This window comes from Xanthobacter aminoxidans (assembly GCF_043193615.1).
Lineage (GTDB): Bacteria > Pseudomonadota > Alphaproteobacteria > Rhizobiales > Xanthobacteraceae > Xanthobacter > Xanthobacter aminoxidans.
This window is the reverse complement of the sequence record NZ_JBAFUS010000005.1, coordinates 283,258-389,230: the sequence shown is the minus strand read 5'-3', so window position 1 is coordinate 389,230 and position 105,973 is coordinate 283,258. Positions and strand designations below refer to the sequence as shown.

General features: G+C 68.6%; 100 protein-coding genes. 49 read left to right on the top strand and 51 right to left on the bottom strand.

From position 1 onward, the window contains the following. The first annotated feature begins 806 nt into the window (after positions 1-806). From V5F74_RS22310 to V5F74_RS22295, 4 genes are all read left to right on the top strand, one after another. Entirely contained in the window at positions 807-2,783 is a 1,977-nt protein-coding gene (locus V5F74_RS22310; RefSeq protein ID WP_038192833.1) for a M23 family metallopeptidase, read from the top strand. 191 nt (positions 2,784-2,974) lie between these two features. Then, on the top strand, positions 2,975-3,901 hold the full coding sequence (locus V5F74_RS22305; protein ID WP_394010004.1) for a hypothetical protein: 927 nt from the start codon (positions 2,975-2,977) through the stop codon (positions 3,899-3,901). A gap of 48 nt (positions 3,902-3,949) precedes the next feature. Beyond that, complete coding sequence (locus tag V5F74_RS22300; protein ID WP_394010003.1) at positions 3,950-4,870, top strand: hypothetical protein; 921 nt, start codon at positions 3,950-3,952, stop codon at positions 4,868-4,870. A 118-nt stretch (positions 4,871-4,988) separates the two neighbouring features. Continuing rightward, positions 4,989-5,915 carry a hypothetical protein gene (locus V5F74_RS22295; protein ID WP_394010002.1) on the top strand — a complete coding sequence of 309 codons (927 nt, stop codon included), beginning with the start codon at positions 4,989-4,991 and terminating at the stop codon, positions 5,913-5,915. Positions 5,916-5,922: 7 nt separating this feature from the next. Here the strand turns inward: V5F74_RS22295 and V5F74_RS22290 are convergent, their stop codons facing one another. From V5F74_RS22290 to clpB, 3 genes are all read right to left on the bottom strand, one after another. Beyond that, positions 5,923-6,342, bottom strand: a complete 420-nt coding sequence (locus V5F74_RS22290; RefSeq protein ID WP_394010001.1) for a DUF2267 domain-containing protein — start codon at positions 6,340-6,342, stop codon at positions 5,923-5,925. A gap of 64 nt (positions 6,343-6,406) precedes the next feature. Further along, on the bottom strand, positions 6,407-7,426 hold the full coding sequence (locus V5F74_RS22285; RefSeq protein ID WP_394010000.1) for a hypothetical protein: 1,020 nt from the start codon (positions 7,424-7,426) through the stop codon (positions 6,407-6,409). A 136-nt stretch (positions 7,427-7,562) separates the two neighbouring features. Beyond that, the gene (gene clpB / locus V5F74_RS22280) at positions 7,563-10,202 is read right to left on the bottom strand and encodes an ATP-dependent chaperone ClpB (RefSeq protein ID WP_029556386.1); all 2,640 of its coding nucleotides are present in this window, start codon (positions 10,200-10,202) and stop codon (positions 7,563-7,565) included. A gap of 326 nt (positions 10,203-10,528) precedes the next feature. Here clpB and V5F74_RS22275 point away from each other — a divergent pair, with 326 nt between their 5' ends. Genes V5F74_RS22275 through V5F74_RS22260 form a run of 4 tightly spaced genes read left to right on the top strand, consistent with a single transcriptional unit; the run spans position 10,529 to position 13,362 of the window. Beyond that, positions 10,529-11,350 carry an MOSC domain-containing protein gene (locus V5F74_RS22275; RefSeq protein ID WP_394009999.1) on the top strand — a complete coding sequence of 274 codons (822 nt, stop codon included), beginning with the start codon at positions 10,529-10,531 and terminating at the stop codon, positions 11,348-11,350. Positions 11,351-11,398: 48 nt separating this feature from the next. Further along, a complete protein-coding gene (locus V5F74_RS22270; RefSeq protein WP_029556384.1) occupies positions 11,399-11,746 on the top strand; it encodes a lysozyme inhibitor LprI family protein in 348 nt (115 codons plus the stop codon). Positions 11,747-11,760: 14 nt separating this feature from the next. Next, a complete protein-coding gene (locus V5F74_RS22265) occupies positions 11,761-12,504 on the top strand; it encodes a pyrimidine 5'-nucleotidase (RefSeq protein WP_029556383.1) in 744 nt (247 codons plus the stop codon). Between the two features lie 15 nt (positions 12,505-12,519). Next, a complete protein-coding gene (locus tag V5F74_RS22260) occupies positions 12,520-13,362 on the top strand; it encodes a GNAT family N-acetyltransferase (protein ID WP_029556382.1) in 843 nt (280 codons plus the stop codon). Positions 13,363-13,619: 257 nt separating this feature from the next. On the opposite strand, the gene V5F74_RS22255 is transcribed toward V5F74_RS22260, so the two are convergent. Continuing rightward, the gene (locus V5F74_RS22255) at positions 13,620-14,978 is read right to left on the bottom strand and encodes a sigma-54-dependent transcriptional regulator (RefSeq protein ID WP_029556381.1); all 1,359 of its coding nucleotides are present in this window, start codon (positions 14,976-14,978) and stop codon (positions 13,620-13,622) included. Further along, the gene (locus tag V5F74_RS22250) at positions 14,975-16,843 is read right to left on the bottom strand and encodes a sensor histidine kinase (RefSeq protein WP_029556380.1); all 1,869 of its coding nucleotides are present in this window, start codon (positions 16,841-16,843) and stop codon (positions 14,975-14,977) included. Before V5F74_RS22250 ends, V5F74_RS22255 begins: the two co-directional genes overlap by 4 nt. 281 nt (positions 16,844-17,124) lie before the next feature. Between V5F74_RS22250 and V5F74_RS22245 the strand changes: the two genes are divergently transcribed. The 3 genes from V5F74_RS22245 (at position 17,125) to V5F74_RS22235 (ending at position 21,299) form a co-directional block, all read left to right on the top strand. After that, positions 17,125-18,489 carry a dicarboxylate/amino acid:cation symporter gene (locus tag V5F74_RS22245; protein WP_038192827.1) on the top strand — a complete coding sequence of 455 codons (1,365 nt, stop codon included), beginning with the start codon at positions 17,125-17,127 and terminating at the stop codon, positions 18,487-18,489. 135 nt (positions 18,490-18,624) lie between these two features. Then, a complete protein-coding gene (gene chrA / locus V5F74_RS22240; protein ID WP_394009998.1) occupies positions 18,625-19,884 on the top strand; it encodes a chromate efflux transporter in 1,260 nt (419 codons plus the stop codon). Positions 19,885-20,027: 143 nt separating this feature from the next. Next, entirely contained in the window at positions 20,028-21,299 is a 1,272-nt protein-coding gene (locus tag V5F74_RS22235; protein ID WP_394009997.1) for a methyl-accepting chemotaxis protein, read from the top strand. Between the two features lie 24 nt (positions 21,300-21,323). Here V5F74_RS22235 and V5F74_RS22230 read toward each other — a convergent pair whose 3' ends face one another. Together V5F74_RS22230 and V5F74_RS22225 are read right to left on the bottom strand one after the other, a co-directional pair. Next, the gene (locus tag V5F74_RS22230; RefSeq protein ID WP_051678906.1) at positions 21,324-21,803 is read right to left on the bottom strand and encodes a Crp/Fnr family transcriptional regulator; all 480 of its coding nucleotides are present in this window, start codon (positions 21,801-21,803) and stop codon (positions 21,324-21,326) included. A 47-nt stretch (positions 21,804-21,850) separates the two neighbouring features. Beyond that, the gene (locus V5F74_RS22225) at positions 21,851-22,537 is read right to left on the bottom strand and encodes a response regulator transcription factor (protein ID WP_024281375.1); all 687 of its coding nucleotides are present in this window, start codon (positions 22,535-22,537) and stop codon (positions 21,851-21,853) included. Between the two features lie 110 nt (positions 22,538-22,647). Between V5F74_RS22225 and V5F74_RS22220 the strand changes: the two genes are divergently transcribed. The 4 genes from V5F74_RS22220 (at position 22,648) to V5F74_RS22205 (ending at position 26,267) form a co-directional block, all read left to right on the top strand. Continuing rightward, entirely contained in the window at positions 22,648-23,199 is a 552-nt protein-coding gene (locus V5F74_RS22220) for a L,D-transpeptidase family protein (protein WP_394009996.1), read from the top strand. Between the two features lie 133 nt (positions 23,200-23,332). Further along, positions 23,333-24,133: a (Fe-S)-binding protein gene (locus tag V5F74_RS22215; protein WP_394009995.1), complete on the top strand. Its 801-nt coding sequence runs from the start codon at positions 23,333-23,335 to the stop codon at positions 24,131-24,133. Then, positions 24,130-25,584, top strand: a complete 1,455-nt coding sequence (locus V5F74_RS22210) for a LutB/LldF family L-lactate oxidation iron-sulfur protein (RefSeq protein WP_394009994.1) — start codon at positions 24,130-24,132, stop codon at positions 25,582-25,584. Before V5F74_RS22215 ends, V5F74_RS22210 begins: the two co-directional genes overlap by 4 nt. Further along, a complete protein-coding gene (locus tag V5F74_RS22205) occupies positions 25,584-26,267 on the top strand; it encodes a LutC/YkgG family protein (RefSeq protein ID WP_394009993.1) in 684 nt (227 codons plus the stop codon). Before V5F74_RS22210 ends, V5F74_RS22205 begins: the two co-directional genes overlap by 1 nt. Positions 26,268-26,315: 48 nt before the next feature. Here V5F74_RS22205 and V5F74_RS22200 read toward each other — a convergent pair whose 3' ends face one another. Then, positions 26,316-26,453 carry a hypothetical protein gene (locus tag V5F74_RS22200; protein ID WP_156026274.1) on the bottom strand — a complete coding sequence of 46 codons (138 nt, stop codon included), beginning with the start codon at positions 26,451-26,453 and terminating at the stop codon, positions 26,316-26,318. Positions 26,454-26,864: 411 nt separating this feature from the next. On the opposite strand from V5F74_RS22200, the gene V5F74_RS22195 reads away from it, so the two are divergent. Next, positions 26,865-27,554, top strand: coding sequence for a thioesterase domain-containing protein (locus V5F74_RS22195; RefSeq protein ID WP_197022949.1), 690 nt, complete (start codon positions 26,865-26,867; stop codon positions 27,552-27,554). 232 nt (positions 27,555-27,786) lie between these two features. Here V5F74_RS22195 and V5F74_RS22190 read toward each other — a convergent pair whose 3' ends face one another. The 3 genes from V5F74_RS22190 to V5F74_RS22180 form a co-directional block, all read right to left on the bottom strand. Continuing rightward, positions 27,787-28,104, bottom strand: a complete 318-nt coding sequence (locus tag V5F74_RS22190; RefSeq protein ID WP_029556370.1) for an AzlD family protein — start codon at positions 28,102-28,104, stop codon at positions 27,787-27,789. Further along, on the bottom strand, positions 28,094-28,804 hold the full coding sequence (locus V5F74_RS22185; RefSeq protein WP_029556369.1) for an AzlC family ABC transporter permease: 711 nt from the start codon (positions 28,802-28,804) through the stop codon (positions 28,094-28,096). Before V5F74_RS22185 ends, V5F74_RS22190 begins: the two co-directional genes overlap by 11 nt. 308 nt (positions 28,805-29,112) lie before the next feature. Continuing rightward, entirely contained in the window at positions 29,113-30,060 is a 948-nt protein-coding gene (locus V5F74_RS22180; RefSeq protein ID WP_029556368.1) for a LysR family transcriptional regulator, read from the bottom strand. A 154-nt stretch (positions 30,061-30,214) separates the two neighbouring features. Here V5F74_RS22180 and V5F74_RS22175 point away from each other — a divergent pair, with 154 nt between their 5' ends. The 10 genes from V5F74_RS22175 (at position 30,215) to V5F74_RS22130 (ending at position 42,036) form a co-directional block, all read left to right on the top strand. Beyond that, positions 30,215-31,723, top strand: coding sequence for an FAD-linked oxidase C-terminal domain-containing protein (locus tag V5F74_RS22175; RefSeq protein ID WP_250165526.1), 1,509 nt, complete (start codon positions 30,215-30,217; stop codon positions 31,721-31,723). A gap of 33 nt (positions 31,724-31,756) precedes the next feature. Continuing rightward, on the top strand, positions 31,757-32,968 hold the full coding sequence (glcE, locus tag V5F74_RS22170) for a glycolate oxidase subunit GlcE (RefSeq protein ID WP_394009992.1): 1,212 nt from the start codon (positions 31,757-31,759) through the stop codon (positions 32,966-32,968). Positions 32,969-33,017: 49 nt separating this feature from the next. Further along, positions 33,018-34,337, top strand: coding sequence for a glycolate oxidase subunit GlcF (glcF, locus tag V5F74_RS22165; RefSeq protein WP_394009991.1), 1,320 nt, complete (start codon positions 33,018-33,020; stop codon positions 34,335-34,337). A 146-nt stretch (positions 34,338-34,483) separates the two neighbouring features. Then, entirely contained in the window at positions 34,484-35,119 is a 636-nt protein-coding gene (gene thiE / locus V5F74_RS22160; protein WP_394009990.1) for a thiamine phosphate synthase, read from the top strand. A gap of 98 nt (positions 35,120-35,217) precedes the next feature. Next, positions 35,218-36,828 carry a malate synthase A gene (gene aceB / locus V5F74_RS22155; RefSeq protein WP_394009989.1) on the top strand — a complete coding sequence of 537 codons (1,611 nt, stop codon included), beginning with the start codon at positions 35,218-35,220 and terminating at the stop codon, positions 36,826-36,828. A gap of 338 nt (positions 36,829-37,166) precedes the next feature. Next, positions 37,167-38,069: an NAD(P)-dependent methylenetetrahydromethanopterin dehydrogenase gene (locus V5F74_RS22150; protein WP_394009988.1), complete on the top strand. Its 903-nt coding sequence runs from the start codon at positions 37,167-37,169 to the stop codon at positions 38,067-38,069. 91 nt (positions 38,070-38,160) lie between these two features. Then, a complete protein-coding gene (gene mch / locus V5F74_RS22145) occupies positions 38,161-39,153 on the top strand; it encodes a methenyltetrahydromethanopterin cyclohydrolase (RefSeq protein ID WP_394009987.1) in 993 nt (330 codons plus the stop codon). 1 nt (position 39,154) lies between these two features. Then, positions 39,155-40,051, top strand: coding sequence for a RimK family alpha-L-glutamate ligase (locus V5F74_RS22140; RefSeq protein WP_024281391.1), 897 nt, complete (start codon positions 39,155-39,157; stop codon positions 40,049-40,051). Positions 40,052-40,069: 18 nt separating this feature from the next. Next, positions 40,070-41,020, top strand: a complete 951-nt coding sequence (locus tag V5F74_RS22135; protein ID WP_394009986.1) for an ATP-grasp domain-containing protein — start codon at positions 40,070-40,072, stop codon at positions 41,018-41,020. Further along, positions 41,017-42,036: a hydantoinase/oxoprolinase family protein gene (locus tag V5F74_RS22130; RefSeq protein WP_394009985.1), complete on the top strand. Its 1,020-nt coding sequence runs from the start codon at positions 41,017-41,019 to the stop codon at positions 42,034-42,036. Before V5F74_RS22135 ends, V5F74_RS22130 begins: the two co-directional genes overlap by 4 nt. Before the next feature lie 12 nt (positions 42,037-42,048). Here V5F74_RS22130 and V5F74_RS22125 read toward each other — a convergent pair whose 3' ends face one another. From V5F74_RS22125 to secB, 15 genes are all read right to left on the bottom strand, one after another. Beyond that, the gene (locus tag V5F74_RS22125; protein ID WP_394009984.1) at positions 42,049-42,441 is read right to left on the bottom strand and encodes a c-type cytochrome; all 393 of its coding nucleotides are present in this window, start codon (positions 42,439-42,441) and stop codon (positions 42,049-42,051) included. A 44-nt stretch (positions 42,442-42,485) separates the two neighbouring features. Then, positions 42,486-43,271: a formylmethanofuran dehydrogenase subunit C gene (locus V5F74_RS22120; protein WP_394009983.1), complete on the bottom strand. Its 786-nt coding sequence runs from the start codon at positions 43,269-43,271 to the stop codon at positions 42,486-42,488. Between the two features lie 17 nt (positions 43,272-43,288). Next, the gene (fhcD, locus tag V5F74_RS22115) at positions 43,289-44,221 is read right to left on the bottom strand and encodes a formylmethanofuran--tetrahydromethanopterin N-formyltransferase (protein WP_394009982.1); all 933 of its coding nucleotides are present in this window, start codon (positions 44,219-44,221) and stop codon (positions 43,289-43,291) included. Then, positions 44,218-45,867, bottom strand: a complete 1,650-nt coding sequence (locus tag V5F74_RS22110) for a formylmethanofuran dehydrogenase subunit A (RefSeq protein ID WP_029556354.1) — start codon at positions 45,865-45,867, stop codon at positions 44,218-44,220. Before V5F74_RS22110 ends, fhcD begins: the two co-directional genes overlap by 4 nt. Continuing rightward, the gene (locus tag V5F74_RS22105) at positions 45,864-47,177 is read right to left on the bottom strand and encodes a molybdopterin-binding domain-containing protein (RefSeq protein WP_051678904.1); all 1,314 of its coding nucleotides are present in this window, start codon (positions 47,175-47,177) and stop codon (positions 45,864-45,866) included. Before V5F74_RS22105 ends, V5F74_RS22110 begins: the two co-directional genes overlap by 4 nt. A gap of 324 nt (positions 47,178-47,501) precedes the next feature. Further along, entirely contained in the window at positions 47,502-47,855 is a 354-nt protein-coding gene (locus tag V5F74_RS22100) for a hypothetical protein (protein WP_024281400.1), read from the bottom strand. After that, positions 47,836-48,558, bottom strand: coding sequence for a hypothetical protein (locus V5F74_RS22095; protein WP_156026273.1), 723 nt, complete (start codon positions 48,556-48,558; stop codon positions 47,836-47,838). Before V5F74_RS22095 ends, V5F74_RS22100 begins: the two co-directional genes overlap by 20 nt. Further along, the gene (pqqE, locus tag V5F74_RS22090; protein ID WP_394010012.1) at positions 48,555-49,709 is read right to left on the bottom strand and encodes a pyrroloquinoline quinone biosynthesis protein PqqE; all 1,155 of its coding nucleotides are present in this window, start codon (positions 49,707-49,709) and stop codon (positions 48,555-48,557) included. The genes V5F74_RS22095 and pqqE overlap by 4 nt, the downstream gene beginning before the upstream one ends. A gap of 17 nt (positions 49,710-49,726) precedes the next feature. Then, positions 49,727-50,002 carry a pyrroloquinoline quinone biosynthesis peptide chaperone PqqD gene (pqqD, locus tag V5F74_RS22085; protein WP_029556350.1) on the bottom strand — a complete coding sequence of 92 codons (276 nt, stop codon included), beginning with the start codon at positions 50,000-50,002 and terminating at the stop codon, positions 49,727-49,729. Between the two features lies 1 nt (position 50,003). Continuing rightward, positions 50,004-50,825, bottom strand: a complete 822-nt coding sequence (gene pqqC, locus V5F74_RS22080; protein WP_029556349.1) for a pyrroloquinoline-quinone synthase PqqC — start codon at positions 50,823-50,825, stop codon at positions 50,004-50,006. Continuing rightward, the gene (gene pqqB / locus V5F74_RS22075) at positions 50,822-51,721 is read right to left on the bottom strand and encodes a pyrroloquinoline quinone biosynthesis protein PqqB (protein WP_029556348.1); all 900 of its coding nucleotides are present in this window, start codon (positions 51,719-51,721) and stop codon (positions 50,822-50,824) included. Before pqqB ends, pqqC begins: the two co-directional genes overlap by 4 nt. Before the next feature lie 50 nt (positions 51,722-51,771). Beyond that, positions 51,772-51,849, bottom strand: a complete 78-nt coding sequence (gene pqqA, locus V5F74_RS22070) for a pyrroloquinoline quinone precursor peptide PqqA (RefSeq protein WP_081437156.1) — start codon at positions 51,847-51,849, stop codon at positions 51,772-51,774. Positions 51,850-52,004: 155 nt separating this feature from the next. Then, positions 52,005-52,700 (bottom strand): response regulator transcription factor, encoded by a 696-nt coding sequence (locus tag V5F74_RS22065; protein WP_024281406.1) that lies wholly within the window; start codon positions 52,698-52,700, stop codon positions 52,005-52,007. 85 nt (positions 52,701-52,785) lie between these two features. Continuing rightward, on the bottom strand, positions 52,786-54,396 hold the full coding sequence (locus V5F74_RS22060; RefSeq protein ID WP_394009981.1) for a sensor histidine kinase: 1,611 nt from the start codon (positions 54,394-54,396) through the stop codon (positions 52,786-52,788). Between the two features lie 182 nt (positions 54,397-54,578). Beyond that, positions 54,579-55,058, bottom strand: coding sequence for a protein-export chaperone SecB (gene secB / locus V5F74_RS22055; RefSeq protein ID WP_024281408.1), 480 nt, complete (start codon positions 55,056-55,058; stop codon positions 54,579-54,581). Positions 55,059-55,219: 161 nt separating this feature from the next. Between secB and V5F74_RS22050 the strand changes: the two genes are divergently transcribed. Next, complete coding sequence (locus V5F74_RS22050) at positions 55,220-55,414, top strand: DUF1674 domain-containing protein (protein ID WP_024281409.1); 195 nt, start codon at positions 55,220-55,222, stop codon at positions 55,412-55,414. A gap of 7 nt (positions 55,415-55,421) precedes the next feature. Here V5F74_RS22050 and V5F74_RS22045 read toward each other — a convergent pair whose 3' ends face one another. Then, a complete protein-coding gene (locus V5F74_RS22045; RefSeq protein WP_024281410.1) occupies positions 55,422-56,228 on the bottom strand; it encodes an undecaprenyl-diphosphate phosphatase in 807 nt (268 codons plus the stop codon). A gap of 352 nt (positions 56,229-56,580) precedes the next feature. Between V5F74_RS22045 and V5F74_RS22040 the strand changes: the two genes are divergently transcribed. The 10 genes from V5F74_RS22040 to trmB all read left to right on the top strand — a co-directional run bounded on the left by V5F74_RS22040 (position 56,581) and on the right by trmB (position 66,892). Then, complete coding sequence (locus V5F74_RS22040) at positions 56,581-57,270, top strand: glutathione S-transferase family protein (protein WP_024281411.1); 690 nt, start codon at positions 56,581-56,583, stop codon at positions 57,268-57,270. Beyond that, positions 57,270-58,415, top strand: coding sequence for a tRNA epoxyqueuosine(34) reductase QueG (gene queG, locus V5F74_RS22035; RefSeq protein WP_394010011.1), 1,146 nt, complete (start codon positions 57,270-57,272; stop codon positions 58,413-58,415). Before V5F74_RS22040 ends, queG begins: the two co-directional genes overlap by 1 nt. Before the next feature lie 137 nt (positions 58,416-58,552). After that, positions 58,553-59,941 carry a tRNA (N6-isopentenyl adenosine(37)-C2)-methylthiotransferase MiaB gene (gene miaB / locus V5F74_RS22030; protein WP_029556345.1) on the top strand — a complete coding sequence of 463 codons (1,389 nt, stop codon included), beginning with the start codon at positions 58,553-58,555 and terminating at the stop codon, positions 59,939-59,941. Positions 59,942-60,072: 131 nt separating this feature from the next. Next, positions 60,073-61,071, top strand: coding sequence for a PhoH family protein (locus V5F74_RS22025; protein ID WP_245279435.1), 999 nt, complete (start codon positions 60,073-60,075; stop codon positions 61,069-61,071). Between the two features lie 3 nt (positions 61,072-61,074). Further along, positions 61,075-61,596 carry an rRNA maturation RNase YbeY gene (gene ybeY, locus V5F74_RS22020; protein WP_394009980.1) on the top strand — a complete coding sequence of 174 codons (522 nt, stop codon included), beginning with the start codon at positions 61,075-61,077 and terminating at the stop codon, positions 61,594-61,596. 24 nt (positions 61,597-61,620) lie between these two features. Beyond that, positions 61,621-62,589 (top strand): hemolysin family protein, encoded by a 969-nt coding sequence (locus V5F74_RS22015; RefSeq protein ID WP_024281416.1) that lies wholly within the window; start codon positions 61,621-61,623, stop codon positions 62,587-62,589. Between the two features lie 83 nt (positions 62,590-62,672). Continuing rightward, positions 62,673-64,247 (top strand): apolipoprotein N-acyltransferase, encoded by a 1,575-nt coding sequence (gene lnt, locus V5F74_RS22010; RefSeq protein WP_394010010.1) that lies wholly within the window; start codon positions 62,673-62,675, stop codon positions 64,245-64,247. Positions 64,248-64,346: 99 nt separating this feature from the next. Then, entirely contained in the window at positions 64,347-64,754 is a 408-nt protein-coding gene (locus V5F74_RS22005) for a helix-turn-helix domain-containing protein (protein ID WP_024281418.1), read from the top strand. A 107-nt stretch (positions 64,755-64,861) separates the two neighbouring features. Then, on the top strand, positions 64,862-66,055 hold the full coding sequence (gene metK / locus V5F74_RS22000; protein WP_029556340.1) for a methionine adenosyltransferase: 1,194 nt from the start codon (positions 64,862-64,864) through the stop codon (positions 66,053-66,055). Between the two features lie 99 nt (positions 66,056-66,154). Next, positions 66,155-66,892, top strand: coding sequence for a tRNA (guanine(46)-N(7))-methyltransferase TrmB (trmB, locus tag V5F74_RS21995; protein WP_394009979.1), 738 nt, complete (start codon positions 66,155-66,157; stop codon positions 66,890-66,892). A gap of 9 nt (positions 66,893-66,901) precedes the next feature. On the opposite strand, the gene V5F74_RS21990 is transcribed toward trmB, so the two are convergent. From V5F74_RS21990 to hemE, 9 genes are all read right to left on the bottom strand, one after another. Next, positions 66,902-67,768 carry an NAD-dependent epimerase/dehydratase family protein gene (locus V5F74_RS21990; protein ID WP_394009978.1) on the bottom strand — a complete coding sequence of 289 codons (867 nt, stop codon included), beginning with the start codon at positions 67,766-67,768 and terminating at the stop codon, positions 66,902-66,904. Beyond that, a complete protein-coding gene (locus V5F74_RS21985) occupies positions 67,765-68,652 on the bottom strand; it encodes a lysophospholipid acyltransferase family protein (protein ID WP_250165503.1) in 888 nt (295 codons plus the stop codon). Before V5F74_RS21985 ends, V5F74_RS21990 begins: the two co-directional genes overlap by 4 nt. A 47-nt stretch (positions 68,653-68,699) precedes the next feature. Continuing rightward, positions 68,700-69,083, bottom strand: coding sequence for a Fur family transcriptional regulator (locus tag V5F74_RS21980; protein WP_374254922.1), 384 nt, complete (start codon positions 69,081-69,083; stop codon positions 68,700-68,702). Between the two features lie 154 nt (positions 69,084-69,237). Further along, positions 69,238-69,714 carry a GNAT family N-acetyltransferase gene (locus V5F74_RS21975; protein ID WP_394009977.1) on the bottom strand — a complete coding sequence of 159 codons (477 nt, stop codon included), beginning with the start codon at positions 69,712-69,714 and terminating at the stop codon, positions 69,238-69,240. Continuing rightward, positions 69,711-70,394, bottom strand: a complete 684-nt coding sequence (gene tsaB, locus V5F74_RS21970; protein WP_024281425.1) for a tRNA (adenosine(37)-N6)-threonylcarbamoyltransferase complex dimerization subunit type 1 TsaB — start codon at positions 70,392-70,394, stop codon at positions 69,711-69,713. Before tsaB ends, V5F74_RS21975 begins: the two co-directional genes overlap by 4 nt. A gap of 128 nt (positions 70,395-70,522) precedes the next feature. Beyond that, a complete protein-coding gene (locus V5F74_RS21965; RefSeq protein ID WP_024281426.1) occupies positions 70,523-71,083 on the bottom strand; it encodes a NifU family protein in 561 nt (186 codons plus the stop codon). Positions 71,084-71,348: 265 nt separating this feature from the next. Beyond that, a complete protein-coding gene (gene rho / locus V5F74_RS21960; protein ID WP_024281427.1) occupies positions 71,349-72,620 on the bottom strand; it encodes a transcription termination factor Rho in 1,272 nt (423 codons plus the stop codon). A gap of 292 nt (positions 72,621-72,912) precedes the next feature. Beyond that, positions 72,913-73,338, bottom strand: coding sequence for a protoporphyrinogen oxidase HemJ (hemJ, locus tag V5F74_RS21955; RefSeq protein WP_374254840.1), 426 nt, complete (start codon positions 73,336-73,338; stop codon positions 72,913-72,915). A gap of 26 nt (positions 73,339-73,364) precedes the next feature. Then, a complete protein-coding gene (gene hemE, locus V5F74_RS21950; RefSeq protein ID WP_394009976.1) occupies positions 73,365-74,411 on the bottom strand; it encodes a uroporphyrinogen decarboxylase in 1,047 nt (348 codons plus the stop codon). A gap of 337 nt (positions 74,412-74,748) precedes the next feature. Between hemE and V5F74_RS21945 the strand changes: the two genes are divergently transcribed. The 5 genes from V5F74_RS21945 (at position 74,749) to dnaQ (ending at position 78,505) form a co-directional block, all read left to right on the top strand. Further along, positions 74,749-75,603, top strand: a complete 855-nt coding sequence (locus tag V5F74_RS21945; RefSeq protein ID WP_250165499.1) for a pyruvate, water dikinase regulatory protein — start codon at positions 74,749-74,751, stop codon at positions 75,601-75,603. A gap of 122 nt (positions 75,604-75,725) precedes the next feature. Beyond that, positions 75,726-76,325 (top strand): Maf family protein, encoded by a 600-nt coding sequence (locus tag V5F74_RS21940; protein ID WP_250165498.1) that lies wholly within the window; start codon positions 75,726-75,728, stop codon positions 76,323-76,325. Beyond that, positions 76,322-77,170 (top strand): shikimate dehydrogenase, encoded by an 849-nt coding sequence (locus V5F74_RS21935; RefSeq protein WP_394009975.1) that lies wholly within the window; start codon positions 76,322-76,324, stop codon positions 77,168-77,170. The genes V5F74_RS21940 and V5F74_RS21935 overlap by 4 nt, the downstream gene beginning before the upstream one ends. Before the next feature lie 3 nt (positions 77,171-77,173). Beyond that, positions 77,174-77,773 (top strand): dephospho-CoA kinase, encoded by a 600-nt coding sequence (coaE, locus tag V5F74_RS21930; protein WP_394009974.1) that lies wholly within the window; start codon positions 77,174-77,176, stop codon positions 77,771-77,773. Positions 77,774-77,782: 9 nt separating this feature from the next. Then, positions 77,783-78,505, top strand: coding sequence for a DNA polymerase III subunit epsilon (dnaQ, locus tag V5F74_RS21925; RefSeq protein WP_029556329.1), 723 nt, complete (start codon positions 77,783-77,785; stop codon positions 78,503-78,505). 194 nt (positions 78,506-78,699) lie between these two features. Here the strand turns inward: dnaQ and V5F74_RS21920 are convergent, their stop codons facing one another. After that, the gene (locus V5F74_RS21920; RefSeq protein WP_394009973.1) at positions 78,700-80,712 is read right to left on the bottom strand and encodes a thioredoxin domain-containing protein; all 2,013 of its coding nucleotides are present in this window, start codon (positions 80,710-80,712) and stop codon (positions 78,700-78,702) included. Between the two features lie 138 nt (positions 80,713-80,850). Here V5F74_RS21920 and mnmE point away from each other — a divergent pair, with 138 nt between their 5' ends. The 5 genes from mnmE (at position 80,851) to V5F74_RS21895 (ending at position 86,720) form a co-directional block, all read left to right on the top strand. Continuing rightward, positions 80,851-82,161: a tRNA uridine-5-carboxymethylaminomethyl(34) synthesis GTPase MnmE gene (gene mnmE, locus V5F74_RS21915; RefSeq protein ID WP_394009972.1), complete on the top strand. Its 1,311-nt coding sequence runs from the start codon at positions 80,851-80,853 to the stop codon at positions 82,159-82,161. 102 nt (positions 82,162-82,263) lie between these two features. After that, positions 82,264-84,141: a tRNA uridine-5-carboxymethylaminomethyl(34) synthesis enzyme MnmG gene (mnmG, locus tag V5F74_RS21910; RefSeq protein ID WP_394009971.1), complete on the top strand. Its 1,878-nt coding sequence runs from the start codon at positions 82,264-82,266 to the stop codon at positions 84,139-84,141. 43 nt (positions 84,142-84,184) lie between these two features. Beyond that, complete coding sequence (rsmG, locus tag V5F74_RS21905; RefSeq protein ID WP_394009970.1) at positions 84,185-84,841, top strand: 16S rRNA (guanine(527)-N(7))-methyltransferase RsmG; 657 nt, start codon at positions 84,185-84,187, stop codon at positions 84,839-84,841. 104 nt (positions 84,842-84,945) lie between these two features. Beyond that, positions 84,946-85,800, top strand: coding sequence for a ParA family protein (locus V5F74_RS21900; RefSeq protein WP_024281439.1), 855 nt, complete (start codon positions 84,946-84,948; stop codon positions 85,798-85,800). A gap of 26 nt (positions 85,801-85,826) precedes the next feature. Further along, positions 85,827-86,720, top strand: coding sequence for a ParB/RepB/Spo0J family partition protein (locus V5F74_RS21895; protein WP_250165491.1), 894 nt, complete (start codon positions 85,827-85,829; stop codon positions 86,718-86,720). Between the two features lie 105 nt (positions 86,721-86,825). On the opposite strand, the gene V5F74_RS21890 is transcribed toward V5F74_RS21895, so the two are convergent. Beyond that, the gene (locus V5F74_RS21890; protein WP_024281441.1) at positions 86,826-87,290 is read right to left on the bottom strand and encodes a MucR family transcriptional regulator; all 465 of its coding nucleotides are present in this window, start codon (positions 87,288-87,290) and stop codon (positions 86,826-86,828) included. A 695-nt stretch (positions 87,291-87,985) separates the two neighbouring features. Between V5F74_RS21890 and recR the strand changes: the two genes are divergently transcribed. Next, the gene (recR, locus tag V5F74_RS21885) at positions 87,986-88,591 is read left to right on the top strand and encodes a recombination mediator RecR (protein WP_029556322.1); all 606 of its coding nucleotides are present in this window, start codon (positions 87,986-87,988) and stop codon (positions 88,589-88,591) included. Positions 88,592-88,619: 28 nt separating this feature from the next. Here recR and V5F74_RS21880 read toward each other — a convergent pair whose 3' ends face one another. The 6 genes from V5F74_RS21880 to murD form a co-directional block, all read right to left on the bottom strand. Next, positions 88,620-89,387, bottom strand: a complete 768-nt coding sequence (locus tag V5F74_RS21880) for an outer-membrane lipoprotein carrier protein LolA (protein WP_394009969.1) — start codon at positions 89,385-89,387, stop codon at positions 88,620-88,622. A 238-nt stretch (positions 89,388-89,625) separates the two neighbouring features. Continuing rightward, positions 89,626-92,109 carry a DNA translocase FtsK gene (locus V5F74_RS21875; RefSeq protein ID WP_449361633.1) on the bottom strand — a complete coding sequence of 828 codons (2,484 nt, stop codon included), beginning with the start codon at positions 92,107-92,109 and terminating at the stop codon, positions 89,626-89,628. A gap of 14 nt (positions 92,110-92,123) precedes the next feature. Beyond that, on the bottom strand, positions 92,124-93,386 hold the full coding sequence (locus V5F74_RS21870; RefSeq protein WP_394009968.1) for an aminotransferase class I/II-fold pyridoxal phosphate-dependent enzyme: 1,263 nt from the start codon (positions 93,384-93,386) through the stop codon (positions 92,124-92,126). Positions 93,387-93,442: 56 nt separating this feature from the next. Then, positions 93,443-94,396 carry a bifunctional riboflavin kinase/FAD synthetase gene (locus V5F74_RS21865; RefSeq protein ID WP_394009967.1) on the bottom strand — a complete coding sequence of 318 codons (954 nt, stop codon included), beginning with the start codon at positions 94,394-94,396 and terminating at the stop codon, positions 93,443-93,445. 133 nt (positions 94,397-94,529) lie between these two features. Further along, positions 94,530-95,423 carry a TIGR01459 family HAD-type hydrolase gene (locus V5F74_RS21860; protein ID WP_374253034.1) on the bottom strand — a complete coding sequence of 298 codons (894 nt, stop codon included), beginning with the start codon at positions 95,421-95,423 and terminating at the stop codon, positions 94,530-94,532. A gap of 114 nt (positions 95,424-95,537) precedes the next feature. Further along, a complete protein-coding gene (gene murD, locus V5F74_RS21855; RefSeq protein WP_394009966.1) occupies positions 95,538-97,082 on the bottom strand; it encodes a UDP-N-acetylmuramoyl-L-alanine--D-glutamate ligase in 1,545 nt (514 codons plus the stop codon). 222 nt (positions 97,083-97,304) lie between these two features. Here murD and V5F74_RS21850 point away from each other — a divergent pair, with 222 nt between their 5' ends. Next, the gene (locus V5F74_RS21850; protein ID WP_024276542.1) at positions 97,305-97,523 is read left to right on the top strand and encodes a YgaP family membrane protein; all 219 of its coding nucleotides are present in this window, start codon (positions 97,305-97,307) and stop codon (positions 97,521-97,523) included. 77 nt (positions 97,524-97,600) lie between these two features. On the opposite strand, the gene mraY is transcribed toward V5F74_RS21850, so the two are convergent. The 7 genes from mraY to V5F74_RS21815 form a co-directional block, all read right to left on the bottom strand. Beyond that, positions 97,601-98,686 (bottom strand): phospho-N-acetylmuramoyl-pentapeptide-transferase, encoded by a 1,086-nt coding sequence (gene mraY / locus V5F74_RS21845; RefSeq protein ID WP_029556316.1) that lies wholly within the window; start codon positions 98,684-98,686, stop codon positions 97,601-97,603. Positions 98,687-98,693: 7 nt separating this feature from the next. Continuing rightward, positions 98,694-100,154: a UDP-N-acetylmuramoylalanyl-D-glutamyl-2,6-diaminopimelate--D-alanyl-D-alanine ligase gene (locus V5F74_RS21840; protein ID WP_394009965.1), complete on the bottom strand. Its 1,461-nt coding sequence runs from the start codon at positions 100,152-100,154 to the stop codon at positions 98,694-98,696. Further along, positions 100,151-101,629, bottom strand: coding sequence for a UDP-N-acetylmuramoyl-L-alanyl-D-glutamate--2,6-diaminopimelate ligase (locus V5F74_RS21835; protein WP_394009964.1), 1,479 nt, complete (start codon positions 101,627-101,629; stop codon positions 100,151-100,153). The genes V5F74_RS21840 and V5F74_RS21835 overlap by 4 nt, the downstream gene beginning before the upstream one ends. A gap of 90 nt (positions 101,630-101,719) precedes the next feature. Beyond that, positions 101,720-103,666 carry a peptidoglycan D,D-transpeptidase FtsI family protein gene (locus tag V5F74_RS21830; RefSeq protein ID WP_245279299.1) on the bottom strand — a complete coding sequence of 649 codons (1,947 nt, stop codon included), beginning with the start codon at positions 103,664-103,666 and terminating at the stop codon, positions 101,720-101,722. 11 nt (positions 103,667-103,677) lie between these two features. Continuing rightward, positions 103,678-104,286 carry a cell division protein FtsL gene (gene ftsL / locus V5F74_RS21825; RefSeq protein WP_051678897.1) on the bottom strand — a complete coding sequence of 203 codons (609 nt, stop codon included), beginning with the start codon at positions 104,284-104,286 and terminating at the stop codon, positions 103,678-103,680. Positions 104,287-104,291: 5 nt separating this feature from the next. After that, positions 104,292-105,329 (bottom strand): 16S rRNA (cytosine(1402)-N(4))-methyltransferase RsmH, encoded by a 1,038-nt coding sequence (rsmH, locus tag V5F74_RS21820; protein ID WP_394009963.1) that lies wholly within the window; start codon positions 105,327-105,329, stop codon positions 104,292-104,294. After that, positions 105,326-105,799 (bottom strand): division/cell wall cluster transcriptional repressor MraZ, encoded by a 474-nt coding sequence (locus V5F74_RS21815; protein ID WP_024276549.1) that lies wholly within the window; start codon positions 105,797-105,799, stop codon positions 105,326-105,328. The genes rsmH and V5F74_RS21815 overlap by 4 nt, the downstream gene beginning before the upstream one ends. Between the last annotated feature and the right edge of the window lie 174 nt (positions 105,800-105,973).

The window sequence follows — 105,973 nt, the reverse complement described above, 5'->3', positions numbered from 1 at the left end:
GTGGAAGCCGAAGCCTCCCTGCCCTAGAAGGGCCGATCGACGCGTCGTCCTCCGGCTTCTTAACCGGCGGCTTCACAACAGTAAAGTCGTGAGGAGCGTCGGAGACGCGCTGTCGATCCGTCCAGTTGGCGGCGGCAGCGCGTCGTCGATGGGCGGTTTATAGGGGCAACCCCCTTCCGGTGTCAACACCCCCGTTTTCGTCCTTCATGAACCCCATGTGACGCTGTGGGCAAATCCCCACCTACCAGGCCACCGCCCGTTGCAGTGCAACGATTTTCGGCCTGTGGACATGTTGCGCCGCGAGACCCGCCGGAAGCGCAGCCGGCGAAGGGTCGATGGAAAAATGCGGATTCTTTTTCGGCTTCGGTCTCCGGTTTTCCGCAAAGCCGACCGCATCGCACGCCCCCGTCTGGAAGCCGCCTCTCGCGTGCGCGCGCGTATAGAGGGTGTTTCCACGCTTTCTCCCGCCAGCCACGCCGTGAACCGGCCTCGGCGATCACGGATGAGGTCCACGCCATGCTTTCGCCGTCTCCTCCCCCTCACATGCGCCGCCTCGAACGGGCGGGTTTGCGCCGCATCATTGACGGGTCGTGAGGCGGAAGGCATGTTCGCCGAACGTCTTGTTCGCCGAATGTGTTGGCGGGAGTCCTGATCGCTTGTTCCGACAGGCCTTCCCGCAGGAAACGGCCAGTGCGCCGCACGCGCGCACGCAGCTGAGGGACGCAGATTTGTACCATCGACGATCAGCCGGAGACTGGCGCGACGCCACGAGCGCTGCCGGACTTGGCGACGACCCCCCGCTCGGGGTGGACGGAGACGAAGAGGACATCGACCGGCGCCGCGTCTCCGTACGCTGGTTCGCCGCCACGCTGCTCACGGCCTTGTGTGGTTCGTTCCTGATGGGCGGCGCCGTCTATGCGGCGCTGGACGGCGAGCATCGCTTTGCGCTCATGCCGGAAAAGGTGCGCAACGCCATCCGCGGCGCTCTGGCCGTGGGCGAGCGCCCGGTCAATTCCGTCCGCAAGGGCGATCGCATGTCGCTGCTCGGCGACGCGCCGACCGCCCGCCAGACCTTCCGCGTCTCCACCGCCACCAAGATGGGCGACCGGGAGATCATCAAGGTACGGCCCTTCACCCGGGTGGCGGCGAACCTCGCCATGAGCACCACCTCGGTCTCCACCAACATCCCGCGCTTCAACCCCGCCCAGCTCGTCGCCGATTCCAGCAAGGACGAGACCGCGCCCCAGGCCGAGCCCACCGGCGAAGTCACGCTGGTGATGCGCGACATCTCCAGCCTGCCCCCGAGCACCCGGCTTGGCGCCGCCACCTCCATGGAGAACGTGCTGGTGAAGGTGCGCGAGGTGGCCGAGCTCACCCGCGTGCAGCCCGGCCAGGCCGGCTTGCCCGCCGCCATCGTCGGCGCCCAGCCCGGCTTCTCGCCGCAGGCCGCGTCCGCGCCCTATCTGTCCTATGCCAGCGTCGGCAACGCGCTCGGCTCGCCCGGCCTGCCGGCCTCGGCGGTCCCGGCCGGCCACGCGCCCCCCGGCGCGGCCAACGCACCTGCGCCGGTCATTCCGGCCAATATCAGCTTCGTGCCCAAGACCTCCGACGAGACCTCCGGCGGCAACGACTGGTCGGACGCCACGGTGGTGGTGAAGAAGGGCGATACCATCGTCTCCATTCTCATGGACAACGGCGTCTCCAAGGAAGACGCCCGCGCCGCCGCCGCCGCCTTCCAGCGCGGCCGGGACGGCACCGTGAAGGACGGCTTGCGCATGCACCTGCTGCTGCAGGAAGAAAACAAGCGCGTGCGCCCGCTGCGCATCTCCATCTTCAGCGACCTCGGCCACGAGGGCACCGTCGCGCTCTCCGACAAGGACGAGTTCGTGAACGTGCCGGAGCCCTCCGAGACCGAGATGGCCGGCGTCTCCGAGGATACGGACGAGGACGACAGCGGCCCCGGCATCCGGCTTTATGAGAGCATCTACGAGACCGCGCTGCGCAACGACGTGCCGCGCAGCGTCATCGCCGACATCATCCGTGTCTATTCCTTCGACGTGGACTTCCAGCGCCGGGTGAAGCCGGGCGATAATTTCGAGGTGCTGTTCTCGGACGATCCGGGCGCCTCCAACGACGTGCTCTACGCCGCCCTCACCGTGAACAAGGAGACGCGGCGCTACTACCGCTTCCAGACCACGGACGACGGGCTCGTCGACTATTATGACGAGGACGGCAAGAGCGCGAAGAAGTTCCTGGTGAGAAAGCCCATGACGGGCGGCATCATGCGCTCGCCCTTCGGCTATCGCCGCCACCCGATCCTCGGCTATTCCAAGCTGCACACGGGCGTGGACTGGGCGGACGCCATCGGCTCGCCCATCTATGCCGCGGGCAACGGCACCATCATCTACGCCAACTGGAAATCCGGCTACGGCAAGCACACGGAAATCCAGCACGCCAACGGCTACGTCACCACCTACTCGCACCAGTCGGGCTTCGCCCGCGGCATCCGCGAGGGCGTGACGGTGCGCCAGGGCCAGCTCATCGGCTATCTCGGCAACACCGGCCTCTCCACCGGCCCGCATCTGCACTACGAAGTGAAGATCAACGGCAACTTCGTCGATCCCATGCGCATCCGCCTGCCGCGCGGCCGGGCGCTGGACGGCAAGTTCCTCGCCGAGTTCAGGAAGGAGCGGGAGCGCATCGAGGCCCTGCTCAGCCACGCCCCGGTGCCGCCGAAGGTGGCGAACGCCGGCTCTTCCAAGACCCGCGCCGCCAGCAACTGACCCGCCCTGTTCCGGCCCGCCGCCGCAGCGCGCGGGCCGGAACGCGCTTCATCAAAAGACCGCTGGACACGCGAAATGGCGCCGCAGGCGCGGCCGCACTTCGCCACAAACAAAGCTTGACCTTGGGGACGGTTCAGCTACCGCTGCGACCGGTTGAAAGCCACATCTTTCCCTCCCAGAGGACTGCCCCCATGAGCGGCCCCTTCCGTGGTTCGGTTCGTTCCCTCGCCTGCGCCCTCATCCTCTCCACCGCGCTGCCCGCGCTCGCCGCCGCCGACCCGCTGAGCGACTATGTCGCCGCCCGCGACAAGGCCACGGCCGACGCCCTCGCCGCCGCCAAGGCCGACAAGAGCGGCGACCCCGCCGTCATCAAGCGCGAAGAGGCCGCGCTCAAGGATCTCGGCAAGCGCATGACGGCCCTTATCGGCCCGGTGAAGTTCAAAGGCCTCGGCTCACCGGAATATACGCTGCGCGTGCTGACCTACGACGAGAACACCCCCGCGCAGGATCTGGGCGGCATCGCCTTCGCCGACAAGGATTTCAACACCCGCCTGGTGGTGGCGCCCGAAAGCATCTTCACCGGCTGGCTCGCCACCCGCGCCAAGGATCCGGACGCCCCGAAGGCCTTCGCCTCCGGCGTGAAGGCGGCGGCGGGAACGCCTGAATTCTACACCAACGCCGTTGGCTTCGACGGCGGCTTCTACCAGCCCTATGTGGAGCTGCCCGTGGCCGCCGTGCCGGGCGAAACCGCCGTCGCGTGGCTCGGCCTCCAGACCGAGGAGCCCTCCGGCAACACCGCGCCCAACGAGGTCGCCATCGTGCGCATCGGCGGCGGCATGGCCATGGTGGGCGTCGCCATGGTGAAGCTCGGCGACAAGCCGATCCCCGCCTGCGACGCCATCTGGCAGCCCTTCAAGACCAAGGCCGACGCGCTGCAGAAGCAGGTGGAGAAGGACAACAAGGACCAGGACCCGCGCTGGGAGCAGATCACCAAGATCCAGGACGAGGGCTCCAACGCCTATCGCGCCTGCTTCATGAAGGAGGCCCCGAGCCAGCCCTTCTTCGCCGCCGCGGTGAAGAAGGCGGAAGCCTTCCTCGCCACCGCGCGCGGGCAGTGAGACCCTCCCGCCTGCACCTGATCGATCCCCCTCATCCGGAGACCTGACATGCGCCGCCCCGACCGCTGCCGCCCGGCCGCAAGCCCGCTTTTCCTTGCAATGGCGTTCGCGATGGGGCTGGCCGGCGGCGCCGGGGCGGCGCCGGCGGATGACTATATCGCGGCGCGGGACAAGGCCGTGGCGGCGCTGGCCGCCGCGGAGAAGGGGGGCGCGACCCCCGAGGATCTGGAGAAGCGCGATGCCGCCGCCCGCAAGGCGCTGGAGCAGAAGATGAGCGCACTCCTCGGCCCGCTTCAGCTCAAGGGGCTCACGGCCAGCTTCTCCCCCGCCACCCTGCTGGATGGCAACATCGAATCCGGCGGGCCGGACGGCCTCCTGTTCGCCGACAAGGATTTCACCACCCGCGTGCTGGTCTCCCCGGAGCCGGTGTTCGCCAACTGGCTGGCGGCGCAGGCGAAGCACGAGAACGCCGCCCCGGCCCTCGGACAGGGGATCGCGGCGGCGACGGGCAGCGAGGAATTCTACACCCTCGCCATCGGCGCCGAGGCGGCCTTCTCCAGCTACATGGAGCTGCCGGTGACGGCCGCCGCGGGCGAGACCGCCTCGGCCGCCCTCGGCCTGTTCAGCCAGGACATTTCCGCCAACACGCTGCCCGACGCCGTGGTCGTCACCCGGGTGGCGAACGGCCGGGTTGCCGTGGCCACCACCCATGTGAAGCTTCCCATCAAGTCCCTGCCCGTCTGCGACAAGGCCTTCAAGGCGACCACCGCAAAGGCCGAGGCGCTGCGCGCCGCCGCGGAAAAATCCAAGAAGCAGGACGATCCGCGCTGGGAAGAGGCGAACAAGGCCGACGTGGATGCCTCCAACGCCTTCCGCGCCTGCTTCGCCAAGGAGGCCCAGGGCCAGCCCTTCCTCGCCGCCGCGGTGAAGCGCGCCGAAACCCTGCTCGCCACCGCCCGGGGCCAGTGAGCGCATAGCCCGCGCGGTGCCGGTGGAAGACCGGGGACGCGGCGGGGCCATCCATTGATTTTTACCAATGGCGGCGCAGATTGCGCCGCCATTGTCGTTTCAGCACACGAGAGTCCCCATGACGCGCCCCGATCGCCGCCGCCCCCTCCTCCGGCTGGCTTCGGCCCTGCTCACGGCGGGACTTCTCACCGGCGGGCCGGCGCATGCGGGGCCGGCGGAAGACTATATCGCCGCCCATGCCAAGGCCCTGGCGGACGTGGCCGCGGCGGCGAAGGCGGGCAAGAGCGACGGCGAGCTGGACGCGCTCGGCGCTCCGCTGCTGAAAGATCTGGAAAAGCGGATGGTCGCCCTCATCGGGCCCATCGCCTTCAAGGGCACGCAGAAGAAGCCCATCTTCATGCCCTCCTCGCTCAACGCCGAATATCTGGAATCCAAGGAGCCGGACGGCCTGCTGTTCTCCGGCACCAACCTCACCACCCGCTATTTCGTCTCCCCCGAGCCGGTCTTCACCGACTGGCTCGCCGCCCGCGCCAAGGAGGAGGACGCCGACCCGGCGCTGCGCCTCGGCCTCAAGGGGGCCATGGGCACGGAGCCCTTCTATTTCGCCGTGCTGGGCGCGGATGCCGCCTTCATCAAATACATGGACCTGCCCGTGACCGCCGGCGAAGGCGAGAGCGTCACCGCCGCGCTCGGTCTCTTCACCCAGTCGGGCCAGCAGAACGACCCGCCCAGCAGCATCGTCTTCACCCGCATCGGCGACGGCCGCGTGGTGGTGGGCACGGCGGACCTCAAAGCCACCATCAAGCCCCTGCCGGCCTGCGAGAAGATCTGGAAGGAGGCCAACGCCAAGGCCACCAGGCTTGAGGATGCCGCCGGCAAGACCCGCAACGACGAGGACCCGCGCTGGAAGGAAGCCGAGCAGGTCCGCGAAGCCGGCGGCGACGCCTTCCGCGCCTGCTTCGTCAAGGCCGCCCTTAGCCTGCCGTTCTTTCCCGGCGCGGTGAAGCGGGCGGAGGAGCTGGTGCAGGCGGCACGGGGGAAGTAGGGGGGCGTCAGGCTTTCCAGTAGTCGGCCGCGCCCTCCGGCAGGGTGGCGAGGACGCGGTCGAGCTGTTCCCCGTCCATGTTCCGCCGGAGCGCCGCCGCCACGTCGGCGACGGCCGAGGCCGGCGCGAAATTGTGGTGCCGGCGCAGGTCCTGCACCTCCGCCGTCATCGTCTCCCGATCCGCGAACGGCCGCCGCGGCTCGGCCGTGTCCCAGTCCGCCACGAAGATGGCCCGCAGCACGGGCGGCAGCACCCCGGCAAAGCGGATCGCCTCCTCCACCGACAACCGCCGCCGGAACACCACCAGAACCCCCTCCACCATGGTGTAGGTCTGATTGCGCGTGGCCAGCCCGGCCGTGTCCCGCGCGTCGGCGAGGAAGCGGTCGAACTCTTCGGTGGCGTGCTGGAGGTCGAGGGGGATGGGCATGGGGTCGGGAATTCTTGCCTTCCTCATATAAAAGGGAAAGGTCTCTCATCTGTGAAGCAAGGATCTAGGCCACTGTCGTCATATCTGACCACCAAAAACGCTTTTTATTAATGACATCAGCAAGTTGCAAGAGGCCAACATTTGCCGGATCACGAATAAAAACGCGGTAGCCGGGCGCCATTTCGCGCGGCATAGCGATCATCGAGGCAAAAGAACCCACAATCCGGTTACAAGCGTCGATAGTTCCGAATATGATATTAGCAATCCAAGGAATTAAGGAGACCAAATTTTCGTTGTATCTATGCTCATCGGTCCATAAAAATTCTGAAAATGCCGGCGCCTTGGGATCTACGCAAAAGCCCTTTTCTGTCGCAAAAACGGTCTCAACACTTCCGCCGCCATGAATTATTTTATCCCGAATTCTCAAAAGCGACACATAGAATGGCGATAGCCTGTGATATTCCTCGGCCAACGAAATGGGAATTGCGTATTTATCAGTTAATTCCTCAACAGACTTAGCCTCGCCCCGCTCACGGATGGCAGTTTTTGTAAATTTATCTGGCAACTTGTGACGCCGCCTGATGGCATCTCGCTCTAAATCGCTCAGCGTGATGCAATTATTCCACAGAAAAGCTATGACCTCCTGAATCAGATCAAACACAGATCTTGACACAGTCACTATATACTCAAGTTCTGACTTAACGAACGAACTAATAATGCTTGAATCTATTACATCTTTCTTATCGAAAAAATGTCTTAATTTGCATAAGCTGGTCGCAAGAAGATGAAAATCATCCTGTATGCCTAACATTAATTTGTTTATTTCAGGCCAAGTCGCCCTTTGCCACATTAAATCAATGAATTCTATATAAATATCAGACTTGGTAACAGGCTCTTTCGCAATGTAGTTAGAATGTACTGCATCAACAATTTGCAGCTTTATAATAGAACCGGGCGGCGCCTCGGTCCATAGATGCCATTCGGACCCATCCCAGAATGGCATAATCAGTATCGACCGCCCATCAACGGCCTGTGGATCAAGATATACAATCTTTCTAAGCTCTAGATAGGAAATTGATCCCATCCTGTAATCCTCATCAACGGATTAATGGAAACCGTCCGGCATCGCATAATGCCTTTGACCCCCAGCATCATGATCCATTAAAACCCCCGGCGCTCGCACGCCGGGGGTCCATCTCACACCCTAAACCCCAGTCCCCTCAGGCCGCCTGATCCACCTTCGCCGCTTCGCTGGTGAAGGTCAGGTGGCCGTCGGCCAGCCCCACCTTCACCTTGGCGCCGTCGAGGATCTCGCCGCCGAGGATCTTCTCGGCGAGGGGGTCCTGCACCAGCTTCTGAATGGTGCGCTTCAGGGGGCGCGCGCCATAGGCCGGGTCGTAGCCCTTGTCGCCGAGGAAGTGCCGGGCCTCGGGCGAGATCTCGATGGTGATCTTGCGATCCTCCAGCAGCTTGCGCAGCCGGCCCATCTGGATGTCCACGATGGTGTCCATCTGGTCCCGCTTCAGGCGGTGGAACATGACGATCTCGTCGATCCGGTTGACGAATTCCGGGCGGAAGTGACGCCGCACGGCCCCCATCACCATGTCGTAGGCCTCCTCGTCGGACACCACCTGGTCGCCCTCGTGGCCCGGCACCTTGAAGCCCATGGGCTGGCGCGGGTCGGCGAGGAATTCGGCGCCGAGGTTGGAGGTCATGACGATGAGCACGTTGCGGAAGTCCACCGTGCGGCCCTGTCCGTCCGTCAGGCGCCCGTCGTCGAGCACCTGCAGGAGGACGTTGAACACGTCCGGATGCGCCTTCTCCACCTCGTCGAACAGCACCACCTGATAGGGCCGGCGCCGCACGGCTTCGGTCAGCGCTCCGCCCTCGTCATAGCCCACATAGCCGGGAGGCGCGCCGATCAGCCGGCTCACGGAGTGCTTCTCCATGTATTCCGACATGTCGATGCGCACCATCGCCGTCTCGTCGTCGAACAGGAACTCGGCCAAAGCCTTGGTCAGCTCCGTCTTGCCGACGCCCGTGGGGCCGAGGAAGAGGAACGAGCCGATGGGCCGGTTCGGGTCCTGAAGGCCGGCGCGGGCGCGGCGCACGGCGGTGGAGACGGCGGCCACCGCCTCCGACTGGCCAACCACGCGCTTCGCCAGCTCCAGCTCCATGCGCAGGAGCTTCTCGCGCTCGCCTTCGAGCATCTTGTCCACCGGCACGCCGGTCCAGCGGGAGACGACGCCGGCGATGTGGCTGGGCGTCACCGCCTCTTCCACCATGCCGCCGGCCGCGCCCGCCTTCTCGATGTCGGCGAGCTTCTTCTCCAGCTGCGGGATCACCGAATAGGTGAGCTCGCCGGCCTTCTGGTATTCGCCCTGCCGCTGCGCGGAGGCGAGATCGGCGCGCGCCTGGTCGAGCTTGGCCTTGACGGTGGTCGCCTCGCCCAGCTTCTCCTTCTCGGACTTCCACTTGGAGGTGAGGACGGAGGCCTTCTCCTCGAGGTCCGCCAGCTCCTTCTCGGAGCGCTTCAGGCGGTCCTTGGAGGCGCTGTCGGTCTCCTTCTTCAGGGCCTCCTGCTCGATCTTGCGACGCATGATCTCGCGGTCGAGGCTGTCCAGCTCCTCGGGCTTGGAATCCACCTGCATGCGCAGGCGCGAGGCCGCCTCGTCCACAAGGTCGATGGCCTTGTCGGGCAGGAAGCGGTCGGTGATGTAGCGGTTGGAGAGAACCGCCGCAGACACCAGCGCCGAGTCGGTGATGCGCACGCCGTGGTGCAGCTCGTACTTCTCCTTCAGGCCGCGCAGGATGGAGACGGTATCCTCCACCGTGGGCTCGGAGACGAAGACGGGCTGGAAACGACGGGCCAGGGCCGCGTCCTTCTCCACGTGCTTGCGATACTCGTCGAGCGTGGTCGCGCCGACGCAGTGCAGCTCGCCGCGGGCCAGGGCGGGCTTCAGCAGGTTGGACGCATCCATGGCGCCGTCGGTCTTGCCGGCGCCGACGAGGGTGTGCATCTCGTCGATGAAGAGGATGATGCCGCCCTCGGCCGCCTCGACTTCCGAAAGCACGCTCTTCAGGCGCTCCTCGAACTCGCCGCGATACTTCGCGCCGGCGATGAGGGAGCCCATGTCGAGCGAAAGCAGGCTCTTGTCCTTCAGGCTCTCGGGCACGTCGCCGTCCACGATGCGGCGGGCGAGGCCCTCCACGATGGCGGTCTTGCCGACGCCGGGCTCGCCGATGAGCACGGGATTGTTCTTGGTGCGGCGCGCCAGCACCTGAATGGTGCGGCGAATCTCCTCGTCACGGCCGATGACCGGGTCAAGCTTGCCGTCCCGCACGGCCTGGGTGAGGTCGCGGGCATATTTCTTCAGCGCATCATAGGCGTTCTCGGCGGTGGCGCTGTCCGCGGTGCGGCCCTTGCGCAGGGCCTCGATGGCCGCGTTCAGGGTCTGCGGGGTCACGCCCGCCTTCGCCAGCATCTTGCCGGCGTCGGTGTCCTTCTCGATGGCGAGGGCCAGCAGAAGCCGCTCGACGGTGACGTAGCCGTCACCCGCCTTCTTGGCCGCCTGCTCGGCGGTCTCGAACACCTTGGCGAGCTGCTGGGACACGTAAACCTGCCCCGAGCCGCCCGACACCTTCGGCAGCTTCTTCAGCGCCGCTTCCACCTCGGCGCGCACCAGCGTGGGATTGCCGCCCGCGCGCTGGATGAGGCCCGAGCACAGGCCTTCGGGATCGTCCATCAGCACCTTCAGGAGGTGCTCCGGCGTGAACTGCTGGTTGCCCTCCCGCACCGCCAGCGACTGGGCGGACTGGACGAAGCCACGCGCGCGCTCGGTATAGATCTCAAAATTCATCTGTCTCTCCTCCTTCCCGCGCCCGATACCTTCCAAGAAGCATAGGGGGCGCGGCGGGACACGGTCCCGGCATCCCCGGCTACCGTCGCGCAGGCGGAACAAACCCGCGCCGTGCCTCATGTGGGTGTGGCCCCGCTGCAACGGAAGGGGGTGGCTGCACGATTTCAAGCCGGCCGGGCCAAACCGCGCCGCCACCGCCCTCCGCTCGATCGAGGCTAGGTCCGGCACGCCGCCATCGCCTTGATCCAGGTGAAAATTCACCCGCCCTTGACCGGACCGGCGGGGCATGGGACGCCGGGGCCTCCGGACCTGAAGGAGCGCCCCGCATGCCCGTGCCGTCCGTCTCTTCTGCCCCTGCCATTCCGGCCGCCGAGCTGCCCCCCGCCGCCGTCACCGCCCTCTACCGCCATCCGGTGAAGGGCCTGTCGCCCGAGGCACTGGACGCCGTGGAGCTGACCGCCGGCGCCTTCTTCCCGAACGATCGCCTCTATGCGGTGGAGAACGGCCCCAGCGGCTTCGATCCGGCCGAGCCCGCCTATCGGCAGAAGACCGCCTTCCTCATGCTGATGCGGGACGCCCGCCTCGCCGCCCTCGCCTCCCGCTATGACGTGGCGACGGCGACGCTCACGCTCGCCCTCGACGGCCACGAGGTGGTGGCGGCCAACCTTTCGACGCCCGAGGGACGGGCGGAGGTGGAGGCCTTCCTCACCTTCTATATGGGCGAAGAGGCGCGCGGCCCGCTGAAGCTGCTGACCGCGCCCGAGGGCTTCCGCTTCACGGATTCGCTGCGCTCCGGCTTCCTCTCTCTTCTCAACCTCGCGAGCGTGCGCGACCTCGGCGCGCGGATGGAGGCGGAGCTGGACCCCCGCCGCTTCCGTATGAATTTGCATCTGGAGGGCTGGCCGGCCGGCGCGGAGCTGGAGATGGCCGGCGCCCGGCTCGATGTGGGCACGGCGCGCATCGCCATCCTCAAGCGCACCGAGCGCTGCGCGGCGGTGAACGTGAACCCCGCGACCGCCGCCCGCGACCTCAATGTGGTGAAGGGCCTCGTGTCCGCCTACGGCCACGCGGACTGCGGGATCTATGCCAAGGTGGTGCGCTCCGGCCGAGTCCGGGTGGGCGACACCCTGCGGCCCGCCGCCGACTGATCCGCCAATCCCGCCACGCACCAATCCCGCCACTCAAGGGAGAAACCCATGCGCCTGAAGTCCGCTGTCCTCGCCGCCACGCTCGCCGCGATCCTCATCGTTCCCGCGTCCGCCGCGAGCTTCTCGTGCAACGGTGTCAGCGCGCCGGACGAGGTGGCCATCTGCAAGAGCTGCGACCTCGCCCAGCTCGACGTGAAGATGGCGACGCTCTACGGCGTCATCACCAAGATGGTGGGCATGGGCCAGCGCGGCGCGATCCAGGACGACCAGCGCGCCTGGCTGGTGGAGCGCGCCGCCTGCAAGGCCGACGCGGCCTGCATCTCCAATGCCTACCAGACCCGCATCCGCGCCATCGAGGGGATGCTCTCCGACATCTATTCCCGCGGCCCGTTCTGAGGCATGGTCCGCCGATGATTTTGTCTTCTCCCGCAGCGCTTTCATCGGCGGCCTTCGAGGCCGTGGACACCTGGGTGTTCGACCTCGACAACACCCTCTATCCCGCCCAGCACGACCTCTGGGGCCAGATCGACGCCCGCATGAAGGCGTACATCTCGAACCTTCTCGGCATCGCGCCCGAGGAGGCCTTCCGCATCCAGAAGGATTATTACCGGCGCTACGGCACCTCCCTGCGCGGGCTGATGATCGAGCACGGGGTGGAACCCGCCGCCTTCCTCGCCCATGTGCACGACGTGGACCTCTCGACCCTCGACGCCTCCCCCCGCCTCGCTGCCGCCATCGAGGCGCTGCCGGGTCAGAAGCTGGTCTATACCAACGGCTCTGAGCGCCACGCCCGCAACGTGCTGGAAAAGCTCGGCATGGATGCGCACTTCACCGCCGTGCACGACATCGTGGCCGCCGAATTCCACCCCAAGCCCACCGAGGAGGCCTACGAGCGCTTCCTGCGTGCGCACGGGGTGGAAGCGACCCGCGCCGCCATGTTCGAGGACCTCGCCCGCAATCTGGAAGTGCCCCACCGCCTCGGCATGGTGACGGTTCTGGTGGTGCCTCCCGGCCAGACGGTGGCGGCGCGCGAGAGCTGGGAGTTCGAGGGCCGCGAGGACGCCTATGTGAACCACGTCACCGAAGACCTCGCCGGCTTCCTCGAGACGGTCGCCCGCGACCTGCCCCCGCCGCCGGCGGCCGATCCGGAGTAAAGGGAGGACCACGCCATGGCCGGCGCCACCCGCAGCATCCGCACCCTCACCCCGGTCGAGGTGGACACCGCCGTGGACTGGGCCGCCCGCGAGGGCTGGAACCCCGGCCTTGCCGACGCCGCCGCCTTCCTCGCGCAGGATACGCACGCCTTCCGTGGCCTCTTCCTCGATGGTGCGCTGGCCGCAGTGATCTCGGCGACGCGCTATGAGGGCGGCTTCGCCTTCGTCGGCTTCTACATCTGCCGCCCGGATCTGCGCGGCGAAGGCCATGGCCTCGCGCTGTGGCAGGACACCTTCAGGCGGCTCGACGGCCCGGTGGGGCTCGACGCGGTGGTGGAGCAGCAGGGCACCTACGCCCGCGACGGCTTCAAGCGCGCCTACGCCAATTTCCGCTTCGGCGGCATGGCGCCGGAGGCCGCGCCCGACCCGCGCGTGGTGGACATCACGCCCGCCCACCGCGATGCCGTCACGGCGCTGGACCGCGCCTGCTTCGGCTTTCCCCGCCCGAACTTCCTGAAGGCGTGGCTCGCCCCGCCGCAGGGGCGTGCCTGCGTCTTCGTGGCGGACGGCGCGGTGAAGGGCTATGGCGTCCTCCGCCGTTGCCGGGCGGGATGGAAGATCGGCCCGCTCTTCGCCGACGACGCGGCGGTGGCCGGCGCGCTCTTCTCCACCCTCGCGCGCACGGCGGCGGGCGATCAGGTGTTCCTCGACATTCCCGATCCCAACCCCGCCGCCCGCGCCCTCGCCGAAGGGGCGGGGCTCACCCCGGTGTTCGAGACCAGCCGCATGTATCGCGGCTCGGGGCCGGATCTGCCGCTCGATCGCATCTTCGGCATCACCACGTTCGAGCTGGGGTGAGGGGGAGCGCTTTAACCGCCGGTGACCTCGGCCATAGGGGCGCCGGCTGACGGGCCGGGGCCGTTATCCCGACACTGACCTCACCGCCGTCATGGCCGGGCTTGTCCCGGCCATCCACGTCGGGCCGATTCTGAAGATGGTTGGCAGCTACTCCCGGCCGCGCCACGTGGTTGCCCGGCACAAGGCCGGGCATGACGATGGTGAATGGGGTTCGAGCGCGCGACTGTTCCGCGGTGGATGATCGTGATGCCGCCCCCTCACCGCCCGCCGCGATACGCCGCCTGGTCGATGCCGTGGCGGCGGAGCTTGTCGTAGAAGGTCTTGCGGGGGATGCCGAGGGCGGCCACGGTGGCCTGCACGTCGCCCTTGTGCGCCTCCAGCGCGGCGCGGATTTCCTGCGCCTCGAAGGCGTCCACCCGCTCCGGCAGGGTGCCCTTGCCGCCGTCGGCCTCGGCCGGAACGGAGGCAGGCTCCGGCTCCACCAGCCCCAGCGCGACGCGTTCGGCATAATGCACCAGCTCGCGCACATTGCCCGGCCAGTCATGTTCGGCGAGATGACGCAGCACGCTGGCGTCCAGCTCCGGCGGCGCCCGGTTGAAGCGCTCCGCCGCGCGGGCGAGGAAGTGGCCGAACAGCAACGGCACGTCGCCGCGCCGGTCGCGCAGGGCCGGGATGCGCACCGAGGCGACGTGCAGGCGGTAATAGAGATCCTCGCGGAAGCTGCCCTGCCGCACCAGCGCCGGCAGGTCCACCTTGGAAGCGGCGACGACGCGGATGTCCACCCGCCGCGTCTCGTTGGTGCCCAGCGGCGCGATCTCGCGCGCCTCCAGCACGCGCAGCAGCTTCACCTGGAGGGCCGGTGACATGGCCTCGATCTCGTCGAGGAAGAGCGTGCCGCCATGGGCGTGCTCGATGCGCCCCACCCGCTTCTTGAGCGCCCCGGTGAAGGCGCCGGCCTCGTAGCCGAACAGCTCGCTCTCGATCACCGTCTCCGGCAGCGCGCCGCAATTCACCGCCACCAGCGGGCGGGTGGCGCGGCGGCTCCAGCGGTGGAGGGCGGTGGCCACCACCTCCTTGCCGGAGCCGGTCTCCCCCTCCACCAGCACGTCCACGTCCGCATCGGCAATCTGGCGCAGCATCTGCCGCAGGCGCGCCATGACAGCGCTGGTGCCGAGCAGCGGCAGGTCGTCCTGCGTGGTGGCGACGGCGCGCTTCAGCTCGCGGTTTTCCAGCACCAGCCGGCGGCGGTCGAGGGCGTGGCGGATGCTGGCGACGAGCCGCTCGGAGGCATAGGGCTTGGCGAGGAAGTCGTAGGCGCCCTCGCGCATGGCATCCACCGCCATGGCGATGTCGCCGTGACCGGTAATCAGGATGACCGGCAGGTCCGCGTCCCGCGCCCTCAGCCGGCGGAACAGCTCCAGCCCGTCGATGCGCGGCATGCGCACGTCGGTCACGACGACGCCGGGAAAGTCCGCGTCGATCGCCTCCAGCGCCTCCAGCGCCGAGGCGTAGCCGGCGACCGTGAGGCCGGCCAGCATCAGCGCCTGCACGTTGGCCGCGCGCAGAGCCGGATCGTCGTCGATGAAGGCCACGTCCACCGCGTTGCTTTCCGTCATGCCGTGCCGGCTCCGGTGTCGAGTCCCCGGGCGCGGGGCAGGGTGACGGTGAAGACGGCGCCGCCGTCATTCTCCACCTTCAGGCTGCCGCCGCACTCGGCGATGATGTCCTTGGAAATGACGAGGCCCAGCCCCAGCCCCTGCGGCTTGGTGGTGTTGAAGGGCAGGAAGAGCGCCCCCAGCATCTCCTCCGGCAGGCCCGGACCATTGTCGGCGACGGTGACCACCACCGTGTCGGGCCGGGTCTCGACCCGGATGCGGATTTCCCCGTCGCGCCGCGTGCCGATGGCCTCGGCCGCGTTCTGGATGAGGTTCACCAGCACCTGCTCGAGGCGCATGCGGTCGCCCGTCACCGCCACGTCCGGGCGGTCGATGTCGAGGGCGAGAGCGATGTCGGTCTGGAGCAGGCGATAGCGCATCAAGAGCAGCGCGCCGTCGATGACCGGGGCGAGCGCCACCGGCTCGATGCGGGCGGCGGACTTCCGGGCGAAGGCGCGCAGCTCTCCGGTGATGGCGCCGATGCGCTCGGTCAGCGCGGCGATGGTGTCGAGATTGGCGGCGGCGGCGGCCGGCTCGCCGCGGTCGAGGAAGGCGCGGGAATTCTCCGCGAAGGTGCGGATGGCCGCCACCGGCTGGTTCACCTCATGGGCGACCCCGGCGGCGATCTGGCCGAGCACGGCGAGCTTGGAGGCCTGCACCAGTTCGTCCTGCAAAGCGTCGAAGGCGAGGCGCGCGCGGCGGCGCTCCTCCATCTCCGTCACCAGTTGCGCATTGGCGGCGGACAGCTCCGCCGTCCGCTCGACGACGCGGGCCTCCAGCGCCCGGCGCGCCTCCGCTTCCCGCGCCAGCGCCCGGACGCGGCGGCGGCGCCGGGTCCACCACACTCCGGCCGAGCCGAGGCCGACGACGCCGGCGAGCGCCGCCGAGGCGCGGGCCGCCGTGGTGGCGAGGCGCGTCGTGGCTGATGTGGGGGCGAGCACGGTGAGCGTCCACGAGGTGGAAGGCACGGGCATGTCCACCGCGACGAAATCCTGCGCCGCATTTCGGCCGGGCAGGCGCAGGCGCAGGACGCCACCTTCCTCGGGCGAGGGGCCGAGATCGAGCCGGGTGAGGGGCGAATCGCCGAATTGCAGGCTCTCGCGGATGGCATCGCGCTCCACCGGATCGAGCGCCACGGTGGTGCGGAAGCGGAAGGCGGGCTCCGAGGCGATGAGCACGATGTGCCGCTCGTCGGTGACGAAGGTGGGTTCGGCGAAGCGCCGCCATGCGGCCTCCAGCGCGTCGAACTCGGCCTTGAGCACGAGCACGCCGAGCACCCGCCCCTGCGCCTCCACCCGCTGCGCCAGATAAAGGCCCGGCTTGCGGCTGACCGTGCCGAAGGCGAAATGCTCCGCCCGCCCCTCGGCCAGCGCCACGCGGAAATAGGGGCGAAAGCCGTAGTCGGAGCCGAGGAAACTCTCCGGGGTCCGGTAGTTGCTGGCCGCGACCGTGTGGCCCTCGGCATCTATGAGATAGATGACGCCGGTGCGCACCCCCTCCGCGAGGGCATCGAGCCGCCGGTCGAGGGCGTCGAGGCGGGCCGGGTCCGGCGCCTCCAGCGCGCCGCGCACCTCCGGGTCCTGCGCCAGCACCACGGGCAAAGAGCGCTGCTTGTCGATCTCGCTGCGCAGCACCGCGACGCGCAGCGCCGCCGCCGTCTCGGCGGAGGCCGCCACCTGCGCCACCGCCCACCGGCGGGCCGCATAGTCCGCCACCCGGTCCAGCGTGACCATCAGCGCCAGCGCAGCCAGCGCCGTGCCGCCCACCGTCAGCAGGCGGCGGCGGGAGGGGCGTTCAGGGCTCGGCGGGACGCCCGGCTCGGCCACGGAGGCTCTCCTGATGTGCGGATTTCCGCACAGATTTTGACGGCAATGTGCGCCTCACCGCACGCGGAGTCGAGAGGGGCGGCGGAGCCTCGCGGAGAAAACATTTCGAATCAACGTGTTGCGCGTGCTCCGCGTCCCGCTCTGAACTGGCATGCGCCTTGCGCAGAGGGAAGCGTCGAACGGCGCGCTGCGCCGGCCCTTAACGAAGCATCCGATCCTGAAGTGCCCAGGCCAGAGCGGCCGCAAGAGGCACCAACGGCCCGGCGGAGGAAGGTCCTGAGATGGCCCACGCTATACCGGCGCATCCCGCGCCCCATCACCATTACCCCCGCAAGTTCTACCATCACCTCTATTTCCAGGTGATCGTGGCGATCATCGCCGGCTCGCTGCTCGGCCATTTCTATCCGGACTTTGGCGCCAGCCTGAAGCCGCTGGGCGATGCCTTCATCAAGCTGGTGAAGATGGTCATCGCCCCCGTCATCTTCCTCACCGTCGTCACCGGCATCGCCGGCATGCGCGACATGGGCAAGGTCGGCCGCGTGGCCGGCAAGGCCATGATCTACTTCCTCACCTTCTCCACGCTGGCCCTCGTCATCGGCCTCATCGTGGCGAACGTGGTGCAGCCCGGTGCAGGGCTCAACATCGATCCCAAGACGCTGGATCCCAAGGCCGTCGCCACCTACGCGGCGAAGGCGCATGACGCCTCCATCATCGGCTTCCTGATGGACATCATCCCGGCGACGCCGGTGTCGGCCATGGCCAATGGCGACATCCTGCAGGTGCTGTTCTTCGCCGTGCTGTTCGGCATCGCGCTCGGCGGCGTGGGCGATCTCGGCACCCCGGTGCTCAAGGTGCTCACCTCCGCCTCGCACGCCATGTTCCGGCTGGTGGCCATCGTGATGAAGGCGGCGCCCATCGGCGCGTTCGGCGCCATGGCCTTCACCATCGGCAAGTACGGCATCGGCTCGGTGAAGAACCTCGCCTTCCTGATCTTCACCTTCTACCTCACGGCGGCGCTGTTCGTGTTCATCGTGCTGGGCCTCGTGGCGCGCTACAACGGCTTCTCCCTGTGGAAGCTGCTGCGCTACATCCGCGAGGAACTGCTCCTCGTGCTCGGCACCTCCTCCTCGGAAGCGGCCCTGCCCGGCCTGATGCTGAAGATGGAGCGCGCCGGCTGCGCCAAGTCGGTGGTCGGCCTCGTGATCCCCACGGGCTATTCGTTCAACCTCGACGGCACCAACATCTACATGACGCTGGCGGCCCTGTTCATCGCCCAGGCCACCGGCATCCATCTCTCGCTGGAAGAGCAGGTCCTGCTGCTACTGGTCGCCATGCTGTCGTCCAAGGGCGCGGCGGGCATCACCGGCGCGGGCTTCATCACCCTGGCCGCGACGCTCTCGGTGGTGCCGTCGGTTCCGGTGGCGGGCCTTGCCCTCATCCTCGGCATCGACCGCTTCATGTCCGAGTGCCGCGCGCTCACCAACTTCGTCGGCAACGCGGTGGCCACCATCGTGGTCGCCCGCTGGGAAGGCGAGCTGGACAAGGCGAAGCTGCTGCGCGTGCTCGACGGCGAACCCATCTCGCTGGAAGACGAGTTCGACGAGGGCCTCATCTCCACCGCCCCCGGCGTGAAGGCCGTCGCCTGAGGCCACCGCGCGCGGCGCGACACCGGTCCTCCCCAGCTGCCCGCCTCTCCGGAGGCGGGCTTTTTTGTTTGCCGCGCCGCGCTTGACCGGCCGGGGCGGCGATGACATCCAGACCCTGAGGATCAGGAGCTGACCATGGCGGATGAAGCGGTCGAAACGCCGGAAGAGAAGTCGGCGGGCTCTGTCGGCGAGGTGTTCCGCGCCTTCCTGAAGCTGGGGCTCATGTCCTTCGGCGGCCCCATCGCCCATCTCGGCTATTTCCGCGCCGAGCTGGTGGAACGCCGCCGCTGGATCGACGACGCCGGCTATGCGGACCTCGTGGCGCTCTGCCAGTTCCTGCCCGGCCCGGCCTCCAGCCAGCTCGGCTTCGCCCTCGGGATCATCCGGGGCGGCGGATTTCTCGGCGGGCTCGCGGCCTGGGCCGGCTTCACTTTGCCCTCGGCCATCCTGCTCGCCGCCCTCGGCCTGCTCTCCTCCTATGTGGGCACCGCCGCCCTTTATGGCGGCGTCATCGGCGGCATCCTCCACGGGCTGAAGCTCGTCGCCGTCGCCGTGGTGGCGCAGGCGGTGTGGGGCATGGCGCGGACGCTGACCCCCGACCAGCCGCGCGCCGGCATCGCGCTGAGCGCCATCGTCATGGTCACCCTCGCCGCTGGCAGCTTCGGTCAGGTGGCGGCCATCGCCATGGGCGCGATCGCCGGGCTGTTCCTGTGTCAGGACGAGAACCCGCCGGCCGGGAGCGCAACTGCGACGCCCGCCGTCAGCCATCTGCCGGTGCCCCTCGAGCGGCGGACGGGGGCCATCCTGCTCGTGGTCTTCGCCTTGCTGCTGGTGCTGCCGCCCCTCTTCAAGGCAGCATCGCCCTATATCGGCGTGTTCGAGTCCTTTTATCGCTCCGGCGCCCTGGTGTTCGGTGGCGGCCATGTGGTGCTGCCGCTGCTGCAGGCGGAAGTGGTGACCACCGGCTGGGTGCTGCCCGGCCAGTTCCTCGCCGGCTACGGCCTCGCCCAGGCGGTGCCCGGCCCGCTCTTCACCTTCGCCGCCTGGCTCGGCGCGGTGATGGCCCCGCCGGCCGGCGGGATGACAGGCGCGGTGGTGGCGCTGGTGGCGGTGTTCCTGCCCGGCCTGCTGCTGGTGACGGGCATGCTGCCCTTCTGGAGCACGCTGCGCGGGCTGCCGCTGGCCCAGGCCGCCATGCGTGGGGCCAATGCGGCGGTGGTGGGCATCCTCGGCGCGGCGCTCTACACCCCGGTCTTCACCGGTGCCGTGCAGCGGCCGATGGACTTCGCCGCCGCCATCACCGGTTTCCTGCTGCTGACGGTGTGGAAGGTGCCGCCGCTGGCGGTGGTGGTGGTGCTGGCCGTGCTCGGCCCGTTCCTGACCGGGCTCTATTAGGGCCTTCGCGCGCCGGCACCCGCGCCGACCTCAGGCTCGCGCAAGCCTCGCCCGGCATGCTGCGGCGACGTCCCCGATCCGCGTACAAGACGGAGCGCCATGCGCATCCGCGGCAGGGGACGCCCGGAGGAAGCAAGGCACCCATGGCGACATCCAGCACGGCACCGACGTCCTCCGTCGCGGGGCCGCCCGCATCCGTCAGCGGCCTGCGCGATGTGGAAGCGCTCGGGCCGGCCGTGGACATCTCGGCCAACCTCAACGAAATCCTGTGCCTGATGGCCTGGTCCAACGGCAATGCGCGCAAGCTCGCCGGCGAGACCACCTCGGCCTCCTCCGCCGTGGCGCAGATCGCCGCCACCATCGAGACCATCGCCCAGCTCGGTGCCGATGCGGGGAGGGAGACCGGGGACGCCCTGCGGCTCGTCACCTCCGGCGCGGCCAAGACGCGCACCGCCGGGCAGGCCATGAGCGGCATCGCCGAAGCGTTCGGCGAGCTGGAGGCGCGGCTCGCCCACCTGAATTCCGCCACCCAGTCCATCGGCGGCTTCGCCACCTCCATCGGCTCCATCTCGCGGCAGACCAAGCTGCTCGCGCTGAACGCCACCATCGAGGCGGCACGGGCCGGCGAGGCGGGGCGGGGGTTCGCGGTGGTCGCGGCCGAGGTCAAGGCCCTGTCCGAGGAGGCCTCGCGCACCACCGACCTCATCCGCGACCAGCTCCAGGCCTTGTCCGTGGTGGTGAAGGACATGCTGGACGCCATGGGCGCCGGCGCCACCCGGGTCGAGGAGGGGCGCGCCATCGTCGAATCGGTGATGACCGACATGGACGGCATCGAGACCCGCGTCAGCGCCTCCACCGACGGGGTGGGACGCATCGCCGTGATGCTGGGCGAGCGGCGCGCGGCCTTGCGCGACCTTTCCGACCGGCTCGGCGAGATCGCCCGGCTCGCCAACCAGAACGAGACCGATTCCGCTACCGCCGCCGGCCTCCTTGGCCGCGCCGATGCCATCGCCGGCGACCTTATCTCCCGCGCCTCGGCCGGGGCCGGCGCCGCCGCGGCGGTCCGCCGCCTCAAGTCCGACCACATGGCGTGGAAGCGGAGCCTCGCCGAATGCCTCGCCGGCGTGACCGCCGCCGATCTCCGCGGATTCCAGGCGCGCAACGCCCCGCTCGGGGACGGCTTTGCCGGGATTGACGGGGCGGCGGTCGAAGATCCGGCCATGCTGTCCCAGCTGGCGGCGCTCGGCCGGCAGCTCGCGGCCTGCGGCGAGCGGATCGTCGCGGGCACGGCAAGCGGCGACATGGGCGCGGCCATCGACGCCTACATGTCCATGGATGCCCTCTCGGCCGACGCCCTGACGCAGATGGCGCGCTTTACGCCCCGCCGATCGAAGGGCGTATCCGCCGCGGCCTGATGGGACGGCCTCGGGCCGGACCCGTCAGCGCCGGCGGCGCTGGCGGTGCTCTTCCAGCTTCACCCGCACCCCGTCGAGGGCGCGCAGCGTCCCCTCCAGCCGGCGGGCGATGGCGCGGCGGAACTTGGCGGTGACCTCGGGGTAACGCTCCAGCACCCGCGTGAACACTTCGCGCGGCAGGCGAATCACCACCGTCTCCTCCCCCGCCACGGCCGTCGCGGGCCGCGGGGTGGCGATGATGAGGGCGGTCTCGCCGACGAGGGCGCCGGTGGTGACGTCCTTCAGCAGGCGCGGGGCGCCCGGCAGCCGCTCATCCATCATCTTCAGCCGGCCCGACACCACCACGAAGGCGCCGTCGGATGTCTCGTTCATCCGGAACAGCACATCACCCTCGGCGAGGCGCATTTCCTCGGCGCCCTGGGCGAGCAGGCGCACGGCGCCGTCGCTGAGCAGATCGAAGGTGGCGATCCCCCGGAGCAGCGCGATGTCCCTGTCGATGCTCACGGAAGGAGGTTCCTCAACTGGCTGTGCATGATGGTCCGGCCCGGCCGTCAGGGCACGAGCTTGTAGCCCCCGGCCTGGGTCGCAAGAAGGGTGGGATTGGAGGGATCTGGCTCGATCTTCTGGCGCAGGCGGTAGATGTGGGTTTCCAGAGTATGCGTGGTGACGCCGGAATTATAGCCCCACACTTCCTGCAGCAGCGTTTCCCGCGGCACTGGGTTTTTCCCGGCCCGGTAGAGATAGCGCAGGATGGCCGTCTCCTTCTCGGTGAGGCGGATCTTGGAACCGCGCTCGGTGAGGAGGAGCTTCGCCCCCGGCCGGAAGGAATAGGGACCGATGGCGAACACCGCATCCTCGCTCGCCTCGTGCGAGCGCATCTGGGCGCGCAGCCGCGCCAGCAGCACCGCGAAGCGGAACGGCTTCACGATATAGTCGTTGGCGCCGGCTTCCAGCCCCATGATGGTGTCGCTGTCGGTGTCGTGGCCGGTCAGCATCAGGATGGGCGCCTTGAAGCCGTTGCGGCGCATCTGGCGCACGGCGTCGCGCCCGTCCATGTCGGGCAGGCCCACGTCCATGATCACGAGGTCGATGGCCCCGTTCTTCGCCTGCTCGACGGCGCCGCCGGCGGTGTCCGCGCCCACGGGCTCGAATTCGTCCTGGAGCGCGAGCTGCTCGATCAGCGCATCGCGCAGCTCCGGGTCGTCCTCGACCACCAGGATTTTCCACGCATTGGGCATCAATTCCTCCTGCGCCCTTGCGGACGCGCGAATCGCGCAAGTAGAGCATGGACATGGCTCTGCGCAAATTTCCATCCGGGGACAGCTGTGGAGAGGTATCACACTAAGTCATGAGGCAGGCTAATCCTGTGGGCATCTCCCGCATCGCCGTCAGCCGCCGCCCCGGTAGCCGCCATCAGGGGATCCTGCGGGCGGGCGGACTGTCGATCCCGGTGGCGCTGGGGCGCTCCGGCATCGGCGCCGACAAGCGCGAGGGCGACGGGCGCACCCCGGCCGGCCGCTGGCGCATCCTCGCCCTTCTCTACCGGCCCGACCATGGTCCGCGCCCCGTCTCCCGCCTTCCCACCCGTTCCATCCGCCCCGCCGACGGCTGGTGCGACGACCGGGCGGACCGGCGCTACAATTGCCCCGTCACGCTGCCGCTCGGCGGCGCGCGCAAGGTGTCGCACGAGAAGATGTGGCGCGACGATGCCCTGTACGACCTGGTGCTGGTGATCGATCACAACCAGCGCCCCCGCGTCGCCGGGCGCGGCTCTGCCGTGTTCGTGCATCTCGCCCGGCCGGGGTTCACGGCGACGGAAGGCTGCGTCGCGCTGCGCCGGTCGGACATGACGCGCCTGCTGGCACGGCTCAGGCCGGGGGCGGTCATCGACATCGCGTGACGGGCGGGGTGCGAGGCGGATCGCACACGGGCCTTTGCTCCGGGCCGTCATTTCACCGCCCCGGTCGCGGTGCTATAGAGCCGTTCCAATCAGCGGCGGGCGCTCCCGCGCCCGATCCAACGCACGGGGCATCATGACCGCGCACACTTCGCCCGATGGGGCGCGCCACCTGCGGGTGGGCCTGTTCTGCACCTGCCTCGTGGACACCATCCGCCCCTCGGTGGGCTTTGCCGCCGCCAAGCTGCTGGAAGATGCCGGCTGCGAGGTTGCCGTGCCGCCGCAGACCTGCTGCGGCCAGCCCGCCTTCAATTCCGGCGACCGCACCACCACACGGGCGCTGGCGGAAGAGATGATCGCCGCGTTCGAGACCTTCGATTACGTGGTCGCCCCCTCCGGCTCCTGCGCCGGCATGATCAAGACCCACTATCCCGAGCTGTTCACCGGCGAACCGGACTGGGCCGGGCGGGTGGAGCGCTTCTGCGCCAAGGTGTTCGAGCTGACGTCCTTCCTCGTGGACGTGCGCGGCGTCACCTGCGTCGAAGCCGCCTATGACGGCACCGTCACTTATCACGACAGCTGCTCGGGCCTGCGCGAGCTGGGGGTGAAGGCGCAGCCGCGCCTCCTGCTCGAAACAGTGGAGGGGCTGGCGCTGGAGGAGATGAAGGACGCCGACACCTGCTGCGGCTTCGGCGGCACCTTCTGCGTGAAATATCCCGACGTCTCCAACGCCATCGTGGAGAAGAAGTCCGCCAACGTCGCCGCCACCGGCGCGGATACGCTGCTCGCGGGCGATCTCGGCTGCCTCATGAACATGGCCGGCAAGCTCCAGCGCGAGGGCCACCCCGTGCGAGCCCTCCACGTCGCCGAAGTGCTCGCCGGCATGGGCAACGCGCCCGCCATCGGCGAGCCGGCCGCCCGGGAGGCGAAACGATGAGCGTCGAGATCACCACCCCCCGCTTCAAGGACAATGCAAAGAAGGCGCTGGCCGACCTGCCACTGCAGGGCGCGCTCTCCAAGGTCGGCCCCGGCTTCATCGGCAAGCGCGCGGCGGCGGCCGAGAAGCTGCCGGAGTTCGACGCCCTGCGGGACTCGGCGCGCGACATCAAGAACCACACGCTGGCCCACCTCGACCTTTATCTCGAGCGTTTCGAGGCGAAGGCGAAGGCGGCGGGCGGCCATGTGCATTTCGCCGTGGATGCGGCGGACGCGCGGGCCATCGTCACGGACATCTGCAAGCGCCTCGGCGCGAAGACCGTGACCAAGGGCAAGAGCATGATCTCCGAGGAGATCGGCCTCAACGACCATCTCGCGGCGGCCGGCATCCAGCCGGTGGAGACGGATCTGGGCGAATATCTCATCCAGATCCGCGGCGAGGCGCCCTCCCACATCATCGCCCCCGCCATCCACCTCAACAAGGATCAGGTGGAAGCCGATTTCCGCCGCGTCCACGCCCATCTGCCCCCGGAGCGCGACCTCTCCGAGCCCACCTCGCTGCTGGCCGAGGCGCGGGGCGAGCTGCGGCAGAAGTTCCTGGCGGCGGACGTGGGCATCACCGGCGCCAACTTCCTGGTGGCGGAGACGGGCACCTCCATCATCGTCACCAACGAGGGCAACGGCGACCTCACCCAGACCCTGCCGAAGGCGCACATCGTGCTCGCCTCGCTGGAAAAGCTGGTGCCGACGCTGGAGGACGTGAGCCAGATCCTGCGCGTGCTGGCCCGCTCGGCCACCGGGCAGGACATGAGCGTCTACACCACTTTCTCCACCGGCCCCCGTCGCCCCGGTGATCCGGACGGGCCGGGCGAGTATCACGTGGTGATCCTCGACAACGGCCGCTCGTCCATGCTCGGCGGGCAATTGCGCGAGGTGCTGCGCTGCATCCGCTGCGGCGCCTGCATGAACCATTGCCCGGTCTATCATGCGGTGGGCGGCCATGCGTACGGCTGGGTCTATCCCGGCCCCATCGGCTCGGTGCTCACCCCGGCGCTCATCGGCGTGGAGAAGGGGCGCAACCTGCCCAACGCCTCCACCTTCTGCGGCCGCTGCGAGGAGGTGTGCCCCATGCGCATCCCCCTGCCCAAGCTGATGCGGCACTGGCGGGAGAAGGAATTCGAGCGCCACCTGACCCCGGCGACCCAGCGCTTCGGCCTTTCCGTGTGGGGCTTCTTCGCCCGGCGCGGCTGGCTCTACCGGCCGGCGACGCGGCTCGCCATGGGCGCACTTTCGCTTCTGGGGCGGACCAAGGGGCGCTTCGCCGCCCTGCCGCTTGCCGGCGGGTGGACCCAGCACCGCGATTTCCCCGCGCCGCAGGGCGACACCTTCCAGGCCCAATGGCGCGCCCGGCAGGCGGAGCGTCGCGCGGCTTCAGGACGAGGGGTGCACTGATGAGTTCGCGCGACACCGTTTTCGCCTCCATCCGCGCCGCGCTGGGCGTGACCTCGCAGGAGGCACCGCGCCGGCAGGCGGTGGCCGACCGCATCGCCTCGCATCCGCGCGGCGTCATCCCGGCGCGCGGGCAATTGCCGGAGGCCGAACGCCTCGCTCTGTTCCGCGACATGGTGATCGGCGCGGCGGCGACCATCGATCACCTGGCCTCCACGGCCGAGGTGCCGGAGGCGATCGCCGCCTATCTCAGGTCGCGCAACCTGCCCATGACCATCCTGCGCGGCGCGGACGACCGCCTCGCCGCTTTGCCGTGGGAGCGAGCCCCGGCCCTCGACGTGTGGATCGGCCCCTCGGACGGGCGCCAGCTCGCCGGCCTCTCCCACGCCTTCGCGGGCATCGCCGAATCAGGGACGGTGGTGATGCTCTCCGGCCCGGAGAACCCCTCCACCCTCAACCTGCTGCCCGACCACCATCTGGTGGTGGTGGAGGCGGCCGACGTGGCGGGGGACTACGAAACGGTGTGGGACTTGATCCGCGCCCGCTATGGCGAAAGCGTGCTGCCGCGCACGGTGAACTGGATCACCGGCCCGTCGCGGTCCGCCGACATCGAGCAGACCCTGCTGCTCGGCGCCCATGGTCCGCGCAGCCTGCATGTGCTGCTGGTGGGCGGACCGACGCGCTGAGGGGGTTGATGGAGCGGCAACCGCGAACGGGCTGCAGCGAGCGCCGGCTTATTGGGTCAGGCGCGACGCCCAGATGCCCAGCGCCACCCCCAGCGGCACGGCGAGGAAGATCGCCAGCGCGACGGTGAGGAAGCCGCCGAACATGCAGCCCATGATGGCGCCGGAGATGGCTGAAAACACGGCCACCAACAGGATTCCCCCGGGTGGGCGACCCGGCTGGACCTGAGGGTCTGACGGCAGCGGCTGGACCGGTTCGCCCCTGCCCCGCCGCAAGCCATCCTGGCAGAAAATGGGCCATAACGGCGCCAGCGCACTGATCTGCGCACCCCCGGCCGTTCCGATTGCGAGCACTCGCACGACTTCGTCCTCACCTGACTGAAGGGAAGTAATTCGAGGTTACCACAACTTCAACGGTACAGTACACTGAGTTCCTCGCAAAACGCGAATTTACCTCCGCGGCCGGCGTGATGCAGGCGCGACACGGGGCGGGAAAAAACGTCACCCCCGACCGCGCGCATGTGCCGGATGAGGAATACGGTATTGCCCGTCCGTCATTTTGGCGGCAGTACTCGGTCACTTTTCAGCAATGGTGAGACAATGAAAGTTGGCTTGCGCTTCGTCCGGGCGCTGTTTGCAGCGGTCGTCGTCCTCTGCGTCGCCCAGCCGGCGCTGGCCCAGCAGAACCGCGGCCACGTCTACCTTTTGCGGGGGCTCGCCAACGTTTTCTCACTGGGCATGGACGACCTTGCCAAGAAGCTGAACGCCCGCGGCATCCCCGCGACGGTGCACGAGTACGGCCAGTGGGCGTCCCTCGCCGACGCCGCCGCCGCAGAGAGCCGGGCCACCGGCAATTCCCCCATCATCATCGTCGGCCATTCCCTCGGCGCCGATGCGGCGGTGGAGATGGCCGAGCGCCTGACCGCGCTGGGCACTCCGCCCAAGCTGGTGGTGACGTTTGATCCGGTGGGCGTGACCCAGGTGGGCGCCTCGGCGGGCTATTTCGTCAACTACTACCAGTCCAACAACGGCTACGGTAAGCGCCTGACGGCCGGCCCGGGTTTCCGTGGCAACATCGTCAACCGCAACCTGAACGCCATCGGCGGCATCGACCACTTCAACATCGAGAAGTCGCCGCGCCTCCATGATGAGGTGATCACCCAGGTGCGCTCCATCACCACGCCGCGGCCGAAGCCCAAGCCCAAGCCGGTGGACCCCTCCGTCGCCCCCGGCGCACCGGCCACCGCCCCCGGCACCCAGGCCGCGGCGAAGCCCGGCGCGCCGGGCTGAGGGACGGATTTTCGGATGAGGAATCAGCGGCGGGCTTCGGCCCGCCGTTTTCGTTTGGGGCGTCCCTCCCCTTCAGCGTCGTCATCGCCCGCCTCGTGCGGGCGATCCACGGATGGTCTGAAGCGGTGCCTGACGTCTCAGATGGGACCGGCGGGCCGGTGGATCCCCCGGATGAACCGGGGGATGACGGCTCCAAGGACGGGGAAGGTGGACCAGATCGACCGCCGCCGACCTATCCCCAGAACGCCCTGATCCCCGCGGCCACCGCCATGGCCACCACCACGGCGAGGAGGTCGCTGCGGGTCAGGCGGGTGACGACGAGGGCGGCGGCGAGGCCGCCCAGCATGCCCATGTCGCCCTTCACCGCGCCCTGAACGGCGCCGGGCACCAGCAGCGCCACCAGGACCGCGCCGGGCAGGCAATCCAGCACCCGCCGCACGCGCGGCGTCACGGGAACGAGCCGCATCAGCCAGAAGCCGCCGGCGCGGTTGAAGGCGGTGGCGGCCGCCATCACGAGGATGGCGGTGAGGGTGCCGGCATCAACGGTCATCGTCGGTGAACCCGCCTGCGAGCGCGCCCGCGACGGCGCCGATCACGATGAACCACCAGCCCGGCAGCACGAACGACACGGCGGTGGAGACCGCCGCCGCCACGCCCCAGCCCACCGCCTCGCGCTTGCCCTTCCAGTTGGGAAGCAGCATGGCGATGAAGAAGGCGGGCACCACCAGGTCGATGCCCACCGCCTTCGGATCGGGAATGCCGCCGCCCACGAGGTGCCCCACCGCGGTGGCCAGCACCCACACCACCCAGGTGATAAGCCCGGAACCGACGAAGAAGCCGGCATCGCTGCCGCCCTCGGCGCGATAGCGCAGGGCCCCGGCCCAATTGTTGTCGGCCATCATCATCAGCGCCGGATAGGACTTCCACGCCGGCAGGGTGCCGAGCCAGGGCCGCAGCGAGGCGCCCATCAGCACGTGGCGCATGTTCACGGTCATGGTGAGGAAGCCGAGCGCCAAAAGGGAGCCGGCGGTCCAGTGCTGGGTCCAGCCTTCCAGCGCCACCATCTGGGCGAGGCCGGCGAACACCAGCGCCGAGGAGAGCGTCGCCTCCAGCAGAGTGAAGCTCTTCTGGATGGAGGCAGCGCCGAAGGCCATGCCGAAGGCGGCGATGCCGGGCATCAGCGGCAGCATGGCGCGGGCGCCTTCCGCCATGCCGGCGAGGGTGAGGGGAACAGGAGGGGGCTTGGTCATCTTGAGCGGGGCAATCAACAGTCACGTCGCGGCAATGCCGCCCTTATGAACGCGCCCACCGGAAAGGCCAACCCGATTTCCGCTTGTCGGAGGAGGGGGAAGTGGGGCTCCCGTGTCCCCGGGATGCGCGCGTGTCCCAACAACAACCGTCATGGCCGGGCTTGTCCCGGCCATCCACGTGGTGGGGCCGGGGTCAGGTCTTCCTCCATCGCGCCATCGGCCCGACGTGGATGCCCGGCACAAGGCCGGGCATGACGGTGGTGATAATTCACTGGGCGCAACAACACCTTGGCAGCCCGTCCTGCACCTCAGCCCTGCGGCTCCGGCTCGAACAGGCGCGAGAGGCCCTCGTCCCAGGGCGGGATGCCGCCGTGGCCCTGGCCGTAGAGGGCGGCGAGGTGGTCGATGAACACCCGCACCTTCTGCGGCAGGAAGCGGCGGGAGGGATAGACCGCGAACAGCCCCACCCGGTGGGAGGCGCGCCAGCGCGGCAGCACCACCTTCAGCGCGCCCGAGCGCAGTTCCGGCCCCACATCCCAGGTGGAGCGCAGAGCGATGCCCACCGAGGCGAGCACCGCCTCGCGCACCACCTCGTTGGAATTGGTGCGCAACTGGGAATGCACGCGCAGCGTCACCGCCCCCTCCGGCCCCTCCAGCTTCCACGGGTCCTGCCCGTGGGTGGCGAGGAGAACATGGGCGGAGAGTTCGGAGATCTGCTTCGGCTCGCCGGCGCGGGCGAGATAGTCCGGCGTCGCGCACAGCACCCGGTGGACGGGGGCGAGGCGGCGGGCGACGAGGCTGGAATCGTCGAGGTCGGCGATGCGCACCGCCACGTCGAAGCCCTCGCCCACGATGTCCACAAAACTGTCCGACAGTTCGAGGTCGATGGTGAGGTCCGGGTTCGCCTCCATGAGCGGCAGGAGATTGGGCGCGATGTGCAGCCGGCCGAAGGAGGTAGGCGCCGACACGCGCAGCAGGCCCCGCGCCTCGGTGGATTTGCGGGCGAGCTGGCTTTCCGCCTCCTCGATGGAGGCGAGGATGGTCACGACCCGCTCGTAGAAGCCCTGTCCCGCCTCGGTGAGCGCCACCTTGCGCGTGGTGCGCTGGAACAGCCGGGCGCCGAGCCGCTCCTCCAACCGCTGCACGCGCTTGGACACCACCGGAGGCGACAGCCCCATCTCCCGCCCGGCGGCGGAAAGGCTGCCGGCGGTGACGATGCGCGCGAAGATTTCAAGGTCGCCCAGATTGCCGATCATCGATCGACGCTCCTCCTGGCCGGGGGTCATGCGCCGGCCGATTGTTTTGTCTTCGGGCCGCGACTTTATCCGTCAGGGAAAGAATGGGCGACGTTTTTTCCCGAATGAACCGATTATAGTTCCTCCAACAAGAACGGCTCAAAGGGACGCCGACATGACGGGAACCACTCCGGGCCTCAGGCTGCCGGAAGCGGATGCTCGGGTGCTCGCCCGACGGGAGGAGATCATCGCCGCGCTCCGGGCCATCGTGCCCGGCGAGGGCGTCATCGCCCACGAACGGGAGATGCGGCCCTACGAATCCGATGGCCTCACCGCCTATCGCCAACTGCCCCTCGTGGTGGTGCTGCCGAGCACGACCGAGCAGGTGGCCGCCGTCCTCAAATACTGCCACGACAACGAGATCCGTGTGGTGCCGCGCGGCTCGGGCACCTCGCTCTCCGGCGGCTCCCTGCCGCTTCAGGATGCGGTGCTGCTGGGGCTCGGCAAGTTCAACCGCGTGCTCGACATCGACACCGCCAACCGCGCCTGCGTGGTGCAGCCGGGGGTGACGAACCTCGGCATCTCCAAGGCGGTGGACCATCTCGGCTTCTATTACGCGCCCGACCCCTCCTCGCAGATCGCCTGCTCCATCGGCGGCAATGTGGGGGAGAATTCCGGCGGCGTGCACTGCCTGAAATACGGCCTCACCACCAACAACGTGCTGGGCGTCGAGATGGTGCTCATCACCGGCGAGATCGTGCGCTTCGGCGGCAAGCATCTCGATGCCGGCGGGCTCGATCTCCTCTCCGTCATCATCGGGTCCGAGGGGCTGCTGGGGGTGGTGACGGAAGTCACCGTGCGCCTTCTCAAGAAGCCGGACACCGCCCGCGCGGTGCTGGTGGGCTTCCCCACCTCCGAGGATGCCGGCGAGTGCGTGGCGCGGATCATCGGCGGCGGCATCATCCCGGCCGCCATCGAGATGATGGACCGCGACGCCATCGCCGCCGCCGAGGCCTTCGTGAACGTGGGCTATCCGCTGGATGTGGAAGCCCTGCTCATCGTCGAGCTGGACGGCCCGGAGGCGGAATGCGCCCACCTTCTGGAGGAGGTGACGCGCATCGCCGAAGGCTGCAATTCGGTCACGCTGCGCGTCTCCACCAGCGAAGCGGAGCGGCTCGGCTTCTGGGCCGGGCGCAAGGCCGCCTTCCCGGCGGTGGGGCGCCTCTCGCCCGATTACCTCTGCATGGACGGCACCATCCCGCGCCGCCAGTTGCCCTATGTGCTCTCGCGCATGCGCGAACTCTCGGTGCAGTACGGCCTGCGCGTCGCCAACGTGTTCCACGCGGGTGACGGCAACCTGCACCCGCTCATCCTCTATGATGCGAACGCGCCGGGCGAGCTGGAGGCGGCGGAGAATTTCGGCGCCGACATCCTCAGGCTGTGCGTGGAGGTGGGCGGTGTGCTCACCGGCGAGCACGGCGTGGGCGTGGAGAAGCGCGACCTCATGCCCACCATGTTCAATGAGGTCGATCTCGCCCAGCAGCTGCGGCTGAAATGCGCCTTCGACGACAAGAGCCTGCTGAACCCCGGAAAGGTGTTCCCCACCCTGCACCGCTGCGCCGAAATGGGCCGCATGCACGTGTCGGGCGGCGCGCTGCCGTTCCCGGACCTGCCGCGCTTTTAGAGCGCGCGCCTTCACCTATCCAGGGCCCAGATCATGAGCGACATCATCGCAGCGCGCGACGAGCAGGAGGTCGCGGAGACGGTCCGCACCGCCCTCGGCGCCGGCAAGACGCTGGAAGTGCGCGGCCACGGCTCCCAGCAGGCCCTCGGCCGGCCGAGCCAGACCGACCTCACCCTCGACCTCTCCGCCCTCTCGGGCGTCACCCTCTACGAGCCGGAGGAGCTGGTGCTCTCCGCCCGCGCCGGCACGCCCCGCGCCGACATCGAGGAGATGGTGGCGGCACGCGGGCAGATGCTGGCCTTCGAGCCCATGGACACCGGGCCGCTGCTCGGCGGCGCCGCCGGGCGGGGCACGATCGGCGGCATGTTCGCGGTGAACCTCGCCGGCCCCCGCCGCATCAGCCACGGCGCGGTGCGCGACCATGCCCTCGGCATCAAGGCGGTGTCGGGGCGCGGCGAGCCGTTCAAGTCCGGCGGGCGGGTGGTGAAGAACGTCACCGGCTACGACCTGCCCCGCCTGATGGCCGGGGCCTTCGGCACGCTGTGCATCGCCACCGAGATCACGCTCAAGGTGCTGCCGCGTCCGCCCATGGAGGAGACCGTCATCGCCCGCGTCGCCTCGCCGGCCGAGGCGGCGGCGGCGCTCTCGGCGGCCATGGGCTCCTCCTGCGAGGTGTCCGGCGCCGCCTTCCTGCCCGAAGGCGTGGCGGGCCGCCTGCCCGGCCTGTCCGGCTCCCCGGCGCTGGTCGCCCTGCGCATGGAGGGCGTGCCGCCCTCCGTCTCCGCGCGGCGCGCCATGCTGCTGAAGGTGCTGGCCGGCATCGGCCGGGCCGAAGTGCTGGAGACCGAGACCTCCCGCCCCCTGTGGCAGGCGGTGCGCGACGTGATCCCCTTCGCCGGCGCGGGCGAGCGGGCGGTCTGGCGCCTCTCCACCCAGCCCAAGGCGGGGCCGGAACTGGCGGCGAAGCTGGCCGCCGACCTCGGCGGCGAGGCCTATTGCGACTGGGCCGGCGGCCTGATCTGGCTCTGCCTGCCGGGCGAGGCCGCCCATGCGGACCATGTGCGCGCCGCCCTTGCCCCCTTCGGCGGCCACGCGACGCTCATTCGCGCCAGCGCGGCCGAGCGCGCCCGCACGGCGGTGTTCCAGCCCCTCGACGGGGCGCTGGCGGCGCTGACCAAAAGGGTGAAGGAGAGCTTCGATCCCGGCCTGGTGCTCAATCCCGGCCGCATGCATGCGGGGATGTGAGATGGCCCGCACCCCCGTCCCCTCGTTCCTCCGTCACGGCTGAGCGCCCATGCAGACCAACTTCACCCTCGCCCAGCTCGCCGATCCGCATGTGGAGGCGGCCAATTCCATCCTGCGCAAGTGCGTGCATTGCGGCTTCTGCACCGCCACCTGCCCGACCTACGTGCTGCTGGGAGACGAGCTGGATAGCCCGCGCGGGCGCATCTACCTCATCAAGGACATGCTGGAGAACGACCGGCCGGCGACGCAGGAGGAGGTGAAGCACATCGACCGCTGCCTCTCCTGCCTCTCCTGCATGTCCACCTGCCCCTCGGGCGTGAACTACATGCACCTGGTGGACACCGCCCGCGTCCATATCGAGAAGACCTATTCCCGCCCCGCCGCCGACCGGATGATCCGGGAGGTGCTGGCCAGGGTGCTGCCCTATCCCGACCGCTTCCGCCTCGCCCTCATGGGCGCGCTCGCCGGCAAGCCGTTCGCCGGGCTGTTCGCGAAAGTGCCGGCGCTGAAGCCGCTCGCCGCCATGCTGCGCCTCGCCCCCGGCCTGCCCCATGGCCGCGCGGCGGATGACAAGGGCGGCGTGCATCCCGCCCAGGGCACGCGCCGGGCGCGGGTGGCGCTGCTCAAGGGCTGCGCCCAGCCGGTGCTGAACCCCGGCATCGACGAAGCCGCCATCCGCCTGCTCACCCGGCAGGGTGTGGACGTGGTGCGGGTGAAGGGCGAGGGCTGCTGCGGAGCGCTCGTCCACCACATGGGCCGGGAGGAGGAGGCGCTCGCTTTCGCCCGCAACAATGTGGATGTGTGGATCCGGGAGATGGAGACCGGGGGGCTCGACGCCATCCTCGTCACCACCTCCGGCTGCGGCACGCCCATCAAGGACTATGGCTACATGTTGCGCCTCGACCCCGCCTATGCGGAGAAGGCGGCGCGGGTCTCGGCCATCACCCGCGACATCAGCGAGTTTTTGCCCACCCTCGATTTGCCCAAGGCCGAGACGCCGCGCGGGATGCGCGTCGCCTACCATTCCGCCTGCTCGCTCCAGCACGGGCAGAAGGTGAAGACGCCGCCCATGGACCTCCTGCGCCGTGTCGGCTTCGAGGTGGTGGAGCCGTTCGACCCGCATCTGTGCTGCGGCTCGGCCGGCACCTACAACATGCTCCAGAGCGAGATTGCCGGGCAGCTCAGGGACCGCAAGGTGGCGACGCTGGAGGCGCTCGCCCCCGACGTGATCGCCGCCGGCAACATCGGCTGCATGACGCAGATCGGCTCCGGCACCGGCATTCCCATCGTCCACACGGTGGAGCTGCTGGACTGGGCCACCGGCGGCCCCGCCCCCGCCGCTTTGGCCGGACGGGCGAAAGCGGCCTGAGGATTGTTGCCGATTGGGCAAAGACGCATGTGCGATGCGGTCAATAGACCTTCGTCGCATGCGACGTTTCGCACCGAAGCGCATTGAGATAAGGGAGCGGGGCGGCTTACGCTGCGCCGCAGCACGCCCGCACCCGTGAGCCAAAGATGTCCCGTCCCTTCGACCTGACCCTGTACCTCGTCACCGACCCGCGCCTTGTCGCGGCGCGGGGTCTCGTGGCGACGGTGGAGGCGGCAGTGAAGGGCGGCGCCACCATCGTGCAATTGCGCGATCCCGACGCCCATGGCCGCGCGCTGGTGGAGCAGGCCCGCGCGCTGAAGGCGCTGCTGGCGCCGCTCGCCATCCCGCTCATCATCAACGACCGGGTGGACGTGGCGGTGGCGGCGGATGCGGACGGCGTGCATCTCGGCCAGGACGACATGGCCCCCGCCGACGCCCGCGCCCTTCTGGGGCCGGAGCGCATTCTCGGCCTCTCCGTGGGCAATCCGGCGGAATTCGCCGCGTCCGACATCGGAGCCGTGGATTATCTCGGCGTCGGTCCGGTGAAGGCCACCGGCACCAAGAAAGACGCCGGCGCCGCCATCGGCGCCTCCGGCGTCACGGCGGTGCGCGCGCTCACCCGCCTGCCCATCGTCGGCATCGGCGGCATCGACGGCGCGCTTGCCGCCGAGGTCATCCGCGCCGGAGCCGACGGGGTGGCGGTGGTCTCCGCCATCTGCGCCGCCCCCGATCCCGAACTTGCTGCGCGCGCGCTTCTTTCGGCCGTCACGGCCGCGCGCTGACGCATTCCATCCCGCTTCGGGGCTGCCACGGCCCCGGGACGGTTCCCGCCTGCGGCGACGCCACGCGCTTCAGGCTTCACACGAGGAGACCCGACATCATGTCGTCCCCTGCCCTGAAGACTGCCCCGGCCGCGGGCATCGAGATCACCGGCGCGCTCGGCCCCCGCTTCGACGAAATCCTGACCCCCGAGGCGCTGGCCTTCGTCGCCGACCTGCACCGCGCCTTCAACCCCACCCGCAAGGCCCTGCTCGCCCGCCGCACCGAGCGGCAGGTGGCGTTCGACGCCGGCACGCTGCCCGACTTCCTGCCCGAAACCAAGGCCGTCCGTGACGGCGACTGGACCATCGCGGACCTGCCCGCCGACCTGCTCGACCGCCGCGTCGAGATCACCGGGCCGGTGGACCGCAAGATGATCGTCAACGCGCTGAACTCCGGCGCCAAGGTGTTCATGGCGGACTTCGAGGATGCCTCCTCCCCGGTGTGGGAGAACATGATCGAGGGCCAGATCAATCTGAAGGACCGCTGGGCCGGCGCCATCGACTTCGTCGACGCCAACAACGGCAAGTCCTACAAGCTCGGCGCCACCCCGGCCGTGCTCATCATCCGCCCGCGCGGCTGGCACCTGCCGGAAGCCCATGTGCTGGTGGACGGCGAGGAAATCTCCGGCGCGCTGTTCGACTTCGGCCTCTATGTCTTCCACAACGCCAAGGCCGCGCTGGCGCAGGGCTCCGGCCCCTATTTCTACCTGCCGAAGACCGAGAGCCATCTTGAGGCCCGGCTGTGGAACGAGGTGTTCGTCGCCGCCCAGACCGCGCTCGGCCTGCCGGTCGGCACCATCAAGGCCACCGTCCTCATCGAGACGCTGCCCGCGGTGTTCGAGATGGACGAGATCCTGTTCGAGATGAAGGACCACATCGCCGGCCTCAACCTCGGCCGCTGGGACTACATCTTCTCCTTCATCAAGCGCCTCGGGAAGAACGACCGCTTCCTCACCCCGGACCGCAGCCGCATGGTGATGAGCGAGGCCTTCCTGAAGGCCTACGGCATCCTCCTCGTGCGCACCTGCCACCGCCGCAACGCCTTCGCCATGGGCGGCATGGCCGCGCAGATCCCGGTGAAGGGCGATGCGGAAGCCAATGCCGCCGCCTTCGCCAAGGTGAAGGCCGACAAGGAGCGCGAGGCCAATTCGGGCTGCGACGGCACCTGGGTGGCCCACCCGGACCTCGTGCCGGTGGCCATGGAGGTGTTCAACCGCCTGATGCCCGCCGCCAACCAGCGCGACGCCAAGCCCAGCGACGTGGCCGTCACCCGCGACGACCTGCTGGAGGTGCATCAGGGCACCCGCTCGGAAGCCGGCCTGCGCGAGAACATCCGCGTCGGCGTGCAGTACATCGAGGCATGGCTGCGTGGCCGTGGCGCGGTGCCGCTCTACAACCTCATGGAAGATGCGGCCACCGCCGAGATCAGCCGTGCGCAGGTGTGGCAGTGGATCCACCTCGGCGCCACGCTGGACGACGACCGCACCGTGACGCCCGAGCTGTTCCGCGCCCTGCTGGACGACGAGATGGCGAACCTGCGTTCGGTGCTCGGCCCGGAAGTCTATGATTCCGGCCGCTTCCCCGAGGCCATCAAGCTGTTCTCCGACATGACGCTGGCCGACAGCTTTGAGGAATTCCTCACGCTGCCCGCCTACCGCCTGATCGCCTGAGGGCTTTCCCTTCCGACACCCACACCGCCGTCATCGCCCGCCTCGTGCGGGCGATGACACTTGCGTGCCCCCCGTCCGCGTGTCCGTGTCGCAGGCCATCGCAGCGCAACGACGCGCAAGCCGCCGCACCGCGCCCTCCCGCGCAAAACCCGTTCCGCATTGCAGCAACGATTCCTGCTGCGCGGGAAACGGCAGGGCTTGCGCCGTCCCTCCACATGATTAAACAATCCCTCCATTGACTTGCGTGCGGGGAAACAACCGCGGCGTTCCTTCAGCTTCCTCTGAAGCTTAGGGGCGAAGCCACCCGCTTATGTTTCCCTTTGGCACGGAGCTGACCCATGGCGGATTCCGCCTCTATTCCCCCCATTCTCCACATCATCACGCCGCTCGCGCATGTGAGCCCGTTCGACGTGAACATGGCGGCCGATGCCGGCTATCTCACCATCGCGCAATACTCGCGGGTGAAGCCGGAGGAAGTCCGCGACCTGACGCAGGACATGATGTTCTCGCGCGCCCCGCAGGCGGCGCCGCGCACCGGTCTGTTCATCGGCGGCAAGGATGCCGCGCTCGCCTTCGACATGGCCAATGAGGCGAAGGCCTCCATCTTCCCGCCCTTCGAGATTTCCATCTTCCCCGATCCGGCCGGCTCCTTCACCACCGCCGCCGCCATGATCGCCAAGGTGGAGCAGGCCCTGGTGAAGGTCCGCGCCGACGGCCTCAAGGGCGCCAAGGTGCAGATCTACGGCGCCACCGGCGTGGTGGGCTCGGTGGCCGCGGTGATCGCCGCCAGCGCCGGGGCCGACGTGACCCTCGTCAGCCATCGCGAGGTCGCCGCGGTGGAGGAGAAGGCCAGGGACATCAAGGCCCGCTTCGGCCTCGACGTCTCCTGCACCGCCGCCGTGACCGACGCGGACAAGGCGGCTTTGGTGCCCTCGGCGGAAGTCATCCTCGCCACCGGCAAGGCGGGCGTGCAGATCCTCAACGCCGCGCACCTCGAAGCCGCGAAGAACCTCATCGTCGCGGCGGATGTGAACGCCGTGCCCCCCGCCGGCATCGCCGGCATCGGCGCCCACGATGCGGCGGCGCAGCTGCCCCACGGCATCGGCATCGGCGCGCTCGCCATCGGCAATCTCAAATACGCGGTCCAGCACACCCTGCTGAAGCGCATGTGCGAGACCACCACCCCGCTCTTCATCGACCTTCCGGTGGTGTTCGAGCTGGCGAGAACCCTGGACGCCTGAGCCCCATGCGTACGATCATCTCTTCTCCCCGCCGGCTCCGCGCCTGCTGCGCGGGGACCGCCGCCGTTTGCCCCGCGCGAGAGGTGCGGCCATGACAAAATCTCACGCCCTCGCCGCCGACATGCCCCTTCCCGGCGGCATCAGCCTCGCCCATCAGGTCGCCCCCCTCGTGGAGGCGCTGGTGGCCGACGCCACACAGCTGCGGCTCGCCGTCTCCACCGGCCCGCTCGGCTGCCGCATCGTGGATGCCGGCATCTCGATGCCCGGCTCGCTGGAGGCCGGTCGCCGCATCGCCGAAATCTGCCTTGGCGGCCTCGGCAAGGTGGCCCTCGTGCCCGGCGGGCGCTTCTCGCCCTTCGACACGCTGGTGAGCGTCACCACCACCGATCCCGTCACCGCGTGCCTCGCCAGCCAGTATGCCGGCTGGAGCCTCGCCCACGGAGACTTCTTCGCGCTGGGCTCCGGCCCCGGCCGGGCCATGGCGGCGGTGGAGCCGCTGTTCGCGGAACTCGGCTGCCGCGACCATGGCGATCATGTCGCTCTGGTGCTGGAAACCGGCGTCGCCCCGCCCGCCGAGGTGGTGCAGGAGGTGGCCAGCCGCTGCGGCGTGGCGCCCACGGCCGTCACCTTCATCCTCACCCCCACCTCGTCGCTGGCCGGCACGGTGCAGATAGTCGCCCGCGTGCTGGAAGTGGCGCTGCACAAGGCGCATGCGCTCCATTTCCCGCTGGAGCACATCGTGGACGGCATCGGCTCTGCCCCCGTGGCGCCGCCCTCGCCGGATTTCCTCACCGCCATGGGCCGCACCAATGATGCGGTGCTCTATGGCGGCGACGTGCAGCTCTTCGTGCGCGGCTCGTCCGAGGCCGCGCAGGATCTCGCCAAGCGCCTGCCCTCGCTCGCCTCGCGCGACTATGGCCGGCCGTTCGGCGAGATCTTCGCGGGCTATGACTGCGACTTCTACAAGGTGGACCCGCTGCTGTTCTCCCCCGCCCGCGTGACCGTGACGGCCATGGAGCAGGGCACGAGCTTCACCGCCGGCGGCTTCGACGCCAACCTCATCGCCCGCTCCTTCGGGGTGTGAGGTGGCCGGATTCGTGATCTTCGCCGAGCGGGTGGACTGGCACACCCGCTCGCTGGTGGCTGCCCTGAAGGCGCGGGGCGTGAAGCCCCGCATCGTCTCGCTGCGCGCCTGCGGCTTCGCCGTGGGCGAGACGGCGCACGGCCTGCTGCTGCCCGGCTTCGGCGACGATCTGCCGGAGGCCTGCTTCGTGCGCTCGGTGCCCGCCGGCACGCTGGAGCAGATCACCCACCGGCTCGGCGTGCTGCACGCGCTGGCCGCGCTGGGGGTGCGGGTGATGAACGATGCCCGCGCCATCGAGCGCTGCGTGGACAAGAGCGCCACCACCTTCCTGCTCGCCCATGCCGGCCTGCCCACCCCGCGCACCCTCGTGCTGGAAGAGGCCGCCACCGCCCGCATGCTGGTGGACTCAGCCCCCGGCGACAGCGTGCTGAAGCCCCTCTTCGGTGCGCAGGGTCGCGGGCTGGAGCGCATTCCCCCCAAGGGCGCGCTGCCGGAGCCCGAGGCGGTGGGCGGGGTCTATTACCTGCAGGATTTCGTGGCGGCGCCGGCCCAGGGCGGGCCGGATGCCGTTCACGAGGATTTCCGGGTGTTCGTGGTGGGCAACCGCGCCGAGGCGGCCATGGCCCGCCGGGCCAAGGGCTGGATCACCAACATCCACCAGGGCGCCACCGGCGCCGAGGTGGCGGCCGAGGGGCTTCTGGCGGATTATGCGGTGCGCGCGGCGGCGGCCGTGGGCGCCAGCTATGCCGGGGTCGACCTCATCCGCGACGCGGAGGGGCGGCTGAAGGTGCTGGAGGTGAATTCCATGCCGGCCTGGCACGGCCTGTTCGACGCCACCGGCCGCAACATGGCCGAGCCGCTGGCCGCCTGCCTCGTGGGCGAGACGGTGAGCGCCTGACCGGCGCCGGAGACCGACATGCGCGTTCTGGTGCTGGAGTATGTGACCGGCGGCGGCATGCGCCGCGAGGCGCTGCCGCCGAGCCTCGCGGCCGAGGCGGCGCTGATCCGCGACGCCATGCTGGCCGACCTCGCCGCGCTGCCGTCGCCGCCCGAGATTCTCACCACCTGCGATGAGCGCCTCCCCCTTGAGGGCGCGATCCCGGTGGGGCTCCACGCCAGCGCCTGGGTGCTGTGGCGGACGCTGGCCGACGACGCCGACCTCATCTGGCCGGTGGCGCCGGAGACGGGGGGCATCCTCGCCGATCTCGTGCGCATGCTGGCGGCGACGGGCAAGCCGGTGCTGGCCTCCACCCCCGAGGCCATCCTCATCGCCACCAGCAAGCTGGAAACCGCCCGGCGCCTGGCGCTGGCGGGGGTGCCGCATATCCCCACCTATCCGCTGGCCGACGCGCCCGAGATTCCCGGCGCCCGAATCACCAAGCCGGACGACGGCGCCGGCTGCGAGGCCACCTTCCTCTGGCCCGCCGGCGTACCCGCCGCCCCCGAGGCGACGGAGGGCGTGGTGATCCAGGCTTATGTGGAAGGGGACGCGGCGAGCCTCACCGTTCTGGTGGCGGCGGGCGAGGCCCGCCTCCTCTGCGTCAACCGCCAGCACATCACCGTGCGCGACGGCCGCCTCTCCCTCTCCGGCCTCACCGTGGGGGCGCAAGCGGACGACGGACGGCTGGCGTCCCTGGCGCGGGCGGTGGTCGCCGCCTGCCCCGGCCTCGACGGCTTCATCGGCATCGACATCATCCTGACCGCGGCGAGACCGGTGGTGGTGGAGATCAATCCCCGCCTCACCACCGCCTATGCCGGCCTCCGGCAGGCGCTGGGCCTCAACCCCGCCACCCTCCTCCCCGCCCTCGCGGCGGGGACCGGCGAGGCGCCCCTTCATCCCGCGACCGTGGAGCTGGCCCTGGCATGAGCGACCTCCTGATCGGCTGGGACGTGGGCGGCGCCCACCTCAAAAGGGCGGTCCTGGGACCGGACGGTGCGTTGGTATCCATCCACCTCGCGCCCTGTGCCCTCTGGCAGGGTCTCGACAGGTTGCGGGAGGCCATGGCGACCATGCCCCCCGTGTCGGGTCGATCCGTGGTGACGATGACGGGTGAACTCGTCGACCTGTGGCCTGACAGGGCAACTGGCGTCATCGATATCGCCACTGAACTGGGGGGGTTACTGGGGCCTGACACCCGCATTTATGCGGGCCGAGCCGGCTTTGTCAGCCTCTCTGAGGCCCATCTGAATACCGCCGACATCGCTTCCGCCAACTGGCACGCCACCGCCGCGGCGCTGGCCGCCATAGCGGGCGATGGCATCCTCGCGGATATCGGATCGACCACGACCGATCTCATTCCCTTTGCCGGCTCTCAACTTTGCTTTCGCGGCTATTCGGATGCCGCGCGGCTGGAGACCGGGGAGCTGGTCTATACCGGCGCAGCCCGCACGCCGGTGATGGCGCTGGCGCAGGCCCTGCCGTTTCGCGGGCGGCTCGTCCCCCTCATGGCGGAGTATTTCGCCACCACGGCCGACGTGCATCGGCTGACCGGCGAACTGCCTGAAGGAGCCGACCTCCACCCCGCTGCCGATGGGGGCGACAAGACGTGCGACGCCAGTGCCCGCCGGCTTTTGCGGATGGTGGGGCGCGATCTCGGACCCTCAACCATGGAGGAAGCAAAGGCCCTCGCAGCGGCGGCGGCGGAGGTGCAGATGCACCGCCTCCACATGGCCCTCGCCCAGGTCTCGTCCGCCGGAGGTGTCGCGCCCGATGCCCCTCTGATCGGGGCCGGTGTGGGTCGTTTCCTGGTGGGGCGGCTGGCGCAAAGGACGGGGCGCCCCTACCGTCATGCCGGACTGCTGCTCGCCGGCGACACCCGCCTCGCGGGCCTAGCGGCCGACTGCGCCCCGGCCGTGGCCGTGGCGCGTCTCGCATTCAATTAGCCGGCTATATCGTCACTTGCTGCCGTCGGGCTTGAACTGGGCGAGGAAGGCGATGAGGTCCGCCCGCTCCGACTCGCTCTTGACGCCAGCGAAGGCCATTTTCCCCTTCGGTGCCAGATGCTTGGGGTTCTCGATATAGTCGTTGAGGGTGGCCACGTCCCAGACCTTGCCGGCGGCGGCGCCGTCCTTGATATCCTGGGAATAGGCGTAGCCCTCGAAATGTGCCCACTTGGCACCGACGATGCCGTTCAGCGGCGGGCCGACCTTCACCTTGGCATCCGGGCCAATGGCATGGCAGGCCATGCATTTCTTGAAAACGGTCTCGCCCTTGGCCACGTCCGGATCGGCATAGGCCGAGCCGGTGGCGGCAGCGAGGAGGAGAGCGGAAACGAACAATGTGCGCATCGGGGCGTTCCTCTTCTGGTTTCTTGATCTGATATTTCGCCGGCTTAGCTCAAGACGAGAATTTCGCCTTCCCCGCCGGCCAACCGGTTGCCGACAAGGCGCACGGCCCGGCCGGACAGTTCTCCTCCGAACAGCGCGGCCAGCTCCGGCACGCGCCGCGCCAGTAGCCTCAAGGCCACGAAATCCTGCGGTCCCGCCTCGGCAAAGCCAGGGGCCAGAGCCTCCGGCGTGGAGGAAACGAGGATGGAGCCGCGCTTCATGCCGCGCCCGGCGCCGGGACCGAGCCGACCCGCCACAGCAAGCGTGCCGGCTAACAGACCATCCGCCGCACCCGCCCCGGCATCGCCAGCAACCAGGATCAGGCCACCGCGCAACCGCGCGCCGAGGCCATCCCCCACCCGGCCGGCAATGGAGACGACCCCGCCCCGCATGCCCTGACGCTCACCCGGCCTCGGACCGCCGACATTTTTGCCGGCATTGCCGAAAACCTCGATCCGTCCGCCGGTTAGGCCAGCCGCAAGCCCGTCGCCGGCGTCGCCGGAAATCACCACGCGACCGCCACTCATGCCCGACCCGGCGGCCGCGCCGACGCTGCCCTCCACGCGGATCTCACCGTCGGCAAGGCCCGCGCCCACATAGTCGAGCCGGGGGTCGCCGGAAAGAACCAGCGCATCGCCTTCGCTGGCGGCGACTTCAAAGAGGTCCCCGACCAGAGCGACGCCCGTGCCGAAGGGAACCGTGCGTGCGGCGACCTCGGCTGCGCTTGCCCCTGCAAATACAGCGGGCAGAAGGCTTGATGCATCAACCCGCGCGGTGAGCGGGGCCTTCAATGTCAGGCGGAAGCCACTCATCGTCCCGCCTCCTGCGCCATCAGCTGATGCAGCTTGAAATGGAAGGGCCCGAGGTTGCCGCCGTAATTGCCGGCATCCACTGCCACCACGCCACCCGCGGCGCCAAGGCCGCACACCGCCGTGATGCCCGCGCGCATGCTCTCCGCCACCTCGCCCTCGCTGAGTCCGTCGATGACGATTTCCAGCACGCTCTCGACTTCAGCCGGCAAAGCAGTTTTGGCGATGCCCCGCAGCGTCGGGCAGTAGGCGTCATTGGAGGAGGCGATCAGGCCGGCATATTTGGAGCCGACCTTGGAGCCGGACCGCACCACCCCGCCCGGGAAGGGCATGATGGCCCCCCGCACCTGCCCCATGGCCGCCACCGCCGCCTCCGCCGCCGCCAGCGCCGCCGGGCGCGAGCGGGCGAGGATGAGGAAATTGCCGCCGCCCACCGCCGCCGTCGTGGAGCCGACGATCTCGTCGCAGACGAACTCGCCCTCCATCACGGGAATGCGCCAGATCCTGCTGCCGCCGAGGTTTTTCGACATCTGGTGGCCGTCGCCGAAATAGCGCAGCGCCTTTCCGAGCGGGACGGGGGAGCCGCCTTCCAGACCGGCATAGAGCGCCGAGGTGGGCGAGGTGAGCACGCATTGCCCGGCACGGAGCGGCACGATCTTCTTCAGGTCCTTCAGCGACATGGCAAAGATGAGCACGGCATAGCCGGGCCGTCCGTCCGGGGTCTCTTCGGCCGGAATCTCGCGTTCGATAGCCGCCTCACAACCGCAGCCGATCACCGAGGTGGCAAACCCGGTGAGGCTCGCCGCAGCGGTGTGCGCCCAGCGCGGCGTATCGGCGGTGATGATGAGACGCGTTCCCGCCATGGGAAACGCTTCGGCGAAGCTGTCGCGGATTTCGACGCCGTTGATGAGAAGGGGGGCTGGTGCGCTCACGGCTTCAGCTCCACGATTTCAGGGCCTTGGCCGCCACGGATCTCCCCGTCGGCGATCTGGTAATGGCTGGATTTCAGGCCCACCGCCTCGTCGAACCAGCGCTCCAGCCTCTTGTCCATCAAGGGGTCGGAGGGGGGATGCACCGCATAGGTGCGCCCCTCGGTGAGGGCGACGATCTCGCCGTTCACCACCACCACCTCGCCGTCCTTCATCACGATGCGCGGGTGGGCGAACATGGCTTCCCGGTCCGGCTGATCCTCATAAAGCACCACATCCGCCCGCGCGCCGGGGCCGAGATGGCCGCGATCCTTGAGGCCCAGGGTGCGGGCCGGCGCGGCGCGGGTGACGACGGCGATCTCCTCCAGAGTGTACTCGCGGGAGATGCTTTCGAGCCGAGTATGGGACCGCGCCGCCTTGTGAATCTGCCTGAGGTGATGGTCGCGGAAGGGCTTGTCCATCAACAGGCGGATGAGGTGCGGGTAGGAGGTGAAGGGGCCGCCGTTGGGATGGTCCGTGGTGAGGTACACCCGCCACGGGTCCTCGATGAGCAGGAACAGCTCCAGCCCGATGGCCCATTGCAGCGCGTTCACGAAGGACGTGTCGCGATAGTTGAACGGCACCACGCCGCAGGCCGCGTCCATCTCGATATCCATGCCGATCCACTTCTTGGGATCGGCGATGGAGTGGTTGCGGTACTGCGACATGAGGTCGGCCGAGGCGGTCACGGTCTGGCCGAACATGATCTGGCCCACGTCCACCGAGATGTGCGGCATGGCGTTCACCGCCTCAGCGATCTCGGCCGCGCCGGAGGAGAAGTGCCGGTCGCCCTCGGTTCCATAGGAATGGAACTGGATGTGGGTGAGATGGAGGGGGAAGCCCTCCGTCGCGCCCATGGTGGCGAGCGTGGTCTTCACATTGCCGGGAATGCCGAGGTTGCAGCCGTGCAGATGGATCGGGTGGGGCACGCCCAGCTCCGTCACCGCCCGCTGCAGCGTGTTGAGGATGCGGCGGGGCGTCAGCTCGTAGAACGGGCCGGCCTCGTCCAGATCGAGGTTGCGGCCGTTGAACTTGAAGGCGTTGATGCCGCCCGGGTTCACAATCTTGATGGCGCAGCTCTGGGTCGCCTTGAGCATCCAGGCCACGTAATCGTTGATCGCCTGCTGGCCTTCGCCCATGGCGATCAGGCGCAGCAGGAAGTCGTCGTTGCCGAGCACCAGAAAGCCGCCGGTGTCGATGTTCGGGATGTCCGCCATCTCGAGATGCGCATGGCGGGCATTGGCGCCCACGACCGCAGGCTCGAACACCGCCGTGTAGCCCATCTGCGAATAGCGACAGCCGGTGGCGTGGGTGGTCGGCGCCGCGCGCCCGCCGCCGCAGCCGCAGAAATCGCCGAACGGCTCGGGGAACAACGCCCGGTCCTCATTCATGAGGAGGCGGCCGAGGTTCACCTTGCCGCCGGCGATGTGGCTGTGGAGGTCGATGCCGCCGGCGAGCACGATGCAGCCGGAGGCGTTCACCACCTCCTCGCTGCCGCCCGGCCCCGGATCAGCGATGATGCGCCCATCCTCAAGCACCACGTCGCGGACCTGGTCGATGATGCCGTTGGCGGGATCGAACACCCGCCCCCCGGTGACGCGCTTTCTCATGCGCCCCTCCCGAGATTGGCGAGGATGGCGGAGGCCGCCTCGGCGAGGCTCGGAAGCTCGGTCGGGCGCAGGCCCTGGAGCGGCAGGCAGACGACGGAATCCATGCGGAAGACATGCCCCGGATGATCGACGCCGGGCGTTCCGACGGGGATGAACACGTCCGGCTCGCGGGCAAACGACGTGTCGGGATGGGCGAGGACGATCACCGGACCGGCGCTGAATTCGGGCGGTGGATCAGGCCGGAAGGCACTGGCATGGAGCAGCAGGTCGCCGTCCTTCAGGGCCGCGGCCGTGGCGTAGAGATCGGGCGCATGGCGTGCGGTTCCGGCACCGATCGCCGTGCGCAGGGGATAGCCGAAGCGCCAGAGCGCGAGCTGGTGCGCGCCGGTGACGTTGTCGCGGCCGCCCAGCGGCAACACCGCGGCGCGGGTGGTCGGCGACAACAGGTCCACGGCCTCCGAGGCCGAACCGGCGACGGCGGCCGCATCCGCCTGCGGCAGGGTCGCGGCGTTCCAGGTGAAAACGCTGTAGCGCGCGGCGCGGAGCAGGTCGGCAAGCTCCGCCAGCGAGGCACCGGCCGTGCCGGGCAGCACGTCCACAGCACCGATGTCGCGGCCGGCCAGGGCCGACGCCAGCAGCGCGGCGGCGGTGGCGACCTGTTCGGGCGGCAGCAGGATCTCGCTCAGCTCGTGGCCGGCGAGGACCTTGCGCGAAGCGTCGGAGAATGGCGCGCCGATCATCACCACACGCCGGCCGGAGGGCGCGAACAGGGGGGCGGCGTCGCCGCCCTCCCCCGTACGCACCGGCATGATGCGCTCGAACAGGCGGTGGAAGCTCGCGGTAGGGTCGTCGCCGAACACCACCAGCAGGTCGCAGCGGTTGCGCACCTCGGCCAGGGTCGCGGCGATCCAGCCGCGGCGGGCGAGGCGGTCGAGATTGGCGAACAGCCCGCCGGACGCGGAATGGTCGATGCTCGCCCCCGCCACCATGGCGATATCGTAGAGCCGTCGCAGCCCTTCGAGATCGGCGCCGAGGCCGGAGAATACGGAGGACCGCGCCGCCTTCAGATGGGCGGCCGCGGCGGAGGCCGCCTCGGCGAGGCTGGCCGGCGCGCCATTGACGCGGGGAGAGGGCGGAGGCGCATCGCCACGCGCCAGCAGGCGGGCGGCATCGGCGCAGGCCTTGCGCGGTGTCACCACGCGGCCGGCGACGGCCACCTCGATGTCGTCGCAGCCGAGGCCGCAGAAGCCACACACCACGTCTCGCACGATGCGGGGAGCACCGGCTTCGGTCGTTTCACCCGATGACATGAGGCTCACCCCTGCGCGGAAGAGAGGCCGCGCGGCAAGGCCGGCAGACAAAGGGCGCGCGGCGGCGCGAAGCCGGCTCCAGAACGTGGGACAAGTGGAGAGAGAACGGAACTCAAGCGGTAACTGGCCATGGCTTTGCCTTGGGGATTGACGGACCCAATCAAGACGCCGCGGCGGTTGCCCGCTTGTCGTTGCAGTGCGCTTCGGAAAAATCCGTGCGCCATGCGTCTGTTCTTGGCGAGGAAGCTAACACAGTGAAGCGGGGCCGAAAACCCGTCACATGTGCGGCGCCTGCGAGAATGATTTGTGCGACGCGAAATCGCTCTACTTGAAGCAGGTGATTTCTGCTTCTGCCTGCGCCCGGCGCAGTTCTGCAATCGTGTCGTCATATTGGGGCGTGTTGCGGAAGATATTGGCCGCCTGGCCCACGCCCTGCCGCATGGAAAGGATCGTCTCGGCCGCGACATAGTGATCGTACGGCAGGATGGAGGCGAGGGTGTCCACCGAGCAGGAACACCGGGCCATGGCCTCCCGGGTCTGGCCGTTGGCCGCCATGCAGCCGAACACGTAATCGACGCGGGCGGAGGTGGGGTAATCGTTGTCGCTGGCAGTCGCCGCAGCCGCAGCCCCGCCGAGGGCGAGCAGCAGGGCGCCGGCCTCAATGGCTCGTCGGATCATAGGCGATGCTCTCCTCCCACAGGGTGCCCCCTGGCGCGTCGGCCTTGATGTCCATGCGCACGATCTGGCCCGGCACGTCCGGCGACACCTCGAACGTATAGGCGAGGGTATCGAGCCCCCGCATCCGCACCGCATTGGGATCGCCCTTGAACGGCGTCACCGTGACGCGCCAGCCCTTCACCGTCTGGCCGCCGACGGTGAGATCAGCCGCCGTCACGGTGGCGGCGTCGCGCAAGGCGGTGCGGATGGCGGTCTTGAAATAGCGCGGATTGCCCTTGAGCCGGCCGGCAAGGTCCCCGAGGTGGTTCTCCAGGAACAGGAGCAGCATGGGATTGGTGGTCACGCCCTCGAAAGGGCCGGCGGCGTGATGGCGCTCGGGCGTGAAGAAATCGACCCTGACGTCGCGGGCATCGCCGCTGCTGCTGGCGCTCGCCGCGATCATCAGCACCACGCGATCCTCAAAGCTCGCGCCGAGTTCCGGATCGGCCACTTTGCGGGAATATTTGTATGTAAGCGTCTGGCCCGCCTTGGTGTTGGCCAGCTGCGGGGCCTCGAACAACAGCGTCGCCGCATCCGGGGTAGCGGACTGGGATGCGGCCGGCGCCTCGGCCGCGCTCGCCGCCTGGGGCATGACGAGGGCACCGCCCGAGAACAGGGCGGCCATGAGGACGAGCCAGAGGCCCAACGCGTGACGCAGGCTCACGATGCGGCTCCTTCGGACGCCTTCCCGGGCGCTCCGCCGATGGTGCGATAAATGTAGTCCGGCGCGACCGCCGCGGCCTCCTCCGTCGCCAGCGCCTCGACACGGGCATGGAAGGGCGAGAGCGAGCAGGCCGGGTCGGTCGCCGCCGCGTCGCCAGCCAGCGCCATGGCCTGGCAGCGGCAGCCGCCGAAATCCATCTCGCGCCGGTCGCAGCTGCGGCAGGGTTCGCGCATCCAGTCGGTGCCGCGGAAGGCATTGAACGCCGGCGAAGACCGCCAGATGTCGCCCAGCGCCCGGTCGCGCACGGACCAGAATTCGAGGTTCGGGATGCTTTCCGCCGCATGGCAGGGCAGCACCCGGCCCGTGGGGGTGACATTCAGCGTGCGCCGCCCCCAGCCGCCCGAGCAGGGCTTGGGATAGCGGGCGTAATAGTCCGGGATCACCATGTCGATGACGAGAATGCCCTCAAGGCGCCGGCGCGCCTCCTCCACCAGCGCCACCGAGCGATCCACGTCAGGACGGGCGGGCATGAGCGCGGCGCGGTTCACATAGGCCCAGCCGTAATACTGGGTGTGCGCCACCTCCAGCCGGCGCGCCTTCAGCGCCACGGCGAGGGCGATGATGTCCTCCACCTCATGGATGTTGCCGCGATGGATGACGGCATTGAGCGTCAGCGGGAGGCCGAGGTCCGTGACCTTCCGGGCAAATTCCAGCTTCGCCGCATGGCCGCCCTTGTAGCCGCCGATGCGATCCCCGGTCTCGGCACTCGCGCCCTGCACGGAGAGCTGGACGTGATCGAGCCCGGCCTCCGACAGCGCGTCGATCATGCCGGAGGCGCGGCCGATGCCGGAGGTGATGAGATTGGTGTAGAGCCCCTCGGCGGCGCAATGGGCGGTCAACTCCACGAGGTCCGGCCGGGCGGTCGGTTCGCCGCCGGAGAGATGGACGTGGAGGATGCCCAGCGCGGCGGACTCGCTCAGCACCCGCTTCCAGGTGGCGGTGTCGAGCTCCGCCTCGCGGCGCTCCAGCTCCAGCGGATTCGAGCAATAGGGGCAGCGGAGCGGGCAGCGATGGGTCAGCTCGGCGAGGATGCCGATGGGATGGCCGACCGGAGGCGCCGCCACGGGCTGCGGGGGCTGCCTCGTCTCCATCTCGGCCACGGTTTCGCTCATGTCTCGATCACCCGGCGCGCGATCAGGCCGCCGATCATATCCTTGACGTCATCGGCGATGACCTCGCGCTTCTCGTCGTAACGGGCGGCGAGGGCGTCCACGATCTCGGCGCAGGTGCGCTTTCCGTCCACCAGTTCCAGCACGGCGGCGGCGGTCTCGTCGATGTCGAACGCCCGCTCCGGCGCCAGCAGCACATGGCGGGCGCGCACCTGATCGTATTTGAGCTTCACGCCCCGCGGCAGGCGCGGGACGTCGGTTTCCTCGGCGCGCATCTCATTCCCCGACGATGGCGACGCCCGGTCGCCAAGCACCCGGCGCGGGCCAGCCCGGCGCCACATAGGCGAGATAGAGCGCGTCGAGCTGCGCCCACAGCACCTCGGTCTTGAAGGTGAGGGCGCGGATGACGGCGCGCTGCTCGGCGGCCGTGCGGGCGTGCTGCTTCACATAGTCGAGGGCGAAATCGGCATCCTTCGGCGCCTGATCGAGGCGGCGGCGGAAATAGGCGACGACTTTCTCGTTGATGAAGTCGTAGTGCTCCAGCATGCCGGAGATGCGCTCGGCATGGATGCCCGGCGCGAACAGCTCGGTGAGGGAAGAAGCCACCGCCTCCAGCAGCGTGTTCTCGGCGACGAAGCGCACATAGGCCTCCACCGCGAATTTGGTGGCGGGCAACGCCCCTTCCCTAGAGACCACGTAAGCCCGGTCGAGGCCGAGGCCGTCGGTGAGTACCAGCCAGCGCTCGATGCCGCCCGTATCCTCGCCGAAGCCGTCATGATCGGTGATGCGGTGCAGCCATTCCCGGCGCAGCTCGCGGTCGTCGCAGCGGGCCATCAAGGCCGCATCCTTGCGGGGGATGGCGGACTGGTAGCAGTAGCGGTTGAGCGCCCAGGCGCGCACCTGATCCCGGTTCAGCCGGCCGGAATGCAGCAGCTTATGGAAGGGATGCAGGTTGTGATAGCGCGTCGCGCCCACCGCGCGCAGCGCGGCCTCCAGCCCTTCGGGCGATAGGGGCTCCTGCGGCGAGGGGAGGGCAGGGAAATCGGTGGGAAGATCGGCGGCCTCGGCCAGCACCCGGACGGCGGCTTGCGCGCTCATAGGGAGAACTCCATTCCGTCCCGGGCGACCGTCCAGCCAGCCGCTTCCACGGCGCGGTGCTCCTCGGAGCCATCGATCAGCGCGGGATTGGTGTTGTTGATATGGATGAACACCCGGCGCGCCACAGGCAGGTCGGCGAGCAGCGCCACCGTGCCGTCCGCGCCGGACATGGACAGGTGCCCCATGCGGGCGCCCGTCTTGGTGCCGATCCCGGCCGCGATCATCTCGTCGTCGCGATAGAGCGTGCCGTCGAAGAACAGCAGGTCGGCGCCGGAGATGCGCTGACGCAGCGCGTCCGTCACGGCGGCGCAGCCGGGCACGTAGACGAGGCGGCTGCCGGCCGAGGTGATCGTCACGCCCACCGTTGAGCCGGACTCCTCGCCGATGACGAGGGAGGCATCCTCGCGCCAGAGCGGCACCTTGCCGGGCACGGTGAAGAATTCCATGGTCAGCCCCGGAACCGGCGAGAACGGGACTTCGAACGAAACCGGCTCCCGGCGCACCAGCGCCTTGGAAACCACGTCGAAGACCTGATTCTGTTCGATCAGCGCGAGCGTGTCGGCCGTGCCGTACACCTCGAACGCCTGCTGCTCCCGCAGCGTCAGCAAACCGGCTATGTGGTCCACGTCACCATTGGTGAGGACGACGGCGCGAATGGGGCTGTCGCGGCCATCCACCCGGGGCTGAAGTGACCGGGTCGCGGCGATCTGGGCCCGAAGATCGGGCGAAGCGTTGAGGAGCACCCACGAGGCGCCGTCCTCCGAGACGGCGATGCTCGACTGGGTTCGGGGCGTGACCCGTGGATCACCCTTCCAAGCCAGTTGGCACACCGGACAGCGGCAGTTCCACTGGGGAACGCCGCCGCCGGCCGCTGAACCGAGAACGATCACCTGCATGACGCGACGGACGCTCCTGCCAATCGTTCGCGGCTCCCGACCTCCGTCGATCAGAAATCGGCCGGCAGGTAAGCGGTGACTTCCATGCCGACGCAGACTTCGCAAACCTGGGGCTTGTTCCAGCGCATGATGCTTTCCTCCTGAGTTCTCTCACGACCTTCATAAGAAGATCATAAGAAATTGAAGTAACGAGGTTTTTCGCTACAACGGAGTCAAATATTGGCAGCCGAATCGGTTCCCGCAAGTGAAATCTTTTGCTGCATTGCAATACTTCTAGAGCTCATCAATGAGCTGACGGTGCGGAGAGGTCGAGCATGAAGCCGCGCCCCCGCACGGTCGCCACCTGGGGGCCGCCGGCGCGCCCCACCGGCGCGAGCTTGGTGCGCAGGTAGCCCACATAGACGTCCACCACGTTGAGCGAGGCGCCGCCCTGGCTGGCCCAGAGCCGGTCGAAGATCTCGCCCCGGGCGATGGGACGATTCGGGCTGGCCATGAGCAGGGCCAGGAGATCGGCTTCGCGCTCGGTGAGCCGCACATGAACTTCACCGAACTTCGCGGTGCGGGTGGAGGGGTCGAGCACCAGCCGCCCCGCCATGACGCGGTCGGAATGGCTTTCGCCGAGGCGATGCAGGAGATGGGTGCGCAGCCGCGCCACCAGCTCGCCGAAGACGAACGGCTTGACGATGTAGTCGTCCGCCCCTGCGCCGAGGCCTTCCGCGCGATCGTGCACCTCGTCCTTGGCGCTGAGGAACAGGATGGGGCCGGAATGGCCGGCGCCGCGCAGCGCCCGGCACACGTCGATGCCGGAGCCGTCCGGCAGCATCATGTCGAGCACCACGGCGCAGGGATTGTACTGGCGCGCCGTCTCGAGGGCCTCGTCGGCCCGTCCCACGACGGTCACGTCGAACCCCTCGGCGGAGAGGCCGCGGCTCAGCATGGCGCCGATGTCGCTGTCGTCTTCCACCACCAGGATGTTCATGGTTCCTCCTGTGCCCGTTCGGGCTGTCCCGGACCGCGTGCGCGGCCCGCAGGGCCTGTCGGAAATGCCGGCGTTGGGTTGCCGGTCAGATCGCGGGGCCGGGCTCTGCCGCGGGTTCGCTCGCCCCGGCCGCTGCGGCCTGCGGCAATGCGATCACCACCCGGGTGCCTCCCGCCTCGCCGTCCTCCAGTGTGATACGTCCGCCGTGCCGCGTCACCACCCAATCGGCGAGGGCGAGCCCCAGGCCGAAGCCCGAGGCATCGCCGAGCCGGCCGCCGCGCGCGAAACGCTCGAACAACCGGGCTCGGGCCTCGGGCGGAATGCCGCATCCATCGTCCGTGATGCTGATGATGTCGACCGCATGCCCCTCCGCATCGGCCCCGTGCCCGACCGAAACGGTGACGCGGGTGAGGGGGCGACCATGACGCAGGGCGTTGTCGATCAGGCCTTCCACCACCTGCCGGAGCCATTCGCGATCCGCATGCACGACAAGGCCCGGCTCCGGCGCGTGAAGCACCAGCGCGACGCCCTGCCGCCGCGCCACCGGCTCCAGCCCCGCCACGGCATCGGCCAGAAGGGGCGCGAGGGGGGTGTCCTGGAACACCAGCTCGATCTCCCCGCTCTCGGAACGGGCAACCCGCAGCAGATCCTCCACCCGGCGGTGAAGCATGCCGGCGCGCTTGCGGATGGTGGTGAGCACCGCGCGGCTCAGCGACTCCGGGATGGCCGGCGCCCGCTGGGTCACGTCGCATTCGCCGATGATGACGGTGAGCGGCGTGCGCAATTCGTGGCTTACATCGGTGAAGAAGCGGCGCCGGGATGCATCGATGGCGCCAAGACGGGCGTTTGCCTCGGTGAGGTCCGCGGTTCGGTCCGCCACCGTCTTCTCCAGTCCCGCCCGGTCCTGCGCCACCTTTCGCTCGCGGCGCGCCAGGAGGGCGGCCATGCGGTTGAAGCGGGCCATCAGCACGCCTAGTTCGTCCCGCTGGCCGATAGCGAGGCGGGCGGAGAGATCGCCGCGGCCGATGGCGGCGGCCGCGCGGTCGATCTCCTTCAGCCGGCCGAGCAGCGGCTGGGCCAGCGCGCGATACAGCACCAGCGCCGCGGCGAACACCGCCAGCGCAATGGCCACCGCGCCGATCCGCAGCCGGTCCGCCAGCGCCACCGCCTCCTCCCGCGCAGCCGTGACGCCGCGACGCTCGCTTTCCACCAGCAGGGAGAGTGTCGGCCCGGCCGAGGCGGCGAAGGCGTTGAGGGAGCCGCGCACCCGGTCGCCCCGGCGCACGGTATCCGGATCGCGGGTCGCGGCGGTAATCTGCCGGTCGAGGGAAATGAAATCCGCCCTGAGACGGGCCAGCAGGCGTTCCTGCGGCCTGAGGCCGCTCGACGCGTCGGGCGCCGCCTGGACCGCCTTCACGGTCGAGGCCTCGAGCAGGGCCGAAACGCGCGAACGCGCATCCTCAAGCCGGCCGGCGCCCGCGGTGGGGCTTTCGGTGGCGGCAATGGCGGCCAGGCCGTACTCGGAGAGGCGGGCGGAAATCTCGGTCAGCACATCGAGGCGCTGCTGGGCCGACACCGCCGCCTCCAGCGCCCCGTCCACGGCACGCAGGGCGATGAGCACGCTGAAGCCCGCAAGCACAGCGAGAATCGCCGTGGCGCCCGCCAGCGCGGCCAGCTTGAAACGGATGGATCGCATCGCCGCGCCCGGAATGCCTCCCGCGCCCCCGCGGCGCCACCACTGGCGCCGCTCCGGCGCGGCGGAGCCTGCCACAATGACGGGCGCGGGCAAAAGGAAAAGGACCGCACGAAAAAGCCCGCCGCCGCAGGCGTCTGGCGCTGCGGCGGCGGGCTCCGTCGAAGATCAGGTCAGGGCGAGGCTCAGGCCTGGCCGGCCTGGAGACGCTCGGCTTCCGCCTGCAGACGCTGCTGGTAGAGCGCGGCGAAGTCGACCGGATCGATCATCAGGGGCGGGAAGCCGCCGTTGCGCACCGCGTCGGCAATGATCTGGCGGGCGAACGGGAAGAGCAGGCGCGGGCACTCGATGAGCACCACCGGCTGCAGGCTCTGCTCCGGAATGTTAAGGATGCGGAACACGCCGGCATAGACCAGCTCGAAGGCGAACAGGGTGTTGCCTTCAATGCTGGCGCCGCCGTCGATCTTCAGCTCGACCTCAAACTCGCCATTGCCGCCCGGCTTGGCGTTGACGTGGATCTGGATGTTGACGTCGGGCTGGCTCGGAGGAGCGGCGAGGGAGCGCGGCGCATTGGGATTCTCGAAGGAGAAATCCTTGATATATTGCGCGAGCACATTCAGCGACGGCGCCGCATTCGGGTTGGGGCCGCCATTCTGCGAGGCCATGCGCATCTCCATCCGTGGGGTGTTGGGTCGGCCCCGCGGGCACGACCGGAAAGCGCGGCGCTGCTAGCATGCTTTCCGCGGTGGGTGCAAGGTTGCGAACGGGTGAGGTAGGCCGATCCTCAACCGGAAGGATGCCTCGCACCGTGTTTGGAGACGGGACCATGGACGAGGACAAGACGGAGCCGCGCAAGCCCCTGAGCGAGGCCGCCAAGCGCGCGCTGGCGGAGGCCGAGGCCCGTCGTGCGGCCATCGACGCGGCGCAGAAGGACCGGCCGAAGGAGATCAACGGCCGCGACGGCCCAGAGCCCGTGCGTTACGGCGACTGGGAAGTCGGCGGCATCGCCACCGACTTCTGAGGCCGCCTCAGCCGACCAGCGCGAGGCCGATGAGGCCGGCGATGCCCACCGCGATGCGCCACCAGCCGAATGGCGCATAGCCGTGCTTCGACACGAAATCGAGCAGCGACTTCACCACCACCACCGCCGCGCAGAACGCCGCCACGAAGCCGATGACGATGAGCAGGCCATCGTCCATCGAGAGGTTGCCGCGGTTCTTGTAGAGGTCGTAGGCGAACGCGCCGAACATGGTGGGCAAGGCGAGGAAGAACGAGAATTCCGCCGCCGCCCGCTTGTCCACGCCCATCAGCATGGCGCCGACGATGGTCGAGCCGGAGCGCGACATGCCCGGGATCATGGCGAGGCACTGGAAGAAGCCGATGATGAGCGCGATGTGCCAGGGCAGGCCCATGGCGTTGTTGTAGCGCGGCGCCGGCACCACCTTGTCGATGAACAGGAGGATGATGCCGCCGAAGATCAGCGTGCCGCAGATCAGCACCGGCGTCTCGAACAGCACGCTCTTGATGAAGCCGTGCGCCGCCGCGCCGATCACGGCCGCCGGCAGGAAGGCGATGAGGACGCCGATGACGAAGCGCCGCGCCCCCGGATTTGTGGGCAGCTGCTGGGCGACGCGCAGGAAGCGCTGGAAATAGACGGTGAGGATGGCAAGCACCGCGCCGAGCTGGATCAGCACCTCGAAAGTGTGGCCATTGCTCTCGAAGCCGAGGAAATGCCCCGCCAGCAGGATGTGGGCGGTGGAGGAGACGGGGATGAATTCCGTCAGCCCTTCCAGCAGGCCGAGAACGAGCGCTTCGAGCATGTCGCCGAGAGTCATGGGTGAGAAAATCCGGGAGGCGGGAACAAGACGGGCGCCATCCTCTCCGCTTGCCTTCGCGGGTGCAACGTGGTGCGCCGCAACGGAAGGGGAGGGCCGAGGCCGCCGGCGCTTTTCAGGCCAAGCTGTGGCCGCGTCGCAACAGCCCGGCAAATAACCTCAGGGCAAGGGATTGCTGCCTTCCCCGCGTCGTTAACGATCCGCTCACCATGATCGAAATGCGAAATGCGACAGCGACAGGGCGCCGGCCCGCGCTGCAGCAGGGAGGAACCAATCGGAAAGGTTCGGCTTCTAATCATAGGACACGCCGGGTGCCTCGCCCCCTCCCTTCGACCCCCGGCGAAATCGGCCCATGTACCTGCATCATCATCCCTTCTGCCCACATTCCCGATTCGTCCGCCTGCTGCTCGCCGAGTACGGCCTGGAGCCGGAGCTGGTGGAGGAGCGCGTGTGGGAGCGACGGCCGGGTTTCCTCGCGCTCAATCCGTCGGGGGAGACGCCAGTCATCGTGGAGGAGATGGCAGCTTCGGTGCCGGGCGCCTTCATCATCGCCGAATATCTCGATGAGACCCGGGGCCTCGCCCTCGGCACCCACCGGCTTCTTCCGGAGGACCCGGCCGGCCGCGTGGAGGTGCGCCGGCTGACCCAGTGGTTCAACGAGAAGATGTATGTCGAATCGACCGAGCCGCTGGTGCGCGAGCGCATCCACAAGCGCTACATGACGCGCGAGCAGGGCGGCGGTTCGCCGGATGCCACCTCGCTGCGTATGGCGCGCGCCAATCTGCGCTATCATCTGAAATACATCGGCTGGCTGGCCAAGGCGCGCAAATGGCTCGCCGGCGAGAAGCTGAGCCAGGCCGACCTTGCCGCCGCCGCGCATCTCTCGGTGGCCGACTATCTGGGCGATGTACCGTGGGACGAGGACGAGCACGCGAGGGATTGGTACGCGCGGATCAAGTCGCGCCCGACCTTCCGCGCCCTGCTCACCGAGAGCATCCCGGGGATGCCCCCCTCCAAGACCTACGCGGACCTCGATTTCTGATCGACGCGGGCGGCCTGGAGGAGATTGTCCGCCGCCTCGCCCGTGAAGAAGGGTTCGATGCCGTAGGCATCGCCCGGCCCGAGGCCGCCCGGCCCGCCGGAGAGAAGCTCCGTGCCTGGGTCGCGGACGGCGCATACGGCGACATGGGCTGGATGGCCGAGACGCTGGACCGCCGCGCCGATCCCCTGACGCTATGGCCGGACATGCGCAGCGTCATCCTGCTCGGCCTCAATTACGGCCCTTCGGAAGACCCCCGCGAAGTGCTGGCGCAGAAGAGCGCGGGCGCCATCTCGGTCTATGCGCGGGCCGAGGACTATCACGACATCATCAAGCCGAAGCTCAAGCGCGTCGCCCGCGCGCTGCTGGCGGAGGCCGGCCGGCGCGGTGTCCCCGCCGATGTGAAGGTGTTCGTGGATACCGCACCGCTCATGGAGAAGCCGCTCGCCGCCGCAGCCGGGCTGGGCTGGCAGGGGCGGCACACCAATCTGGTCTCGCGGGAATTCGGCTCCTGGCTGTTCCTCGGCGCCATCGCCACCACGCTGGAGCTTCAGCCCGACGCGCCGGAGAAAGACCATTGCGGCTCCTGCCGCGCCTGTCTCGACGCCTGCCCGACCGCAGCGTTTCCCGCGCCCTACGTCATCGATGCGCGGCGCTGCATCTCCTACCTCACCATCGAGCACAAGGGGCCGATCCCGGCCGAGCTGCGCCCCCTCATGGGCAACCGCATCTATGGCTGCGACGACTGCCTCGCTGCCTGCCCCTGGAACAAGTTCGCGCAGATGGGCCAGGAAGCGAAGCTCGCCGCCCGCGCGGAGAACGACGCCCCGCCGCTGGCGGAACTGGTGGCGCTGGACGACGACGCCTTCCGCGCCCGCTTCCCGAAAAGCCCGATCAAAAGGGTCGGCCGTGACCGGTTCGTGCGCAACGTGCTGATCGCCATCGGCAATTCGGGAGATGCCGACCTGCTGCCGCAGGTGGAGGCGCGGCTGGCGGATGAATCCGCTCTGGTAAGAGGTGCTGCGGTGTGGGCGTTGGGGCGGCTTTCGGATGCCGCGGCGGTCACGCGGCAGGCCACCCGACGGGTACCTGTGGAGACCGATCCCGCGGTCCTCGCCGAGTGGAGGGCAGCGGCATCAGCCGACTAAGACCCGCCGCCCATTTCCATCCGCCGGGTTTGCCGGTAGGATCAAAGCCTCACGGAACCATCAAGGGGGCGACAAGAGCTGGCGTCACGATCGCGTCGCGCCCACACGCGAAGATCGACGGCGACAGAACAGGCGACATGCACGAGCCCCGCAAGCTTTATGTGAAGTCCTTCGGCTGCCAGATGAACGTCTACGATTCCCATCGTATGGCGGACACGCTGGCACGCGAGGGATATGTGGAGACGCAGGACCCGGCCGAGGCCGACCTTGTGATCCTCAACACCTGCCATATCCGCGAGAAGGCCGCCGAGAAGGTCTATTCCGAGCTCGGGCGCCTTCGGAAGCAGAAGCAGGAAGCCGGCTCCGACACCATGATCGCCGTCGCCGGCTGCGTCGCCCAGGCCGAGGGCGCCGAGATCATGCGTCGCGCGCCGGTGGTGGACGTGGTGGTCGGCCCCCAGAGCTACCACCGCCTGCCCGAGCTGCTCGCCGAGGCGAAGACCGGCAAGCGGGTGGTGGACACCGAATTTCCCGCAGACGACAAGTTCGATCACCTGCCCGCGCCCACCCGCGCCGCCACGCGCTCGCGCGGTCCGGCGGCGTTCGTGACGGTGCAGGAGGGCTGCGACAAGTTCTGCACCTTCTGCGTGGTGCCCTACACCCGCGGCGCCGAAGTCTCCCGCCCGGTCACGAAGATCCTCGACGAGGCCGCCCGCCTCCTCGACCAGGGCGTGCGCGAGATCACCCTCATCGGCCAGAACGTCAACGCCTTCCACGGCGAGGGGCCGGACGGGAAGGTCTGGAGCCTCGCCCGGCTGATGGAGCGCCTCGCTGAGATGGAAGGGCTGGCGCGCCTGCGCTACACCACCTCCCATCCGCGCGACATGGGCGACGACCTCATCGCCGCCCACCGCGACCTGCCGCAGCTGATGCCCTATCTGCACCTGCCGGTGCAGTCCGGCTCCGACCGCATCCTCGCGGCCATGAACCGCAAGCACGGCCGCGAGCTGTTCCTCTCGCTCATCGAGAAGATGCGCACCGCGCGGCCGGACCTCGCCCTCTCCTCCGACTTCATCGTCGGCTTCCCCGGCGAGACGGATCGCGACTTCGAGGACACGCTCGATCTGGTGCGCGAGGTCGGCTTCGCCAGTGCCTATTCCTTCAAGTACAGCGCGCGCCCCGGCACCCCCGCCGCCGAGCACGAGGGACAGGTGCCGGAGGAGGTGATGGCCGAGCGCCTCGCGGAGCTGCATCGCCTGCTCGAAGCCTCAAAGACGGCCTTCGACGCCGCCTGTCGTGGCCGCACCTTCGATATCCTGCTGGAGAAGCCCGGCCGGCAGCCGGGCCAGCTCATCGGCCGCTCGCCTTATCTCCAGAGCGTGGTGGTGAACGATCCGCCCGCCGGCATCGGCGAGCTGCTCACCGTCACCATCACCGATGTCGGCCCGAACAGCCTTGCCGGCGTTCCGGCCGAGACGCCCCTTTCCCCCGCTTTGTCCCGGCCGCTTGCGGCCATGGAGGCCTGAGCTTGCGCAGATCCGGCAGCGACAACCGTGATCGTCCCCTGGCGGCCGCAGCGCCGCAGGCTTCCCCCGGTCCTGCCCGCGCGGCGGTCACGGCCCCGTGGGCCGATCCGGACGAGCCTCCGGCGGCCCATGTGGTGCTGGCCTTCGACGACAACCGGCTCGCCACCCAGCTGTTCGGCCATTACGGCCGCAACCTCGCCCTCATCGAGCGCAAGCTGGGGGTGAAGGCGGATTCGCGCGGCAATCATGTGACGCTGGAAGGCGAACGCGATGCCTGCGAGCAGGCCCGCGCCGTGCTGGAGCACCTCTACGAAGCGCTGCGCAAGGGCCGCGACATCAGCCAGGGCGACGTGGACGGCGCCATCCGCGAAGTCACCTCGCAGGGCTCCCTGTTCGATTTCGACCCGGCCGAGCAGCGCCAGTCGTTCGACGAGATCCATCTGCGCCGCCGTCCGGTGCGCGCCCGCACCGCCGCGCAGGATGCCTATATCCGCGCGCTGAAGCGGCACACCCTCGTGTTCGGCAACGGCCCCGCCGGCACGGGCAAGACATGGATCGCGGTCGCCTACGCCGTCCATCTGCTGGAACGGCGGATGGTGGACAAGATCATCCTCTCCCGCCCGGCCGTTGAGGCCGGCGAGCGCCTCGGCTTCCTGCCCGGCGACATGAAAGAGAAGGTCGATCCCTATCTGCGGCCCATCTACGACGCGCTCTATGACCTGATGGATCGCCCCTTCGTGGAGCGGGCGCTGCAGTCCGGCGAGATCGAGATCGCGCCGCTCGCCTTCATGCGCGGGCGCACGCTTTCCAACGCCGCGGTGATCCTGGACGAGGCGCAGAACGCCACGTCCATGCAGATGAAGATGTTCCTCACGCGCCTCGGCGAGAACTCCCACATGATCGTCACCGGCGACCCGAGCCAGACCGACCTGCCCGGCGGGCAGATCTCCGGTCTCGCCGAGGCGGTGCGGCTGCTGGAGGGCGTCGAGGGCGTCGGCATCTGCCATTTCAAGGCCGAGGACGTGGTGCGCCACGAACTGGTGCAGCGCATCGTCTCGGCCTACGAAAAGCTAGACGCGGCCAAGATCGAGGCCGCCTCCGCCCGCCTCGCCGGCAAGGCGGGGAGCTGAGCCATGGCTGTGCCCGCCCCGCTTCCGCAGGCTCTCGAGATCGACGCGGACATCGACGTCGCCGTGGAGGCCGAAGGCTGGTCCGTCATCGCGGACGCCGAGGCCGTGGCCATCCGGGCCTGCCGGGCGGCGCTGGCCGCCTGCGCCGAGGACGTGCCCGAGCCGTGCGAGGTGGCCATCACCCTCACCGACGACGCGCGCATCCGCGTGCTCAACCGCGACTGGCGGGACATGGACAAGGCGACCAACGTCCTGTCCTTCCCCCAGCCGGACCTGCCGGACGACATCGACGCCCCCCAGCCGCTCGGCGACATCATCGTCGCACTGGAAACGCTCAGCCGCGAGGCCGAGGCGGAGGACAAGGCGCCGGCCGACCATCTCGCCCATCTGGTGGTGCACGGAACGTTGCACCTCATGGGCTACGACCATCTCGAAGACAACGAAGCAGAGGAAATGGAGGCGCTTGAGCGCGACATCCTCGCGGGCCTTGGGATCGCCGATCCCTATGGCCTGCCCCAGGACTGACGTGAAGGCGGCTTGATAACGACCATGTCCAACATCGACCAGCCGACCGAGACCAGCTCTTCGGAGCCGCAAAGTTTTCTCGATCGATTGCGTGCCCTCCTCGGCACGTTCCGCCCGCACGGCTCCCTGCGCACCGACCTCGTGGAGGTGCTCGCCGCGGCGGAGACACCCGAGGAGGAGGGGGAGTTCACCCCATCCGAGCGCAAGATGCTGCGCAACATCCTGCACCTGCGGGAGGTGGGCATCGGCGACATCATGGTGCCCCGCGCCGAGATCGTCGCCGTGCGCAAGGACGCGCCGCTGGGCGAGCTGCTGAAGCTGTTCGTGACCGTCGGTCATTCCCGGCTCGTCGTCTACGACGACACGCTGGATGACCCCGTCGGCATGGTCCACATCCGCGACCTCATCGCCTTCCTCGCCGGCGACCTCGCCTCCGAATCGGGCAAGATCGACCTCGGCAAGGTCAATCTCGACGCGACGCTGGAGACCGCCGGCCTCATCCGCCGCATTCTCTATGTGCCGCCCTCCATGCCGGCGGTGGACCTGCTCGTCTCCATGCAGGCGGCCCGCACCCACCTCGCCCTCGTCATCGACGAATATGGCGGCACCGACGGCCTCGTCTCCATCGAGGACGTGGTGGAGGAGATCGTCGGCGAGATCGAGGACGAGCACGACGAGGCGGCCGAGACGCTGCTCACACGCCAGCCCGACGGCAGCTATCTCGCCGATGCCCGCACGCCGCTGGAGGCCGCGGTGGAAGTGCTCGGCACCGGGTTCGCTTCGGAAGAGGCGATGGAGGAGGTGGACAGCGTCGGCGGCCTCGTGGTGCGCATCGCCTCCCGTGTGCCCAAGGCCGGCGAGGTGATTTCCCTGCCGGGCGGCTTCGACGTGGATGTGGTGGACGCCGATCCCCGCAGGCTGAAGAAGCTGCGCATCATCCCGCCCCGGGATCTCGACGGCTCCGCCGCCGGGCACGCCGCGTCCGACGCCTGACCTTCCGCGTGGCTTTTCCCTCCAAGGTCGCCCCCCGCCGCGGCGCGCCCACGACAGGCCTGTCGTGGCGCGGGCGCATCCTGATGCTGCGCTTCCTCACCGGCTGGCGCCGGCGCTTCGTCGCCTGGACGGCGGGGGCGGTCGGCGCCCTCGCCATGCCGCCATTCGATCTGTGGCCGGTGCTGGCGCTCAGCTTTCCGGTCCTCGTGCTGCTCCTCGACGGGTGCCGTGGCGATCTCAGGACCCGTCTCGTGGCGGCCGCGGGGGTCGGCTGGTGGTTCGGCTTCGGCTATTTCCTCGCCTCCCTCTGGTGGATCGGCGCGGCCTTCCTCGTGGAGGCGGACGTGTTCGGCTGGCTGCTGCCGTTCGCGGTGGTCTCCATGCCGGCGGGACTGGCGCTGTTCACGGCGTTCGGAACGGTGGTGGCGCGGCTCCTGTGGTCGAAGGGCGGCCTAAGGCTGTTCGCGCTCACCTTCGGCCTGACGCTGGCGGAATGGCTGCGCGGCCATGTGCTCACCGGCTTTCCCTGGAACACCTATGGCTATGCGGTCTCCGACGATCTGCTGCTGATGCAGGCGGCATCCGTGGTCGGCGTCTGGGGCCTCACCTTCTTCTGCGTGCTCCTGCTGTCCACGCCCGTCCTGCTCCTGACCCCCGGCCGCCGGGGTCTTGCCGCCGTCGGTGCGGCGGCGCTGGTCATCGCAGGGACGGCGCTGTGGGGTAGTTACCGGCTGTCCGTGACGCCGCTTGAGACCGTGCCCGGCGTGGCGCTCCGGGTGATGCAGCCGAACCTCTCGCAGGACAAGAAGTTCGCCTATGACCGGCGCGAGCAGATCCTGAAAGACTATCTCGCGCTGAGTGCAGGGAAGAGCGAGACCTATCCGGGCGGGCTCGCTGACGTCACGGTACTGATCTGGCCGGAATCGTCCTTTCCCTTCATCTATGAGCGGGAACCCTGGGCGGCCGAGGCCATTGCTGCGGCCCTGCCGTCCAACGTGACGCTGGTGACGGGCGCCGTCCGCTACGACTTCCCTCCGCCGGGCCAGCGGTCGCCGTTCTTCAACTCGATCAGGGTGATGGACCATCGCGGGCGGGTGCTGACCAACACCGACAAGGTTCATCTGGTGCCATTCGGAGAGTATCTGCCGTTCCAGGCGGAGCTTGAGGCCCTTGGCCTGGAACAACTTACGCGTGTGCGAGGTGGTTTCTCTTCCGGCGCGGAACTCCGCGCGCTCCAGATCCCCGGACTGCCGCTCGCCTCTCCGCTTGTATGTTACGAAATTATCTTTCCTGGAAAGGTAGTTCCCCAGGGTCCACGCCCGGCCTGGTTGCTCAATCTCACGAATGACGCGTGGTTTGGCCTGACCCCCGGTCCCTACCAGCATTTCGCGCAGGCCCGCATGCGCGCTGTAGAGGAAGGGCTTCCGCTGGTCCGCGCGGCGAACACGGGGATTTCTGCAATCGTTGATCCTATGGGACGTATTGTCGCATCACGTGACCTCGGGCAGGAGGGTCTGGTGGATGGTCCCCTGCCAAAGCCGCTGCAAACGGTTTCCGTTGCAGCCAAGCTTGACCGTATATTGGTCCCCGGGCTTCTGGCAGCTGCTCTGGCGCTAGCTTCCGTACCGCTTTGCGGTTGCAATACACGCAGAGGTTGATCGACGCGTTCCGATTGTATGCCTATGTTCGCCGGCAATCAGGGCAGCCTTCGCGCAGCGAAGTATTGAGTAATCTTTTCCGACATAGCCGGAGAGACCATGGTCAAGAAGGCGCCGAACCCTATTGATAAGCACGTTGGCTCGCGTGTCCGCATGAGGCGGATGATGGTGGGAATGAGCCAGGAGAAGCTGGGCGAGCATCTGGGCATCACGTTTCAGCAGATTCAGAAGTACGAGAAGGGTACGAATCGCATCGGCGCGAGCCGGCTTCAGCAGATTTCGACCACCCTTGGTGTTCCCGTCGCCTTCTTCTTCGAAGGTGCCCCCACCGTTGGACCCGAGGGCGAAGGTTTCTCCGAGGAGCAGTCCCCGGCCTACGTCTCCGACTTCCTCGCCACGTCCGACGGACTGACGCTCACCCGGAACTTCATGCGGATTTCCGACGCCCGCGTGCGTCGGCGCATCGTCGATCTGGTGATCGCCATCGCCGGTGAAACCGAGGCGTGAAGCGTTCGTTTTGGCGAACGTTTTCGCGCTGACGACCTTGACCGCCCGCCGCTGCGTTGCCACAAAGGGCGGCCGCACCGCGGCGCGGGCGCAAAAGGGGCCGTCACATGGCGCGTCAATCGTATCTGTTCACGAGTGAATCGGTTTCCGAAGGGCATCCGGACAAGGTCTGCGACCGGATTTCGGACGAAGTGGTGGACACTTTCTTCCGCACTGCGGAAACCGAGGGCTGGGACCCGAGCCAGATCCGCGTCGCGTGCGAGACGCTCGCCACCACCAACAAGGTGGTGATCGCTGGCGAGACCCGTGGTCCGTCCTCGATCACCCGGGACCTCCTGTCCCACGCCGCGCGCCTTGCCATCAAGGACATCGGCTACGAGCAGGCCGGCTTCCACTGGGAGACGGCCGACATCGACGTCCTACTGCACGCCCAGTCTGCGGACATCGCGCAGGGCGTGGACATCGCCGGCAACAAGGACGAGGGCGCCGGCGACCAGGGCATCATGTTCGGCTATGCCGTGCGCGAGACCCCGGAGCTGATGCCCGCTCCCATCTATTATGCCCACAAGATCCTGAAGGTGCTGGCGGAAGCCCGCCACTCCGGCGAGACCCACGCGCTCGGCCCCGATGCCAAGAGCCAGGTCACCGTCCAGTACGAGAACGGCAAGCCGGTCGGCGTCACCCAGATCGTGCTGTCGACCCAGCACCTGGATGAGCACCTCACGTCCCACGACGTGAAGTCCATCGTCGAGCCCTACATCAAGAAGACCCTGCCGGATGGCTGGGTGACCGACGCCACCGTCTGGCACGTCAACCCCACCGGCAAGTTCGTTATCGGCGGCCCCGATGGCGACTGCGGCCTCACCGGCCGCAAGATCATCGTGGACACCTACGGCGGTGCCGCGCCCCACGGCGGCGGTGCCTTCTCCGGCAAGGACCCGACCAAGGTGGACCGCTCGGCCGCCTATGCCGCGCGCTACCTCGCGAAGAACGTGGTCGCCGCCGATCTCGCCGACCGCGCCACCATCCAGCTCGCCTACGCCATCGGCGTGTCCGATCCGCTGGCGGTCTATGTGGACCTGCACGGCACCGGAAAGGTGGACGAGGCGAAGCTTGAAAAGGTGCTGCGCGAGGTGATGAACCTGCGCCCCCGCGGCATCCGCGAGCATCTCGGCCTCACCAAGCCCATCTACGCCCGCACCTCTGCCTATGGCCATTTCGGCCGCGCGCCGGAAGCGGACGGCGGCTTCTCCTGGGAGAAGACCGACCTCGTGGACGCGCTCAAGGCTGCGGTGGCCTGAGCCCTCAGGGGCTGCCACCGTAGCATCTTGACCCATCTGTGTTGACCCACCGGCCGGATTGCCCTGCAGTCCGGCCGGTGCCTTTTTCAGCATGACCCCATGAGCCAGCAGCCGAGCGAACCCCCAAGCCAGTCCGCGCCCCTCCCCTCCGCCGCCACGGACTTCGAGGCGCGTGGGGCCTTCTATGGCCGGCGCATCGGCAAGACGCTGCGTGGGCTGCAGCAGGACGCCCTCACGCATCTGCTGCCGCGCTACAAGGTCGATCTCGACGTGGCGTCCGTTCCCGCCAGCCTCTTTCCCGAACCGAGGCAGGGATATTGGCTGGAAATCGGCTGCGGCTGCGGCGAGCACCTGATCGACCACGCGGCCCGACGGCCCGAGATGGGCTTCATCGGTGCCGAGCCCTTCCTCAACGGCCTTGCCAGGATGCTGGTGGATCTCGACGCCCGCAGTCTCGCCAACGTGCGGGTCTTCGACCTCGACGCGGCGCTGCTGCTCGACCGGCTGCCCACGGCGAGCCTCGATGGCGTCGATCTTTTCTATCCCGATCCGTGGCCGAAGAAGCGGCATTGGAAGCGGCGCTTCGTGCGTCCCGACAATCTCGACCGGCTGGCCCGTGTCATCCGCCCCGGCGGCGTGTTCCGCTTCGCGTCCGACGTGCCGCATTATGTGGGCTGGACCCTTGCCCATGTGCGTGCGCACGGCGCCTTCACATGGACGGCGCAGCGGGCCGACGACTGGCGCAAGCCCTATCCGTTCTGGCCGGGCACGCGATACGAGGCCAAGGCCATCGCGCAGGGCCGCGTGCCCACCTACCTCACCTTCGTGCGGCGCTAGAACCTGCGCTCAAGCGCCCGCCGCGTGAAGCGCGGATAGCCCCTCGCGGTAGGTGGGATAGCGCAGCGTCACCCCCAGATCTTCCTTGAGCCGGGCATTGCCGACACGCTTGTTGCCGGACCAGAAGGAGAGGGCCATGGGGCTCATCTCCCGCGCCGCCTCATCGAAGGGAATCGCCGGCGGTGGGTCCATCCCCAGCAGCTCCGCAGCATAGGCGATGGGATCACCGGGCGGGGCGGGCAGGTCATCTGTGACGTTGATGATGCCGTCGTAACGGTGCGCGATCGCCGCCCGGATGGTGCAGACGATATCGTCCACATGGATGCGGTTGAACACCTGCCCCGGCTTGTCGATGCGCCGGGCCTCGCCCGCGCGCAGCTGAACCAGCGCGTTGCGCCCGGGTCCATATATGCCGGCAAGGCGCAGCACCGCGACCCGGACGCCGTGCCTGCGGCCGAAGGCCTGCCAATCTGCTTCCGCTTTCAGCCGCCGTTCGAGGCGCGCGCTGCCCGCGCGCGGCGGGGTCGCCTCGTCCACCCAGGCCCCGTCGTGGTTCCCGTAGACCCCGAGCGTGGTGAGATAGACCACCTGCCGCAGGCGGCCGGCGGCCAGAGTTTCCGCGGCGCAACACAGGATAGGGTCGCCCCGATCGTCCGGTGGAGCGGACGCCAGCAGAATCTGGACATCGCCCAGAGCCGCCGGGAGACCATCCCCAAGCGTCCTGCCATCGAAGGCGAAAGCCTCCACGTCGGGCGGAAAGGCGGAGAGGCGGGCCGTGTCCCGTGCTGTGCCGATGACGCGGCCAAACGCCGCGCGATCCTCGGCCAACAGGTGCCGGGCGCAATAGCCGAAGCCGATGGCGGCGAGCGAGATCATGACCGGTTGATGCCGGAGGTGCGGGCGTCCGGCAAGGGGCCCGACGCGTCAGCATCTGCCGCCCGGCCGGCGAGGGCGCTGGAGCACAGCCGGCGCACCGTCGCCTCGCTCTCGCGCGTCACGCTTTTGCGGTCATGGGCGGCATCGAGCCGCACCGGCACGCCGAAGGTGACTTCCACGTCGATGGCGCCGTGGCGCAGCACGTCCATCAGATGCGGTGCCAACTCCATGTCGCCGAACCAGGCGGCCACGGGCCGATGGCTGCGGCCCATGGGCAGGCCCTGAAGCCGGACATAGGACACGGCGAGGGGCTGCACCACCACCTCCGCCCCGGCGGCGAAGGCCTCGCGCGCAGCGCCCACCAGGGCGGTGCGGAATGGCAGCACGCGGTTGCCGTCGCTCGACGTGCCCTCGGCGAACAGCACCACGGGGTCGCCATCGGCGAGGCGATCGGCAATCTCCCGGTTCACCGCGCCGGTGGCATGGCGGCGCTGGCGATCGACGAAGACGGTGCGCTGGAACTTGGCGAGAAGCCCGATGAGCGGCCAGCCGGACACCTCGCTCTTGGCCACGAAGAACAGGGGCGTGAGCGAGCCGACCACGGGGATGTCGAGCCAGGAGGCGTGATTGGCAAGGATCAGCAGCGGGCGGTCCGCAGCCGGCGTGCCGCGGACATGGACCCGCACGCCGATGAGCCGCAGCAGGATGCGGTGATAGAGCCGTGGAATGTGGCGGCGGGCATCGAGACCGAGCTTCAGCGAGATCCACTGAAGGGGAATGCCGACCAGCGTCACCCCCCCGACCACGCTGAGCACGCCGGCAAGCCGCAGGCGGTCCATCAGGCGCGAAAGGGCAGGCTGCTCCGGCCCGAGGGGCGGCAACAAATGACCGTCGCTGGAAGCGGGCGCCGACGGTCGCCCGCCGGGAGGCGTCACTGCTTCTCGTCCTCGTCGAGCGGCACCGCATAGAGCTCGAGGCGGTGGCCACGGAGCTTGAAGCCGAGTTCGCGAGCGATCTGCTCCTGCAGCGCCTCGATCTGCTCGGAGCGGAATTCGATGACCTGACCAGACCTGAGATCGATCAGGTGGTCATGGTGCTCGTCGGGCATCTGCTCGTAGCGGGCCCGGCCGTCGCCGAAATCGTGCCGCTCGATGATGCCAGCGTCCTCCAGCATCTTCACGGTGCGATAGACCGTGGAGATGGAGATGTTGTCGTCGATGGCCACGGCGCGGCGGTGCAGCTCTTCCACGTCGGGATGATCCTGCGCGCCGGACAGCACGCGGGCGATGACCCGGCGCTGCTCGGTCATCCGCATGCCCTTGGCGAGGCAGGCTTCCTCAATGAGGCTGATCTTTCCGCTCAAGCGGGACCTCCGCGACGACCCAGGGACATTCCTCTGCCTTATCGCGCCGCCGCTTCCGCGCCGCAAGGGGGCGGACAAAGGCTTGCCACCACTCATTTGCCGAAGCTCAAAAGTCGCGGCGCAGCAGCAGCGCATCGGCGCCGCCCGCATAATAGCCCCTGCGCCGGCCCACCTCGCCATAGCCAAGGCGCGCATAAAGCGTGCGGGCGGCGGCATTGCCTTCCTCCACCTCCAGGAAAGAGGTGGAGACGCCTTCCGCGGCGAGCCGGGCCAGGTGGAAGGAGACCAGCGCCCGGCCAACGCCCCGGCGGCGGCGGTCGGTGACGACGGCGACGGTCAGGATTTCCGATTCGGGCGTCACGCAGTGGGACAGGACGAAGCCCACCGGCGGCTTGCGGGGTCCAAGCGTCGCCACATGGGCGCGCACGGCGCGGTCGGCAAGCAGCCGCTCGAACTCGTCGGCGTCCCAGCCACGCGCGAAGGCGCGGGCGTGGATGGCGGCAAGATGGGGGATATCCGCCGCCGTCGCGGCCCGCAGCAGTGGCGGGCGGGGCGGGAACAGACGGTCGAACAGGCGTTTCATCGGCGGGCGATGCGGGCCTTGTCCTGCGGCTTGGCATCTGGGGGCCGCAGGTAGAGCGGGCGCGGCTCGGCCGCTTCGGGATCAGCGACGGAACCGAGACGGGCGACCCATGCCACGTCGGGGGCCGGCGTATCGTCGACCAGCTCCGGCAGTTTTTCAGACGGCGGCCAGGCATCGGCCACGAGATTGGCCCCGGAGCCAACGATCCGCACCGCACCGATGGCCACGGAGCGCGCCGCCTCCCGCACGCTGGTGATGCGCGGGGCGATCAACGTGCGTCCGCCGACACCAAACATCTGGAGGAACACATGGCCGTGGCGGGCATCAATGGCGGACACCACCGGCACGGCATCGTCATGGGCAAGATAGGGTGCGGCGAGGGCGGCCAGCGTCGTCACGCCCACCACCGGCCGATTGGAGGTGAGGCCGAAGCCGCGGGCGGCGGACAGGCCCACCCGAAGGCCGGTGAAGCTGCCGGGACCCACCGTGACGGCAATGCGGGCGAGATGCTCGAAATCGATGCCGGCGGAGCTCATCACCTGCTCCACCAGAGGGATCAGCGTCTCCGCATGTCCCCGCTCCATGAGCAGCGAATCGCCCGAGACGATGCTGTCCGTCTCGGTGTCGAGCACCGCGGCGGAGCAGGCGGCAAGCGCCGTGTCTATGGCGAGGACATACATGAACGCGGGCACCCCGATCGCCGCCACGATCAACCGAAACCGTGGCGGGGGGAAGCGACCCGGCACGCTCACTTTCGGGAAAGGTTAATGGGACCGTTCCCGAATACCGTCAAACCGGGTCCGCGTCGTCAGACAGCCCGGACTTCCGCCACTTCCGGCACAAAATGCTTCAACAGGTTCTCGATGCCGTTCTTGAGCGTGGCCGTCGAGGAGGGGCAGCCCGAGCAGGAGCCCTTCATGTTGAGGAACACCACACCATTCTCGAAGCCGCGGAAGGTGATATCGCCGCCGTCATTGGCGACCGCCGGGCGCACGCGGGTCTCCAGCAGCTCCTTGATGGTGGCGACGATCTCGCCGTCCTTGGCGTCGAAGAACTCATCGCCGTCGCTGACATCCGGCTTCACGCCCTCGGACAGGACCGGGGCGCCGGACATGAAGTGCTCCATGATGGCGCCGAGAATGGCCGGCTTGATCTGCGGCCACTCGCTGTCGGCCTTGGTCACGGTCACGAAGTCCGAGCCGAGCATCACCGCCGACACGCCGCGCACGTCGAACAGGCGCTGGGCGAGCGGGGAGAGATCGGCATCCTCGGCCGAACGCAGATCGAGAACGCCCTCGCCCAGCACCGAACGGCCGGGCAGGAACTTCAGGGTCGCCGGGTTCGGCGTGGTTTCCGTCTGGATGAACATGGCCAATCCTCAAAAGAAACGGTGCGGGGAAAACCCGCCGGTTTCTCTCAAGATAGGGAGGACGCCGCGAAACGGGAAGGGAGCTATCCGGGATCGTCCCGAATTGACACGCCCCGCTCCAGCTTCACCGAACAGGGGCGGAACGAAAGGCGCGCGAATCACACGCCGGTTTCGGTTGGCCATTTGTTCCGTGGGGACAGGGCCGGGCTGACCCGGCCCCTTTTGAGGGAATGAACGCTCGTGAACGAGCGCTCAGCTATTCCGCTCAGGTATTCATGGAGTCGAAGAAGTCCTGGTTGGTCTTCGTCTGCCGCAGCTTGTCGAGCAGGAACTCGATGGCGTCCACGGTGCCCATCGGATTCAGGATGCGGCGCAGGACGTACATCTTCTTGAGCGTGTCGGCGGGAACCAGCAGCTCTTCCTTGCGGGTGCCGGACCGGGTGATGTCGATGGCCGGGAACACGCGCTTGTCGGAGACCTTGCGGTCCAGGATGACTTCCGAATTGCCGGTGCCCTTGAACTCTTCGAAGATCACCTCGTCCATGCGCGAGCCGGTCTCGATCAGGGCGGTCGCGATGATGGTGAGGGAGCCACCTTCCTCGATGTTGCGCGCCGCGCCGAAGAAGCGCTTGGGCCGCTGGAGGGCGTTGGCGTCCACGCCGCCGGTCAGCACCTTGCCGGAGGACGGCACCACGGTGTTGTAGGCGCGGCCGAGGCGGGTGATGGAATCCAGGAGGATCACCACGTCGCGGCCATGCTCGACCAAGCGCTTGGCCTTCTCGATGACCATCTCGGCCACCTGCACGTGGCGCACGGCCGGCTCGTCGAAGGTGGAGGAGACCACCTCGCCCTTCACCGAGCGCTGCATGTCGGTCACTTCCTCGGGCCGCTCGTCGATGAGCAGCACGATCAGGAAGCATTCCGGATGGTTGGCGGTGATGGACTTGGCGATGTTCTGCAGGAGCACCGTCTTGCCGGTACGGGGCGGCGCCACGATCAGGCCACGCTGGCCTTTGCCGATGGGCGCCACGATGTCGATGATGCGCGGCGAGAAGTCTTTCTTGCTGCCGGTCGGCTCATCGTGCTCAAGCTTCAGCCGCTCGTCGGGATAGAGCGGCGTCAGATTGTCGAAATTGATCTTGTGCCGCGACTTCTCAGGGTCCTCGAAATTGATCGTGTTGACCTTGAGCAGCGCGAAATACCGTTCGCCCTCCTTGGGGCTCCGGATCTGCCCCTCAACCGTGTCGCCGGTGCGCAAGCCGAAGCGGCGGATCTGGGAGGGGGAGACGTAGATGTCGTCCGGACCGGGCAGATAATTGGCCTCGGGAGAGCGCAGGAAGGCAAATCCATCCTGCAGCACCTCGACGACACCCTCGCCGATGATCTCCGTCTCGGTGGCAGCCAGCTGCTTGAGGATCGCGAACATCAGCTCCTGCTTGCGGAGCGTGCTGGCGTTTTCCACCTCATTCTCCTCGGCGAAGGCGAGGAGCTCGACGGGGGTCTTGGACTTGAGGTCTTGAAGTTTCACTTCCCGCATAAGGGAAAGCCTCGATGGGTATTGGGGGGCCGGGGGCCGATCGGTCAGGATCGGGGTCGGCTCGTGGGGGGAAGGACGGGATCGCAGGTCTTCAGGGGGAGCCGGGGGCACGCAGCTCGCCGCCTGACGCGCCGGCCGGACCAAGACGGCTCCACCAGGACAGCGTCTTCAAGACGACGCCACGAGCGGATGCCGGACCGAAAGGAAGCGCGTTCGCCTGCGTTTGGGAAAGCACGCGCAAGATAGGCGTGCCTTCAGGGGTGCGCAAGTCCCCCTAAAGGCGTGGGTCGGATCAAAACGGTTTGACCACCACCAGAATGACGATGGCAATCATCAGCAGCGTCGGGACCTCGTTGGCGATGCGGTAGAAGCGCGCCGGCCGGGTGTTCCTGTCCTCGGCGAATTCGCGCACCCAGCGCACCAGGAAACCGTGCATGGCGGACATGGCCAGTACCAGCGCGAACTTGGCGTGAAACCAGCCCGCCTTGTACCAGCCGCCCTCGTACACCAGCCACAGGCCGGCGAGCCAGGTGACGATCATCGCCGGGTTGATGATGGCCTTGAGCAGCCGGCGCTCCATGACCTTGAAGGTCTCCGACTGCACCGAGCCGATCTCGGCGGCGCAGTGGTAGACCATGAGGCGCGGCAGATAGAGCATCCCCGCCATCCACGCGATGACGGCGATGATATGCAGCGCCTTGATCCACTCATAGAGCATTGAAACAAAAGCCTTATCTGTCCCGTTCAGCGAGCGCGGCGCACCAGTTCGACGAACTTTTCCACATGCTCCAGCGGCGTCTCCGGGCGGATGCCGTGGCCGAGGTTGAAGATGTGGCGCACCCCGTCGAAATCGGCGCGGATGCGCTCCACCTCCTCCTCCAGCGCGGCACCACCGGCGATCAGCCGCAGCGGATCGAGATTGCCCTGGAGCGCCACGTCGTCGGACAGACGCTGGCGTGCCGCACGGCGATCGGCGGACCAGTCGAGACCAATGCCGTCGATGCCCACGTCGGCGAGCGCCTCCAGCGCCTCAAGAGTCGCCCCCTTCGGAAAGGCAATGATCCGGACATAGGGATGCTTCGCCTTGAGCCCCGCGACGATGCGGCGCAGGGGTTCGGCGCACCAGCGCTCGAAAGAGGCCGGGTCGAGCACGCCCGCCCAGGTGTCGAAGATCTGCACCGCGTCGGCGCCGGCTTCCACCTGCCCGGACAGATGGATGATGGAGGCTTCCACCAGCCGGTCGATCAGCTCCTGGAACAGTTCCGGCTCGCGCAAGGCGAGGAGGCGCGCCGGCGCCTGATCGTCCGTGCCCTGCCCCGCCACCATGTAGGTGGCCACGGTCCATGGCGCGCCGCAGAAGCCGATCAGCGCCGTCTCAGTGGGAAGCTGGGCCCGCACGTCGGCGATGGCCTCATAGACCGGCCCCACCTTGGCCGGATCGAGCGTATCCGACAGCGCCGACAGCGCGGCGCGATCCGCGACCGGCGTCAGGCGCGGACCTTCACCGGCCTCGAAGCGCAATCCCGTGCCGAGCGCATGGGGGATGACGAGGATGTCCGAGAAGATGATGGCCGCATCGAAGCCGTAGCGACGAATGGGCTGGAGCGTCACCTCGGCGGCGAGGCGCGGCGTGTAGCACAGGGTCAGGAAGTCGCCCGCCTTCGCCCGCACAGCACGGTACTCCGGCAGATAGCGTCCGGCTTGGCGCATCATCCAGAGCGGAGGCGGATCCTGGATCGTGCCGTCGAGAACCGAAAGGAAGCGCGATCGCGTGGCTGGAGAGCGGTCCATCCCGTTCCTTCAATCAAAGAGAGATATTTTTAAAAGAGAGAGTCTTTGTTGTCTTAACGGTTGATTAACCAGTTGCCGGCTCGTCGACAACCGATCCACAGCGGAACCCATAGCCGACACGCGACTTGCCGCGGATGCGAAGCCGGCGAAAGGCAGGTTAACAAAGGATTAACGCACCCCCCGAGGAAACCCGTCCACATCGACGCACAGGGCGGGATGGGAATCTCTCCCGCAGGGTGATCGTGTGGATGGATTTCGGACTTATCCAGAGGCCGCCCTTGCAAGGGGCCAGAACGCGTGCCTTCCTCAACAGCCTTCCACAGGAGCGGTGGACAAAGTGACTCAGTCGAAGCCTGGCGAGGCCTATTTCCACCTCCACCTCGTGTCGGACGCCACGGGCGAAACCCTGATCAACGTTGGCCGGGCGGCCAGCGCGCAATATGCGAATGTGCTGCCCATCGAACACGTCTACCCGCTGGTTCGTTCCATGAAGCAGCTGGAGCGGGTGCTGATCGAGGTGGAGTCCAATCCCGGCATCGTCCTATTCACTCTGGTGGACAAGGACATCCGCAGCCGCCTGCGCTCGCGCTGCGAAGAGCTGGGCCTGCCGCATCTCTCGGTGATGGCGCCCGTGGTCCGGCTGTTCCAGTCCTATCTCGGCGGCGAGCCGACGCCGCGCGTGGGTGGCCAGCACGCGCTGGATGCCAGCTATTTCAAGCGCATCGACGCGCTCAACTTCACCGTCATGCATGACGACGGGCATCTCACCGAAGACCTCGAGCATGCCGATGTGGTGCTGCTTGGCGTCTCGCGCACCTCCAAGACGCCGACCTCCATCTATCTTGCCAATCGGGGGATCAAGGCGGCGAATATCCCCCTCGTGCCCAACGTCCCGCTGCCGCCGAACATCGAGAAGCTGAAGAAGCCGCTGGTGGTGGGCCTCGTCGCCAGCCCGGAACGCATCGTCGAGATCCGCCAGAACCGGTTGCTGGGGCTCAATGCCGTGGAGACGGGATCATCGACCTATACGGATCGCGAGGCGGTTTCCGAGGAGCTGGCCTTCTCCCGCCGCTTGTGCGCGCGCAACGGATGGCCGCTGATCGATGTCACGCGTCGCTCCATCGAGGAAACTGCGGCCAACATCCTCAGCCTCTACAGCGATCACCGGCGCCGCTCCATCGCTGAAACCTGAGGCCGCCGAAGCTGAGGCGTGGCGTCCGATCGGGCTGCGCTTTGGTTTGCATCGCGGACGCAGGCGTGAGATCAGCGCAGTGCGTCATTTTTTGACGGCAGCGCAACAGAGGAGAGACGATCGTGTGGCGTGGCGAACAGCCGCTCGTGCTCGCGTCCAAAAGCGCGACCCGGTTGACCCTTCTCGTGCACGCGGGCTTGCCCGTGGAAACCGTGGCTGCCGAAGTGGACGAACGCGCCCTCCAGGACGCCGCCGGTGAAATGGATCCGGCCGGCATCGCCCTTCTGCTCGCACGGGCGAAAGCGTTGTCGGGATCGAAGGCCGCGCCGGGGCGGCTCGTGCTGGGTGCCGACCAGACCTTGGCGCTGGGGCCGAAAATCTACCACAAGCCGGTCTCGGTCGAGGCTGCCCGCAAGCAACTGCTGGAACTTGCCGGCCAGACCCATGCGCTGCATTCGGCGGTCGCGGTGGCGTGCGACGGGGAGGTGCTGTTCGATACGGTGGTGAGCGCTTTTCTCACCATGCGCCCGCTCACCGAAGAGACCTTGAGCGCCTATTTTGCGGCGGCCGGTCCCCGGGTTCTGACCTCGGTTGGCGCTTATCAGCTGGAATCGGTGGGGGTGCATCTCTTCACCCGGGTGGATGGAGATCACTTCACCATTCTCGGCCTGCCGCTGTTGCAGCTTCTGCCCTTCTTCCGCGAGCAGGGGCTGCTGCCATGACGCTTCGGGCCTGTGTCACCGGCCAGCCCGTCACCTATTCCCGCTCGCCGCTGCTGCACGGCTATTGGCTGAAGGCCTATGGCATTGACGGCGCTTACGAGCGCGAGGAGGTGCCGCCGGAGACGGCGGCGGATTTCTACCGGAGCCTTGCCGTGCGCGGCTATGCCGGCTGCAACGTCACGTTGCCCAACAAGGAGATCGCCTTCTCCGTCCTCGACGAGGCGGACGAGAGCGCGGCCGCCTTGGGTGCGGCCAACACCCTCTGGCTGGAGGGTGGCAAGCTCCATGGAGCAAGCACCGACGGCTATGGCTTCATCGCCAATCTCGACGCCTCCGCGCCGGGCTGGGACGGGGCGCGCAACTGCGCTCTGGTGGTTGGCGCTGGTGGTGCCTCACGCGCGGTGGTCCACGCGCTGGTCGGCCGAGGCTTCGACCGGGTGGTGCTCGCCAATCGCACGCTGGAGCGGGCCGAGACGGTGGCATCCCTCTTCGGGCCGCGCGTGCGCCCCCTCGCCTTCGACCGCATCGTCGAGGTGATGGGCGAGGCGGATATCCTCGTGAACTGCACGTCGCTGGGCATGAAGGGATCGGACCCGCTGACGCTCGATCTTGGTCGGCTGCGCCCCGAGGCGGTGGTGAGCGACATTGTCTATGTGCCGCTCATGACGCCTTTGCTGAAAGCCGCTTCCGCCGCTGGCTTCCGCACCGTCGACGGGTTGGGCATGCTGCTGCACCAGGGCGTACCCGGTTTCCGCCGCTGGTTCGGCGTGACACCCGAAGTGACGCCGGAGCTGCGGGCGGTTCTGGTGGAAGACCTTCGCGCCAAGGGGCAGCTGGAGGCCTGAAAGATGTGGGTGCTCGGCCTCACCGGCTCCATCGGCATGGGCAAGTCGGCCACCGCGCAGATGTTCCGGGCGCTGGGCGTGCCGGTACATGATGCCGATGCTTCGGTCCACGCGCTCTATCGGGGTGGGGCGGTGGCACCGGTCGAGGCGGCTTTTCCCGGCGTGGCCCGTGACGGTGTCATTGATCGTGCGGCTCTGGGCGCCCGAGTGCTCGGTGACGCGGAGGCGATGAAGCGGCTGGAGGCCATCGTCCATCCTTTGGTGCGCGAAGCCGAGACGGCTTTTCTCACCAAGGCGCGGGAGAGTGGAGTGCGTCTCGCCGTTTTGGACATCCCGCTCCTGTTCGAGACGGGCGGAGACAGGCGGGTGGATGCCGTAGCTGTGGTCAGCGCGTCGAAAGCTGTGCAACGCGAGCGCGTGCTCGCCCGCGCGGGCATGACGGACGAGAAATTCGCGACCATTCTCGCCAAGCAGATGCCGGACGACGAGAAGCGCCGCCGCGCCCATTTCGTCATCGATACCGGGCGCGGCTTTGCCGCTGCCGAGCATCAGGTGGCCGGCATCGTGCGCGCTTTGTCGGGGCCGGGTCGGCGGAAGGGGTGAGGGGAAGCCATGCGCGAGATCGTGCTCGACACCGAGACCACGGGCCTCGAAGCCTATGGCGGCGATCGGCTGGTGGAAATCGGCTGCGTCGAGATGGTCAATCGCATCCTCACCGGCAACGTCTTCCACGTCTATATCAACCCCCAGCGGGACATGCCGCAGGAGGCGTTCAACGTGCACGGCCTGTCGGCGGAATTTCTGTCCGACAAGCCGATCTTCTCGCAGGTTGCTGATGAATTCCTGGAGTTCATCCAGGAAGATACTTTGGTCATCCACAACGCCGCGTTCGACATCGGCTTCCTGAATGCCGAGCTGGAGCGCCTCGGCCGCCCGTCCATCGCCCGCGACCGGGTGATCGACACGCTGGCGCTGGCCCGCCGCAAGCACCCCGGCGGCGGCAATCGTCTCGACGACCTGATGAACCGCTATGGCATCGATTCGTCGCGTCGGGTGAAGCATGGCGCGCTTCTCGATGCCGAGCTTCTGGCGGAGGTCTATAGCGAACTGCTCGGCGGACGGCAGGCGACCCTCATCGGCCTCGTGGAGGAAAGCACCGAGGCGCCGCGCCTGGTGGTCGAGGCGCGCGCCGCACACCCCCGCCCCGTTCCGCTACCCGCGCGAATCAGTGCGGCCGAATCGGAGGCTCATGCCGCCTTCGTCGCGGCACTGGGTGAGAAGGCGATCTGGCTGAAATATGCCGACACGCCCGAGGCGGAGAAGACGGCGAGCTGAGTCGGTGACGTCTGCAGCCAGAGATGATTTTTACAACCTAATTTCAATCAAAAGTTGATCGATTAGGAGGGTCGCTGGCGGCGAAATCGCCTTTGGTCCGGCTCATTGGTCATCCGGTTTTCCCCACCCGCTGGTGACTCTCCCAAGCGATTTTAGAGGGTGGGGTCTTCCGGTGGCGCCTCGGAATGGGGCTTTCAGCCTAAAATCGCCGCCACTGCCGCCTTTACCCCGTCCGGCTCGGTCACGGGCAGTGAACAGCGCTCTCCGACGCACACGAAGGCCGCTCCCCCCTCAGGGGCGGACGCGATCCGGGCTGCCGTGACGCTTCCGACAGGCGCCGCCACCCCTTCGGCGCGCACCACGACCCGGAGCGGGAACGGGACCTTGAGCGCAGCCTGGGCCAGCGCCTCCCCTTTCGCACCGGTGGTGACGATCTCGGCGAGGCCGAGACGCGTGGCGATGGCGTTCAGGGTGGCGCCGTGGGCGAGCACGTTGCGCGCGGCCGCGCCCGACAGGCCGGTGAGAATGCGGTCGGCGCGCGGGCGCAGGCTGTCATCGCCGGTGAGGGCGGCAAGCCGGATGAGGGCATCGGCGGCGACCGCATTGTAGTTCGGCACCGCCTCGTCATGGGTCGCGGAGGGCCGAACGATGAGGCTGTCCCCGTCGTCCGCGGTGAGGAAGTAGGTCCCCGTCGCGGGGTCCAGGTGGTGCTTTTCCAGCGCATCGAGGAAGGTTGCCGCCAGCCGGAAGGGCGCCTTGTCCCCCGTCGCCTCGGCCAGCGCGATGCCGGCGCGGGCCATGGCCGCGAGGTCGGAGGCAAGACCCGGCGTCACCATCTTGTCCCTGCACCAGGAGTGCGCGAGCCGGCCGTCCTTCACCATGTGCGCCGTCACCGCGCCGAAGGCCGTGCGCGCGAGACCGATCCATTCCTCCTCGCCCAGGAAGGCACCGGCGCGGGCGAGCGCGGCGATCATCAGCCCGTTCCAGTCGGCCAGCACCTTGTCGTCCCGCCCCGGCCGCACCCGCCCCGCCCGGCGCGCGAGCAGCTTTTCGCGCAGGGGCATGAGCCGCGCCTCATCCTCGGCCGTGACCACCCCGGCATCGGTGCGGTTGAGGATGTTTCCTTCCTCCCAGTTGCCGGCCTTCGTCACGTCGTAGATGCGGGCGAAGAAGGCGGCGTCCGTCGCTCCGAGAACCTCCTCGATCTCCACCAGCGACCACACATAGAAGCGCCCCTCGTGCCCCTCCGAATCGGCATCGAGGCTCGCCGTGAAGGCGCCGGAGCGGGCCAGCATCTCCCGCTTCAGCCAGCCCACCGTCTCGCGGGCGCGCTGGAGGAAGAGCCGGTCGCCGGTGTCGGCATAGGCCAGCGCCAGCAGCTCCAACAGCAGCGCGTTGTCGTAGAGCATCTTCTCGAAGTGTGGGACGAACCAGATCTCGTCCACCGAATAGCGGGCGAAGCCGCCGCCGAGATGATCGTATATGCCGCCCTCGCACATGCGGTTCAGCGTGAGCGAGACCAGCGCCTTCATGGCATCGTCGCGGTTGCGGTTGCCGGCGCGCCAGAGCAGTTCGAGCAGGCCTGACTGGGGGAATTTCGGTGCGCCCTTCAGGCCGCCATGCACGGGATCGATCAGCGGCACGAGGCGCCGGGCGGCATCGTCGAGATCGTCCATGCCGATGGCGACGCCTTCCGTCGGCTGGGCCGCCTTCTTCAGCCGGGCGAGGATCGCCTGCGTGTTCTTCTCCACCTTCTCCGGGCTCTCGGAGAAGACGGATGAGACCTGCTGCAACACCTCGGTGAAGCCGGGCCGGCCATAGCTCGCCTTGGGCGGAAAATAGGTGCCGCCCCAGAACGGCCGGCCTTCGGGGTCGAGGAACATGGTGAGCGGCCATCCCCCGCTCTGTCCCAGCTGCTGGAGCGCGGACATGTAGATCTGGTCCACGTCCGGCCGCTCCTCCCGGTCCACCTTGATGTTCACGAACAGCGCGTTCATCAGCGCCGCGATCTCGGGATTCTCGAAGCTCTCGTGGGCCATCACATGGCACCAGTGGCAGGCCGCATAGCCGATCGACAGGAGGATGGGCTTGCCGGTGGCGCGCGCTTCGGCGAACGCCGCCTCCCCCCAGGGCCACCAATGCACCGGGTTGTCCTTGTGCTGGAGCAGATAGGGGCTCGTCTCGCGGGACAGGCGATTGAGGCTCATGTCGGAAATCCTTCGGCTTTGGCCGGCTTTGAAGGCAACGTGATCGCAGGATAAAGGTTCGGGCGAAGAAACGGGGTGCGGGGCATCTGGTCCAGGACGCCGTGCAAATCCGCAGCCACTCGTCTGGAGGATCAGGCCATGTCCGGTGAAACCGCCAGCGACACCATCTTCGCCTTGTCTTCGGGCCGACTGCCTGCCGGCGTCGCCGTGCTCCGCCTCTCCGGGCTGGAGGCCAGCGTCGCGGCGCTGGCGCTCTCGGGCACCCTGCCCCCGCCCCGCATGGCCCGCTATTCGGCCCTTCATCATCCCGCGACGGGCGAGGAGCTGGATCGCGGACTGGTGCTCTTCTTCCCCGGGCCGGCGAGCGCCACGGGGGAGGATGTGGTGGAGCTGCATCTCCACGGCGGGCGCGCGGTGGTGGCGGCGGTGCTGCGTGCGCTCGCCTCGCTTCCCGGCCTTCGTCCGGCCGAGGCCGGCGAATTCACCCGGCGCGCCCACGCCAACGGCAAGCTGGACCTCGCGGAGGTGGAGGGTCTCGCCGATCTCATCGCGGCGGAGACCGAGGCCCAGCGCCGGCAGGCCATGGCGCTTGCCTCGGGCACTCTCTCCCGCCGCGTGACGGGCTGGCGGGAGGGGCTGGTTTCCGCCCTCGCCCTTCTGGAAGCGGGCATCGATTTTTCCGACGAAGCGGATGTGGCGGAGGATGTGGCCCGGCCGGCGCTGGACCTCATCGGCGGCCTCCATCGCGAATTGCTTGCCGCGCTGGCGGATGCGGCGCGGGGCGAGCGGGTGCGGGATGGACTTGTGGTGGCCATCGCCGGCCCGCCCAATGCGGGAAAATCCTCCCTGCTGAACCGCCTCGCCGGGCGGGATGCCGCCATCGTCTCCCCCATCGCCGGGACGACCCGCGACGTTCTGGAGGTGCATCTGGAACTCGCCGGCCAGGCGGTGACGCTGCTCGATACGGCCGGCCTGCGCGAGACGGTGGACGCCGTGGAAGCCGAAGGCGTGCGCCGGGCGCTCGCCCGTGCGGAGGTCGCGGATGCGGTGCTCTGGCTCAGCGACGAGGGGACTCCGCCGCCCGCCGCCTTCGCCGCCGCCATATGCGTGCGGACGAAGATCGACCAGGGCGGGCCTGTGCCACACGGCTTCATCGGCCTCTCCACCGTCACCGGAGACGGGATCGAGGATGTTGTTGCGGCCATCGCGGCGCGGGCCGAGGCGCTGTGCGGCCGTGAGCCCGCACTGGTGACGCGGGAGCGCCAGCGGCTCGCTCTGGAAGATGCGGCCCGCCATCTGGAGCGGGCCATGGATGGGCATGGCGCGCATGAGGAGCTGCGGGCCGAGGATGTCCGCCTCGCGGTGCGGGCGCTCGACCAGACCATCGGCCGGGTGGATGTGGAGGATGTGCTTGATCGCCTCTTCAGCACCTTCTGCATCGGCAAATGAGCGCCGGGCCGGCGTGTTTCACGTGAAACATTCTGCCCAGCCTTGACGGCGCCCAAGAAGGGGCGTTTCCAGAGGGGCAATATCCCTCTGTCCCGGACCACCATGAACGGAACGCCCCACCCGCTCGCCTTCGATGTCATCGTCGTGGGCGGCGGACATGCCGGATGTGAAGCCGCCGCCGCTGCTGCGCGGGTCGGCGCGCGCACGGCGCTCGTCACGCACGCGCAGGCCACCATCGGCGCCATGTCCTGCAACCCCGCCATCGGCGGTCTGGGCAAGGGCCATCTGGTGCGCGAGATCGATGCGCTGGACGGATTGATGGGCCGGGTCGCGGACCAGGGCGGCATCCAGTTTCGCGTTCTGAATCGCCGCAAGGGCCCGGCCGTGCGCGGGCCGCGCGCGCAGGCGGACCGCAAGCTCTATGCCCGCGCCATGCAGCAGGCTCTGGCCGAACAGCCGGGACTGGACGCGGTGGAAGGCGAGGCCGACGACCTTCTCGTGAAGGATGGTCGCGTGGCGGGGCTGCGGCTCGCGGACGGGCGGGAGCTCGTCTGCGGCGCGGTGGTGCTCACCACGGGCACCTTCCTCAACGGCTTGATCCATCTCGGCGAGGACAGCTACCCCGCCGGGCGCATGGACGAAAAGCCGGCGCTCGGCCTCTCCCCTGCCCTGTCGCGTCTCGGCTTCGCGCTCGGTCGCCTCAAGACCGGCACGCCGGCACGGCTCGATGGCCGGACCATCGATTGGGCGAGCCTGGAGATGCAGGCCGGCGACGATCCGCCCGAGCCCTTCTCCGCGCTGACCACGCGCCTCCCCAATCCGCAAGTGGAATGCGGCATCACCCGCACCACCGACGCGACCCACGAACTGATCCGGCAGAACCTCTCCCGCTCGGCCATGTATTCCGGGCGCATCGGCAGCACGGGACCGCGCTACTGCCCGTCCATCGAGGACAAGATCGTCCGCTTCGGCGATCGCGACGGCCACCAGATCTTCCTGGAGCCGGAGGGGCTGGACGATCCCACCGTCTATCCCAATGGCCTGTCCACCTCCCTGCCGGCCGATGTGCAGCTCGCCTTCCTGCGCACCATCCCCGGTCTGGAGCAGGTGGCGGTGCTGCGCCCCGGCTATGCCATCGAGTACGATCACGTGGACCCGCGCGAGCTTGCGCCGACGCTGGAGACGAAGCGCGTGGCGGGTCTCTTCCTCGCCGGCCAGATCAATGGCACCACGGGGTATGAGGAGGCCGCCGCGCAGGGGCTGCTCGCCGGGCTTAACGCGGCCCGGCGCGCCGGCGGGTCGGACGGCATCGTGCTCGACCGGGCCGAGGCCTATCTGGGCGTGATGGTGGACGACCTGGTAACGCGCGGTGTCAGTGAGCCCTATCGCATGTTCACCTCCCGCGCCGAATATCGGCTGACCCTGCGGGCCGACAATGCCGACCAGCGCCTGACCGCCCGCGGTGCTGCGCTGGGGCTGGTCGGCGCCGAGCGGCTGGCGCATTTCGAGGCGCGCACGCACGCGCTGGAGGCGGCGCGCACCCTCACCCGCGACCTGTCCCTCACGCCGACGGAAGGCGCACGACACGGCCTTGCCTTGAACCGCGACGGCCAGCGCCGAAGCGCATTCGACCTTCTCGCTTACCCCGACATCGACATGGCGCGGCTCGCGATGATCTGGCCGGAACTCTCCGCGCTGCCGCCGACAATCGCCGAGCAGGTCGAGATCGACGCGAAGTATGCGGTCTATCTGGAGCGGCAGGCCGCGGACATCCACACGCTGCGGAAGGACGAGGCGCTCGCGCTGCCGGAAGAGCTGTCCTATGCCGATCTGCCGGGGCTCTCGAACGAGCTGAAACAGAAGCTGGAGCGGGTGCGCCCGCGCACCGTGGGACAGGCGGGGCGCATGGAGGGAATGACCCCGGCCGCGCTTGCGCTCATCGCCACCCATGCGCGTCGGGCGGGCGGACGCTCCGCATGATCGGTTCGTTCGGGCTGTGGATCACGGGGATGGAGGCGCGCCGATGAAGGGGGCTGGCGCGGGAGGCGACGACGCGGCGCGCGCTGCTGTCGAGGGGCTGGTTTCACGTGAAACATTCCACCGCCTCGACCTCATCGTCGAGCTGCTGCGCAAGTGGCAGAAGACCATCAATCTCGTTGCCCCTGCGACCGTGCCGGAGGTGTGGAACCGGCACATCGCTGATTCGTTGCAATTGATTAACCATGTTCCGGCGGACGCGATCAGGTGGGTAGATCTGGGATCGGGTGGCGGATTCCCCGGTCTGGTGGTTGCCGCCGTTCTGGCGGAGCGGCCGGGCGCGGATGTCCATCTGGTGGAGAGCGATACCCGCAAGTCCGCCTTCCTGCGGGAGGCGGCGCGGGTGGCGGAGTTGCCGGTGCGGGTCCACGCCCAGCGAATCGAGCAGGTCGCGCAGGCACTTGCGCCGGAAACGCAGGTGGTGTCCGCGCGTGCGCTGGCGCCTCTTCCCAAGCTTCTGGAGCTGGCGGAGCCCTTCCTCTCCGCCGGTGCGCTCGGGGTGTTTCCCAAGGGCCGCGACGCTGAACGCGAATTGACCGAAGCCCGCAAAGGCTGGACACTCGATTGCGATCTTCGCGCCAGCGTCAGCGACCGAGAGGCGCGGGTTCTTCTCGTGAGGAGCGCCAGGCGCAGCAGCAAATAGCCACCCCGCCGGGAAGGCGCGCCGATAAGGCCGGCGCCGCCAGGTGGACGTTCTCATCCGCGGGGTCGCGCCCTGCGGAACCAGATCCAAGGGGACCACGGGCCATGAGCCAGGCTGATTATTCCTCGGGAGCCGATCTTTCCCTGCCGGCCGGCGCGCCGCGCGTGCTGGCGCTCGCCAACCAGAAGGGCGGCGTGGGCAAGACCACGACAGCGATCAATCTCGGCACCGCGCTGGCGGCCATCGGTGAGACCGTGCTGGTTGTGGACCTTGACCCCCAGGGCAACGCCTCCACGGGTCTCGGCATCGATCGCCGCTCCCGCAACGTCTCCACCTACGACGTGCTGGTGGGCGAAGCCACCATGCGCGAGACGGTGATGCCGACCGGGGTCCCGCAGCTTTATGTGGCGCCCTCCACCCTCGATCTGTCCGGGCTGGAGCTGGAGATCGCCGCCGAACGCGATCGCGCCTATCGCCTGCGGGACGCACTCCGGGCGCTCGCGGCCGATCCCGAGGCGCCGCGCTTTTCCTATGTGCTGGTGGACTGCCCCCCGTCCTTATCGCTCCTCACCGTCAACGCCATGGCGGCGGCGGACGCGATCGTGGTGCCGTTGCAGTGCGAGTTCTTCGCGCTGGAAGGCCTCTCCCAGCTGATGAAGACGGTGGAGCAGGTGCGGGTGGGGCTGAACCCCAGCCTCACCATCCACGGCATCGTGCTGACCATGTATGACGGGCGCAACAACCTGTCGGAGCAGGTGGTGCAGGACGTGCGGCAGTTCATGGGTGACAAGGTCTATGAGACCATCATTCCCCGGAACGTGCGCGTCTCGGAAGCGCCCTCCTACGGCAAGCCGGTTCTGCTATACGATCTCAAGTGCTTGGGGTCACAGGCTTATTTGCGGCTCGCGTCGGAGGTGATCCAGCGCGAACGGGCGGCACGGGCAGCGGCAGCGGCCTGAGGGAAGACCAGAGGGACCGGACGAAGATGGCGGATGAACAGCGCTCCCGGCTGGGGCGGGGGCTTGCCGCGCTGATCGGCGAGATGGGGGAGCCGCAGGCGGCACCGACGCGCAGCTCGGGCACGCGTGGCGGCCCGCGCCGCGTGCCCATCGAGCAGGTGAAGGCGAACCCGCGCAACCCGCGCCGCGCCTTCCTGGAGGAGGGGCTGGAGGATCTCACCGCCTCCATCCGCGAGAAGGGCATCATCCAGCCCATCGTGGTGCGGCCGCTGAAGGGATCGGACGCCTTCGAGATCGTCGCCGGCGAACGCCGCTGGCGGGCGGCCCAGCGGGCGAGCCTGCACGAGGTGCCGGTGGTGGTGCTGGACCTCAGCGATCGCGAGGCGCTCGAAATCGCGATCATCGAGAACGTCCAGCGCGCCGACCTCAATCCGGTGGAAGAGGCGCAGGGCTACGAAGCCCTGATGGACGAGTTCGAATACAACCAGAACGAGCTTTCCAAGGTCATCGGCAAGAGCCGCAGCCACATCGCCAACACGCTGCGGCTGCTGAAGTTGCCGGAAGCCGTGAAGGGGCATCTGGCGGAGGGGCGGCTCAGTGCCGGCCATGCGCGGGCCCTCCTCGCCGTTTCCGATCCCGAGAAGGTGGCCCGAGAGGTCATCGCCAAGGGCCTTACGGTGCGCGATGTGGAGGCCCTGTCCAAGGCGAAGACGCCCCCTGCCCCGGTCACGGGGCGCAGTTCGCCCGCCCCTGTCACCGAGCGCAAGAGCGCGGACACCCGCGCGCTGGAGAAGCGGCTGGCCGATGCCCTGGGGTTGGCCGTCAGTCTTGAGGGCAAGGGCGAGGCGGGTGAACTGCGCATCCGCTATGCGAGCCTCGACCAGCTCGATGAGATCTGCCGCAAGCTCGGTCTGGATTGACGTTTACAGGATTGGACAAAGAAAAAGGCCGGGCATCTGCCCGGCCTTGCTTCGTTGAGATCCAGGCCGCGTCTTCTTGTGAGGACGCAGCCAAATCTGAAAAAATCAGGCAGCAGCCTTGCGACGGGTGGTCTTCTTCGCAGGGGCGACGGGCGCCTTCTTGCGGGTCTGGCCGAGGCCCATGTTCTTGGCGAGTTCGGAGCGGGCCGCAGCATAGGCCGGGGCGACCATGGGATAATCCTTCGGCAGGCCCCACTTCTCGCGGTAAGCTTCGGGGGTCATGCCGTAGCTGGTGCGCAGGTGCCGCTTCAGAGACTTGAACTTCTTCCCGTCTTCCAGGCAGATGATGTATTCCGGCGTCACCGACTTCTTCAGCGGGACGGCCGGCTTCTGCTCTTCCACCTGCGGCGCGGCCGGGGTGCCGAGCTGGCCGAGGGCGCGATAGACGGACTCGATGAGACCGGGAAGCTCGGTGGCCGCGACGCTGTTGTTGCTCACATACGCGGCGACGATGTCCGCAGTGAAGTCGATGAAGCTCGGCGACGGAGTATTGGACGCGGAGTCGCTCACGGGAGTCCCTTTCTGTTCTTCGCTATGGCGCGCGGACAATGCGGGAAGCGGCTGGAATGCGACCGGTTCAGAATGAGCCTCGGACACATGCTCCGCCGGGGCTGACGCCGCATCGGCTGACTAAGTTTCACGGTTAATCTATAGCACCTCGTCTTATAAATACAATCGGGTCTCAAAAGTTCTTCAAAAACCAGCAATAGAGCGGGTTTGCGGCTGTCGAGGAGGCGCCGTCGCGCGTTCATCGCGACGAGATGATCCTTGGCAGATCAGCGAATCGATGGGCCGACAGATGAAAACAACGGACCCTGGAAGTGTTCCCGGCTCGCCGGCGCTCAAGGCCGTGCGTCCATAGCCGGGGAGATACTAGGGGGAGGTCGCCACGCCGTGTTCTTCTACGGCGTCCGCGACAAGTACATGCGTCGATTTGTACAACTATCGGCTGCGATGGAGGCCGAGGTTTCCCCCACGTCGGCCCCCTGCCCCGACTGCTTTGGCGAAACGAACCGCGGTCTTGAGCTTGTCGCTAGCGCGGGGCTTGGCATCCTGCCGTTTACGCTGGCGCGGCGGGGCGAACCGCGTTAGGTGGGGCGGGTCCGCTCCGGCCAAGGGGCGGCTGCAGGTCTGCGGTTCGGCACGGTTCTCCGGAGCGGCGCCGAACGCCCGAGGGTCTCCCGCGAGATGGGGACGAGGATGCCATGCCACGCGCCGTCGCCGGCCCCGAGATCGAGCGTCTGATCCAGCTTCTGGCCCGGCTGCCCGGCCTCGGCCCGCGTTCGGCGCGCCGGGTGGCGCTGCATCTCATTAAGAAGCGCGAGGCGCTGATGGCGCCGCTGGCGACCGCCCTGGGCGACGCGATCAGCAAGATCGTCACTTGCCACACCTGCGGGAATGTGGACGTGACCGACCCCTGCACGGTCTGTACCGATCCCACACGGGACGCACGCATGCTGGTGGTGGTGGCTGACGTGGGCGACCTCTGGGCGCTGGAGCGCGCCGGCGTCCTCAACGCTCGCTATCATGTGCTGGGAGGCGTGCTGTCGCCGCTGGACGGGGTGGGGCCGGACGACCTCAACATCGCGAGCCTCGTCACCCGCGTGCACGATCAGGACGTCACGGAAGTCATCCTGGCGCTGGGCGCCACGGTGGACGGGCAGACGACCGCCCATTACCTGACCGATGTGCTGCGCGACACCGGAGCTCGTGTCACGCGCCTTGCCCAGGGTGTGCCCGTGGGCGGCGAACTCGATTATCTCGACGAGGGAACACTCTCCGCCGCCATCCGCGCACGCACGCAGATGTGATCGGCGAGCGGGCAGTCGTCCCCAGCTTTCACTGCAGCATCCGCTCGAAATTGATGACGAAGAGCTTCGGGTCGGGGCGCTTGTTCACCTGGATGTTCGACAGGGACACCTGCGTGTCATAGCCCTGCGGGTCGGTAACGACCCACTGCTTGAGGGCCGAGGTCTTGGCATCGAACAGGATCAGGAGCCGGTAGGTGCCGAACATGGGCACAGTCTCCTGCATCACCACCGTCACGAAGCGGTCGTCCTGGAAGATGCCGGTCACGTGCGGTTCGGTCCCGAGGTCGATGCGTTCCGCGAGCAGGAAACGCAGCGGCGTCTGCGACAGGGGCGTGATGTCCTGGGTGTTGAGATTGCGGTCGCGCACGGCCACCGACTGGCCGTTGGAGATCAGCTCCACCGGGCTCGGCGCATCGTATTCGAAGCGCACGCGGCCGGGCTTCTGCATGTAGAAGTCGCCGGTGCGCTTGGAGCCGTCCGGATCGATCTGGGTGAAGGTGCCGGTCATGGACTGCACCGAATTGAAGTAGTTGGTGACGCGGTCCACCGTCGCCTTCGGCGCGCGGCCATCGGCCGGTTGCGCCGCAGCCACAGGGGCGGCGCCCTTCATCTGACCCTGGGGCCGCATGAGGTCGCCCGGGGGCTGCACAGTCTGGGCGCCGGCCGGGCTGGCCGCGGCCAGTCCCAGCGCCAGCAGCAGGCCGGCGGCGGCGCGGCGCGCCTTCTCCGACGGGGCGCGGGTCTCGCGCTTCGGGCTGCGGGCAAATCGGGTGGCGGCGGAGCGGATGAGCATCATGGGCATCTCTGGCGCAGGGCGTGTCGCTGGCAGGAAGGTTATTCCCGACGCTCCGATCCCGCCCCGCGCGGGCTGATCGGATGAACAGGGGTCTAATACGCAACTTGCGGCCGGGCTATGGCGAACCTGTGGCCTTGCCGACGCCCGGAGAAACCGCCCAGCGCCGCTTCTGTTCCGGTTGGGCCGAAGCTTCAACCGGAACCGGGAACCGCTCAGGCGGGAAAACGACGCGGCACGCTCATTCGGCTGCCTGCTCGGGCAGCAGGATCTCGCGCTTGCCGGCGTGGTTGGGCGAGCCGACGAGGCCCTCGTTCTCCATGCGCTCGACCAGCGAAGCCGCGCGATTATAGCCGATCTGGAGCCGGCGCTGGATATAGGAGGTGGAGCATTTGCGGTCGCGCATCACCACCGCCACCGCCTGGGAATAGAGGTCCATGCCCTCGTCGCCCATGCCGCCCTTGTCGAACACGGCGCTGTCGCCGTCCTCGTCCTCCGCATCCTCGGCGGTCACCGCCTCCACATAAGCGGGGGCGCCCTGGGCCTTGAGGTGCTTCACCACGCTTTCCACCTCCTCGTCGGAGACGAAGGGGCCGTGGACGCGGCTGATGCGGCCGCCGCCGGCCATGTAGAGCATGTCGCCCTGGCCCAGCAGCTGCTCGGCGCCCATCTCGCCGAGGATGGTGCGGCTGTCGATCTTCGAGGTCACCTGGAAGGAAATGCGGGTGGGGAAGTTCGCCTTGATGGTACCGGTGATGACGTCTACGGAGGGGCGCTGCGTCGCCATCACCAGATGGATGCCGGCGGCGCGCGCCATCTGGGCGAGGCGCTGGATGGCGCCCTCGATGTCCTTGCCGGCGACGAGCATCAGGTCGGCCATCTCGTCGACGATGACGACGATGTAGGGCAGGGGCTCGAGGTTCATCTCCTCGCGCTCGTAGATGGCTTCGCCGGTCTCGTGGTCGAAGCCGGTCTGCACCGTGCGGGCGATGGATTCGCCCTTCTCGCTGGCGTCCCTCACCCGGGCGTTGAAGCCGTCGATGTTGCGCACGCCCAGCTTCGACATCTTCTTGTAGCGGTCTTCCATCTCCTTCACCGCCCACTTCAGCGCCACCACCGCTTTCTTCGGATCGGTGACGACGGGGGCAAGAAGATGGGGGATGCCGTCATAGACGGAGAGCTCCAGCATCTTGGGATCGACCATGATGAGCCGGCACTGTTCCGGCTTCAGCCGGTAGAGCAGGGACAGGATCATCGTATTGATGGCCACCGACTTGCCCGAGCCGGTGGTGCCGGCCACGAGCAGATGCGGCATGCGGGCGAGGTCGACGATCACCGGATCGCCGCCGATGGTCTTGCCCAGCGCGATGGCGAGCTTGTGCCCGGTGTCGCCGAAATCCTTGGTGGCGATCAGCTCACGCAGCAGCACCTTCTCGCGCTTCTGGTTCGGCAGCTCAATACCGATGGCATTGCGGCCCGGCACCACGGCGACGCGGGCGGAGATGGCGCTCATGGAGCGGGCGATGTCGTCGGCGAGGCCGATGACACGGGACGATTTGATGCCGGGCGCCGGCTCCAGCTCGTAAAGAGTCACCACCGGGCCGGGGCGCATCTGACCGATCTCGCCGCGCACGCCGAAATCCTGCAGGGTCGTCTCCAGCTCGCGCGCGGTCTCGGACAGCGCCTCCGGGCTCATGGCCGGGGCCTTGGCGGGGGGCGCGGGCGTCAGCAGGTCGAGGGAGGGGTGCTGGTAGCCGGCGCGGCGGCCACCGCGCCGGGCCGCGCGGCGGCGGGCGGCGGGGCTCTCGGTGGCAGCATCCAGCGGGGCATCGGGAACGTCGTGGGGCGCGGGGGCGCCGGCCCCCTCCAGACGCGGCTCCTGACGCTCGCCTGCGCCTTCCGCCCGCCCGGCCGACGCGGCAGGGGCGGGGACGGCGCGGCGGGTGAGCCCGGCACCGGAGAGGCGCGCCTTCCACGAGAGGAAGGTGTGGGTGAGGGCACCGAGGGAAACGGCGGTGCCGTCGTCCTCCTCGTCCTCGTCGCCCACCTCGCCCGGCAGCTCGGAGGCGGGGGCAAGCTTCAGGGGCGTGCGCCGGCCGCCGCTCAAGGCGAAGAACAGGCCTGCCGCCCCGATCGCGAGGCCGGCGGTGCCGATCAGCATGGAATCAAGGGCCGCAAGCGCGCCGCCGCGCATGACGCCGAAGGCGCGGGGAAAGAGATCGCCCAAGGCGCCGCCGAGGCCGGTGAGGCCCGGCCAGTGGTCCGGTTGCGGAATGGCGCCGAGGAACGCCGTGGTGCCAAGCACTCCGATGAGCCAGCAGGTGATGCGCAGGCGTTCGCGCGCGAACGGGCGGTGGGTGACGAGCCGCCAGCCGGCATAGAGCGGCGGCAGCAGCACGGCCAGCGCTGCGAGCCCGAACAGCTGGATCAGCAGATCGGCGATGATCGCGCCGGGCCGTCCCAGGAGGTTCGTGACCGGCGCATGGGTGGCGTTCGACAGGCTCGGGTCGGCCGCGGACCAGGTGCCGAGCGCGACGAAGGAGATCAGCGTCGCGAGGATCAGTCCGGTCCCGACGATCTCCCGCCCGCGCCGGCGCACCACCAGCCGGATGCTCTCCGGGATCAGTTCGAGCCGGGGCATATGGTGGTGGGGCGCGTCCATCCGGCTGTTGATGACGGCATCGGCGGAGGCGGCTGCCTTCGGGCGTCGGCGGGCCATGGGCATCGGCGCGGCTCCCTTCAGAGGGCAGCGACGAGGCGCTTCAGCACCTCCTCGCAGGTGGGCAGATCCTGGACCAACGCGACGCGCAGGAATCCGGCGGAGGGGTTGGCCCCGGTGAGGTCGCGGCGGGCGAGATAGCCCCCCGGCACCGTGCGCAGGCCCTGCTCGCGCCACAGCTTCACCGCCGCCGCCTCGCCGCCGGTGAGGTGGTCGTCGGCAAGGTGGGACACGTCGAGCCACAGGAAGAAGCCGCCGCCGGGCCGCTCATAGCCGAAGCGGCCGGCAAGCATGCGGTCGGCGAGGTCGAACTTCGCGGCATAGAGGTCGCGGGAGCGGGTGACGTGGGCCTCGTCCTCCAGCGCCGCCACGGCCACCGCCTGCAGGGGCTCCGGCACCTGCGGCGCGGCCACCCAGCGGAAGGCGAGGAAGTCCTTCAGGAAGGCGGGATCGCCGGCACAGAAGCCGCAGCGCAGGCCGGGCAAAGACGAGCGCTTGGAGAGGGAATTGAACGCCACGACGCGGGTGAGGTCGGTGCCGGCCACTTCGAGAATGCCGGCCGGCTTTTCCGCGCCGAGGTAGATCTCCGAATAGCACTCGTCCGAGAACAGGAAGGCGCCGTTGCGGCGCGCCAACTCCAGCGCCTTGCCGAGATAGTCGGCGGAGGCGATGGCGCCCTGCGGATTGGCGGGGGAGGCGATGTAGATGGCCACCGTCCGCTTCAGCAGGTCCGGATCGAGCGCGTCGAGGTCCGGCAGCCAGCCGCTTTCCTTTGTGGTCGGCATCACCACGGCCTCGCAGCCGGCGGCCTCCGCGCCCGCGGCATAGGCGGCGTAGAAGGGATTGGGCAGCAGCATGGCCGGCTTGCCGTTCGCCCCCTTTGCCGGATCGGCGAGGCGCTGCGCGACGATGGCGGCGGAGAACAGGCCCTCGCGGGAGCCGTTCAGCGCCAGCACTTCGCGGTCGGCATCCAAGGGCTTCGCCAGTTTGTAGCGCTGCGCCAGCCAGCGGGCGGCGGCGGCGCGGAAGGTGGGCGTGCCTTCGGCGCGGGGGTAGCGGCCGAAACCGGCGAGATTATTGGTGAGAACCGGGCCGACGAAATCCGGCATGGCGTGCTGCGGCTCGCCCACGGCGGCGCTCAGCGGCTGTCGCCCCGGCTCGATCCCCGCGAGGAGGTCTGCCAGCCGGATGAAGGGCGAGCGGCGGTCTTCCGGGGGAGCGGCAAGGGGAGCGGCAGGTGCGGGTGGCACGGCTTTGCGGTCTTTTCTGGCGGCTTTCGTCATCCGCCCCAGAATGGGACCAGCCGGTTAAGGTGTGGCTAACTTAACCCGGCGATCCGTCAGACTTCCCGCGCCAGCACCTCGCGCGCCTGCTGCGCATCGGCCCGGATCTGCGCGACGAGCGCGTCGATGCCGTCGAACTTCAGCTCGGGCCGGATATAGGCGTGGAATTCCACCTCGATGGGCTGGCCATAGAGATCGCCGGAAAAATCGAACAAGTGGACTTCCAGCAGCGCCCGGCCATTGTCGAAGGTGGGGCGCCGGCCATAGTTGGCCACGCCGTCGAACCGGCCGGCGGGCGTCATGGCGCGTACCGCATAGATGCCGAAGGCCAGTTCCAGATCCTGCGGCAAGGCGAGATTGGCGGTGGGAAAACCGATGGTACGGCCGCGCTTGTCGCCGTGGATCACCTCCGCCGTCACCGCAAAAGGGCGCCCCAGCATGTGGGCGGCATGGCCCACCTGTCCCGAAGCCAGCGCCCGGCGCACGGCGGTGGAGGAAATCGCGTCGTTCTCATCGCGCATGGGCTCCACTACGGTCACGGCGAAGCCGTGCCGTTCTCCCGCTTCCTTGAGGAAGGCGGGTGATCCGGCGCGCTGGCGGCCGAAATGGAAATCGAAGCCCACCGCCACGCCGGCGACGCCGTAGCGGCCGACCAGAACCTCGCGCACGAAGTCCTCCGCCTCCATGGCGGCGAGGGCGGCGTCGAAATCGAGCACGATGGCGCCCTGAAGGCCGCTCTCGGCGATGCGGCGCAGTTTCTCGGCCGCCGGAGTCAGGCGGAAGGGCGCGGTGGCGGGATTGAAGAAGGTGCGCGGGTGCGGCTCGAAGGTGAGCGCCAGCGCCGGCCCACCCGCTTCGGCCGCCATGGTCCGCGCCGCGGCGAACACCGCCTGATGGCCGCGATGCACGCCGTCGAAATTGCCGATGGCGATGACGGGGCGCTTGAGCGCCGGCGGCAGGGGCTCGGGGCCGTGGACGAGCACGAAGTCAGGGGGAAGGGACACGGTCATCGGCGGGCGCAAGCCTTGCCTTGGTGTTCGGCGGGACGCCCGGAACCTCGACGGCACCGGGACAGGATATTCGGCCTTCGAGATCGGTCAAACCACGGGCAAATTCAAGGAACCGAATGTCGCCCGGGCGCGGCTACCAGGCGAGGCGGGGCATGACGCCGCGCGGATGGGCGTGGCCGGTGAAGAGGTCGGCGAGGGATTCGGTGTCGGGAACGGCGCCGTCGATGGACTTCAGCTCCTGCGCATGAATGCCGCCGGAGATGAACAGGCTGTCGAAGCCCGCATCGTTGGCGCCGGCGATGTCGGTGCGCAACGCATCGCCGATGCCGAGCACGCGGGCGCGCTCCACCACCTCGCCGCGGATCACCTCGGCGCGGGCGAAGGCGGTGTCGTAGATGGGCCGGTAGGGCTTGCCGCACCAATAGGCCTTGCCGCCGATCTGCTCATAGGCCTGGGCGATGGCGCCGGCGCAGAAGATCAGCTTGTCGCCGCGCTCCACCACGAGGTCGGGATTGGCGCAGATGAAGGGCAGCTCCCGCGCCTTCATGGCGGCGAGGGCGTCGGCATAATCCTCCGGGGTCTCCACGTCGTCGTCGAGGAGGCCGGTGCAGACCACGAGGTCCGCGTCCTCAAGCGAGGCGAGGGTGAGGTCCAGCCCGTCGAACGTGCCCACGTCCCGCGCGGGGCCGAGGTGGTAGACGCGGGCGCCCGGCCGCGCCTCCAGCATGTCGCGCGTCACGTCGCCGGAGGTGACGATGGCGTCATAGGCGGTGCGCGGTACACCAAGGCCGTCGAGCATGCCCATGATGAAGCGGTTGGGCCGCGGTGCGTTGGAGACCAGCACCACCGTCGCGCCGCCCGCCCGCACCTTCGTCAGCGCCTCGCAGGCGGCGGGGAAGGACGCGACGCCGTTGTGCAGCACGCCCCAGACGTCGCAGAGGATCAGGTCGTAGTCACCCGCGAAGGCGGAGAGGCCTTCCACCAGCGGCGGGGCGTGCAGGGGCGTGCGGGTGCCGGTCTCGGCCATCGACTTCTCCATTGTGCAATGCACACGTGCCACGGAAGGCCTTGAACCACAAGGCCGTGCGCCGCCCGTCGGATACCCGCTCCGCGCAGGTCGGCGGATGAACCCTCGGTGATCTCAGGGGTGTCCCTTGCCGGGATGTCCCCCCGGGTGCCCTCCGGCGCCGTGGGGGTGTCCGCCGCCATGGGGGTTGCCGTGGGGGTTGCCGTGCGGATGGCCGCCGCCCTTGGGCGGCTCCTTCTGCGCCACCGGCGTGGTGGACTGCGTGCGGGCCTGGATGCCCGGCAGCGCCTGCACCAGCGTGCGGAAGGCGTCGCCGCGCACCTCGAAATTGGGATACTGGTCGAAGCTGGCGCAGGCCGGCGACAGCAGCACCACCGCATCCCCGCGGCCGGACGCCTCGGCGTCCCGCGCGGCGGCTTCCACCGCCTTGTCGAGGGTGCCGACGATCTCGTGGGGCACCTTGTCCGCCAGCGTCGCGGCGAAATCCTGCGCGGCCTCGCCGATGAGATAGGCCTTGGCGACGCGATCGAAGAAGGGCGCGAGCGGGGCGATGCCGCCGGCCTTCGGCTTGCCGCCGGCGATCCAGAAGATGTCGGTGAAGCTCGTCAGCGCGCGCTCGGCGGCATCCGCATTGGTCGCCTTGGAATCATTGACGAACAGTACCTTGCCCTTGTTGCCCACCTCTTCCATGCGGTGGGCAAGGCCGGGGAAGCGCTTCATCGCCACAGTGATGACCTCCGGCGCGACGCCGAGCGCGCGGCAGGCGGCATAGGCCGCGGCGGCATTCTGCGCATTGTGTGCCCCGCGCAACGAGCCGACGCCGCCCAGCGGCAGGCGGAACACCTCGGCGCCGCCTTCGGACACCACGAGCGTCTCACCCTCGCGCCAGATGCCGTCGGGCAGGGGCCGCCTGACCGAGATGCGCACCACGTGCTTGCCGGCGCGCTCTGCCCGGTCGGCCATGGCGGCGGAGAAATCGTCGTCCACGCCCACGACAGCGGTGCCGGTCTGCTCGACGCCGGTGACGAGGCGTTCCTTGACCGCCGCGTAGTTCTCGATGGTGCCGTGCCGGTCGAGATGGTCCGGGGTGATGTTGAGCATCACGCCCACGGAGGGGTCGAGGCCGGGGGCAAGGTCGATCTGGTAGGAGGAGCACTCCACCACATGCACCCGGCCGGGCTTCGGCGGGGCAAGCGACAGGATGGCGGTGCCGATATTGCCGCCCATCTGCACGTCCCGGCCGGCGACGCGCAGGATGTGGGTGATGAGCGCCGTGGTGGTGGACTTGCCGTTGGTGCCGGTGATGGCCACGAACGGCGAGCGGCGCGCGATGGCCTGCCGCTCGCGGCAGAACAGTTCGATGTCGCCGATGATCTCGACGCCCGCCGCCTGGGCCAGCTTCACCGACCAGTGCGGCTCGGGGTGGGTGAGCGGCACGCCGGGGGCGAGCACCAGCGCCTGGACGATGGTCCAATCGATGTCGTGGAGATCCTGCACGAGGATTCCCGCCTCTCCGGCCTTGCGGCGGGAGGCCTCGGAATCATCATAGGCGACGACGGTGGCGCCGCCGGCCTTGAGCGCCTCTGCGGTGGCAAGGCCTGAGCCACCCAGCCCGAAAAGGGCGACGGTTGCATCTTTGAAGACGGTGACGGGGATCATGGCAGTAAAATCGTCCGTTGCGGCAATGCACTCCGGGCTCCCGTCTAGAGCATGATGCGAAAAAGTGCGAACCCCTTTCGCAGGCAGACGGCCTTAAGGGAAATCCCCCGCTTGCCCGATTCGACATTCATACTGTTGAATGTAGCCAACGGGATCGTGGACCCGCCCCGCCGGGGCAGGCTTGCTGGGTTTGCCCGCTGAACTTGGAATTGGGAGAGCGAGATGGTGGCGAACGTGGGTGGGATCGACCGGGTGCTGCGCTTCATCGCCGGGGTCGTGCTGATCCTGGTGCCCTTCGTGGCCCCCTCCGTGCCGGCGCTGGCCGGGCTCGGGCATTGGACCTGGCTGATCGGCGCCGTGGGCGTGGTGATGCTGCTCACCGCCGCCTTCCGCTTTTGCCCGGCCTATCCGCTGCTGGGCATCAATACGTGCGGGCGGTGACGTCTTTCCGCGTAACCTCGTGAAAAAGGCCCGCGGGAGGTGCTCCCGCGGGCCTTTCGATTAGGCGATATCGCTTCTCACCGCAGCTTGAGCGTCGCCAACCCCGCCAGCGCCAGCACGACGGCGATGATCCAGAAGCGGATCACCACCTGCGGCTCGGTCCAGCCGAGCTGCTCGAAATGGTGGTGGATGGGCGCCATCTTGAACACGCGCTTGCCGGTGAGCTTGAACGACGCCACCTGCACGATCACCGAGACCGCCTCCAGCACGAACAGGCCGCCGACCACCGCGAGCACGATCTCGTGCTTGGTGGCCACCGCGACCGTGCCGAGCAAGCCGCCCAGCGCGAGCGAGCCGGTGTCGCCCATGAAGACCTGGGCGGGCGGGGCGTTGAACCACAGGAAGCCGAGGCCGGCCCCCATCACCGCGCCGCAGACCACGGCCAGCTCGCCGACGCCGGCGACGTAGTGTATCTGCAGGTAATCGGCGAACCGCACGTTGCCGGAGAGATAGGCGATGAGGCCGAAGGTGCCGGCCGCGATCATCACCGGCACGATGGCGAGGCCGTCGAGGCCGTCGGTGAGATTCACCGCATTGCCGGCCGCGACGATGACGAACACGCCGAACACCACGAAGAAGACGCCGAGGTTGAGCAGCAGGTCCTTGAAGAAGGGGAAGGCCACGGAGGTGGACAGGCCCGACTTGCCCATGGTCATGATGATGACCACGGCGACGCCGGAGATCACCGCCTCGATGGCGAGCCGCATCTTGCCGGAGAGCCCGTTATGGGTCTGCTTCGTCACCTTCAGGTAGTCGTCATAGAAGCCGATCATGCCGAAGCCGAGCATCACCAGCAGCACCACCCAGACATAGAAGTTGAACAGGTTCGCCCACAGCAGCGTCGCCACCGCGATGCCGGCGAGGATCATCAGCCCGCCCATGGTGGGCGTGCCCTTCTTGGTGAGCAGGTGCGACTGCGGCCCGTCGGTGCGGATGGGCTGGCCCTTGCCCTGCTTCAGCCGCAGCATGGAGATCATGGCCGGGCCGAACAGGAACACGAACAGCAGCGCCGTCACCACGGCGCCGCCGGTCCGGAAGGTGATGTAGCGAAAGACGTTGAAGGCTGTGAAGGACTGGTGGAGATCGGCAAGCCACTGGAGCATCTGAATTCTATCCTTCGAGCAGCGCATCCTCGGCGGCGCGGAAGCGCTCGGCGAGGCTCTTGACCAGCGGTCCCATGCGGCTGCCGTTGGAACCCTTGACCATCAACGTGTCACCGCCCCGGATGGCGGACGCCACCATGGGCTCGAGGTGGGAGGCGTGGATCGCATAGCCGCCCCGCCGCTCCGAGGGCAGGGCCTGCCAGAGCGCGTGCATCTGCGGCCCGCAGCAGAACACCAGATCGATTTTCGCCGTGCGGATCGCCTCGGCCAGCTCGGCATGGTGCGCCTCGCCGTCGGGGCCGAGCTCCAGCATGTCGCCGAGCACCGCGATGCGGCGGCCGCGTGGGCCTATCGGGGTCCGGCTGAGCACATCGAGGGCGGCGCGCATGGAGGCGGGGTTGGCGTTGTAGCTTTCGTCCAGCAGCGTCGCCTGCCCGCCCTTCACCTGCAGGCGCAGCGCGACACCGCGGCCGGGAGGCGCCTTCATGCGGGAGAGGGCGAGGCCGACGAGCGCGAGGTCGGCACCAACGAGCTTCGCCGCGGCGAGCACCGCCAGCATGTTCTGCACGATGTGGCGGCCCGGCATGCCCACCTTGAAGGTCACGGGCGTGCCCATCACGTCCGCCACCCCCACCGAGCAGTAGGATTGCAGCGCCGCCTCCTTCAGCCGCACGTCGGCACCGGCGGTCTCGCCGAAGGTGACGATGCGGTCGATGCCCAGCGTCTCGGCGGCGGCCTTGAGGCGGGGAAACAGCGGGTTGTCGAGGTTCAGGACCACAGCGCCGCCCGGCTCCAGCCCCTGGAAGATCTCCGCCTTGGCGTCGGCGATCTCCTCGATCCCTGAGAACTGGGCGATGTGCACCGGCTCCACGGTGGTGATGATGGCGACCTGCGGGCGCACCAGCTTCACCAGCGGCGTGATTTCGCCGGGATGGTTCATCCCGATCTCGAACACGCCGTAGCGCGCCTCGCGCGGCAGCCGGGCGAGGGAGAGGGGCACGCCCCAGTGATTGTTGTAGGACGCGGCGGACGCATGGGTCTCGCCGTCGGCGCCGAGCGCGATGCGCAGCGCTTCCTTGGTGGTGGTCTTGCCCACCGATCCCGTCACCGCGACGATGCCGGCCTTCGAGCGCGCACGGCTGGCGCGCGCAAGGTCGGTCAGGGCGGCGAGCACGTCGTCCACCACGAGGAGGGGGGCATCGGCGGGGAACTGGTCCGCCTTGTCGCGCGCCACCACGCAGGCGGAGGCCCCGGCGTCCAGCGCCTTGCCCACATAAGCGTGGCCGTCGCTGTTCTCGCCGGCGATGGCGAAGAAGGTGTCGCCGGGGGCGAGCGAGCGGCTGTCGATGGAGATGCCGGTGGCATCGCGCGGCGCGCCGCGTACCTCCGCCCCCATGGCCGCCGCCATTTCCGCGACGGTGTGGAGCACCCGGCCTTCCTGTTCTGCCGTACCCGCACCCGCATTCATGCCGCGACCTCCTTGAGGGCGGCGAGGACTTCCGCCGCATCCGAGAATGGATATGTCCGGTCGCCGATGATTTGGCCGGTTTCGTGACCCTTGCCGGCAACGATCAGCGCATCCCCGCTTTCGATGAGGGCGACGCCCGCCCGGATCGCCTCGGCCCGGTCGCCGATCTCGCGCACATCGCCGCGGCCGGCGCCCCGGGCACCTTCCAATACCTCTGCGCGAATCGCCGCCGGATCCTCGCTGCGCGGGTTGTCGTCGGTGACGATCACCACGTCCGCCTTCATGGCGGCGATGGCGCCCATGATGGGGCGCTTGCCCCGGTCGCGGTCGCCGCCGCAGCCGACCACCACCACGAGCCGGCCGGGAATGGCGGCGCGCAGGGTATCGAGCACGGTGGCCAAGGCTTCCGGCTTGTGGGCGTAGTCCACAAACACCGGCCGGCGCGGGTCGTCGCCGATGCGCTCCAGCCGGCCCGGAACACCCTTGAGGTGGGCGAGGGCGGCGAACGCCTCGGCGCGATCGGCGCCGCAGGCGATGGCGAGGCCGGCGGCCAGCAAGGCATTGTCCAGCTGGAAGCGCCCCACCAGCGGCACCACGGCGCTGGATCCGTCCGCGAACAATACCTTCTGCCCTGCGGGCGAACCCGTCGCTGCGGCGATGTCGATGCCGTCCGCCCGTCCCTCGCCGATGGGCACGAGCCGGAGGCCGCGGGTGTGCGCCCACGCGAGCGCGGTTGCGGCGAAGGGGGCGGAGGTGACGGCCACGGCGGCGGCATCCAACGGCATCACCTCGGTGAAGAGGCGGAGCTTGGCGCGGAAATAGGCGTCCATCGTCGGGTGATAGTCGAGATGGTCACGGCCGAGATTGGTGAAGCCGCCGGCGGAAAGGCGCAAGCCGTCGAGCCGCTTCTGGTCGAGACCGTGGGAGGAGGCTTCGAGCGCCATGTGGGTCACGCCCTCTCCCGCGAGCGCGTCGAGAGTGGCGTGCAGTTCCACCGGATCGGGCGTGGTGAGGCTGCCATAGGTGGCGCCGTCCGGCTTCACCAGCCCGATGGTGCCGAGATACGCCGCCCGGTGGCCGAGCCGCTCCCAGATCTGCCGCAGGAAGAAGGCGACGGAGGTCTTGCCCGCGGTGCCCGTTATGGCGGCGATGGTCTTCGGCTGGCGCGGATAGACGCGGGCGGCGGCCAGCGAAAGCGAGCGCCGGGCATCCAGTGTGAAGGCGAGGGCCACCTGCGGTGGCAGGAGGGGGGCCGGCGCGGTCGGCTCCATCAGCACGGCGGCGGCGCCGCGCGCGATGGCGTCGGCGATGAAGCGCGTGCCGTCCGCATGGGTGCCGGGGATGGCGACAAAGAGATCGCCTGGCGTGATGCGGCGGCTGTCGGAGGACAGGCCGGTGATCGGCTCCTGGGCGCCGTCGGGCGTCAGGATGCGGGCGTGGCCGTCGAGGAGCTGTCCGAGAGAATATGTGGTCATCGGACCCCTTTTTGGCATTCGCCCGCCCCGGTTGTCACCCCGCGCGGGCGGCCGCTGCGGTGGCGGTAACGTGCTCCCGCAGCGGTGACATCAGTTGCGGTCGGCGACCTTGAGCGGCATGCGCAGCAGCTGCTCCGCATTGGGCAGGTTCTGGCGCGGCGCGATGTTGAGCATGGGGGCGATGCGCTCGACGATCTTGCCGGCGGTGGGGGCCGCGTTCCAGCCCGAGGTGGCGAAGCCATAGGTCTCGGAGGTCGCCTTGGGCTCGTCGAACATCACGAGGACGAGGTAGCGCGGCTTGTCCATGGGGAAGATGGCGGTGAAGGAGGTCAGCAGCTTGTTGTGGGCGTAGCGCCCGTTCACCACCTTCTCGGCGGTGCCGGTCTTGCCGCCGACGAGGAAGCCGGGCACCTCGGCCTTGGTGGCCGTACCTTTCTCGGCGTTGAGGCGCATGATGTAGCGCATCTTGTCCGAGGTCTCCGGCTTCAGCACGCGCACCGCCACCTTCTGCGCCTCTTCCGGCGTCCGCTTGATGAAGGTGGGCGGGATGAGGAAGCCGCCATTGACCATGGAATTCACCGCCATCACCGCCTGCAGCGGCGCGACGGAGAGGCCGTGGCCGAAGGCGATGGTGGCCGAGTTCAATTCGCCCCAGCGCCTCGGCACGATGGGCTCGGAGCTTTCCGGCAGCTCGGTCTTGAGCCGGTCGAGCTGGCCCATCTTCTTCAGGAACGCCTTGTGCGCCTCCACCCCGAGGGAGAGCACCATCTTCGCCGTGCCCACGTTGGACGAGACGAGGAAGATCTCCGGCACGGTGAGCACGCGGTTCTCGGCGTGGTAGTCGTGGATGGCGAACTTGCCGAAATGCAGCGCACCGCGCGCATCGAAGGTCGAGTTCAGGCCGATCTTGCCCGAATCGAGCGCCATGGCGAAGGACAGCGCCTTGAAGGTGGAGCCCATCTCGTAGACGCCGGTGGTGAGCCGGTTGAGATAGGCGTCGTCCTTGGGATTGCCTGACGTGTTGGGGTCGAAGTCGGGGATCGACACCAGCGAGATGATCTCGCCCGTGTTCACCTCGGTCACGACGGCCATGGCGTGCAGCGCCTGGAACTTGTTCTTCGCCTTCACCAGCTCGTCGCGCACGGCGTGCTGCACGCGCACGTCCATGGAGAGCTGTACCGGCTCCTGCTGGCGGTCGGTGGCAAAGCCGGCGAGATGCAGTTCGGCGAGGCCGCGGCTGTCGATCCACTTCTCGATGCCGGAAATGCCCTGATTGTCCACGTTCACCCCGCCCATCACGTGGGAGATGATGGGGCCGTCGGGATAGATGCGGCGGTTTTCCTTCAGGAAGCCGATGCCGGGAAAGCCGAGGCGATGGATAGCGCGCATCTGCGCCGGCGTGATCTCGCGCTTCAGCCAGGCGAAGCCCTTGCCGGAATTGAGGCGCTTGCGGGCTTCCTCGACGTCGAGGTCGGGCAGCACCTTGAGCAGGCCTTCCAGCGCCTCGTCGGGATCGATGAGGCGGCGCGGCTCGGCGAACAGGGACGGGGACTTCACGTCGATGGCGACGATGTCGCCGTTGCGGTCGATGATATCAGGACGCGCGGAGGCAACCGCGTCCGAGCCACGCCCGCGCCCGCCGCCGCCGTCCGCCGTCATGGCGAGGTGGGAGAGCTGCACCGCGATGGCGATGAACAAGCCGCAGAAGGCCAGCATCACCAGCTTGATGCGGCCGCGCGCGACGGTATCGGGATCGGCGCGGTCGAGGCCGAACAGGCCGCGCACCACATGGCGGACGCCGCGCCAGCCGAGATGTCCGAGCCCCACGGTGAAGGGCCACAGCACGTTCCAGCTGGCGATGGCGGCCCGCGCTGAGCCGCGCGCGGTGGCGCGGCCGGCGGCCTTGCTGCCGGCGCCGAGACGATCGAGCAGCACCGCGCACGAGGCGTCGGCATCCCGAAGCACGGGACCGACGGCGGCGACGAAGCCGGCCCACAGGCGGGCGAGGCGGGCGGAGATGGAAGACAGATCAGCCATTTCGGACCTCGTCAGCGGAAACCGGCCAGGAATCCGGAGAGCTTTTCGAGGGGATTGGTGGGCTCCGGGGGCGGGGCGGGCGCCGGAGCGGCGGCGGCCGGCGCCGGCTGCATGGGGGGCAGGGGGCGCGGCGCGGCGGGACGAGGCGTGGCGGAGGCGCTCGCGGCCGGCTTCGACACCGGCGCATTGGCCGGGCGCAGCGCCGAGGTCGCCGGCACGGTGGCGCCGCCCGAGCTTGTGGGCGCTGTGGTCGAGGCCGAGGGCTTGGAGCCGGCCGAGGAGGTGACGAGGGGTGCGTCCACCAGCGCCTCGATCATGCCGCCGATGCCGTCGCCGCCGGAGGCGGGCTTGGCGGGCAGGTCATCGAGGCTGGAAATCGAATCGACATCGAGCCGCTTCATGTCGAGATGCCGCTCGGCGAGGCCCTGGATATAGATGGGCGAGGTGCGGCGCGCCCATTCGGCCCGCATCAGCGCGATCGAATCGCGCTCCTTGCGGATCTGGGTGCGCAGGGTGGCGAGCCGCTCGGCCTCGGCGGTGGACGAGACCTTGAGCTGGTAGACCACCGCGGCGGTCACCAGAAGCGCGACGACCATCACGACATTGGCGACCCGAAACATCTCGACTAGCGTCTCCGCCCTGCGCGTTGCGGTGATGGGGGCGGAAGCAGCCCCATCAGGTCACCGCCCGGATGCGCCGGGGCGTCCGTGCGCTCGGCCGCGCGAAGTTTCGCGGACCTGGAGCGCGGGTTGCCTGCCACTTCGTCGGGACCGGGCTCTACGGCTCCCTTCGCCACGAGGCGGAAGGAGGGCTCCGGCCCTTCCGCTTGCGGCTGATGGCGCGAGGCGGACGGTGCCTTGGACCGGTGTGACAGAAAAGTCTTAACGATCCTGTCCTCAAGGGAATGGAAGGTGACGACCACCAGCCGCCCCCCCGGCCTGAGCGCCCGCTCGGCGGCGGCCAGCGCCTCCACCAGCTCCGACAATTCCTCGTTCACGGCAATACGCAGGGCCTGGAAGGTACGGGTGGCGGGATGCATCTCGCCGGGCTTGGCCCACACCACGCGCGAGACGATCTCGGCGAGCTGCGCCGTGCGGGTGATGGGCGCCTCTTCCCGCGCCTTCACGATGGCCTTGGCGATGGCGCGCGAATGCCGCTCCTCGCCGAAGGTCCAGATGATGTGGGCAAGGCGGACGTCATCCAGCGTGGCGACGAGATCGGCGGCCGAGAGCCCGTCTGCGCCCATGCGCATGTCGAGCGGCCCGTCGCGGCGGAAGGAGAAGCCGCGGTCCGCCTCGTCGAGCTGCATGGAGGAGACGCCGATGTCCAGCACCACCCCGTCGAGGGGGCCGAACTCCTGCTCGGCGGCGATCTCGTCGAGCCGCGAGAAGCGGTCCTGCACGAGGAGGAGGCGCTTGCCCGAGGCTTCCACCAGCGTCTGCCCGGCGGCGATGGCCGTGGGATCGCGGTCGATGGCGAGCACCTGGCAGTCGGCCGCGGCGAGGATGGCGGAGGTATAACCTCCCGCGCCGAAGGTGCCGTCCACATAATGGCCGGCATCCTTCGGCGCGAGGTGCGCGAGAACCTCGCGAAGCATCACCGGCAGATGACGGGCCGGTCCGCCAGCGGCGTCGGCGGGGCCGACCCCGTGGCCCGTCGTCATGTCCGTTCGCTCCGCGTGGTCTCCGCTCGGGAGCCGATGGCCTGGCGCAACTCGCGCACCCGTCGGGTGGCCTCCGCGAGATGTGCCTTCAGCCGCTCCGGTTCCCAGATCCGGAACTTGTGCCCCAGCCCGACGAACGCCACCTGATCGGTGATCGCCGCGTGGGCCTTCAAACTCTCCGTCAGCACCACCCGGCCCTCCGGATCGATGCGCAACGTCTCGCTGGTGCCGTAGAGCGCGGCGGCCAGCTCCTCGCGCGCTTCGGAATAGGGCGGGTAGCTGTCGATCAGCGTGTCGATCTCGCCGATCAGACGGTTGCCGCCGGCATCCAGCGCCGGTTCCGCAAGGCTCGGATGGCAATAGAGGCCGTCCGCGCCGTCCTTGGTCAGCACCATGCGGTAGGGCGCGGGGATGGAGACCCGGCCCTTGGCGTCGAGGCGCATCGTGTAGGTGGACACGAAGCGGTCCATGGCGCCCGGGTGCCCTCGTGTTGCAACGGGCGCCGTTCAAGGCGGCCCGCGTGACGGCCGAGACCGTCCATCCTGTTCATGGGTAATTATGGGTTATCATGGGCTGACATGGGCCGTCAACGAAACGGCATGGGCCGTGCTGTGCCGAAACGGGACGCTTCACCAGCTCCGACG

Coding starts and splice junctions, on each gene's coding strand:
- V5F74_RS22305 (WP_394010004.1), top strand. CDS start 2,975: ATGAGCGGCCCCTTCCGTGGTTCGGTTCGTTCCCTCGCCTGCGCCCTC.
- V5F74_RS22300 (WP_394010003.1), top strand. CDS start 3,950: ATGCGCCGCCCCGACCGCTGCCGCCCGGCCGCAAGCCCGCTTTTCCTT.
- V5F74_RS22295 (WP_394010002.1), top strand. CDS start 4,989: ATGACGCGCCCCGATCGCCGCCGCCCCCTCCTCCGGCTGGCTTCGGCC.
- V5F74_RS22290 (WP_394010001.1), bottom strand. CDS start 6,342: ATGCCCATCCCCCTCGACCTCCAGCACGCCACCGAAGAGTTCGACCGC.
- V5F74_RS22285 (WP_394010000.1), bottom strand. CDS start 7,426: ATGGGATCAATTTCCTATCTAGAGCTTAGAAAGATTGTATATCTTGAT.
- clpB (WP_029556386.1), bottom strand. CDS start 10,202: ATGAATTTTGAGATCTATACCGAGCGCGCGCGTGGCTTCGTCCAGTCC.
- V5F74_RS22275 (WP_394009999.1), top strand. CDS start 10,529: ATGCCCGTGCCGTCCGTCTCTTCTGCCCCTGCCATTCCGGCCGCCGAG.
- V5F74_RS22270 (WP_029556384.1), top strand. CDS start 11,399: ATGCGCCTGAAGTCCGCTGTCCTCGCCGCCACGCTCGCCGCGATCCTC.
- V5F74_RS22265 (WP_029556383.1), top strand. CDS start 11,761: ATGATTTTGTCTTCTCCCGCAGCGCTTTCATCGGCGGCCTTCGAGGCC.
- V5F74_RS22260 (WP_029556382.1), top strand. CDS start 12,520: ATGGCCGGCGCCACCCGCAGCATCCGCACCCTCACCCCGGTCGAGGTG.
- V5F74_RS22255 (WP_029556381.1), bottom strand. CDS start 14,978: ATGACGGAAAGCAACGCGGTGGACGTGGCCTTCATCGACGACGATCCG.
- V5F74_RS22245 (WP_038192827.1), top strand. CDS start 17,125: ATGGCCCACGCTATACCGGCGCATCCCGCGCCCCATCACCATTACCCC.
- chrA (WP_394009998.1), top strand. CDS start 18,625: ATGGCGGATGAAGCGGTCGAAACGCCGGAAGAGAAGTCGGCGGGCTCT.
- V5F74_RS22235 (WP_394009997.1), top strand. CDS start 20,028: ATGGCGACATCCAGCACGGCACCGACGTCCTCCGTCGCGGGGCCGCCC.
- V5F74_RS22225 (WP_024281375.1), bottom strand. CDS start 22,537: ATGCCCAATGCGTGGAAAATCCTGGTGGTCGAGGACGACCCGGAGCTG.
- V5F74_RS22220 (WP_394009996.1), top strand. CDS start 22,648: ATGAGGCAGGCTAATCCTGTGGGCATCTCCCGCATCGCCGTCAGCCGC.
- V5F74_RS22215 (WP_394009995.1), top strand. CDS start 23,333: ATGACCGCGCACACTTCGCCCGATGGGGCGCGCCACCTGCGGGTGGGC.
- V5F74_RS22210 (WP_394009994.1), top strand. CDS start 24,130: ATGAGCGTCGAGATCACCACCCCCCGCTTCAAGGACAATGCAAAGAAG.
- V5F74_RS22205 (WP_394009993.1), top strand. CDS start 25,584: ATGAGTTCGCGCGACACCGTTTTCGCCTCCATCCGCGCCGCGCTGGGC.
- V5F74_RS22195 (WP_197022949.1), top strand. CDS start 26,865: ATGAAAGTTGGCTTGCGCTTCGTCCGGGCGCTGTTTGCAGCGGTCGTC.
- V5F74_RS22190 (WP_029556370.1), bottom strand. CDS start 28,104: ATGACCGTTGATGCCGGCACCCTCACCGCCATCCTCGTGATGGCGGCC.
- V5F74_RS22185 (WP_029556369.1), bottom strand. CDS start 28,804: ATGACCAAGCCCCCTCCTGTTCCCCTCACCCTCGCCGGCATGGCGGAA.
- V5F74_RS22180 (WP_029556368.1), bottom strand. CDS start 30,060: ATGATCGGCAATCTGGGCGACCTTGAAATCTTCGCGCGCATCGTCACC.
- V5F74_RS22175 (WP_250165526.1), top strand. CDS start 30,215: ATGACGGGAACCACTCCGGGCCTCAGGCTGCCGGAAGCGGATGCTCGG.
- glcE (WP_394009992.1), top strand. CDS start 31,757: ATGAGCGACATCATCGCAGCGCGCGACGAGCAGGAGGTCGCGGAGACG.
- glcF (WP_394009991.1), top strand. CDS start 33,018: ATGCAGACCAACTTCACCCTCGCCCAGCTCGCCGATCCGCATGTGGAG.
- thiE (WP_394009990.1), top strand. CDS start 34,484: ATGTCCCGTCCCTTCGACCTGACCCTGTACCTCGTCACCGACCCGCGC.
- aceB (WP_394009989.1), top strand. CDS start 35,218: ATGTCGTCCCCTGCCCTGAAGACTGCCCCGGCCGCGGGCATCGAGATC.
- V5F74_RS22150 (WP_394009988.1), top strand. CDS start 37,167: ATGGCGGATTCCGCCTCTATTCCCCCCATTCTCCACATCATCACGCCG.
- mch (WP_394009987.1), top strand. CDS start 38,161: ATGACAAAATCTCACGCCCTCGCCGCCGACATGCCCCTTCCCGGCGGC.
- V5F74_RS22135 (WP_394009986.1), top strand. CDS start 40,070: ATGCGCGTTCTGGTGCTGGAGTATGTGACCGGCGGCGGCATGCGCCGC.
- V5F74_RS22130 (WP_394009985.1), top strand. CDS start 41,017: ATGAGCGACCTCCTGATCGGCTGGGACGTGGGCGGCGCCCACCTCAAA.
- V5F74_RS22125 (WP_394009984.1), bottom strand. CDS start 42,441: ATGCGCACATTGTTCGTTTCCGCTCTCCTCCTCGCTGCCGCCACCGGC.
- V5F74_RS22110 (WP_029556354.1), bottom strand. CDS start 45,867: ATGAGAAAGCGCGTCACCGGGGGGCGGGTGTTCGATCCCGCCAACGGC.
- V5F74_RS22105 (WP_051678904.1), bottom strand. CDS start 47,177: ATGTCATCGGGTGAAACGACCGAAGCCGGTGCTCCCCGCATCGTGCGA.
- V5F74_RS22100 (WP_024281400.1), bottom strand. CDS start 47,855: ATGATCCGACGAGCCATTGAGGCCGGCGCCCTGCTGCTCGCCCTCGGC.
- pqqE (WP_394010012.1), bottom strand. CDS start 49,709: ATGGAGACGAGGCAGCCCCCGCAGCCCGTGGCGGCGCCTCCGGTCGGC.
- pqqD (WP_029556350.1), bottom strand. CDS start 50,002: ATGCGCGCCGAGGAAACCGACGTCCCGCGCCTGCCGCGGGGCGTGAAG.
- pqqC (WP_029556349.1), bottom strand. CDS start 50,825: ATGAGCGCGCAAGCCGCCGTCCGGGTGCTGGCCGAGGCCGCCGATCTT.
- pqqB (WP_029556348.1), bottom strand. CDS start 51,721: ATGCAGGTGATCGTTCTCGGTTCAGCGGCCGGCGGCGGCGTTCCCCAG.
- pqqA (WP_081437156.1), bottom strand. CDS start 51,849: ATGCGCTGGAACAAGCCCCAGGTTTGCGAAGTCTGCGTCGGCATGGAA.
- V5F74_RS22065 (WP_024281406.1), bottom strand. CDS start 52,700: ATGAACATCCTGGTGGTGGAAGACGACAGCGACATCGGCGCCATGCTG.
- V5F74_RS22060 (WP_394009981.1), bottom strand. CDS start 54,396: ATGCGATCCATCCGTTTCAAGCTGGCCGCGCTGGCGGGCGCCACGGCG.
- secB (WP_024281408.1), bottom strand. CDS start 55,058: ATGGCCTCGCAGAATGGCGGCCCCAACCCGAATGCGGCGCCGTCGCTG.
- V5F74_RS22050 (WP_024281409.1), top strand. CDS start 55,220: ATGGACGAGGACAAGACGGAGCCGCGCAAGCCCCTGAGCGAGGCCGCC.
- V5F74_RS22045 (WP_024281410.1), bottom strand. CDS start 56,228: ATGACTCTCGGCGACATGCTCGAAGCGCTCGTTCTCGGCCTGCTGGAA.
- V5F74_RS22040 (WP_024281411.1), top strand. CDS start 56,581: ATGTACCTGCATCATCATCCCTTCTGCCCACATTCCCGATTCGTCCGC.
- miaB (WP_029556345.1), top strand. CDS start 58,553: ATGCACGAGCCCCGCAAGCTTTATGTGAAGTCCTTCGGCTGCCAGATG.
- ybeY (WP_394009980.1), top strand. CDS start 61,075: ATGGCTGTGCCCGCCCCGCTTCCGCAGGCTCTCGAGATCGACGCGGAC.
- V5F74_RS22015 (WP_024281416.1), top strand. CDS start 61,621: ATGTCCAACATCGACCAGCCGACCGAGACCAGCTCTTCGGAGCCGCAA.
- lnt (WP_394010010.1), top strand. CDS start 62,673: ATGCTGCGCTTCCTCACCGGCTGGCGCCGGCGCTTCGTCGCCTGGACG.
- V5F74_RS22005 (WP_024281418.1), top strand. CDS start 64,347: ATGGTCAAGAAGGCGCCGAACCCTATTGATAAGCACGTTGGCTCGCGT.
- metK (WP_029556340.1), top strand. CDS start 64,862: ATGGCGCGTCAATCGTATCTGTTCACGAGTGAATCGGTTTCCGAAGGG.
- trmB (WP_394009979.1), top strand. CDS start 66,155: ATGAGCCAGCAGCCGAGCGAACCCCCAAGCCAGTCCGCGCCCCTCCCC.
- V5F74_RS21990 (WP_394009978.1), bottom strand. CDS start 67,768: ATGATCTCGCTCGCCGCCATCGGCTTCGGCTATTGCGCCCGGCACCTG.
- V5F74_RS21980 (WP_374254922.1), bottom strand. CDS start 69,083: ATGCGGATGACCGAGCAGCGCCGGGTCATCGCCCGCGTGCTGTCCGGC.
- V5F74_RS21975 (WP_394009977.1), bottom strand. CDS start 69,714: ATGAAACGCCTGTTCGACCGTCTGTTCCCGCCCCGCCCGCCACTGCTG.
- tsaB (WP_024281425.1), bottom strand. CDS start 70,394: ATGTATGTCCTCGCCATAGACACGGCGCTTGCCGCCTGCTCCGCCGCG.
- V5F74_RS21965 (WP_024281426.1), bottom strand. CDS start 71,083: ATGTTCATCCAGACGGAAACCACGCCGAACCCGGCGACCCTGAAGTTC.
- rho (WP_024281427.1), bottom strand. CDS start 72,620: ATGCGGGAAGTGAAACTTCAAGACCTCAAGTCCAAGACCCCCGTCGAG.
- hemJ (WP_374254840.1), bottom strand. CDS start 73,338: ATGCTCTATGAGTGGATCAAGGCGCTGCATATCATCGCCGTCATCGCG.
- hemE (WP_394009976.1), bottom strand. CDS start 74,411: ATGGACCGCTCTCCAGCCACGCGATCGCGCTTCCTTTCGGTTCTCGAC.
- V5F74_RS21935 (WP_394009975.1), top strand. CDS start 76,322: ATGACGCTTCGGGCCTGTGTCACCGGCCAGCCCGTCACCTATTCCCGC.
- coaE (WP_394009974.1), top strand. CDS start 77,174: ATGTGGGTGCTCGGCCTCACCGGCTCCATCGGCATGGGCAAGTCGGCC.
- dnaQ (WP_029556329.1), top strand. CDS start 77,783: ATGCGCGAGATCGTGCTCGACACCGAGACCACGGGCCTCGAAGCCTAT.
- V5F74_RS21920 (WP_394009973.1), bottom strand. CDS start 80,712: ATGAGCCTCAATCGCCTGTCCCGCGAGACGAGCCCCTATCTGCTCCAG.
- mnmE (WP_394009972.1), top strand. CDS start 80,851: ATGTCCGGTGAAACCGCCAGCGACACCATCTTCGCCTTGTCTTCGGGC.
- mnmG (WP_394009971.1), top strand. CDS start 82,264: ATGAACGGAACGCCCCACCCGCTCGCCTTCGATGTCATCGTCGTGGGC.
- rsmG (WP_394009970.1), top strand. CDS start 84,185: ATGAAGGGGGCTGGCGCGGGAGGCGACGACGCGGCGCGCGCTGCTGTC.
- V5F74_RS21900 (WP_024281439.1), top strand. CDS start 84,946: ATGAGCCAGGCTGATTATTCCTCGGGAGCCGATCTTTCCCTGCCGGCC.
- V5F74_RS21895 (WP_250165491.1), top strand. CDS start 85,827: ATGGCGGATGAACAGCGCTCCCGGCTGGGGCGGGGGCTTGCCGCGCTG.
- recR (WP_029556322.1), top strand. CDS start 87,986: ATGCCACGCGCCGTCGCCGGCCCCGAGATCGAGCGTCTGATCCAGCTT.
- V5F74_RS21880 (WP_394009969.1), bottom strand. CDS start 89,387: ATGATGCTCATCCGCTCCGCCGCCACCCGATTTGCCCGCAGCCCGAAG.
- V5F74_RS21875 (WP_449361633.1), bottom strand. CDS start 92,109: ATGCCCATGGCCCGCCGACGCCCGAAGGCAGCCGCCTCCGCCGATGCC.
- V5F74_RS21870 (WP_394009968.1), bottom strand. CDS start 93,386: ATGACGAAAGCCGCCAGAAAAGACCGCAAAGCCGTGCCACCCGCACCT.
- V5F74_RS21865 (WP_394009967.1), bottom strand. CDS start 94,396: ATGACCGTGTCCCTTCCCCCTGACTTCGTGCTCGTCCACGGCCCCGAG.
- V5F74_RS21860 (WP_374253034.1), bottom strand. CDS start 95,423: ATGGCCGAGACCGGCACCCGCACGCCCCTGCACGCCCCGCCGCTGGTG.
- murD (WP_394009966.1), bottom strand. CDS start 97,082: ATGATCCCCGTCACCGTCTTCAAAGATGCAACCGTCGCCCTTTTCGGG.
- V5F74_RS21850 (WP_024276542.1), top strand. CDS start 97,305: ATGGTGGCGAACGTGGGTGGGATCGACCGGGTGCTGCGCTTCATCGCC.
- mraY (WP_029556316.1), bottom strand. CDS start 98,686: ATGCTCCAGTGGCTTGCCGATCTCCACCAGTCCTTCACAGCCTTCAAC.
- V5F74_RS21840 (WP_394009965.1), bottom strand. CDS start 100,154: ATGAATGCGGGTGCGGGTACGGCAGAACAGGAAGGCCGGGTGCTCCAC.
- V5F74_RS21835 (WP_394009964.1), bottom strand. CDS start 101,629: ATGACCACATATTCTCTCGGACAGCTCCTCGACGGCCACGCCCGCATC.
- V5F74_RS21830 (WP_245279299.1), bottom strand. CDS start 103,666: ATGGCTGATCTGTCTTCCATCTCCGCCCGCCTCGCCCGCCTGTGGGCC.
- ftsL (WP_051678897.1), bottom strand. CDS start 104,286: ATGTTTCGGGTCGCCAATGTCGTGATGGTCGTCGCGCTTCTGGTGACC.
- rsmH (WP_394009963.1), bottom strand. CDS start 105,329: ATGACGACGGGCCACGGGGTCGGCCCCGCCGACGCCGCTGGCGGACCG.
- V5F74_RS21815 (WP_024276549.1), bottom strand. CDS start 105,799: ATGGACCGCTTCGTGTCCACCTACACGATGCGCCTCGACGCCAAGGGC.